This window comes from Robertmurraya sp. FSL W8-0741, from assembly GCF_038004005.1.
In the GTDB taxonomy this organism is placed as follows: domain Bacteria; phylum Bacillota; class Bacilli; order Bacillales; family Cytobacillaceae; genus Robertmurraya; species Robertmurraya siralis.
The window spans coordinates 4,396,777-4,512,119 of the sequence record NZ_JBBOQG010000001.1; the positions used below are offsets into that span (position 1 = coordinate 4,396,777).

Annotated in this window: 118 protein-coding genes, 2 pseudogenes and 1 riboswitch (2 of these 121 only partly in view); of the genes and pseudogenes, 33 read left to right on the top strand and 87 right to left on the bottom strand. The window is 38.4% G+C overall.

Going from position 1 to position 115,343, the window contains the following annotated elements; all coding sequences use genetic code 11:
* Positions 1–64: the 3' portion of a heavy metal translocating P-type ATPase gene (locus NST02_RS21420; protein WP_212934260.1), read on the top strand. The gene continues 1,856 nt to the left of window position 1, outside the view; 64 of the gene's 1,920 nt are visible here — the last part of the coding sequence; its start codon lies off the left edge, out of view; its stop codon occupies positions 62–64.
* A 144-nt stretch (positions 65–208) separates the two neighbouring features.
* On the opposite strand, the gene NST02_RS21425 is transcribed toward NST02_RS21420, so the two are convergent.
* The 3 genes from NST02_RS21425 to NST02_RS21435 form a co-directional block, all read right to left on the bottom strand.
* Positions 209–1,036 (bottom strand): YihY/virulence factor BrkB family protein, encoded by an 828-nt coding sequence (locus NST02_RS21425; RefSeq protein ID WP_212934259.1) that lies wholly within the window; start codon positions 1,034–1,036, stop codon positions 209–211.
* A 23-nt stretch (positions 1,037–1,059) separates the two neighbouring features.
* Positions 1,060–1,398: a YtxH domain-containing protein gene (locus NST02_RS21430; RefSeq protein ID WP_137742959.1), complete on the bottom strand. Its 339-nt coding sequence runs from the start codon at positions 1,396–1,398 to the stop codon at positions 1,060–1,062.
* 101 nt (positions 1,399–1,499) lie between these two features.
* Positions 1,500–1,973 carry a low molecular weight protein-tyrosine-phosphatase gene (locus NST02_RS21435; protein WP_137742960.1) on the bottom strand — a complete coding sequence of 158 codons (474 nt, stop codon included), beginning with the start codon at positions 1,971–1,973 and terminating at the stop codon, positions 1,500–1,502.
* Positions 1,974–2,246: 273 nt separating this feature from the next.
* Between NST02_RS21435 and NST02_RS21440 the strand changes: the two genes are divergently transcribed.
* Positions 2,247–2,471 carry a DUF1128 domain-containing protein gene (locus NST02_RS21440; protein WP_095314538.1) on the top strand — a complete coding sequence of 75 codons (225 nt, stop codon included), beginning with the start codon at positions 2,247–2,249 and terminating at the stop codon, positions 2,469–2,471.
* 246 nt (positions 2,472–2,717) lie between these two features.
* Here the strand turns inward: NST02_RS21440 and NST02_RS21445 are convergent, their stop codons facing one another.
* Both NST02_RS21445 and map read right to left on the bottom strand, forming a co-directional pair.
* Positions 2,718–3,698, bottom strand: coding sequence for an HD-GYP domain-containing protein (locus NST02_RS21445; protein WP_137742961.1), 981 nt, complete (start codon positions 3,696–3,698; stop codon positions 2,718–2,720).
* Positions 3,699–3,788: 90 nt separating this feature from the next.
* On the bottom strand, positions 3,789–4,544 hold the full coding sequence (gene map / locus NST02_RS21450; protein WP_095314536.1) for a type I methionyl aminopeptidase: 756 nt from the start codon (positions 4,542–4,544) through the stop codon (positions 3,789–3,791).
* 446 nt (positions 4,545–4,990) lie between these two features.
* On the opposite strand from map, the gene NST02_RS21455 reads away from it, so the two are divergent.
* Positions 4,991–5,314 carry a helix-turn-helix domain-containing protein gene (locus NST02_RS21455; protein ID WP_137742962.1) on the top strand — a complete coding sequence of 108 codons (324 nt, stop codon included), beginning with the start codon at positions 4,991–4,993 and terminating at the stop codon, positions 5,312–5,314.
* 333 nt (positions 5,315–5,647) lie between these two features.
* Here the strand turns inward: NST02_RS21455 and NST02_RS21460 are convergent, their stop codons facing one another.
* The 4 genes from NST02_RS21460 to NST02_RS21475 form a co-directional block, all read right to left on the bottom strand.
* Positions 5,648–5,782, bottom strand: a complete 135-nt coding sequence (locus NST02_RS21460; RefSeq protein WP_095314534.1) for an anti-repressor SinI family protein — start codon at positions 5,780–5,782, stop codon at positions 5,648–5,650.
* A 26-nt stretch (positions 5,783–5,808) separates the two neighbouring features.
* A riboswitch (cyclic di-GMP riboswitch) is annotated at positions 5,809–5,893 on the bottom strand.
* A gap of 1,235 nt (positions 5,894–7,128) precedes the next feature.
* Positions 7,129–7,881, bottom strand: a complete 753-nt coding sequence (gene motB, locus NST02_RS21465) for a flagellar motor protein MotB (protein ID WP_095314560.1) — start codon at positions 7,879–7,881, stop codon at positions 7,129–7,131.
* On the bottom strand, positions 7,874–8,668 hold the full coding sequence (gene motA, locus NST02_RS21470; protein WP_137742963.1) for a flagellar motor stator protein MotA: 795 nt from the start codon (positions 8,666–8,668) through the stop codon (positions 7,874–7,876). Before motA ends, motB begins: the two co-directional genes overlap by 8 nt.
* A gap of 383 nt (positions 8,669–9,051) precedes the next feature.
* Positions 9,052–9,573, bottom strand: a complete 522-nt coding sequence (locus tag NST02_RS21475; RefSeq protein ID WP_095314532.1) for a GNAT family N-acetyltransferase — start codon at positions 9,571–9,573, stop codon at positions 9,052–9,054.
* A gap of 162 nt (positions 9,574–9,735) precedes the next feature.
* Here NST02_RS21475 and NST02_RS21480 point away from each other — a divergent pair, with 162 nt between their 5' ends.
* Both NST02_RS21480 and NST02_RS21485 read left to right on the top strand, forming a co-directional pair.
* On the top strand, positions 9,736–9,900 hold the full coding sequence (locus NST02_RS21480) for a hypothetical protein (protein WP_170943664.1): 165 nt from the start codon (positions 9,736–9,738) through the stop codon (positions 9,898–9,900).
* 108 nt (positions 9,901–10,008) lie between these two features.
* Positions 10,009–10,329: a YbjQ family protein gene (locus NST02_RS21485; protein ID WP_095314531.1), complete on the top strand. Its 321-nt coding sequence runs from the start codon at positions 10,009–10,011 to the stop codon at positions 10,327–10,329.
* Between the two features lie 27 nt (positions 10,330–10,356).
* Here the strand turns inward: NST02_RS21485 and NST02_RS21490 are convergent, their stop codons facing one another.
* Positions 10,357–10,812, bottom strand: a complete 456-nt coding sequence (locus NST02_RS21490) for a GNAT family N-acetyltransferase (protein WP_137742964.1) — start codon at positions 10,810–10,812, stop codon at positions 10,357–10,359.
* An 89-nt stretch (positions 10,813–10,901) separates the two neighbouring features.
* Between NST02_RS21490 and NST02_RS21495 the strand changes: the two genes are divergently transcribed.
* From NST02_RS21495 to NST02_RS21520, 6 genes and pseudogenes are all read left to right on the top strand, one after another.
* Positions 10,902–12,989, top strand: a complete 2,088-nt coding sequence (locus tag NST02_RS21495) for a DNA topoisomerase III (RefSeq protein WP_340949772.1) — start codon at positions 10,902–10,904, stop codon at positions 12,987–12,989.
* A 429-nt stretch (positions 12,990–13,418) separates the two neighbouring features.
* Positions 13,419–14,687, top strand: coding sequence for an MDR family MFS transporter (locus NST02_RS21500; protein WP_095314528.1), 1,269 nt, complete (start codon positions 13,419–13,421; stop codon positions 14,685–14,687).
* A gap of 83 nt (positions 14,688–14,770) precedes the next feature.
* On the top strand, positions 14,771–15,490 hold the full coding sequence (locus tag NST02_RS21505; protein WP_095314527.1) for a YebC/PmpR family DNA-binding transcriptional regulator: 720 nt from the start codon (positions 14,771–14,773) through the stop codon (positions 15,488–15,490).
* Positions 15,491–15,602: 112 nt separating this feature from the next.
* Positions 15,603–15,784, top strand: a pseudogene (locus tag NST02_RS21510) (transposase); the annotation flags it as partial.
* A gap of 271 nt (positions 15,785–16,055) precedes the next feature.
* Positions 16,056–17,288: an aminopeptidase gene (locus tag NST02_RS21515; RefSeq protein ID WP_137742967.1), complete on the top strand. Its 1,233-nt coding sequence runs from the start codon at positions 16,056–16,058 to the stop codon at positions 17,286–17,288.
* A gap of 138 nt (positions 17,289–17,426) precedes the next feature.
* Positions 17,427–17,699, top strand: coding sequence for an acylphosphatase (locus NST02_RS21520; RefSeq protein ID WP_095314525.1), 273 nt, complete (start codon positions 17,427–17,429; stop codon positions 17,697–17,699).
* Between the two features lie 43 nt (positions 17,700–17,742).
* Here NST02_RS21520 and NST02_RS21525 read toward each other — a convergent pair.
* Both NST02_RS21525 and NST02_RS23820 read right to left on the bottom strand, forming a co-directional pair.
* A pseudogene (locus NST02_RS21525) lies at positions 17,743–18,016 on the bottom strand (sodium:solute symporter family transporter); the annotation flags it as partial.
* On the bottom strand, positions 18,007–18,093 hold the full coding sequence (locus NST02_RS23820; RefSeq protein ID WP_445678169.1) for a hypothetical protein: 87 nt from the start codon (positions 18,091–18,093) through the stop codon (positions 18,007–18,009). The gene NST02_RS23820 and the pseudogene NST02_RS21525, both read right to left, overlap by 10 nt.
* 266 nt (positions 18,094–18,359) lie before the next feature.
* On the opposite strand from NST02_RS23820, the gene mscL reads away from it, so the two are divergent.
* Entirely contained in the window at positions 18,360–18,731 is a 372-nt protein-coding gene (gene mscL, locus NST02_RS21535) for a large conductance mechanosensitive channel protein MscL (RefSeq protein WP_095314523.1), read from the top strand.
* Between the two features lie 410 nt (positions 18,732–19,141).
* Here the strand turns inward: mscL and NST02_RS21540 are convergent, their stop codons facing one another.
* The 11 genes from NST02_RS21540 to rraA form a co-directional block, all read right to left on the bottom strand.
* On the bottom strand, positions 19,142–20,128 hold the full coding sequence (locus NST02_RS21540; RefSeq protein WP_095314522.1) for a DMT family transporter: 987 nt from the start codon (positions 20,126–20,128) through the stop codon (positions 19,142–19,144).
* Between the two features lie 241 nt (positions 20,129–20,369).
* On the bottom strand, positions 20,370–20,900 hold the full coding sequence (locus NST02_RS21545) for an RNA polymerase sigma factor (RefSeq protein ID WP_340949773.1): 531 nt from the start codon (positions 20,898–20,900) through the stop codon (positions 20,370–20,372).
* Positions 20,901–21,080: 180 nt separating this feature from the next.
* Entirely contained in the window at positions 21,081–21,596 is a 516-nt protein-coding gene (locus NST02_RS21550) for a DoxX family membrane protein (RefSeq protein WP_095314520.1), read from the bottom strand.
* Positions 21,597–21,967: 371 nt separating this feature from the next.
* Positions 21,968–23,296, bottom strand: coding sequence for a polysaccharide biosynthesis protein (locus NST02_RS21555; protein WP_095314519.1), 1,329 nt, complete (start codon positions 23,294–23,296; stop codon positions 21,968–21,970).
* Between the two features lie 327 nt (positions 23,297–23,623).
* Complete coding sequence (locus NST02_RS21560) at positions 23,624–24,256, bottom strand: response regulator transcription factor (RefSeq protein WP_095308743.1); 633 nt, start codon at positions 24,254–24,256, stop codon at positions 23,624–23,626.
* Positions 24,249–25,283 carry a sensor histidine kinase gene (locus NST02_RS21565; protein ID WP_095308745.1) on the bottom strand — a complete coding sequence of 345 codons (1,035 nt, stop codon included), beginning with the start codon at positions 25,281–25,283 and terminating at the stop codon, positions 24,249–24,251. The genes NST02_RS21560 and NST02_RS21565 overlap by 8 nt, the downstream gene beginning before the upstream one ends.
* Entirely contained in the window at positions 25,280–26,005 is a 726-nt protein-coding gene (gene liaF / locus NST02_RS21570; protein ID WP_137742969.1) for a cell wall-active antibiotics response protein LiaF, read from the bottom strand. The genes NST02_RS21565 and liaF overlap by 4 nt, the downstream gene beginning before the upstream one ends.
* A 308-nt stretch (positions 26,006–26,313) precedes the next feature.
* The gene (locus tag NST02_RS21575; RefSeq protein ID WP_137742970.1) at positions 26,314–26,961 is read right to left on the bottom strand and encodes a PspA/IM30 family protein; all 648 of its coding nucleotides are present in this window, start codon (positions 26,959–26,961) and stop codon (positions 26,314–26,316) included.
* Positions 26,962–27,039: 78 nt separating this feature from the next.
* The gene (locus NST02_RS21580; RefSeq protein WP_095308751.1) at positions 27,040–27,384 is read right to left on the bottom strand and encodes a lmo0954 family membrane protein; all 345 of its coding nucleotides are present in this window, start codon (positions 27,382–27,384) and stop codon (positions 27,040–27,042) included.
* A 298-nt stretch (positions 27,385–27,682) separates the two neighbouring features.
* Positions 27,683–28,297, bottom strand: coding sequence for a SafA/ExsA family spore coat assembly protein (gene safA / locus NST02_RS21585; RefSeq protein ID WP_095308753.1), 615 nt, complete (start codon positions 28,295–28,297; stop codon positions 27,683–27,685).
* Positions 28,298–28,368: 71 nt separating this feature from the next.
* Positions 28,369–28,845, bottom strand: coding sequence for a ribonuclease E activity regulator RraA (gene rraA / locus NST02_RS21590; protein WP_095308755.1), 477 nt, complete (start codon positions 28,843–28,845; stop codon positions 28,369–28,371).
* Between the two features lie 122 nt (positions 28,846–28,967).
* Here rraA and NST02_RS21595 point away from each other — a divergent pair, with 122 nt between their 5' ends.
* The gene (locus tag NST02_RS21595) at positions 28,968–29,108 is read left to right on the top strand and encodes a hypothetical protein (RefSeq protein ID WP_170211200.1); all 141 of its coding nucleotides are present in this window, start codon (positions 28,968–28,970) and stop codon (positions 29,106–29,108) included.
* 124 nt (positions 29,109–29,232) lie between these two features.
* A complete protein-coding gene (locus NST02_RS21600; protein WP_137742971.1) occupies positions 29,233–30,765 on the top strand; it encodes an FAD-dependent oxidoreductase in 1,533 nt (510 codons plus the stop codon).
* Between the two features lie 169 nt (positions 30,766–30,934).
* Here NST02_RS21600 and NST02_RS21605 read toward each other — a convergent pair whose 3' ends face one another.
* From NST02_RS21605 to NST02_RS21645, 9 genes are all read right to left on the bottom strand, one after another.
* On the bottom strand, positions 30,935–31,063 hold the full coding sequence (locus NST02_RS21605) for a hypothetical protein (RefSeq protein WP_268951555.1): 129 nt from the start codon (positions 31,061–31,063) through the stop codon (positions 30,935–30,937).
* Between the two features lie 83 nt (positions 31,064–31,146).
* Complete coding sequence (locus NST02_RS21610; RefSeq protein ID WP_095308759.1) at positions 31,147–32,289, bottom strand: DEAD/DEAH box helicase; 1,143 nt, start codon at positions 32,287–32,289, stop codon at positions 31,147–31,149.
* Positions 32,290–32,364: 75 nt separating this feature from the next.
* Complete coding sequence (locus NST02_RS21615; RefSeq protein ID WP_137742972.1) at positions 32,365–33,591, bottom strand: Ger(x)C family spore germination protein; 1,227 nt, start codon at positions 33,589–33,591, stop codon at positions 32,365–32,367.
* On the bottom strand, positions 33,588–35,174 hold the full coding sequence (locus tag NST02_RS21620; RefSeq protein ID WP_340949775.1) for a spore germination protein: 1,587 nt from the start codon (positions 35,172–35,174) through the stop codon (positions 33,588–33,590). The genes NST02_RS21615 and NST02_RS21620 overlap by 4 nt, the downstream gene beginning before the upstream one ends.
* Positions 35,161–36,291 carry a GerAB/ArcD/ProY family transporter gene (locus tag NST02_RS21625; protein WP_137742974.1) on the bottom strand — a complete coding sequence of 377 codons (1,131 nt, stop codon included), beginning with the start codon at positions 36,289–36,291 and terminating at the stop codon, positions 35,161–35,163. The genes NST02_RS21620 and NST02_RS21625 overlap by 14 nt, the downstream gene beginning before the upstream one ends.
* Positions 36,288–36,512: a hypothetical protein gene (locus NST02_RS21630; RefSeq protein ID WP_340949776.1), complete on the bottom strand. Its 225-nt coding sequence runs from the start codon at positions 36,510–36,512 to the stop codon at positions 36,288–36,290. The genes NST02_RS21625 and NST02_RS21630 overlap by 4 nt, the downstream gene beginning before the upstream one ends.
* Positions 36,513–36,779: 267 nt before the next feature.
* The gene (gene tnpA / locus NST02_RS21635; protein ID WP_137744225.1) at positions 36,780–37,265 is read right to left on the bottom strand and encodes an IS200/IS605 family transposase; all 486 of its coding nucleotides are present in this window, start codon (positions 37,263–37,265) and stop codon (positions 36,780–36,782) included.
* A 166-nt stretch (positions 37,266–37,431) separates the two neighbouring features.
* On the bottom strand, positions 37,432–37,890 hold the full coding sequence (locus NST02_RS21640) for a threonine/serine exporter family protein (RefSeq protein WP_340949777.1): 459 nt from the start codon (positions 37,888–37,890) through the stop codon (positions 37,432–37,434).
* Between the two features lie 10 nt (positions 37,891–37,900).
* On the bottom strand, positions 37,901–38,644 hold the full coding sequence (locus NST02_RS21645) for a threonine/serine exporter family protein (RefSeq protein ID WP_137742977.1): 744 nt from the start codon (positions 38,642–38,644) through the stop codon (positions 37,901–37,903).
* A gap of 229 nt (positions 38,645–38,873) precedes the next feature.
* Here NST02_RS21645 and NST02_RS21650 point away from each other — a divergent pair, with 229 nt between their 5' ends.
* Entirely contained in the window at positions 38,874–39,713 is an 840-nt protein-coding gene (locus tag NST02_RS21650; protein ID WP_340949778.1) for an HAD family hydrolase, read from the top strand.
* A gap of 109 nt (positions 39,714–39,822) precedes the next feature.
* Here NST02_RS21650 and recQ read toward each other — a convergent pair whose 3' ends face one another.
* Positions 39,823–41,949, bottom strand: a complete 2,127-nt coding sequence (recQ, locus tag NST02_RS21655) for a DNA helicase RecQ (RefSeq protein WP_137742979.1) — start codon at positions 41,947–41,949, stop codon at positions 39,823–39,825.
* A 50-nt stretch (positions 41,950–41,999) separates the two neighbouring features.
* Positions 42,000–42,788, bottom strand: coding sequence for an HAD family hydrolase (locus tag NST02_RS21660; RefSeq protein WP_340949779.1), 789 nt, complete (start codon positions 42,786–42,788; stop codon positions 42,000–42,002).
* Positions 42,789–43,062: 274 nt separating this feature from the next.
* Here NST02_RS21660 and NST02_RS21665 point away from each other — a divergent pair, with 274 nt between their 5' ends.
* Entirely contained in the window at positions 43,063–44,277 is a 1,215-nt protein-coding gene (locus tag NST02_RS21665) for an MFS transporter (RefSeq protein ID WP_340949780.1), read from the top strand.
* 162 nt (positions 44,278–44,439) lie between these two features.
* Here NST02_RS21665 and NST02_RS21670 read toward each other — a convergent pair whose 3' ends face one another.
* The 7 genes from NST02_RS21670 to NST02_RS21700 form a co-directional block, all read right to left on the bottom strand.
* Entirely contained in the window at positions 44,440–44,853 is a 414-nt protein-coding gene (locus NST02_RS21670; protein ID WP_095308780.1) for a hypothetical protein, read from the bottom strand.
* Positions 44,854–44,959: 106 nt separating this feature from the next.
* Positions 44,960–45,682 carry an amino acid ABC transporter ATP-binding protein gene (locus tag NST02_RS21675; RefSeq protein ID WP_095308782.1) on the bottom strand — a complete coding sequence of 241 codons (723 nt, stop codon included), beginning with the start codon at positions 45,680–45,682 and terminating at the stop codon, positions 44,960–44,962.
* Entirely contained in the window at positions 45,679–46,335 is a 657-nt protein-coding gene (locus NST02_RS21680) for an amino acid ABC transporter permease (protein WP_095308784.1), read from the bottom strand. Before NST02_RS21680 ends, NST02_RS21675 begins: the two co-directional genes overlap by 4 nt.
* 78 nt (positions 46,336–46,413) lie before the next feature.
* Complete coding sequence (locus NST02_RS21685; protein WP_340949781.1) at positions 46,414–47,235, bottom strand: transporter substrate-binding domain-containing protein; 822 nt, start codon at positions 47,233–47,235, stop codon at positions 46,414–46,416.
* Between the two features lie 177 nt (positions 47,236–47,412).
* Positions 47,413–48,216: a formate/nitrite transporter family protein gene (locus NST02_RS21690; protein ID WP_095308786.1), complete on the bottom strand. Its 804-nt coding sequence runs from the start codon at positions 48,214–48,216 to the stop codon at positions 47,413–47,415.
* A gap of 130 nt (positions 48,217–48,346) precedes the next feature.
* Entirely contained in the window at positions 48,347–49,153 is an 807-nt protein-coding gene (locus NST02_RS21695) for a basic amino acid ABC transporter substrate-binding protein (protein ID WP_095308788.1), read from the bottom strand.
* A gap of 478 nt (positions 49,154–49,631) precedes the next feature.
* Entirely contained in the window at positions 49,632–50,111 is a 480-nt protein-coding gene (locus tag NST02_RS21700; RefSeq protein WP_340949782.1) for a GNAT family N-acetyltransferase, read from the bottom strand.
* Between the two features lie 169 nt (positions 50,112–50,280).
* Here NST02_RS21700 and NST02_RS21705 point away from each other — a divergent pair, with 169 nt between their 5' ends.
* Positions 50,281–51,195: a class I SAM-dependent methyltransferase gene (locus tag NST02_RS21705; RefSeq protein WP_137742981.1), complete on the top strand. Its 915-nt coding sequence runs from the start codon at positions 50,281–50,283 to the stop codon at positions 51,193–51,195.
* A gap of 232 nt (positions 51,196–51,427) precedes the next feature.
* Here NST02_RS21705 and NST02_RS21710 read toward each other — a convergent pair whose 3' ends face one another.
* Positions 51,428–51,796 (bottom strand): hypothetical protein, encoded by a 369-nt coding sequence (locus NST02_RS21710; protein WP_095308794.1) that lies wholly within the window; start codon positions 51,794–51,796, stop codon positions 51,428–51,430.
* A 277-nt stretch (positions 51,797–52,073) separates the two neighbouring features.
* On the bottom strand, positions 52,074–53,204 hold the full coding sequence (gene menC, locus NST02_RS21715) for an o-succinylbenzoate synthase (protein ID WP_137742982.1): 1,131 nt from the start codon (positions 53,202–53,204) through the stop codon (positions 52,074–52,076).
* Between the two features lie 230 nt (positions 53,205–53,434).
* Here menC and NST02_RS21720 point away from each other — a divergent pair, with 230 nt between their 5' ends.
* Entirely contained in the window at positions 53,435–53,947 is a 513-nt protein-coding gene (locus NST02_RS21720; protein ID WP_137742983.1) for a hypothetical protein, read from the top strand.
* 44 nt (positions 53,948–53,991) lie between these two features.
* On the opposite strand, the gene NST02_RS21725 is transcribed toward NST02_RS21720, so the two are convergent.
* The 6 genes from NST02_RS21725 to NST02_RS21750 form a co-directional block, all read right to left on the bottom strand.
* Entirely contained in the window at positions 53,992–55,359 is a 1,368-nt protein-coding gene (locus NST02_RS21725; protein ID WP_137742984.1) for a YjiH family protein, read from the bottom strand.
* Positions 55,360–55,928: 569 nt separating this feature from the next.
* Complete coding sequence (locus NST02_RS21730; RefSeq protein ID WP_137742985.1) at positions 55,929–56,159, bottom strand: excisionase family DNA-binding protein; 231 nt, start codon at positions 56,157–56,159, stop codon at positions 55,929–55,931.
* A 103-nt stretch (positions 56,160–56,262) separates the two neighbouring features.
* Positions 56,263–57,435 carry a pyridoxal-phosphate-dependent aminotransferase family protein gene (locus NST02_RS21735; protein WP_137742986.1) on the bottom strand — a complete coding sequence of 391 codons (1,173 nt, stop codon included), beginning with the start codon at positions 57,433–57,435 and terminating at the stop codon, positions 56,263–56,265.
* A gap of 166 nt (positions 57,436–57,601) precedes the next feature.
* Positions 57,602–58,579 (bottom strand): VanW family protein, encoded by a 978-nt coding sequence (locus tag NST02_RS21740; protein WP_137742987.1) that lies wholly within the window; start codon positions 58,577–58,579, stop codon positions 57,602–57,604.
* Between the two features lie 465 nt (positions 58,580–59,044).
* Positions 59,045–60,211 carry a TraB/GumN family protein gene (locus NST02_RS21745; RefSeq protein ID WP_095308807.1) on the bottom strand — a complete coding sequence of 389 codons (1,167 nt, stop codon included), beginning with the start codon at positions 60,209–60,211 and terminating at the stop codon, positions 59,045–59,047.
* Between the two features lie 172 nt (positions 60,212–60,383).
* Positions 60,384–61,340 carry a cation diffusion facilitator family transporter gene (locus tag NST02_RS21750; protein WP_137742988.1) on the bottom strand — a complete coding sequence of 319 codons (957 nt, stop codon included), beginning with the start codon at positions 61,338–61,340 and terminating at the stop codon, positions 60,384–60,386.
* A gap of 176 nt (positions 61,341–61,516) precedes the next feature.
* Between NST02_RS21750 and NST02_RS21755 the strand changes: the two genes are divergently transcribed.
* Complete coding sequence (locus NST02_RS21755; protein ID WP_095308811.1) at positions 61,517–62,011, top strand: L,D-transpeptidase family protein; 495 nt, start codon at positions 61,517–61,519, stop codon at positions 62,009–62,011.
* A 226-nt stretch (positions 62,012–62,237) separates the two neighbouring features.
* A complete protein-coding gene (ilvA, locus tag NST02_RS21760) occupies positions 62,238–63,443 on the top strand; it encodes a threonine ammonia-lyase (RefSeq protein ID WP_095308813.1) in 1,206 nt (401 codons plus the stop codon).
* A gap of 218 nt (positions 63,444–63,661) precedes the next feature.
* Here ilvA and NST02_RS21765 read toward each other — a convergent pair whose 3' ends face one another.
* From NST02_RS21765 to NST02_RS21850, 18 genes are all read right to left on the bottom strand, one after another.
* The gene (locus NST02_RS21765) at positions 63,662–64,837 is read right to left on the bottom strand and encodes an oxalate decarboxylase family bicupin (protein WP_212934251.1); all 1,176 of its coding nucleotides are present in this window, start codon (positions 64,835–64,837) and stop codon (positions 63,662–63,664) included.
* 209 nt (positions 64,838–65,046) lie between these two features.
* Positions 65,047–65,856: a polysaccharide deacetylase family protein gene (locus NST02_RS21770; RefSeq protein WP_095308815.1), complete on the bottom strand. Its 810-nt coding sequence runs from the start codon at positions 65,854–65,856 to the stop codon at positions 65,047–65,049.
* A 357-nt stretch (positions 65,857–66,213) separates the two neighbouring features.
* A complete protein-coding gene (locus NST02_RS21775) occupies positions 66,214–66,777 on the bottom strand; it encodes a hypothetical protein (RefSeq protein WP_095308817.1) in 564 nt (187 codons plus the stop codon).
* Positions 66,778–66,931: 154 nt separating this feature from the next.
* Positions 66,932–67,540, bottom strand: a complete 609-nt coding sequence (locus NST02_RS21780) for a pyroglutamyl-peptidase I (RefSeq protein WP_095308819.1) — start codon at positions 67,538–67,540, stop codon at positions 66,932–66,934.
* A gap of 17 nt (positions 67,541–67,557) precedes the next feature.
* A complete protein-coding gene (locus tag NST02_RS21785) occupies positions 67,558–69,924 on the bottom strand; it encodes a polyprenyl synthetase family protein (protein WP_095308821.1) in 2,367 nt (788 codons plus the stop codon).
* Positions 69,925–70,264: 340 nt separating this feature from the next.
* Positions 70,265–71,734, bottom strand: coding sequence for a protein adenylyltransferase SelO (locus NST02_RS21790; protein ID WP_095308823.1), 1,470 nt, complete (start codon positions 71,732–71,734; stop codon positions 70,265–70,267).
* A 328-nt stretch (positions 71,735–72,062) separates the two neighbouring features.
* Entirely contained in the window at positions 72,063–72,923 is an 861-nt protein-coding gene (locus tag NST02_RS21795; protein ID WP_137742991.1) for a PhnE/PtxC family ABC transporter permease, read from the bottom strand.
* Complete coding sequence (locus NST02_RS21800; RefSeq protein WP_095308827.1) at positions 72,923–73,708, bottom strand: PhnE/PtxC family ABC transporter permease; 786 nt, start codon at positions 73,706–73,708, stop codon at positions 72,923–72,925. The genes NST02_RS21795 and NST02_RS21800 overlap by 1 nt, the downstream gene beginning before the upstream one ends.
* Positions 73,698–74,486, bottom strand: a complete 789-nt coding sequence (gene phnC, locus NST02_RS21805) for a phosphonate ABC transporter ATP-binding protein (RefSeq protein WP_095308829.1) — start codon at positions 74,484–74,486, stop codon at positions 73,698–73,700. The genes NST02_RS21800 and phnC (NST02_RS21805) overlap by 11 nt, the downstream gene beginning before the upstream one ends.
* 25 nt (positions 74,487–74,511) lie before the next feature.
* A complete protein-coding gene (phnD, locus tag NST02_RS21810) occupies positions 74,512–75,546 on the bottom strand; it encodes a phosphate/phosphite/phosphonate ABC transporter substrate-binding protein (RefSeq protein WP_137742992.1) in 1,035 nt (344 codons plus the stop codon).
* A gap of 87 nt (positions 75,547–75,633) precedes the next feature.
* A complete protein-coding gene (locus NST02_RS21815) occupies positions 75,634–76,350 on the bottom strand; it encodes a phosphonate C-P lyase system protein PhnL (RefSeq protein WP_137742993.1) in 717 nt (238 codons plus the stop codon).
* A 19-nt stretch (positions 76,351–76,369) separates the two neighbouring features.
* A complete protein-coding gene (gene phnM, locus NST02_RS21820; RefSeq protein ID WP_095308835.1) occupies positions 76,370–77,548 on the bottom strand; it encodes a phosphonate metabolism protein PhnM in 1,179 nt (392 codons plus the stop codon).
* A 35-nt stretch (positions 77,549–77,583) separates the two neighbouring features.
* Positions 77,584–78,429: an ATP-binding cassette domain-containing protein gene (locus NST02_RS21825; RefSeq protein WP_095308837.1), complete on the bottom strand. Its 846-nt coding sequence runs from the start codon at positions 78,427–78,429 to the stop codon at positions 77,584–77,586.
* Complete coding sequence (locus tag NST02_RS21830) at positions 78,430–79,275, bottom strand: alpha-D-ribose 1-methylphosphonate 5-phosphate C-P-lyase PhnJ (protein WP_095308839.1); 846 nt, start codon at positions 79,273–79,275, stop codon at positions 78,430–78,432.
* A complete protein-coding gene (locus NST02_RS21835) occupies positions 79,272–80,390 on the bottom strand; it encodes a carbon-phosphorus lyase complex subunit PhnI (RefSeq protein ID WP_095308841.1) in 1,119 nt (372 codons plus the stop codon). Before NST02_RS21835 ends, NST02_RS21830 begins: the two co-directional genes overlap by 4 nt.
* Positions 80,390–80,983: a phosphonate C-P lyase system protein PhnH gene (phnH, locus tag NST02_RS21840; RefSeq protein ID WP_095308843.1), complete on the bottom strand. Its 594-nt coding sequence runs from the start codon at positions 80,981–80,983 to the stop codon at positions 80,390–80,392. Before phnH ends, NST02_RS21835 begins: the two co-directional genes overlap by 1 nt.
* A 13-nt stretch (positions 80,984–80,996) precedes the next feature.
* Complete coding sequence (phnG, locus tag NST02_RS21845; protein ID WP_095308845.1) at positions 80,997–81,422, bottom strand: phosphonate C-P lyase system protein PhnG; 426 nt, start codon at positions 81,420–81,422, stop codon at positions 80,997–80,999.
* Positions 81,423–81,661: 239 nt separating this feature from the next.
* Entirely contained in the window at positions 81,662–81,892 is a 231-nt protein-coding gene (locus tag NST02_RS21850) for a hypothetical protein (protein ID WP_340949788.1), read from the bottom strand.
* A gap of 260 nt (positions 81,893–82,152) precedes the next feature.
* Here NST02_RS21850 and NST02_RS21855 point away from each other — a divergent pair, with 260 nt between their 5' ends.
* Complete coding sequence (locus NST02_RS21855) at positions 82,153–82,320, top strand: FCD domain-containing protein (protein WP_235879407.1); 168 nt, start codon at positions 82,153–82,155, stop codon at positions 82,318–82,320.
* A 227-nt stretch (positions 82,321–82,547) separates the two neighbouring features.
* Here the strand turns inward: NST02_RS21855 and NST02_RS21860 are convergent, their stop codons facing one another.
* The 4 genes from NST02_RS21860 to NST02_RS21875 form a co-directional block, all read right to left on the bottom strand.
* The gene (locus NST02_RS21860; protein ID WP_095308847.1) at positions 82,548–83,249 is read right to left on the bottom strand and encodes a GntR family transcriptional regulator; all 702 of its coding nucleotides are present in this window, start codon (positions 83,247–83,249) and stop codon (positions 82,548–82,550) included.
* 128 nt (positions 83,250–83,377) lie between these two features.
* Positions 83,378–83,998, bottom strand: a complete 621-nt coding sequence (locus NST02_RS21865; RefSeq protein ID WP_095308849.1) for a class I SAM-dependent methyltransferase — start codon at positions 83,996–83,998, stop codon at positions 83,378–83,380.
* A 134-nt stretch (positions 83,999–84,132) separates the two neighbouring features.
* Positions 84,133–84,765 (bottom strand): acetyltransferase, encoded by a 633-nt coding sequence (locus NST02_RS21870; protein ID WP_137742996.1) that lies wholly within the window; start codon positions 84,763–84,765, stop codon positions 84,133–84,135.
* Between the two features lies 1 nt (position 84,766).
* Positions 84,767–85,612 (bottom strand): PHP domain-containing protein, encoded by an 846-nt coding sequence (locus NST02_RS21875; RefSeq protein WP_095308852.1) that lies wholly within the window; start codon positions 85,610–85,612, stop codon positions 84,767–84,769.
* Between the two features lie 343 nt (positions 85,613–85,955).
* Between NST02_RS21875 and NST02_RS21880 the strand changes: the two genes are divergently transcribed.
* Positions 85,956–86,105 carry a hypothetical protein gene (locus tag NST02_RS21880; RefSeq protein ID WP_170943546.1) on the top strand — a complete coding sequence of 50 codons (150 nt, stop codon included), beginning with the start codon at positions 85,956–85,958 and terminating at the stop codon, positions 86,103–86,105.
* A gap of 422 nt (positions 86,106–86,527) precedes the next feature.
* Here NST02_RS21880 and NST02_RS21885 read toward each other — a convergent pair whose 3' ends face one another.
* Positions 86,528–88,714, bottom strand: a complete 2,187-nt coding sequence (locus NST02_RS21885; RefSeq protein WP_340949791.1) for an RNA degradosome polyphosphate kinase — start codon at positions 88,712–88,714, stop codon at positions 86,528–86,530.
* Positions 88,715–88,880: 166 nt separating this feature from the next.
* On the opposite strand from NST02_RS21885, the gene NST02_RS21890 reads away from it, so the two are divergent.
* The 3 genes from NST02_RS21890 (at position 88,881) to NST02_RS21900 (ending at position 91,862) form a co-directional block, all read left to right on the top strand.
* The gene (locus NST02_RS21890; protein WP_235879409.1) at positions 88,881–89,804 is read left to right on the top strand and encodes a Ppx/GppA family phosphatase; all 924 of its coding nucleotides are present in this window, start codon (positions 88,881–88,883) and stop codon (positions 89,802–89,804) included.
* A 551-nt stretch (positions 89,805–90,355) separates the two neighbouring features.
* Positions 90,356–90,748, top strand: coding sequence for a GntR family transcriptional regulator (locus tag NST02_RS21895; RefSeq protein ID WP_095308855.1), 393 nt, complete (start codon positions 90,356–90,358; stop codon positions 90,746–90,748).
* A gap of 16 nt (positions 90,749–90,764) precedes the next feature.
* Positions 90,765–91,862 (top strand): DUF1648 domain-containing protein, encoded by a 1,098-nt coding sequence (locus tag NST02_RS21900; protein WP_340949793.1) that lies wholly within the window; start codon positions 90,765–90,767, stop codon positions 91,860–91,862.
* Between the two features lie 161 nt (positions 91,863–92,023).
* Here NST02_RS21900 and NST02_RS21905 read toward each other — a convergent pair whose 3' ends face one another.
* The 3 genes from NST02_RS21905 to NST02_RS21915 are packed head-to-tail and all read right to left on the bottom strand — an operon-like array spanning position 92,024 to position 95,708.
* Positions 92,024–93,451, bottom strand: a complete 1,428-nt coding sequence (locus NST02_RS21905; protein WP_340949794.1) for an amidohydrolase family protein — start codon at positions 93,449–93,451, stop codon at positions 92,024–92,026.
* 17 nt (positions 93,452–93,468) lie between these two features.
* Positions 93,469–94,038 carry a helix-turn-helix domain-containing protein gene (locus tag NST02_RS21910; protein ID WP_340949795.1) on the bottom strand — a complete coding sequence of 190 codons (570 nt, stop codon included), beginning with the start codon at positions 94,036–94,038 and terminating at the stop codon, positions 93,469–93,471.
* Positions 94,035–95,708 (bottom strand): M20/M25/M40 family metallo-hydrolase, encoded by a 1,674-nt coding sequence (locus NST02_RS21915; protein ID WP_340949796.1) that lies wholly within the window; start codon positions 95,706–95,708, stop codon positions 94,035–94,037. The genes NST02_RS21910 and NST02_RS21915 overlap by 4 nt, the downstream gene beginning before the upstream one ends.
* A 159-nt stretch (positions 95,709–95,867) precedes the next feature.
* Here NST02_RS21915 and NST02_RS21920 point away from each other — a divergent pair, with 159 nt between their 5' ends.
* From NST02_RS21920 to NST02_RS21940, 5 genes are all read left to right on the top strand, one after another.
* Positions 95,868–96,815 carry a dimethylarginine dimethylaminohydrolase family protein gene (locus NST02_RS21920; protein ID WP_340949797.1) on the top strand — a complete coding sequence of 316 codons (948 nt, stop codon included), beginning with the start codon at positions 95,868–95,870 and terminating at the stop codon, positions 96,813–96,815.
* 27 nt (positions 96,816–96,842) lie between these two features.
* Positions 96,843–97,661, top strand: coding sequence for a transporter substrate-binding domain-containing protein (locus NST02_RS21925; RefSeq protein WP_095308883.1), 819 nt, complete (start codon positions 96,843–96,845; stop codon positions 97,659–97,661).
* A 37-nt stretch (positions 97,662–97,698) separates the two neighbouring features.
* A complete protein-coding gene (locus NST02_RS21930) occupies positions 97,699–98,355 on the top strand; it encodes an amino acid ABC transporter permease (RefSeq protein ID WP_095308888.1) in 657 nt (218 codons plus the stop codon).
* A gap of 21 nt (positions 98,356–98,376) precedes the next feature.
* On the top strand, positions 98,377–99,105 hold the full coding sequence (locus NST02_RS21935) for an amino acid ABC transporter ATP-binding protein (RefSeq protein ID WP_095308893.1): 729 nt from the start codon (positions 98,377–98,379) through the stop codon (positions 99,103–99,105).
* Between the two features lie 154 nt (positions 99,106–99,259).
* The gene (locus NST02_RS21940; protein WP_137743000.1) at positions 99,260–100,219 is read left to right on the top strand and encodes a dimethylarginine dimethylaminohydrolase family protein; all 960 of its coding nucleotides are present in this window, start codon (positions 99,260–99,262) and stop codon (positions 100,217–100,219) included.
* A 294-nt stretch (positions 100,220–100,513) separates the two neighbouring features.
* On the opposite strand, the gene phnE (NST02_RS21945) is transcribed toward NST02_RS21940, so the two are convergent.
* From phnE (NST02_RS21945) to NST02_RS21960, 4 genes are all read right to left on the bottom strand, one after another.
* Positions 100,514–101,317, bottom strand: coding sequence for a phosphonate ABC transporter, permease protein PhnE (gene phnE / locus NST02_RS21945; RefSeq protein WP_095308904.1), 804 nt, complete (start codon positions 101,315–101,317; stop codon positions 100,514–100,516).
* A gap of 16 nt (positions 101,318–101,333) precedes the next feature.
* Positions 101,334–102,149: a phosphonate ABC transporter, permease protein PhnE gene (gene phnE / locus NST02_RS21950; protein WP_095308910.1), complete on the bottom strand. Its 816-nt coding sequence runs from the start codon at positions 102,147–102,149 to the stop codon at positions 101,334–101,336.
* On the bottom strand, positions 102,142–102,924 hold the full coding sequence (gene phnC, locus NST02_RS21955) for a phosphonate ABC transporter ATP-binding protein (RefSeq protein ID WP_095308916.1): 783 nt from the start codon (positions 102,922–102,924) through the stop codon (positions 102,142–102,144). The genes phnE (NST02_RS21950) and phnC (NST02_RS21955) overlap by 8 nt, the downstream gene beginning before the upstream one ends.
* A 114-nt stretch (positions 102,925–103,038) precedes the next feature.
* Positions 103,039–104,112 (bottom strand): phosphate/phosphite/phosphonate ABC transporter substrate-binding protein, encoded by a 1,074-nt coding sequence (locus NST02_RS21960; RefSeq protein WP_095308921.1) that lies wholly within the window; start codon positions 104,110–104,112, stop codon positions 103,039–103,041.
* 181 nt (positions 104,113–104,293) lie between these two features.
* Between NST02_RS21960 and NST02_RS21965 the strand changes: the two genes are divergently transcribed.
* The 3 genes from NST02_RS21965 (at position 104,294) to NST02_RS21975 (ending at position 107,909) form a co-directional block, all read left to right on the top strand.
* Positions 104,294–105,877, top strand: coding sequence for a bifunctional metallophosphatase/5'-nucleotidase (locus NST02_RS21965; RefSeq protein WP_095308927.1), 1,584 nt, complete (start codon positions 104,294–104,296; stop codon positions 105,875–105,877).
* A 112-nt stretch (positions 105,878–105,989) separates the two neighbouring features.
* On the top strand, positions 105,990–106,883 hold the full coding sequence (locus NST02_RS21970; RefSeq protein ID WP_095308934.1) for a LysR family transcriptional regulator: 894 nt from the start codon (positions 105,990–105,992) through the stop codon (positions 106,881–106,883).
* Positions 106,884–106,967: 84 nt separating this feature from the next.
* Positions 106,968–107,909 (top strand): NAD(P)H-binding protein, encoded by a 942-nt coding sequence (locus tag NST02_RS21975; RefSeq protein ID WP_095308941.1) that lies wholly within the window; start codon positions 106,968–106,970, stop codon positions 107,907–107,909.
* Between the two features lie 96 nt (positions 107,910–108,005).
* On the opposite strand, the gene NST02_RS21980 is transcribed toward NST02_RS21975, so the two are convergent.
* The 8 genes from NST02_RS21980 to NST02_RS22015 all read right to left on the bottom strand — a co-directional run.
* Positions 108,006–108,704, bottom strand: a complete 699-nt coding sequence (locus NST02_RS21980) for a M48 family metallopeptidase (protein WP_212934217.1) — start codon at positions 108,702–108,704, stop codon at positions 108,006–108,008.
* Between the two features lie 5 nt (positions 108,705–108,709).
* Positions 108,710–109,207 carry a YehS family protein gene (locus tag NST02_RS21985; RefSeq protein ID WP_095308945.1) on the bottom strand — a complete coding sequence of 166 codons (498 nt, stop codon included), beginning with the start codon at positions 109,205–109,207 and terminating at the stop codon, positions 108,710–108,712.
* Positions 109,208–109,526: 319 nt separating this feature from the next.
* The gene (gene hxlB, locus NST02_RS21990; protein ID WP_095308947.1) at positions 109,527–110,075 is read right to left on the bottom strand and encodes a 6-phospho-3-hexuloisomerase; all 549 of its coding nucleotides are present in this window, start codon (positions 110,073–110,075) and stop codon (positions 109,527–109,529) included.
* A 4-nt stretch (positions 110,076–110,079) separates the two neighbouring features.
* A complete protein-coding gene (gene hxlA / locus NST02_RS21995; protein ID WP_095308949.1) occupies positions 110,080–110,706 on the bottom strand; it encodes a 3-hexulose-6-phosphate synthase in 627 nt (208 codons plus the stop codon).
* A 56-nt stretch (positions 110,707–110,762) separates the two neighbouring features.
* Positions 110,763–111,773, bottom strand: coding sequence for a LacI family DNA-binding transcriptional regulator (locus tag NST02_RS22000; protein ID WP_095308951.1), 1,011 nt, complete (start codon positions 111,771–111,773; stop codon positions 110,763–110,765).
* Positions 111,774–111,957: 184 nt separating this feature from the next.
* Positions 111,958–112,452: a PTS sugar transporter subunit IIA gene (locus NST02_RS22005; RefSeq protein ID WP_340949803.1), complete on the bottom strand. Its 495-nt coding sequence runs from the start codon at positions 112,450–112,452 to the stop codon at positions 111,958–111,960.
* 40 nt (positions 112,453–112,492) lie between these two features.
* The gene (locus NST02_RS22010; RefSeq protein WP_340949804.1) at positions 112,493–114,073 is read right to left on the bottom strand and encodes a hypothetical protein; all 1,581 of its coding nucleotides are present in this window, start codon (positions 114,071–114,073) and stop codon (positions 112,493–112,495) included.
* Between the two features lie 94 nt (positions 114,074–114,167).
* Positions 114,168–115,343 carry the 3' portion of a PTS transporter subunit EIIC gene (locus NST02_RS22015; protein WP_095308957.1) on the bottom strand. 180 nt of this gene lie beyond the right edge of the window, so only the last 1,176 of its 1,356 coding nucleotides appear in the window; the start codon falls outside the window, past its right edge; the stop codon is at positions 114,168–114,170.

Sequence of the window (115,343 nt, forward strand, 5' to 3'; positions counted from 1 at the left end):
AATTGGTCATGAGGGCAGCACCATTTTGGTCATTTTAAACGGCTTACGCCTATTAAAGTCGTAGCTTTGCTCATCACTTTGTGAAATGCAAAGTAGCAGGGACAAGAAAAAAAGCGCATGAAATCAAGGTTTTGAAACTTGATTTCATGCGCTTTTGCTTATGTTGCTCATCGCAAGCATACCTCTTATTTTGCACACTCCCTGCGTTTCAGCATGTTTCATCCTTTAACAATTGGTTCAATGCATTCACTTCTCCACCAAGAATAATAATAACGCCCGTTAAATAAAACCAAATCAATAACACAATAACCGCACCAATACTCCCATATGTGGCTGAGTAATTGCCGAAATTGCTTACGTAGAAAGAAAAGCCCCAGGAAACAATTAACCAGCTTATGGTTGCAAAAATCGCACCTGGAACCGCATCAATACACTGAAATCTTTTGTTTGGAGCAAGCCAATAAAGCACTAAAAAGACGATAAATATAATCAAAAAGCTTAAAATCCACCTTAACATATGCCAAAAACTTAAAAAATGGCTTGAAAATCCGAGCTTCGCAAATAAAAACATCCCAATTTGTTTACCGAAGACCGGAAGTAAGAGCGCGATAATGAACACGAATATCATTGCAACCGTAAAAATGATTGCCATCCCTCTAGCTACAACAAAGGAACGATTTTCCTTAACATCATAAGCTTTATTTAATGCACGAATAATTGCATTAATTCCATTCGAAGCAGACCACATCGTCGCAATAATTCCGAAAGAAAGCAGCGTTCGACTTTGTTGATTCATAATTTCATTTAAATTCGTTTCAATGAAAGTCATCGTTTCTCCTGGAGCAAAATCAGCTACAACGCTAAGCATTTCTTCTTGTGTAATCGGTAAATAAGGTAAGAGTGTAACTAAGAAAATAAGGAGCGGAAATAACGACAACAGAAAGAAATAAGCCAATTGAGCTGCTAAGCCCATTACATCATCTTCGCCGATTCTCTTCCACAGCAACATTAAACCTCTAACATTTAACAATGCCATTACTCCACCCCTACCTTACCTTGTTAAACATCTTCCTCATCATGTTCTTTAATAAATGCTTCTTTCGTATCGTGAACAATTCCAACCACAGTTGGCGTTACTTCTCTGAGCTCTTCCACTTTTTCTGCAATAAAGGATACGTCCTCACTTACTTGTTCAACTGTAGAACGCAGTTGTGTTGTTGTGTTTTTTAGTTTTTCTGCCGCCTCATTTGGATGCGTAATAAAGTGGGCAACGTTTTTTGCTCCCGTTTTACAGCTTGCTGCTACCGCATTTCTCGTTTGCCGATCAAGCAAACTAATCGCTCCACCGGCTATTGCCCCGAGTAGAATACCTTTCCAAAATTTATCTGTACTCCCCATTTTTATGTCCTTCCTTTCTATCTCAATCACTGCCATTTATAATTTTAAGCTGAACTCTACTTAAGGGTGTTTATCCTGTCCGATCAAGTAAAAATAATCAGCTACTCCAAAACATGTTCATGTTTAATATGTTGTAATAGCTTTTCACAACCCTGCTTCAGTAAATCAAATACTTCTTGGAAATTTCCCGTATAATAAGGATCAGGAACATTCTTATCTTTTATATGCGGAACATAATCCAGTAGAACTTCAACACTTGCTTTTGAAAAATCCGATTGCAGTTTCGCAATATTTTTCTTATTATCGCTATCCATCGCAATAATATAATCAAATTCCTGCAAATCTTTTGGCTGGATTTGCCTAGCTTTAATTCCTTCAAACTCAATACTATTTGTTTTTAATATATTGGCTGTTCCTTGATGGGGTGGTTGTCCAATATGCCAGTCTCCAGTCCCCGCTGAATCAACCATAATTTCCCCTTCTAAACCTTCCCTCTTCACAGCATCTCGAAACATCGCCTCAGCCATCGGAGAACGACAAATATTCCCGAGACAGACGAATAAAACTTTTACCATATATAGCATACCTCCCATCTACCATTTTCTTCGATTTACCCTCAAACATGCAACTGTTTGTTGAGATTTCAACAGATGATTTCATAAAAAATCATGGAATACCTGTTATAAACTATGGAAAGATGATAATATTCACTAAAGGATGTTACAAATATGAAATTGCAAAAATTTATCCGTTTATGAATGGGACAAAACAATGAAGAATATGTAAATAATAGAATTGATTTTACCATGAAAAAGCGATGTCTAAGCAAAATGAAAGGTGGAAAAAGGATGAATTTAACAACAGCATCGGTAGAAAATGTGGAGTATATGATTGAAAAGATTAAAGAAAAACTTAAAGTTTTAAATCTCGGGGCTATCAAACCGTCCCATTTCGATGAAAATATGTATGAAGAATTAAAAGAAATTTATGAGCTTGTGATGAAAAAAAATTCCTTTAGCCCCAACGAAATGCAAGCTCTCGCAGAAGAACTTGGAAATTTAAGAAAGCAATGACAACTTATTTACATAGTAAATAGAGCGTTACCTACCCACTTCAATTTAAAAAACAGTTTCAATCGTGAAATAACGATTAGCGTTGGACACGAAAGATCAATGTCGGTAAGAACAAAAGTGCCGGAGCTAGATGAAAACAAATTGATTTAGTGTATACACATTTTTTACATTTTATGATTTCCTAGACAATAAAAAAACGGCTCCCATGAACTGTGATTATTTGGGGGCCTCTTCTTTATTCAGCGCTCAGCTAGTAAGCACTTCCGATATGAGAAGTGTATGGCAGTCACCTAATGAGACTTCCTCTTCACTATCCAAATAGCGTATGTACGGCCTTTGTAAATTTCTAAGAATCTTCGTCACAATTGCTTTACGACCGTTATTGAGTCTGACTTTCGTTCCGGGAATATAACTTGGTACTTGTTGGACAAATAAACCAATAAGTTCGGCCGTAAACCATGTGTCACTTTTTGTCATAATATATTCCATTGCTTCATGTGGTGGAAGTCCGTTATTTGATATCGCATGGTCGTACACATTTCCAAGCGCACAAATTTGAGCAAGTTCATGAATTTCTTTCTCTTCTAATCCCCTCGGCTTCCCACTTCCGTCAATTGCCTCGTGATGCTGATACGCGACATGGGCGGATAAAAGACTGACTTCTCTTATTTTTCGTAAATACTCAAAACCACTTCTTGCATGGTGCTGTGTTTCTTCCTTAATTGCCTTTCCGATATCGTGAAGTAGACAGCCCATAGCCAATTCCCTTAATTGCTTTTGAGAAATTCCCAGCTTTTTCGCCAATTGCAGAGAAATAAGAGCGACATTGACGGCATGGGCATACTCCCTTAAATTCTCTGTTAAAGAGGATGTCGGAACAAGAAATATCGCTTTCCGTTTCGCCACCTCATCGACAAGCGTTACAACTTGCTTTTGAATCTCACGAATCGGGAGCTTCTGATTTTCCTCGACAGCTCGATAAGTATTTTTCAACGCATCAATCGCTTCCATCCAAGTTGGTGTATCGACCATTTCTTCCATCGTAATCCCAAAGGAAATGGCGTCCTCAACAAATAAATAGCGAATATCAAGGGCGCCGAGCTTTTCTAAATAAGTAGGATGTATCGTTCTTCCGGCACCTAGTAACACACGTCTATGCTTATCATAAATCGGCCTCGCAAGTTGCATTAGCTTTGGATTATACTCATCAATACTAATCAGTCTCATGACACTTCTCCTGTACAACTTTATTTACCGGCTCTATTTTAAATTCGTGAATCTAGGTGCTTAGAACTCAGAAAAAATACGCACTTCCCCTTACGCATCTTCCTGATTGGTTAAAATAATCGGACCCTCTTTTGTAATCGCGATCGTGTGCTCATATTGAGCAGAATATTCTCCATCGATCGTACGGGCAGTCCAGCCATTGTCGTCCATCTTCATTTCATACTGTCCAATGTTGACCATCGGTTCGATTGTAAAGACCATGCCTTCTTTAATACGAGGTCCTTTTCCCGGAAGGCCGAAATGAGGCACATCAGGTTTTTCATGAATAACGGAGCCAATACCATGCCCGATAAAATCACGCACAACCGAAAACCCTTCAGCTTCCACATAAGTCTGGATGGCATGACCAATATCACCAATGCGGTTGCCAACCTGCGCTTGTTCAATTCCTTTATATAGTGCTTCCTTTGTTACTTGTAAAAGCTTCTTCGTCTTGTCAGATACCTCCCCAACTGCGTACGTCCAAGCCGAATCCGCTAATGCTCCATTTAAATTGACCACCATATCAATCGTCACAATATCGCCATTTTTTAAAGGTTCTTTCCTTGGAAATCCATGGCAAATTTCATCGTTTATACTTGCACATGTTGCATACTCATAACCTTTATAGCCCTTTTGTTCAGCAGATGCTCCCTTTTTTGCCAAAAAGGAATCGACGAACTCTTCTATTTCCCAAGTTGTCACTCCCGGTTTAATCATCTTAGCAATTTCTTTATGAACAGAAGCCAACACTTCTCCAGCTTTTTTCATCATTTCAATTTCTCTTTGTGATTTTAAAACAATCATCGCTAGTCCTCCTTCATACAAGTACAGATGTACCTTTCATCATTGTAATACTTTTCATGTAACAATCACAATAATTTCTATTTCATACACCTTTTAATAGGTGTTAAATTTTCTATTTGGCAATATTCGGCTTTTACTACAACTTTGTACACCGGGAAATCGACTCATTACCCATTGTTTTAGTTATGTTCATCATACGATTATTGGCTCATTCCCGTGCAAATTACTGCCTGTCCACGGGAACAAGCCAAAGGGTCAATCGAGTTATTTAAAATGTGTCTTATTGGGCATTGTCACAATTGAATGAATATTCTACTATGTAAATAAATATTATTTTCTTACTATGGATAGCTGAAAAATTCGAAAGAACTTTTCGTTCTAAATATGGAACTGCTTTTGAATATTTGCTATTATTAAATTATACATTTTGATAGGATGTGTGATTCATGATTGGTGATCGTGTAAAAAAACTTAGACTTGAAAAGAAGATGTCTCTTTCAGAACTTGCTGAGCAAGCTGGAGTGGCTAAATCTTATTTAAGTTCTTTAGAAAGAAATCTACAAAACAATCCGTCGATTCAATTTCTTGAAAAAATTGCTGGCGTTCTCCATGTTCCAGTTGATTACCTAATCCATGAACACTTAAATGATGAAGAGCTCGATTCAGAATGGATTAAAATCGTAAAAGAAGCTATGGACTCTGGTATATCCAAAGAACAATTTAGAGAATATCTTGAGTTTAATAAGTGGAGAGCCAATCAAGGCAAATAACAGAACTAATTGAAGCTAGACTAAATAGAAGCTAAACCTGCAGACTGCCCGCAAACGCTTGCTTTCTCTGTTGCTTCGCCTTGCCCGGTGCCCAATAGTAACTCTGCTCCTCCCAAGGCTTCGCTCCGCGAAAGACAAACTTTTTCACTCAGTCTGAAAAGGGAACTCTTTGACTTTGTCTAAACTCTGAAACCTGTTCTATTAAAAGAACAGGTTTTTCAATTTTATGCTAGGTAACTAAAGCGGTGATGATCTAAAATGTTAGTCTAAAATGAAGTCAGAAAAGATACATGTAAATGATTAATAGTTTAATAAGTAGAAACGCAAAAAAACTTATTGCTTTACCGTATTTTTAGCAAGAAACTCTCGGATTTCCTCTTTCTTAATTCCTAGTTTCTTCGCCTCTTTAATTAGTTCCAACCATTCCATATCCAAACCTTCAATTCTTCCTTTCATTTCTATCACCATTTTTCCCCCTAAAATCCGGCACGAATTTCAGCAGTCCAGCCGTCATAGTACTTCTACCTTAGACCTGAGACTTTGCGTCCCTATCTTTCAATAGGTTTGCCCTTTTCTTGCGTCCTTTATTTTTTCTGAAAGTAATCCCATTTCTAGTCTACAGCCTTTCAAACAATAAAAGTGTAACTATTTGTCAATATTTAAAATTTTTTACATATTATTTTTAAACAATTTTCGCCATCTAGCAACATAAATGCTCCAGCTACTATATGAATAAATAGTAGAATGTTCTTTATTTCGCAATTATTGTCGAAAGTCTTTGCCCCATTCTCGTAATTCTAAAAGGAAAAGCATTGACAATTTGAAATCTTTCGTTATTATTTCATACTTCAAAATGCTGGACCTAATTCGTCTTGTTTACTTCGGACTTGCTTTCACGCGTCAGCGATACAGGCAATTTTTTAATGAAAATCTGCTCGAACGTAACCGGATCAAAGAACGGATGTGCCGTTAAATCATTCCCACACTCAGGACATAACCAAGTCCCGAACTCACTGCTACTAAAAGAAGGTTTATGACACTTTTCACAATTTTTTCGATACAACAGCAACATCCTCTCATTTGTTCTTTCAAAATCACCAAATGTTCTTTATTGCGAATTTAATATAATTTTAATCTTTTTAAAATGTTTTTGAAATATGGAAATTTTGTCATTTTTTCGTTTTAACGAACGTTTTTCTCTTTATTTCGTCCACATCCTTCAAATATCTTACTTTTTACATTTTATTTCATTACTTGGCCAAATATGTCAAATGGATAAAAAAATTTTGTTTAGGTCAAATGAATCAATTTTACAAAATTTTCAAACATATATGTCTGAATTATCTAAATAATACTATAATAATAGTAATAACCTTTTAAAATATATGAAAGGTGGTATTGAAATGACTTTTTTTCATATTTTGAACTTCGCGATTCCAATTGCCTCCATGGTCGGGCTAGGTATATTACTCGATCGGATGTGCAAGCCAACTAAAGATTAGGGCTCTGTGATTGGCTCATTTTGTGCAGACCAAGCTTTTATAAATCCCCACTGACAAAGTTATGTTTGGATAAGAAAACCAGTTAAATATCGGTCTTTATTTCATTTTATCGGTCTAAATCGAAATATTTCGGTCTTTATACAAATATATCGGTCAAATCAGTCCATATATCGGTCTAGGCATGATATTCATCAACTAGCTACGTAGATACACTCATTGAAAGTGGTATACACCACGGCAAAATCTATCATTTTCTCAGCAACAAAAAATAGTGCAAACCAATCAGGTCTGCACTACTTTCTATTTTTATTTTTAATCCGATGTTATTGGCAAAATAAGTACTTCAACACGGCGGTTTTTTGCCCTGCCTTCACTTGTATCATTACTTGCTATCGGTTGAAATTCACCGAAGCCTTTAGCACTAAACCATGCCGGATCAAGCTTTTCGTTTTTTAAAACAATTTTCATAAAGTTTATTGCCCGCATGACACTTAATTCCCAATTGGATTCAAAGTGAGGATTACTAATCGGGACATTATCTGTGTGTCCGCTAATAATGATATTGCGCGGCGGACTCATAACAAGGAGTTCAGAAATTTCATTTGCCGTATGAATATCTTCTTGCCGCACTTCTGCACTACCGGATGCAAATAAAACATTATCGCGTATTGTTAACAGTAAACCTTCATCAGTTAATGAGGTTTCAAGCTTATCCGTGAGATTATTTTCATTAATATAGGCATTTACTTTCTTCTGAATATTTTCTAATTCTAATTGCTCGATTCTGGCCGCTGTACTTTCCTTATTCTTTTCTGCTTCAATATCGTCTAATGCCTGTGCATCCTCTTCAGGCATTGGATTTGGATAATCCAAAATACTCGTTCCACCGGTAAAAGCTTGATTAAAAGCCTGTGAGAGCTGTTCTAATTTTTGCGCATCTATCGTACTCATAGAAAATAAAACGATAAACAATGCCAATAGTAGCGTTAGAATATCTGCATACGGAATCAGCCACGATTCATCTACATGATCATCATGCTGTTCCTTTTTTCTGCGTTTACTCACCGTTCTTCTCACCGCTTTCCTCTAGGAAGTTCTTCCTTTCACTGACTGGTAAGTATGAAGCTAATTTCTGTTCAATTACTCTCGGTGCTTCTCCCTCTAATATCGATAGTACACCTTCAATCATCATATACTTTAATTTTGCTTCTTTCTTAGATTTTCGCTTTAATTTATTTGCAAAAGGATGCCAAAGAGCATAACCTGTAAAAATCCCTAACAATGTTGCAACGAAAGCAGCACTAATCGCATGACCAAGTGCATCAATATCACTCATATCTTGTAATGCAGCAATTAGTCCGACAACAGCACCTAATACCCCTAAAGTTGGCGCATAGGTTCCTGCTTGAGTAAAGATAAGAGCACCCTGATGATGTCGTTCCTCCATCGCCTCTATCTCTTCCGTTAGAACATCACGTATGTAGTCAGCACTTTGACCATCAACAGCTAAAGAAAGGCCGTTCTTCAAAAATTCATCGTCAACCTCAGTGGTTTTTGCTTCTAATGCAAGAAGCCCTTCTTTACGAGCCAATTGTGCCCACTCTGAAAACATTCCAATTAATTTGACTGGATCCATTAATTTTTTTTCTGTAAAAATAATACCGAATAATTTAGGTACCTTTTTTATCTCTGATGTAGGGAATGCAATTGTCACAGTACCAATCGTTCCCAAAATAATGATTAATATGGCAGCAGGGTTTACCAATACGCCTACCCCTACACCTTTTAAAACCATTCCTACTCCAACACCAATAACTGCAAGAATTAACCCAATTAACGACGTTTTATCCATTATTGATCCACCTATCCCTTATGCAACTATTTGACTATGCTTTATATTTCAAGGTTTTCCAGTAAAAGAAAGATAGTTTCTATCCTAAAGACTGCCCGCAAACGCTCGTTTTCTTCATTGCTTCGCCTAGTCCTCTGCCCATTACCTACAATGATAACTTCGCTCCTCCAAAGGCTTCGCTTTTGTGATGCGACAAATATTTATAATCAGCCTAAAGGGTGATGGCTATCTATCATTTTTTACTTTGTCCAAACTTTGGTTTCTATCCTATCATTTATTTCGACAAGAACCGCAAGATTTTTAGTTTTCGCGACAATTTTTCGAAATAATCATCACGAACGCTCAAAAATAGGTGTCAACAATGGGAAAAAGGAACCAAATTCTTAAGAGAGATTATTGGAATGGAAAGATTTATAATAAATAATAGTAGAATCGAATTGACCATTTGCCGATTTTGCATAATAAGGAATTTTACCAGCCTGAATATAAGCAAGAGAGGTATACAAAATATTAGAAGGATCTCCTTCTCTTGTATCAAGGACTAACAGTGATCTTCCTTCTTCTCTCGCTCGCTTTTCAGCTGCTTTCATTAGTGCCCGCGCTACCCCAATTCGGCGATAATTAGGAGCGGTCATGAGTTTCGCAATTTCGGCTCTGTGCATCCCACTAGGCTTCATACATAAATGCAACTGGATGCTGCCCGCAATTTGATTGTTTATTTTTGCTACAAATAAAACAACATCTCGGTTTAATACATTCCTCCAATATTTGTTTGCAACAGAAAGTTGCATTGGAGGCAAAAACCCAATTGAGGCACCATCATCCACTACCTGTACCAATAACTCCGAAAGTTCATTCACATTCTCTTCCATTGATTTTATCTGCTCTATTCGAATATTCTCCACAAAAATCACCTTTGCTTTCGATTATTTGATTTTAAATTACCAATAAAAACAATTGATAGGCAAGCTAATTGTAAGTCTATTTAACATGAATATTGCCCATTCTTGTTACTGAATCTCACCAAAAAAAGAGGGCAAGCTAAAGAACAGAAAGGGGGGTGAAAGATGGCTAGAGGCAAGGAGTTCAAGCAAAAACGAAAAGGGCATCCAGGAAAATTCCCTGAAGGGACACTAGTTGAACGCAAATCAAAAGATGCGATTGGTGATGAAGAACTGATCGTCGTTCAAGAAGCGTTTAAAAACCGTTTTGAAGAAAAAGAAGTTGAATAAAAAAACATTTTTCCCTTAACGAAACTTCCTCACCTTCAAAACGTAATCATTATAGATATAACTATCTAAAAAGTGCGCCTTCAAGCGTATTTAAAGGAGGAAGGACAAATGCTGGTATCTACAACACCAACATTACAGGGAAAAGTCATTGATCGTTACTTAGGAATTGTCACGGGAGAAGCAATAATGGGGGCCAATGTCGTTCGCGATTTCTTAGCAGGCATCACTGATGTCATCGGTGGACGCAGTAGTGCGTATGAAGATAAGTTGTCTGAAGGTCGTGAAATTGCCATTCGCGAAATGGAAGATCAGGCTCGCCGACTCGGCGCCAATGCTGTCGTTGGCGTTGACCTTGATTTTGAAACATTACGCGACGGCATGATGATGTGTGTTGCTACCGGCACCGCTGTATTTATAAAAGAGCAATAATAAAACGCCGAAAAGAGGCGGTTTTTGCTACCCGTCTCTTTTCAATCTTTTCATAAAATGGATAACGCCAATATCGCCGAACACACTTTCACCACTTTTCTCAAATCCTAACCTTGAGTAGAATTTGATCGCAGGTAAATTTTTTGCACCTGTTGACACAATCATCATTGGCCGAGACTCCCACTTTTTTTCAATATACTCAACCATCTGTTTGGCAATACCTTTTCGAAAATAAGCAGGATGCACCATTACCCGATGGAGATCAATCACATCTTTCACAATCTTAAATGATAACACCCCTACTAGCTGTCCATCTATAAAATAACCAATAAACGCCTCACCACATTGCTTTAATTGTGCGAGCGTTTCTTTTAATGGAGGGATCTCATTAGATCCGATTAGCTCTGCTTCGACCTGATAGGATCTCTTCTGCAATTCCAGTACTTCCTTACCATATTCTTCAATCAAAAATTCCTTAATCATTTAAACCTCCTAATACGACCCCATTACCATTCTTCTTTATTATCCGTTATACTAATAAGGAATATCAAAAAGGAAATAAAGGTGAACAAATGAAATCTTTAGTACTTGCTGAAAAACCAAGCGTTGCTCGTGAAATTGCCCGCGTTCTTGGGTGCAAACAATCTCATAAAAGTTACATCGAAGGAAATCAATATATTGTTACTTGGGCGCTCGGTCACTTAATCGAATTAAAAATGCCTGAACACTACGATAAAAAATATCAAAATTGGAATCTTGAGGATCTTCCCATTATTCCTGAGCAAATGGGTACAAAAATTATGAAACAAACGAGTCATCAGTTTAAAGCTATCGAGCATTTAGCAAAACGCAAGGATATTAAGGATTGTATCATTGCAACAGATGCTGGTCGAGAGGGTGAACTTGTTGCCCGCTGGATTTTGGATAAAATCCGTTGGCAGAAACCGATAAAACGCTTGTGGATCTCGTCCCATACGGACCGTTCTATTAAAGAAGGCTTCCAAAAACTGAAGCCTGGGAAAGAATTTGAGGCACTTTATCAATCTGCCGTTTGTCGTGCCGAAGCGGACTGGCTGATCGGATTGAATGTCACTCGTGCATTAACGACTAAATTCCAGGAGCCCCTATCCGCTGGAAGAGTACAAACCCCTACCCTCTCTCTTATTTTAGAAAGGGAAAAAACAATTCAAGGTTTTAAGCCGAAAGAGTATTGGACGATTGAAGCCCAAATCGGACCATTGAAAACAAGCTGGGAAGAAAATGGCGAGAAAAGCGTTTTCGCTCTGGAGAAAGCTCAGAGTATTGTCGAGAAGGTTAAAGGCCAAAAAGGTAGTGTTCAAGCACTCAACCGAAAGGAAAAAAGTGAGCAGCAGCCACTGCCTTATGACTTAACAGAGCTTCAAAGAGATGCTCATAACCGCTTTGGCTTCTCTGCGAAAAAAACGCTGTCTGTATTGCAAAAACTTTATGAACAACATAAACTCGTTACCTATCCAAGAACCGATTCGCGCTATTTAACAAAGGATATGGAAGGAACGATGCTCGATCGCTTGCAAGGATTGGCATCCAGCTATCGAGACGAAGTTAAGCCCCTTATCGCAAATAAAGGGAAAGTGTTGGCGAAACGAGTATTTAACAATGACAAAGTCAGCGATCATCATGCGATTATTCCAACAGAAGAACGCTCTCACTTAAGCGATCTTTCCAATGATGAACGAAAGCTTTACGACTTGATTGTTAGGAGATTTCTCGCCTTATTCCATCAGCCTTACAAATATGAATCAGTAAAAGCCATTATTGAAGTAAATGGTGAAACTTTTACTGCCAACGAAACGGTTATTATTGATCTAGGTTTCAAAAAGCTTACCCAAAAAGAAACAGCGACTGACATAAAAACGCTTGGAGCGATTGCAAAAGGGCAAAGCTTTACTGTGCAAAGTGTAAATTTGGAGAAAAGGCAGACAGAGCCTCCTGCAAGATACTCTGAAGCAGATGTCCTCACGCAAATGGAGAAGTATGGGCTCGGAACACCTGCTACTAGGGCGGAAATTATCGAACGGTTAATACAAACAGAAGTAGTCGAAAGAAAAAATGGCCGCTTCTTCACGACCGCAAAAGGAAAGCAATTGATTGATATCGTAAACGAGGAATTAAAATCCCCTGAACTTACAGCAAAATGGGAAAAAGAACTTGAGGCGATCTCCAGAGGAAAAAGCAGCCCTAAACAGTTCAAACAAAATATTCGTAAACAAACGGAACAGCTCATTTCTGAGATTAAGAAAAGCAATCAAAAATATAAGGCCCATAACCTAACTGGCTCAAAATGCCCGGAATGCGGCTCATTCCTTAAGGAAAGAACGACAAAAGAAGGAAAAATGCTCGTCTGTTCAAGCCTTGATTGTCGTTATCGAAAAAGAAAAGATCCGAAGCTCTCTAATCGCCGCTGTCCTACTTGTCATAAAAAAATGGAGATGCACGAAGGAAAAGCCGGACTTTACTTTCAATGCCGTCCGTGCAACGTCGTAGAAAAAGCTGAAGGAAAGAAAAAAGCAGTAACAAAGCGCGAAGAGCGTAAATTAGTGCAAAAGTATTCACAGCAGGATGATTTTGGCACAAGCCTCGGGGATTTATTGAAGGCCGCGATGGAGAAAAAAGACTAATCTTGAAAAAACAAGTTTTTATTGCTTGATTTCAGACTTTAGACAAACTCGATTGATCGAATTTGTCTAAGGTCTTTTTTAAATGAAGGATAAAAGAGCCTAGAGCTAGTTGTTTAGAGGAGATGATCTGAGCTCATGGGAGAGTATCGTTATACCAGCGTGGTTTCACTTTCCAGTCCAATTATGCCTTGCCGTTGCAATAGCGGCAATACGAAACGCCACCGGAAACTGCCTAGTGCATAAAAGCAATGAAAACTTATCGCCATTCCGATTAAAGACAAGTTCAGCTGCCTTTTGTCGAAAAACTGCTGCCAAATTTTTTCTTGTATTTTCCTTGTAAAAGATTGGTTGTAAGTCGTATCATATTGGGAGTATGATTTTTCCTTAAAAAGGATGTTTTTTATATAATAAAGAATCGAGGATATCATCATGAGAATAAGAGATTGGGATGTAAATTTAAAGATCCGTCTATTTGGAGAAGCAGCGATGAATATTACCTTCTGGATGTTTTTTCCCTTCCTGACAATCTATTTTGCAGAAGCCTTCGGGAAAGGAACGGCCGGCTTTTTACTCGTCCTTTCTCAAGCATTCTCAGTCATTGCTAATCTATTAGGTGGGTATAGCGCTGATCGCTTTGGACGTAAAAAAATGATGGTTTTATCCGCATTTGGCCAAGGCATCTGCTTTTTAATTTTTGCGCTGACGACATCTCCAGCTATTGGATTTATTGCTTTTGCTTTCGTTAGCTTTTTCAGTTCAATCTACTGGCCAGCAAGCCAAGCGATGGTAGCGGACGTAGTATCCGAAAAAGAGCGTAGCAATGTCTTCGCTGTTTTTTACACATCTATTAATATCGCGGTCGTTGTCGGTCCCCTTCTAGGAGCAATCTTTTACACTAAATACTTTTCAGAGCTCCTGTTTGTTTGCAGCATTATCTGTTTGGGCTTAGCCCTTACACTGGCAAAATGGACAACAGAAACAGCACCTGCCGTTTCCCGTCAAAAACAATTAGATGGCAGATGGTATCATTTTTTGTTTAAACAATTTAAAGACTATGGAATTATATTTAAAGATAAAATCTTCATGCTCTTCATGGCTGCAGGGGTATTAGCATCCCAAACTTTCATGCAGCTCGACTTGCTTTTTCCGCTCTATATTAAAGATGTTGTCCACAATCAAACCCTCTTGTCATTTGGTGATTGGACATTTAAGGTAGGCGGAGAACAGGCCTTTGGCATTGTTCTTGCTTTTAATGGTTTATTGGTCGCAATCTTCACCGTATCTGTCACAAAATGGATGAGCAAATATTTAGAGCGAAATGTCTTTGTCCTTTCTTCTGTTATGTACGCCATATCAATCCTGCTTTTTGGACAGACACAATGGATCTGGGGATTATTGCTGGCAATGTTAATTTTCACATTTGGAGAGTTAATGGTCGCTGGATTGCAGCAAAGTTTTATTTCCAGAATCTCTCCAAAGCATATGCGTGGACAATATTTCGCAGCAGCAAGTCTCCGTTACACGCTCGGCAAAACAATCGCACCAATGACAATACCCTTAACCGTGTGGATCGGATACCAATGGACCTTTTTCGTCCTATCTCTACTCGCCTTAACTAGCGCTTGCTTGTATTGGCTGATGTTTTCATTTATCCAAAAAAGGAAGCCATTATATTTCCACTCCAATGTGACTGAGTGAGCATTTGTTTGGTATAATATGATCTGTGAAAATATCATTTCTTATCATTTATCTTAAATAGAATTGAAAGTGAGTGTTCAATTATGGGCCGTAAATGGAATAATATTAAAGACAAAAAGGCGGCAAAAGACGCTAATACAAGTCGCATATATGCTAAATTCGGTCGGGAAATTTATGTAGCTGCCAAACAAGGTGAGCCCGATCCAGAAGCAAACCAAACTTTGAAATTCGTATTAGAACGCGCAAAAACGTATAATGTACCAAGACATATTATTGATCGGGCAATTGAAAAAGCAAAAGGTGGTTCCGAGGAAAACTACGATGAGCTGCGCTATGAAGGATTTGGACCAAATGGCTCCATGGTCATTGTCGATGCTTTAACGAATAACGTTAACCGTACAGCATCCGAGGTACGCGCTGCCTTCGGTAAAAACGGTGGAAATATGGGTGTCAGCGGATCTGTATCCTATATGTTTGATAAAACAGCCGTTATCGGGGTTGAAGGCAAAACGGCCGATGATGTGTTGGAACTACTTATGGAAGCTGACATTGATGTACGTGACATTCTAGAAGAGGAAGACTCCATCATTGTTTATGCGGAACCAGACCAGTTCCACGCTGTGCAAGAAGCTTTTAAAAATGCAGGAGTTAGCGAGTTTACAGTAGCAGAATTGACAATGCTTGCACAAAACGATGTAACTCTTCCAGAAGATGCCCAAGCACAATTTGAAAAAATGATTGATGCATTGGAAGATCTTGAGGATGTACAGCAAGTTTATCATAATGTAGATTTAGGGCAATAATTCGGCGAAATTCACTGATTCAGACCGTAGCCAAACTAGATTTCATCAAAGTTTGGCCTACGGTCTTTTTTGATATTGAATATTCATTAATTAGGAGTTATGTAGAGGTGATAAAAAAATATACGCACGCCTTAAAGAGTCGATTGAACAAGTTGTTGCGGTTGCAAAAGAAAAGCCCACAGTATCCGATGAACAACCTTAAGAGGGATTAAAAACAAGTCCATGCAGGTAATGCTTACTTTTAGTGCCATGAACTTAAAGAAATTGGCTAATTGGACTTGGCAGCTTGCTTGAGTAGGCTCAAACTAGTTGATTGGAGTGGAAGGTGCTTGGGATTTACGGACTGGTGAGACCCCGCAGGAGCGTCTGCTCCGAGTACTCTTGATGCCTTTGTCGACAAACTGAGTCGGCGAAATTCGTCGATTTTTTTCTATATTCAAAAGATCAACTTATTAGACTGAATAGTTTATTTTTTCCATCATAAACGGTATGATAGAACTGATCTCACGATTACCGAATTTTTTCTAAACTTTGCAATGACAAATTAACAAAGGAGAATACCTATATGAATGACTTTCAAAGAAATTTAGAAAAATATGCCGAACTCGCTGTCAAGGTTGGCGTCAATATTCAAAAAGGGCAAACTTTAGTGATCAACACCGCTCTAGATTCAGCAGAATTTGTACGTCTTGTTGTGAAAAAGGCCTATGAAGCAGGTGCGTATAATACGATTGTCAATTGGAATGATGATATCGTTTCCCGAACTAAATATGACCTTGCACCGGACGAAGCTTTCCAGGAATATCCTGAATTTCGTGCGAAAGAAATGATCGATTTGGCGGAAAACGGCGCTGCCTTCATGTCTATCGTTTCATCTAGCCCAGATCTGTTAAAAGGGGTTAATCCCGAGCGAATCGCTAACTTCCAAAAAGCATCAGGAAAAGCATTAAGTACATATCGAAAATATATTCAATCAGATAAGGTGAGCTGGACAGTTATTGCAGCTCCATCGCAAAAATGGGCAGAAAAGGTTTTTCCTAATGAAGAACCAGAAATCAGCATTCAAAAGCTATGGAATGCCATTTTCAAAGCAACTCGTGTTGATCTAGACAACCCAGTTGAAGCCTGGAAAAAGCATGATCAGACCTTGCATGAAAAGGTCAATTATTTAAATGCAAAACGCTACAAAAAACTGCACTACAAGGCACCAGGAACAGATTTAACAATTGAACTTCCTGAAAAACATCTTTGGGTGGGCGCAGGAAGCGTCAACGAAAAAGGGTATGAATTTATGGCCAATATGCCTACTGAGGAAGTTTTCACAGTCCCTCACAAAACTGGTGTAAATGGGACAGTTGCCAGTACAAAACCATTAAGCTACGGCGGCAATTTAATTGATAATTTCTCTGTTACTTTTGAGAATGGACGAATTGTTGCTGTCAAAGCAGAAGAAGGAGAAGAGATATTGAAACGTCTTGTCGAAACAGATGAAGGCTCTCATTATCTAGGTGAAGTTGCTCTAGTCCCTCATAATTCTCCAATTTCACAATCAAATATTTTGTTTTACAATACTCTTTTTGACGAGAATGCTTCAAACCATCTTGCTATCGGAAGTGCTTACGCATTTTGTATTGAAGGTGGAAAGAAAATGTCAAGCGAAGAACTTGCCGAGAACGGTTTAAACGAAAGTATCACCCATGTTGATTTTATGATTGGTTCTGCTGAAATGGACATCGATGGAATTAATGCAGACGGCTCAAAAGAACCGGTCTTCCGCAAGGGCGATTGGGCGTTTTAACAAGCATGAAGACGGTACATGTTTTTGTATCGTCTTTTTTTATGACAACCTTTATTGAATATTGCATTGTTGTTAAGTTTATGGGAGGATATTGGTAGAATAGATAATATAGTAAGCACATAAAAGGGGGGAATCCACTTGGTCCGATTGCATATTACGGTAAGTGGAAACGTTCAAGGAGTTGGGTATCGCTATTTTGCGCAAATGAAAGCGTCACAATTTGGGATCACTGGATGGGTCAGAAACCTTTCAGAAGGCGGGGTCGAAATTGTTGCAGTTGGTGACAGAGAAAATCTTGAACAATTTATGGACAGCTTGCGTGAAGGAAACCCTTTTTCTAAAGTAACTGACATTAGCTTTGTCGAACTGGAAGATACAGAACCTTTTCATTCTTTTAAAATAAAATATTGAAAGCTCTTTCTAAGCCATTCTCATGTAGAAAGAGCTTTTTTGTTTACAAAGCAGAATCCTGTATAGCAATCCTCTTCGTCAACAAGCTTCCTAGAATGAAAGCTGCTAATGACAGCAATACTGGAAACGTTATTGTGTGCATCCCGAAGGCATTTGGCAAAAAGCTATGAATCAAAATATACGAAGCTACGCCCACAACCATTGATGACAATGCCCCATACTGTATTCCCTACTTGCCAATATAGGCCAAGGACAACAGGCCAAATAAACGCTGCTTCTAGTCCACCAAAGGCAGTAAGCAGAAGCATTAAGATGAAGCCTCCAACACAGCTATAAAAAAACAAGCGGGCAGTCCCATAACATAGGAATAGTTTGCAATAGGCCCAGATCCCATTCCATAAGCAAAAGCAAACCACCAAAATTAATAATAACAAGAATAATGCCTATTACTGCTTCTCTATTTGCAATTTTAAATCGAGGCTCCGCACCCTCCTTATTTTTCTTCACTTGGCTCTCCTTTCGCAGGCTTAAGCCTTTTGTGCCTGCATAACCAGTTAGCTCTTTCGCCCTATTAATTGTATATCGATTATATTTTACATTATAGTAAAAGAAATCTCACACCCATTCAAAAAAATCGACATGTTTATAAGGAGGATTTATATGTGGAATGAATTTAAACAGTTTGCGATGAAAGGAAACGTCATAGATTTGGCAGTTGGGGTTGTAATCGGAGCAGCTTTCGGACAAATTGTTACTTCGCTTGTCGAAGATTTAATTATGCCTTTAGTTGGTCTCTTAATTGGAGGATTAGATTTTACCGAATTTGCTGTGACGATTGGTAAGGCTGAAGTTAAATACGGCCTGTTCATCCAAAATATCGTCAATTTTTTAATCATTGCTTTCTCCATTTTCTTAGTCATCCGTGTCATTAATCGCTTGAAACGCAAAGAAGAAGTAAAAGAAGAGGCGCCAAAAGTAGATACAAAAGAAGAGCTTCTAAAAGAAATCCGCGATCTATTGAAAGAAAAATAAGCGGTCTTTCTCTTTAATTAAGCAAGGACAAAAAAATCGTGTGTATTACTTTAACGAAGAAGAATTCCGGAAAAATTGTATTAATTCCGGAATTTTTCTGCTTATTTCCAAAAAAAGCAGACGTATTTCCGGAAAAATTACATTAATTCCGAAATTTCACCCTACAATTTTTGATCGTTTTAAAGCACATTAATTATAATTGAAAACCTTTCCATCAGAAAAGTCTTTTTTACATATTGATTGTATTGGAAAAATTAAGGTTTGTCACTACAGCCCGTTGTGGGCACAAATTGGAGAAGGAGCCTTTGAATCTCTAATAGGAAATTCGTGACCGCTGCATGTTTGTTTCCATCCCTTTTATGGTCTTGCACATGGATCGTATACCAAATATGTATGGCATGAAGACCTTCTTAGAGCCCATTTTGTTCACTTTTTGGTTGAATTGCTGGAATGGCAGTTAAGCCAGCATGTGTTATATAACTATGAAGAACCATACCAATGACCACTAACATAATTCCCATCCAAGACATAAGAGATGGAAATGCAATCGATAAAAATAGCACTTCCCCAACTAGCGCAAATAATACTTCCATAGATTGTGTCGCCTCAACGGAAGCAAGCTGCTGCATATTATCTTTAACCATATCTGTTGCTTTAAAAAATAAAACGGTTGCGATAACTCCCGAAAACAAAGCCACAATTAATGATTGAAAAATTTGATTTGCACTCGGTAAGCCGACAGTTGTTACCCCATATATGGATAAAAAAAGCCATAATGGCATACTCGCTAATGTCATTCCAAGCACTCTTTGAAAAACATCGAGGCGTCCATCAGCAATTACCATCATTTTTCGGTTTCCTAATGGATAAGCAAAAGAGGCAATAATAACTGGAATAATTCCTAGCCAAACTTCTTTAGCAGAAAGCTGACCAGCATGCTCAATCTGCATAAGAGCTATTCCTGCAAGAATAATAAGAGAGAATAATAATCCTTTAACAGGAATCTTTCCTCTCATCTTTGTCACTCCAGTTGCCGTCCTCACCGTTTCGTAAAATAATGGCGCTAATAAAGATCCTGCAATAATGGTAAATTGCCATGTGCCTGCCACAAGCCATCCTGGTGAATATACTGTCGCAAAACATAGCGGTGCATAAAACAGACCAAAGCCAATAAAACTCCATAGTAGCCAAGCACCTGGTTTTTCCTTCATAATTTCAATAAGTGTCCGTAAATTCTTCCTCTTCACAACAATTAGCAATAAAAACGGAATCATAAAAATAAATCTCAGTGAAGCACTCCAAATCCAACTTCCTCCCGACGTTTCCATCGATCTATTCAAGACAAACGTAGTGGCAAAAAAGAGCGCTGCACATAAACCAAGCAAAATTGGCCGCAAATTTCCACACCCCCTGTTTCGAGTCAAAGTATTTTCATTATAACAATTTATTTTTTAATATTCTAACTATATTTACGATTCTCATTTTTGCCATTCGTCAAATTTCTTTCATTTCCGTGGAAATATTTCTAACTCTTTTTTGTGAAACGACAAAAAACTGCCTCTATACAGGCAGTCAACATTCTCATCAGGAACCCCTATCCTATCATGATTCATCACATTCAGACAGTCAATCTTCAAGCTAGTTTGCTGCTATTTCCATCAATAATGTCTTTTCTTTTAATTGATTTCTTGCTCTTCTCATCCTCGTTTTCACCGTAGAGATTGGCAGTTCTTTCGCTGAACTTATTTCTAGTAACGATTTGTCCTTAAAATAGTATAAAAGAATTGGTTCTCGGTAAATCGTAGGCAACTCGTTTATCGTATCAATCATTTCTTTTGTTGAAGTTCTAGTTATAACATAGTCTTCAGGTTCTGGAATCGAGCACTCCATGTCATAATGATATACTTTTTCTTCCCAAAATTTTTGGGCTGCCTTTTGTTTTCTCCAAAAATCTCGACATTTATTGATCGCAATCTTATACATCCAGCTCTTAAAATTAGCTCGTTCCTCAAATTGTTCTAGATTTAAATACGCCGAAATTAATACTTCTTGATACAAATCCTCCGCTAATTCTTTATTTCGTACTTGTTTATATATAAACATAGTTAATGATGGACCATTTTCTCTAATCCAGTCTTCGAATTTCTCTTGCCATTTATTTTCTTCCACTAAGTATTCCTCCTCAAACCGTCCACTTGAACTATCAATAATAATAGACGCAATAGATAGGAATACCCCTACATTTTTAAAGAAATTTTCTTTTTAAAAAGCTTGGTTAAACAATAAAGAAAAATACAAAAAACGAGTAGAAAGAACATGCTCTCTACCCGTTTTTTAATACATTTTTAATTATGCTGATATTGATTGGCTTGCTTCATTTTTGCCTTTATTCACTAATTTGCGAAGGTATGGCAACACGTAGCGGTCTAATCCATATTTACCAGCATTATAGCCTGCTGCAGCAATGAAAACACCCATCATGATGTCAGTTGGATTATGAGATACTGTACCAGAAAGCATGAAAGAGAAATTCATTACTAACCCGAAAAATGCTGCTGCTGTTGTTAAACATCCTAGAATAAGTCCTAAACCTACCAATAATTCGCCCCAAGCAACAAGAGTACTAAACAAGCCCGCATTCGGAATCGCAAAGCTTTCTAAAAATGTTACCCAGCCACTATAGACTGTTGAACCATCCGGACCTGTTACAGGATTTGCTACTGCCCCTTGTAAGAAACCACTTGCATCAAATCCACCTGTGATTTTTCCCCATCCCGCTGTCATCCATGCCCATCCAAGGTAAATACGAACAACGGTTAAAATGCCGGCAACAATGTTGTTCTCTCTTAATAATTTACCAATCATGATAAATCTCTCCTTTGGTATATGTTAAATTATTATTTCTAACTACAAGTAAAGATTATCATTTTCATTTAGGAATAACATTATATTTGTGATAAATTTCACATTTTTGCAATAAAGTTTTGACAAACTGTTGAACTGCTGATTTCACCCTTTATAACAATAACGTTGCACAATAATAAAAACCCTTGATACACAAGGATTTCTATCTAAACATCTTCTTCATTTATTTATGTCAGATGTTTGACATAAGGTGATTATCTTCACCTAAAATGAAAATTTTTTGACTATTGTTATATTAGAAAAAGAGAATGATGCTTTTGCTGTGACTATTGACTCATTTCATCCAAATTTAAATCTTCTGTATGAACAACTTACACTTGCTTTACTTCCCTTCTTAATGAATAATAGGACACCCCGATTTTTTTGCATATCGTCATATAGTGCATAAGAGTAATCAGGACTGTTCCAGTATTCATGCCGATAATGACACCGTCCATCTGAAATTGGCTCATAGAGCCTAGAAGATAAATCAAGCCAAAAGCAATGATGGACGACCATATATTGTGAAGGAAAGCATCCTTCATTAACCCGAGACCAATTAAATACGCCTGCAACGGAATTATGAAAAAATGCAATAGAAAATAGGGCAGTAACACCTGCAAATATCCTGCGGCCGTTGCGGAGTGGAGAAACAAATTTGTTAGTGGTTCAGCAAAGAAATAAAAAACAAATACAACTGGGACTCCATATAAAAGTGTAAAGCTCATGACTTGTCTAAGAAGCTGCTGCAGTCTATTCATATCCCTTTGTGCGTAAGCCTTTGAAACAGTTGGGATTAAAACAATTAATAAGCTATGGGCAATAAAACCGGGAAAAAAGCCAATCGTCATAGCAACGCCTGCCAACAGGCCAAATTGCTCTGTTGCCACGGTCGCACTAACTCCAGCATTTAAAAGAGCGGCTTTAATTAGAAACGGTTGTACAGCATGAGTCAAAGAATGAAATACTCGTATGCTTGTGGTCGGAATGGACACTGAGATAAGGTTTTTCCTGACTTCTTTCCCGCTAATAAAGCTCGCTGGCCTCCCTTTCAGTTGCTGATATTGAATGTAAAACATATGGATCAAATAAAGAAAAATAACAATCTCGCTTCCAACAAACGTAAAAAAGGCAATTAAAATTGATGTCTGTGAATCAAAATGAAAGAGCTGAAACAAGAACACAAGCAATCCTAATTGAACAATTTTCCTCAATAGGTTTGCCAATGCAATTTTGCCCATTTGATGCTTACCCATAAAAAATCCCCTTGCAATCGCGGAAAAGGATATGAGCGGGATTAATAAGAGAACGAGCCATTTGAACAGCGGATGATAGTCATGAAACATCGTCAAATAAGGCATAAGCAAAATGAACACGATCATAAAAAAAACGGTAGTTATTATCGTGAGATGAACAGCCGACTTCAACATGCTGCGATGAAACTTCGCATCTTTTTCAGCAATAAATTTTGAGATCGAAATCGGGAGTTCAAAGCTTGCCAACAAAACGATTAAAAAAACGGTAGGGAGTATGGACATATATAGCCCCAATCCTCTCTCACCCAACTCCTTTGCAAGAACCATATTCATCACAAATTCTACACACTCACCTATGAAGGAAGCGACAATTAGCAGTAATGATCCCTTAATAAACGTACTCATGATGAATGCATCTCCTAACCATTAATAAAATACTTGTTATGATGAAATGGGTCCATTTCATTTATAGTTTTAAATATATGAGACAAGTTTAGAGATTATTTCTATCACTAATCGTCAATTCCAACTTTGATGAAAATTATCAAGTTTTCATCTTAAGGGATAAGTAGAAAAGCGAACAGATTCCACATCGCCGGAATATCCTGTCTGCCTATAACGAACAGATCTGAAACACAAAAAAGAGCTAATTGACTGCTCATCAATTAGCTTCTTGCTATTAAGAAGATTTCTATTTATCGTATTATAGAAAATTTCCATTAGTGGTATATTTTACTTTACCAAAGAATGCTTGAAAGCATAAATAACAGCTTGGGTTCTGTCCTGAACTTGAAGCTTGCTTAAAATATTACTTACATGTGTCTTCACTGTTTTCAAAGCGATGAATAACTCATCCGCTATTTCCTGATTTGATTTTCCCTCTGCCATCAGCAGCAATATTTCTAATTCTCTTGTTGTTAACTCTTCGTGGAGCTCTGTTTGTTGCTTCTGACGCATCTTCGACATCATTTTTCCGGTCACTTCTGGTTCGAGAACGGATTGACCGTGGAAGGTTGCCCGCACTGCATTAGCGATCTCACTCGCTTTCGAGGTTTTTAACATATAGGAAGTTGCGCCTGCCTCCAATGCAGGGTAGACTTTTTCATCATCAAGAAAACTCGTTACAATGATAATTTTTGCTTCAGGCCATTTATCAATGATATTTCTTGTTGCCTCGATGCCATCCATTTCTTTCATCACCAAGTCCATGAGAATAATGTCTGGACGTAACTCAAGAGCCAGATCGATAGCGGTCTTTCCATTATCCGCTTCAGCAACAACTTCTATGTCCGGCTGTGCTGAAAGGTATGAAGATACACCGATCCGCACCATTTCATGGTCATCTACAAACAATACTTTAATCATTGACCTCATCCTTTTCCATCAATATCGGTACTTTAACCTCTAATCGCGTTCCTTTATTTTTAACACTTATGATTTTAAGAGTTCCACCAATTTCTACTGCCCGTTCATACATGTTTTGCATCCCATATGAGCCTGCTTTTGATTCTTCCACATCGAATCCAACTCCATCATCAACCACTCTTAAAATGACAAATCCATCTCTCTTAATAAGAAGAACCTCTACCTCTGTTGCTTTTGAATGCCTTAATGTATTGGACACCGATTCTTGCAAAATCCGGAAAAGGTGATCCTCTACCCCCTTATCAAGAGGAAAGTCTTCTACTTTCCAATCAATTGCCATCGTTACCTTTTGTGAAAGCTCAACGAGGAGCTCCTCAATTCCTTCCTGAAGCGTTTTTCCTTTTAGTGCCACTGGTCGCAAATGAAGAAGCAGAGCTCTCATTTCAAGTTGTGATTGATGGATCATCCCTTCAACCAATTTTAACTGCTTCGATTCATGTTCATTCGTTTCATTAATTGCCGACATTAGCATTGAAGCTGCAAAAAGCTGTTGGCTCACCGAATCATGTAATTCTCTTGCTAATCTATTGCGCTCCTGCGATATAATTTCTTGAATGCGATTTTCCTGGTCTACCGCTTTCTCATTAGCCAGTTTTTGCGACAAAATTACTTGCTCTGAAATTTGCTTTTGAATTTTCTTAATCCGCTGCAAAATTATTTTTTTATCTTCAAACATACCTACTTCATCTATATTTACGTTTCTTCCCTCTTCCACTTCATGAAGAACAGCATCGAGAGTTTGAAACTGTTTTTTCCAGTATAATCCTGATCCAATTCCAAAGACAATACCGATTAAAAGACTTAAGCTCGGGATAAATAGTAAAATGGGAATATCCATTAAATTTTGTTTCCAAAGCTCCTGAAAACCGACAAAGGGAAAAGAAAAAATAAAAGACAAAGTAATGACAAAAAACACAGCCAGGGCTACTAAAACCCCCCAGCCAATTTGTCTTTGTATAATATTCATACTCTTTTCACCTCTAAATCTCCTATTAGAAAAGAGGTGAATATTTTTACCTTTTGCTCAGCTTTTTGATAACCGGCAGTCTCATATTGAACAGACTGGTTAAACCTCTTCGGGCCCTCATATTGAAACACCGTTGCTTTTCCTGCAATCGAAGAATGCTGAACACTCACTTCAATATCATATGGAATAAGGACTTGCACATTTCCAATAAAGTTACGAATAAAGATAACCGTTTCTCCTTTTGGCAAAACGGTATAGCTTAAATCGACATTTGTATCGCCAATACCCGACTGAATATTAATATCATTCCATTCAAAAACATGGTCAGGGGTTTTCCGATCGCCAAACAATGAATTTTCGAATAACGGTTTTTTCTCTATTACTATCTCTTCAGGCGTTTCTTTATTTATAATCGGCTGAATTGTTTTAGGCTCTTTCCTTGATTGATAATATTGGATAATAAAATGAATAACAATTGCTAATAATAAAAATTTAAAGGTCATCATGCTTAAAATGCTCATGGCAAAGAAAAAGATGCCAAACCAAAAGAATAATTTTCCAGTCGTGCTCGGCAGTCTTTTCCTGCCGACATAAATCATACCCATAGCAACTAGAAGAGAAAAAATCACACCACTATTAAAAAACGATACCTCAAGAAGTAGTAGAATTATCCCTAGTGGAACTGCTTTATTAATGTAATCGTCTTTCATTTTAAAATGCATGATGTTCTTCTCCTTTCTAGGAACAAATGCGCAGGGCGCTTTCGGAACAACTAAGATCAACCGTTCCTACGAGGATGAATCTTAGTTTTCATCACTGGACAAAATAACTGGATCCGCAGTTCTCAAGATGGATTGTACAGCCTCAAACTAGAAGTTTTGCAGCGCTTCAGAATCAAAAAATTTATTATTTCTAAAAAGGCGTAGAATACTACGCCCCTTCTGTGACAAATCAGCAGAACGTTACTTTTTTAGTATGCACTCCCTTATTTATCATTTCAAGGGATTTTGCCATAAGAGAGAGCATTCGCTTAAAAATTTGCTGATTTTTCATCCCTTTTCATCTTTTTTTCGAGCTCTGCAATGCGAGCATCTATCGTATTTTCTTGATAAGAGTGGTTAATGTCTTTCTCCAATCGTTCTAAATAAGATTCTATTTCTCCAAACCGTGAAGCTGATTTGTCAGCCAAAGAATTTTCGTTAATCACCTGATCCATTTTATGATTTGCTCTAGATACATTTTCACGGCCCATTAACTCCATGCGACGAATATGCATATCCTTTAACTTATGCTTCATCACTTCATACTTTTCTTCTAATTTTTGCAATTCAGCCGCGGCATCATTTAATGCTTGATGCAAACGAGAAGCACGTTCTTCATGGTGGATTGCTTCTTTAGCAGCAAACTGCTGCAATTCTGTCTCGCCCGCTTTTTCTGCAATTTCTGCCTGTTGCTTTCGCTTCTGTGCCAGCTCAGCGGACTTCTCATACTCATTCGCAAACTCTTCTCTTAATTGATATTGTCTAGCAATTAACTTGCGCACTTTCTCAGTTTCCTGTTCACACTGACGCAAATATTGATTTATCATGGCAATTGGATTCTTTTTTTCCTTCTGTTCAAGTACTTCATTCAAATCAGCCATTACTGTATTTTTAATGCGTGTAAATAAATTTGTCATCCTACATTCTCCTTTTCATATAAATGGACTTTAACGTTACTCATCAATTGAATTCACATGCTACACTTGTAAAATAACTCAGTTCTTATTTAAGTCAGACCATTGCTTTTCAAAGTTCTGAAAAGGGTCGTTCTCTTCTTTATAACTTGGCTTTTTATCGTTCCATTTTCTATAGATAACATATAGAACATACGCGGCAACAATAGCGATAATCGCCGGAATATTAGATGCTGCTGTCAATAACACGAAAACACCCAGTATTCCTAATGCAACTTTCCATCCGAAAGACTCTGTCTTTAAAAATTGTTTAAAGATGAAGTATAGAACCGCTAAACTCACAGCCAATCCGATTAGTGGACCCAAATTAGAAAGCAATACTATCGCCGCAATACCTCCTGCTAAAAGCAACCCGAAATTTTTCATTTTGTTTGTTGCCTCCTTTCTTGTTTCCATCTTATCTCGTTTTCAGAGCTTTCATAACGAGCCTGAGCTTTATTTTTAAATCAGTCTTGAGGCTTAGTTGAATTGAATTTAAGTCCAATTAAAAAATAGAAACCCTGTCAACACAGGTTGTTGACAGGGTTTTTTGGAATTATGGTTACTTTTTCCGGAATTACACTGATTTTTTCCGGAATTCCACATCATTTTTCCGGAATTATTGATGGTTTTTCCGGAATCGCATAGAATCTCATCATATTACACCACGCTAAACCGAGGACTCTTATCTGGAGATAAACATTTGTGTCCAGTAATACCGCTGCGAGCCACCTTTAACATAGCCTACACCAATTTCAGTGTAACCGGAGTTCAAAATATTCGCCCGATGGCCTTCACTGTTCATCCACGCTTGTACCACTTGCTGCGGACTCGTTTGCCCTGCTGCAATGTTCTCACCAGCACTACGATAAGACAGACCAAATTTTTTTATCATTTCAAACGGTGAACCGTAGGTTGGACTTGTATGAGAAAAATAATTTCGGTCCCGCATATCGGCTGACTTGTAACGGGCAATCCGAGACAATTCCCAATTTGCTTTTAACGGTTTCAGCCCATATTTTGCCCGCTCTTGATTTGTCAATTGAATCACTTGATTTTCAATGCTTTTCGTGGCATCGACATCTGGAACTGTTATTTTTTCGCCTGGGTAGATTAACGCTGGGTTTTTAATTTGCGGATTTGCCGAAATGATTTCCGACAACCCAACCTGATACCAAACTGAAATTTTCCACATCGAGTCTCCTGGACTTACCGTATGTATTCTCTGAGCGTGGGAAATCGTAGGAACAGTTAGTAACGTTATGAATAGTGAAATAGCAATTACCATTTTTTTTAGCATTCATTCACTCCTCCTCGTTGATAGAATTCAACAAAGAGTGAAAAATAAAACATGGATGTTATTGGCAAGAATTACTTTGTCAAATCTCTCGTTGAAATGACGATCCCATCTTGATCTGCATAAAGATAATCGTCTGGATTCCAATCGAGAGAGAGGAAGCTTAAAGTAATATTCTTCTCCCCTTTCCCCTCCTTTTTGCTCTTTAATGGATGAGTTCCTAATGCCAAGATGCCCACATTAATTTGAGAGAGTTCTTCTGAATCCCGGACACACCCATTAATAATGATCCCTGCCAAACCTCTATTTTGTGCAATTTCAGCAAGCTGATCTCCCAACAGCGCTCGACGCTTAGAGCCTCCTCCATCAACAACAAGGACAGAACCTGTCGGGATCGTTTCAAGCGCTTCTTTCACGAGCACATTATCTTCAAAAACCTTCACCGTTTTAATTGGTCCGGAAAAGCTTTTTTTCCTGCCAAAGGATTGAAACTCAGCTCCAATAGCTCGAATTTCACTGAAAAATTGGTCACATAAATCTGTTGTTTTCATGGTCATTCCTCCTTATCTCAATTTCCTACTTTATTCTTGATACATAAAGTGAATTCCTCTTCTTTTCCCAAATTCTTCGCATATATGTAGGAAAAGAGCTATTTTCAATGAGGAGGAATTTGATGCTTGAATGGACATCAACCCTAATTGGTTTTCTTATTGTTTTCTTTATTGTCGGTGGAGTATTTTTTCACTTTTTGTTGATATCGCTTAATACAGAAGATTGTACAAAAATAGATCGTTACCCTAATATGAACGAATAGTGGCGGTATTTTGAAAGAGGGCAGCATTCATGTAATGCTGTCCTCTTTTTGCGTTGTCCGCAGCATGCATAAACTTCATCGAATTGGAAAAATTATGAACATCATGATTTTTTGGAGGGTTACCATGACTGAGATAAATAAAAAACAAATGCCGACTTTTCCTGAATCGTATTGGAGAGAATTTGAGCTTCCACTCTTTAACAAGCTAACAGAGGATCAGAGCTTCGATGTCGGCATTGTTGGCGGTGGAATCACAGGTATTACAACAGGCTATTTGTTAGCAAAAGAAGGGCTTCGCGTTGCGATCATCGAGGCTGGCAGAATATTGACTGGCACAACAGGGCACACAACAGCCAAAATTACTGCACAGCATAACATCATTTATGATGAATTTATCAAACACTTTGGTCAAGAAAAGGCAAAAATGTACTACGAGGCCAATAGCGATGCTCTTCATTTCATTCAAAAAATGGTTCAAACTTATGAAATCGATTGTGATTATAGTGATGAGGACGCGATTATTTATGCAACAACCACTCAGGGCCAAGATAAAATTAATAAAGAACACGAAGCGTATGAAAAGCTGGGGATTAAAAGTTCCATTCTAAATAAAATTCCCTTTGAAATTGAGATAAAATCCGCCTTAGCAATGCATCAACAAGGGCAGTTTCATCCTCTTAAATACTTACATAAGCTTGTAAGACTGTTTATTGAGGCTGGAGGAACCATTTTTGAAAATACAACTGCGCTCGATATTGACGACGGAGCAAAGCCGCAAATTATGCTTCGCAACGGCAAAAAGATAAATTGCCAACACATTGTTGCTGCCTCCCATTTTCCTTTTTGTGATAAAAAAGGACTCTATTTTGCGCGAATGTATGTAGAAAGAGCATATATTCTAGGATTAAAAACAAAAAAATCGTTTCCTGGTGGGATGTATATCAGTGCCGATTCTCCAACCCGCTCCCTCCGTTCTACCCCTTTAAATGGAGAAAAGCTCGTATTAGTGAGCGGGGAGGGCCATAAAACTGGGCAAGGAATAGATACGCTGCAGCATTATTTAAACTTAGAAGAATTTGCAGAGCAGGCTCTTGGAATTAAAGAATATAAATATCGTTGGTCTGCTCAGGATATGTATACGCTAGATAAAATGCCTTTTGTCGGACCAATCACAGAAAATCAACCAAGAGTGCTTATTGCAACAGGGTATCGAAAATGGGGCATGACGAACGGAACAGCAGCCGCTCTTCTTCTGAAGGACCTTATTCTAAATAAAGCCAACCCGTATGAGGAGCTTTTTACACCACAGAGATTTCATGCGGATCCTGATGTAAAAAAATTCATAAGTGTGAATGCCGATGTAGCAAAGCATTTTGTTAAAGGTAAACTCGAGTTTATCCCAAAAGGGCCGGATGAATTGACGAATGATGAAGGCTCTCCTGTGATGGTTGACGGCAAACGCTGCGGTGCCTACAAAGATCGCGAGGGAAAACTGCATATCGTTGATACCACTTGTACCCACCTTGGTTGTGAGGTTGAATGGAATCACGGCGAACGAACTTGGGATTGTCCATGCCACGGCTCAAGATTTTCCATCGATGGTGAGGTGCTGGACGGTCCCGCTGCAAAGCCTTTGATGAAAATTGATTGGGACTGAGCCTATATTTGGATGTCTTTTCGGGAAGTCTGATTTTGGAGGATTGTTTAGTGCTTTTCTGTTAAAAATGCCCTCATGACAAATGCTTCATGAGGGCATTTTTTATTCCCATAGCTAAAATTACCTTTAGAGGGTCTAATTTCTATTCGCTTTCATTATTGCTACTCACTTAATCGACGATTCTCTTCTGGCTCCGCTCATCTTTCGGAGTAAATTCCACTAGCTCTGAGCTCACCTTTTGCTGTCGTTTATTTTTATTGCGCTCAGCATTGCCATTGCCCATTTTGGTGCGACCCACCTGTCTCAACTCCTTCATCATGTTTTTCACTAAGTAGTATTGGTAGTCATACCTAACATCATGCGATCGTCAGCAAGTAAAATTTACCTTCTATCTTCCGGACTGACTATTTCTCCTTTAAAAAATACTTTTCGCACAACTTCTATTCCAAGCTCCCGTCCGTATTTCTTAAGCTCTCTTTCTTCACGAGCGGTTACAAGAGAGATGACTGTACCATCTGCGCCAAATCGTCCTGTACGTCCAGAACGATGAACATATTGTTCTAAATCCTTAGGGAAATCCAAATGAACTACATGCGTTACTCCCTTAATGTCTAAACCCCTTGCTGCCACATCAGTAGCGAGCAGCATATTTACTTTCCCGTTTCGAAAATCTTTTAATGCATTTTTTCTCTTATCTTTGTTTAAATCACTGTGGAGACTGACCGTTTCAATGCCGGCAAAAGCGAGTTTCTCACTTGCCACCGTTAAATTTCCAATATCCTTTATGAATACAAGCGCTTTGACATCCGGTAAACGCGTGACTTTTTCTAACAATTTGAGCTTTTCGCGCTTCTCAGCACTAAAATATATATGTTCCACCATACCAGCGGCAATGGTCTCATCTTTTTCAATGCGAACAACTGCAGGATCCCTCATTAATTCCTTCGCTTCTTTTTCCACATATGCTGATAAAGTGGCGGAAAACAGCAGAACCTGACGCTCAGCCAATGCGGAACGGATAATATTTTGGACGGTTGGCAAATGCTCATATGTTAAAAGTTGATCGCCTTCATCTAAAACAATTGTTTTTACCTCATGCATTTTTATTTTCTTTTGTTTGATCAATTCATATAAGCGCCCAGGCGTTCCGGCAATAATATGAGGATGCTTCTTTAATTTTTCCAATTGTCTTTTGACATTTGCTCCGCCAATAAAAGAAGCGGTACGAATATTGCTTCCGTGGCTCCATTTTTGAATCTCCTGCAGGATTTGCATTACAAGCTCTTGCGAAGATGCTAGAACAACTGCTTGAATTGCCTTTTTTTCTGGGTCAATTTGATTTAAAACCGGCAATAAGTAGGCAAGGGTTTTTCCTGTTCCTGTTGGAGATTCTGCTATGACATCTTTCCCCTCTAATATGAGCGGAATCGCACTCTCTTGAACTTGAGTTGGTCGTGCAAATTGTTCTGTTTTCCAAACGTCCTGAATAAAAGCTTTCAGTCTTTCCTGTATTAACTCACCCATTATTTTCTCCTTTTACAATAACTACTTCCATACTAAAGATACAGAAAATTATCCGAAAAAGCTAGCTGCATTCCTTTAGTCCTCTTTATTCGCAGGAACCTCTGATAAGAAGCTTTTATTTCGGATTCCACTTCTGCGGATGGCTACATGGACATTCACGTCGACATCAGCTCTTGCAAATTCCTCGTCCCACTTTTCCTCGACCTCTTTAGCCTTTTGATAATTCTGACGGTGTAAAGCCTCTCCAAACCCAAAAATATCAAGGCCAAATTCGTCCTGCACTTTTTTTATCGTAGCTACAATCATATCCTTCACATACTTACTGCTCTTCTGCTCCAAATCAAGATACGTTTCTTTTTTTGAAAGGTCTTCATTGCATTGCATACTGGTTAATCTTGCCTCAGAATAAATATCGACCTTTAAGTGAGGCTGATCACCTTTATAAAAAGTTTTAATGGTAGACTTATTATTCATAATAGCCAGATCAAAATATAATTTTTCTTTCAGTTCTTCACCATGCTTCCCACACGGAATGGTGACCATTGTTGATTCTAGCTTTTGTGTCCATAAATAGTTTCTCGTATCCTCTAATGAAAGATAGCCGGCCAATTTATCCTTTTCAAATACAGCAATTCCAGCCAGCAAAATTCTTGCCGGTGCTTTTGTCTCCATATTACTCTCTACATTTTTTCCCTTCTCAGGATTCCCTTCGATAGTCACTGAACTGGCTATAGGTGAACGCCCCTGCGAAACAATCGCATCAATAAAATCCGTTAAACGCACGCGGGGGTCTCCACCCCAATTCTTTAAAATCGATTTAATCTGCTTTTGAACCTTTAGTGATGGTACCCTTTCAACTGGGTCATTGATCGTTGGAAACTTTTCGGCTGAATCCCCTTTCGTAATCAAAATATTAAAGTCATTTCGAAACTGCGGATTTCTCTCTAGAGAGTCTAAGAAACTCCCCACACCATCATTTTTAGCGACCTCCTCATTAATATAGAGAGCTCTTGTATGGGAAAAAACAAGCTTCCTACTTACGCCGATATTCATTCGCGCCGATATTTCCGGAAGCGAATTACCTTCCAGTGTCATAACAGAAACTGGAGCTCCCTCAAATGGGATTTGTGGGGACAATATCGAGGCATTTACATACCCAACTGTGAGCCGGTATCTCTTTTCCTTACCTGGATCAATTGCTATACCTGTCACAATTGAGACATCATTCAGTTCTGTGCTATCCCAACAACCTGTTAATAAAAAAGAAGAAATACATATTAGAATAAAAATTCGCTTTTTCATTTCTTTCCTCCTTGTACATGCGGAGGGCTTGGCTTTTGTTTTTTCTTCTCCTTAACTGGTGACTTTGGAAAAAGATAGGATGGTCTTCTTTTATTGGCCCAAGCAGGCAATCTTAAAAAAACATCGTCTTGATCTGTTAGTTTAAACGGTGCCACAGACGCTAAATAGGGAACACCAAAGGAGCGCAAACTGACAAGATGTATGACCATGATAATGAGAAATAATAACACACCATAAAGACCAAACACTGCTGCAAAAAGGATAAGCACAAAACGAAGTAACCTTGTGGCAATGGAAAAACTATAAATCGGCGATACAAAGCTAGCGATCGCTGTGAAAGCAACAATGATCACTAATACACTTGAAACCAATCCTGCTTCTACTGCTGCCTGTCCAATCACTAAAGCTCCAACAATCGAAACCGTTTGTCCAACAGCTCTTGGCATCCTTACCCCTGCCTCCCTCATAATCTCAAACGTAAGCTCCATCATAAATATTTCGATCACAGCTGGAAAGGGAACCCCTTCTCTTTGTGCTTGAATACTAATCAAAAGCTGAGTTGGCATTAGTTCCTGGTGAAAGGTCGACAATGCCACGTACAGGGATGGCAGTACTAAAGCAATCATAAATGACATATAGCGGATAATACGGATAAAGCTTGGCATTAGAAAAGGTTGATAATAATCCTCAGACGACTGAAAAAAATCAGTAAATACGCTTGGGACTGCTAAAACAAATGGACTCCCATCAACAATTAACGCTACTTTACCCTCAAGCAAATGACTGCAAATACTGTCAGGCCTTTCTGTATTGAAAACTAATGGGAAGGGGGTAAAAGATTTATCAACAATCATCTCTTCAATATTACCTGAATCTAGTACGGCCCCAATTTCAATTTTTTCAATTCGCTCCCGGACCTCATTCAAAATATCCTCATTTGTAATCGTTGATACATAACCAATAGCAACGGTTGTCTTAGTATCCCCTCCAATATAAAAATCCTCAAAGATTAAATACGGATTTTTGATTCGTTTTCGAATCAAACTAATATTTGTATTAATATCCTCTGTAAATGCTTCTTTCGGACCACGAATAATGGTTTGCGTACTTGGCTCCGTAATGGCCCGTTTTTCGATATTGCCAATCTCCAATGAAAGAGCCTTTCCTTGACCATCGACCATAATCACTGCAAATCCGTTCAAAATATGCCAAACCACTTTATGAAAGGTATCTGCATATTCAAATGCCATTGTTGGAAAATAGCGATCGCGAATTTCCTCAATATTTTTTGGATTTTTCGATACGGATGTTTCCCGTGGTACATTTAAAACTTTGTCCGTAAGAGAATGAATGTTTAACATCGTCCCTAAATAACAAACACAAGCTTCTGATTCCCCTAATCTGATGTCATCACACGAAAAATCAAATGTTTGCTTAAATAATTCGTGAAGAGATCTTTTGTTTTTATCTAAGCTTTTAAAATACTCTTTTGAGATATTTTCGTTTTGAAAAATCTCCTCTTCTGGAGTGCTATCTCCTTTTTTGTTTTTTCTTCGTTTAAATAGGAAATCACTTAGACCCATTTGTGTCCGATCCCCTTTTTTGTTTTTTCGTTCTCCAGAAAAGCAGTGGAGCGAATAGCGCTGGTAAAATGAATTGAAATGGCACATGCATATAGTGCGGAATAAATCGAATTCCTTCTTCGATATGCTCGGCAAAGTTATCGCTAATTAAAATGGTACCGTAGGAAATAATCGTGGCCATTGGCAACACCATATAGCGATAGGAAATATTTGTAATATGTTCCAATCCCTTTAATCCTGCAAAAAAAAACACACTCACTTTTGTAATAATTCCAAACATCACAATAAAAACGACAACTAAATCCACTCTTTCAATAAATTCTAATAAGGATATGTATCGTGCCGCAGATAATAAAGGAAAGACCGTTCTTTCCAACTGCTCTGTTCCTAATGTTACGATCTCGATAACTGTACCATAAATAATGATCATCCCACTTACTAAAACCGTAATTACACTTACCTTCCCGGCCTTATTAAATTGTGTAACATAAGGAATAATCACCATAAAGGTAATTAATTCTCCAAATGGAAAAGTTAACAGCCTTGGAAAGATGTGTTGAATAATCGGACCAGACCCCTCCGCCATTACAGGCAGTAAATTTTTAAAATCCATTTCACCTGAGAAAAAAGTGGCAAATCCAATTAATATCGTAAATGTAAATACGTATGGAATAAAAATCTCACCTGTCCTTCCAAAAACTTCAAGACCTAAATAAATCATGTAAGCAATAACACCCATCATTGTAATCGAGATAATCTCTATCGGAGTATTTTCAAAGATAACAGTAGTAATCAGCTCACAAAAGTCCCTTAATACCCGCTCTGCAATGTAAAAAAAATAAAACACATATAAAAGTCCAATTCCTTTGCCAAGCCATTTTCCAAAAGAAATAGTCATCAATTCGAACAAATTCTTTCCAGGAGCACGCTTTAATAGCATAATGTAGAACGAAACAATACCCGCTCCTAGCAACGTTGAAATCGCTACGGCGATCCACGCATCCTGCCTCAAATCATTTCCTACTCCAACTACGGCAACACTCCCGATTTCAAAGGTAAATAACAATACTGCCAACTGCCATAAGGATAGTTTTTCCATAAGTTTTTGCTGCTTCATAGCTGCTTCTGCCCTTTATTTTTTCTTAAGCGATAATCAATCACGATACTACAAATCAAGCCCATAAATGCAGTGCCACTTACGAACCACTCATTCGTCCCCTCATCCAATGTAAACAATCTTATGATCACTTGAAAAAAAGACTGTTTCCAAATAAACATATCAATAAGTGAAATAAGAATAAGCATTCCGATATACATCACAAAATATACTAAAGTCACCAATTTAATCATCCTATTATTCAGCATGGTTGTTCATTCTATTAATTGCTTATCATTCCATATTTTTCTCGAAAATCGCACCGTTTATGTGAAAAAATTTACAGTCATACAATTCCTGCCGCAAAACGGGAAATAAGTACCACCCGTGAGAACGGGTGGTTTTCTCTGCGGCTGAAAGCCTTTGTTACTGACCAAACCCTAAAGGGCTACTGAAAGGTTCGCCAATTGTACTACTTCTACTGGCCAGACCTCAAAGGCCTTCTCCCCTTAATTTTTCCTTTTCTTTTTCTTCACTTCTTCTCCTGTGAATGGATCGATATATTCCATCATCGTTAATTGTTCTGCGACTATATCATCTTGTATTTGATTACGTATATATTCTTCTATTACCTTCTTATTTCTCCCTACCGTATCCACATAATATCCTGTACACCAAAATTTTCGATTTCCATACTTATATTTCAGTTGCGCATGTCGATCGAATATCATCAAGCTACTTTTTCCTTTTAGATATCCTACGAATGCTGATACACTTAATTTTGGCCGGATACTCACTAACATATGTACATGATCCTTACACGCTGTCGCTTCTATTATCTCCACACCTTTCCTCTCACACAAAGTACGCAAGATTTGTCCAATATCTTTCTTTATTTTCCCGTAAATAACTTGTCTTCTATATTTTGGCGCAAATACTATGTGATACTTACAATTCCAAGTTGTGTGTGCTAAACTATTATTGTCTTTTGACATAAGGACTTCCTCCTGGCTATTTATTTTCGGTTGGCGAACCAAAAATATTTTAGCACCATGAGGAAGTTTTTTTAATACCACGCTGTAAGCTTTTTGGAACCCTAGGCATAGCCCAGGGTTTTCTTTTCTATAAACAAAAAAAGAACCTATCGTTTGATAAGTTCTTTTATAGTCTTGACTTTGAATACACTTTTGGAGAGAGCTTTGCCTTGCGAATCAATTGATTAATGACTTCTGAAAAAACGAGTCCTAATGCGATCGCCCCAGAAATTAACCCTGCTTTTGCTGCTAAACCTAAGCCGATTGTATAATTGCTTTCCACAAAGTTACGCATTGCATCATAAGCGAGCCCACCTGGAACGAGCGGAATAATTCCTGCAACATTAAAGATAATAATCGGCGCTTTATACCTCCTTGCAAAAAATTGACTAATCAACGCAACAACAAAGGAACCAGCTAGCGATGCTGGAACGGGATCAATCCCATTGCTAGTCATTGTAAAATAAACAAACCAACCTGCCATCCCAACAATTCCACATTTTATTAAAGATGCCTTCTTCGTATTAAAAATAATTCCGAATGCGGCAGATGCGATAAAACTTGTGATTAATTGTTCTACAACCATTTCAACACCCCTATATAAAGGTTAAGACAACGGCTACGCCAGAACCGATTGCGAAAGCCGTTAATAGGGCCTCTGCTCCCTTAGACAGTCCCGACACTAAATGCCCCGCCATCAGATCCCGGACTGCATTCGTTAAGACAAGCCCTGGAACAAGGGGCATAACCGAACCAATTATAATTTTATCAAGCTCATAGCCCCATCCTGTATAAACAAAAATCCAAGAGAGGATCGCGATAATGAGAGAGGCAACAAACTCTGAGAAAAACTTAATGGGGACAATTCTTTGAGCATAAATAAAAGTTATTAAGCCTGTTCCTCCAGCTACAAAGGCTGGAAAGAAATCATCCCATGTCCCTTTAAACATAATTAAAAAGCATCCACTAGCAATTGCGGCAGCTAGAACTTGAATGATAATTGGATAGGAAGGGGTAGAGCTTTCAATATTTTTCAAGGACTGATATGCTTCCTGAAGGGTCAGCTCCTTATTGCTAATTTGACGGGAAACACTATTTACTAACGTAATTTTATGTAAATCCGTTGTCCGATCTGTAATACGAATAAGCTTCGTTTTCGTTGGTTGTTCACATTCAATTGAAAACATAATTCCTGTCGGTGTTACATAGCTATGGGATTCCTTCGCCCCAAAAGATGAAGCGATTCTCATCATCGTATCCTCAACACGATAGGTCTCAGCACCACTCTGAAGCATGATTTTCCCAGCAAGTAAACATACTTCCATTACATCTGTCTTCATTGCTTTTCTCCTTGCTACGATTGTTGAACTAACTAGATTGTTAAGTCTTTTTGAAATAAGAAAAACCAAAAACACTATGTCCTATCATAATATTTAAATAACCTTAATACAATTTAAAGCTGTTTTTTTCGCTAAATTGTAATTTTCATGTAAAAGCATGATTAAAACCACGAATTCTACTTGTTTTTCTTTACCTGACTTCTTTACACTAGTAAAGAGGTGAAAAATAATGGATGTTTCAAAAGTAAAAGTACTGGTCTTTGATTTAGACGGAACCGTGTACGAAGATACACATCATTTTGACTACCAGACAAAAAGACTAAAGGAAAGGCTCCCTATAGACAAACAACATCTTTTTGAAAAAGATGTTGCTGCGGTAAAACATAATGAACACCCCATTAAAATAGGCAGAGTCTACGATGCTAGCAACGATTTAATTCTCGTTCAAATCGATAATATCGTTCAAGATGCTTACGATTGGCAAGGACAGAAGCTTTCATCAAGAGAAATGAAGAATCTCTACCGAGAACCGATTGAAATCAATTCTGAAGCAATGCTAAGCATCGGAGACCCTTGGTGGATTTCCACCGCTATTGCAGGACACTATGGTTTAAGCAGTAAAGAGTGCTATGCCGCGTTCCTTGAAACGAGAACATATATGATGGGACCTGAGTTTAAGATGAAGCCGATTGCCGGATTCAAAGACGTTCTTTCCGACATTCATAAAAGTGTCAAACTCGTTCTTTTAACGAACAGCCCTCAACCGGATAGCGAAGCGATCCTGACAAAAATCGGACTCGATCAGGTATTTGATATGAAAATATTTAATGGTGAAAAACCAACGCTGACAATTGAACGCTTTGAAAAGATAAAAAATCAATTTTCTGTTGAATTCGATGAAATCGTTAGTATTGGCGACAATTGGATCAACGAGATTCGCCCGGTTCGTACCCTCGGATGCGGAACGATATTCATTGATCCGCATGGTGTCGGTGATCCGACTTCTGCTGACTTTGTCTGCGCGAATATGCGAGAAGCCATTCCCATTCTAAGAAAAATCGGAAGCTGATTGAAATAATCTACAAAAAGCAAGTGAAAAATGTAGGCTTCACTTGCTTTTTGTAGATATAGCTTTTAAAACCTCTTTACTAAGCTTCCTAATCAGAGCAGTACCTTTTTTAAAGGGAATTTTTCGTTTTGAACGAACGCAGGAATACTTTAATCATTAAATAAGATATTTTATCTGGAAGTAACTCTTTAATCGGCTTCAGCTTTTCTGATCCCACCTCTTCTACCGCTTGTTCAAGGAGCGGCAAGTATTGATCTGGAATAATCTCAGACACTGCAATATCCAGTCCTTCCGCCATACATTGTTGGATATGATTCTCGATCGTGCTCGTTGCCATTTCCCTGGTCTTTGCAATTTCCTTCACTGATAGCCCTTCTTTAAACAGCTTATATGTTTCAAGGTGGGAATTTTTCTCTCCCTTTTTTCTTTTAGCCACTGGTGGTATCAGTTTTTCCCTCGACCTATCCGGATTTTCTTTACAAAACTCCTCGATTCCGTTTATAAATGGTGCTCCATACTTTTCTAATTTCATTTCACCAACACCACTAACTAGCAAAAATTCTTCCTTCGTTTGCGGCAATTTTACACACATGTCCTTTAAAGACGCATCGGAAAAGATGACAAATGGAGGTACATTCTCAATATTGGCAATCGATTTTCTTATATGGCGTAGTTTTTCAAATAAAGGATCTTGTGAAGAAACTTGCGTAACTTCAACTACTTCTTTTCTGTATACTTGTTGTTTACCCAGCAATACTTCCTTTCCAGCTGGTGTGACAAAGACGGTTGGGAATTGCCCCTGTTCAACTCCGATTAACTCCTGTGAAATGAGAAATTCAATGAAATCACTTGCTTCTTTTATACTCATGTCATTTAAGAGCCCGTAGGTCGGTAATCGATCAAATTTCAATTCCTTCATTTTCTTATTGTTCGATCCTGTCAAAACCTGTGCCACTGCTGTCTTTCCGAAGCGTTGACCCATACGAATTATACAGGATAAAACCATTTGTGCTTCTTTCGTTACGTCAACGCTTGAGCGGGAATCCGTGCAATTTCCACATTTCCCACATTTCGATGCATTCCTCTGTCCAAAATATTCAAGGATATAAGTCTGAAGACATTTTTCAGTATGGCAATAATCGACCATTGCCTGCAGTTTTTCCAGTTCTCCTGCAATCCGCATTCTTTCAGCAGACTGGTCAATTAAAAATCTTTGAACTTGAACATCCTGTGAAGAATATAAAACAATACACTCACTTTCGAGCCCATCTCTCCCAGCGCGTCCTGCTTCCTGATAATAGCTCTCCATATTTTTCGGAAGCTGATAATGAATGCAATAACGAATATTCGATTTATCGATCCCCATACCAAATGCTGAAGTTGCAACCATAACCGCCGTTTCATCCTGAAGGAATTTTTCCTGCTCCCTCTTTCTATTTACATCACTCATGCCTGCATGATAGCGACCAACGCGAACGCCTTCTCTCGCCAATTTTTCATAAAGTTGATCAACGTTTTTTCTTGTTGCAGCGTAGATAATTCCGCCCTCTTGCTCATTCTTTTTAACATATTCTTTTAAAAAAGCGTAGCGATCCTGCCCCTTAATAACATGAAAAGAGAGATTTTCACGGGCAAACCCTGTCATAATGGTGTTCTCATCATCAATATGAAGAGTATTGCATATATCTACGCGAACCTGCGGAGTTGCGGTAGCGGTTAACGCCATCACAAGCGGCTTTTGTGGGAGCTGCTCGATAAGCCTTTGAATTTGCAAGTAGCTTGGACGAAAATCATGGCCCCATTGGGAAATACAATGGGCCTCATCAACAGCAACAAGCGGGATCTCAAGGGCTGATAATTGCTCAACAAACACACTGGATTCCAGACGCTCAGGCGCAATATAAAGAAGCTTATACTCCCCGTATATAGCAGCTTCCATCCGTTCAGTTGCTTCTTGCGCACTTAAAGAACTGTTAATAAAAGTCGCTGGAATTCCTACTTGCAAGAGACTGTCCACTTGATCTTTCATTAATGATATAAGCGGGGAAATGACGATTGTCGTGCCCGGAAGTACGAGAGCTGGAATTTGGTAGCAAATCGACTTTCCTCCACCAGTCGGCATAATACAGACAGTGTTTTGACCTGCAAAAATGGATTGAATTGCCGCTTCCTGCCCCTTTCGAAAAGACGGATAGCCGAAATGGGCCTGTAATAGTTCTTTTGCTTGCTCTAGCATTTCCATAACCTCACTTTTAGGAGAGAGTCCCTTATACTGATTAAATACTGTTATTCTACTGTCTCCAAGACCAGAAATAATTCTTCTAAATGGCGAATCTCATAATCTGGTTCTACGCCATTTCTTTCCTTATCATGGCGATTGATCCAAACGGATTTCATGCCGATCCGCGATGCTCCCAGTATATCTGTCATCAAGTTATCTCCGACCATAATAGCTTCATCCTTGGAAACTTCCATAAGTTGGAGCGCATGCTCAAAAATGGTAGGATCGGGCTTACCTCGCCCAAATGCTCCTGAAATCACAATCTCGTCAAAATATGGAGCAATTTCTGGTGTAATCGCTAGTTTCGTATTTTGCAAATCAGGAGAACCGTTTGTAAGAAGCAATAATTTATATTGCCCTTTTAGCTTGTCCAATACAGAAAAAGTGTCCTCATAAACAAATGGTGCCTTTTTACGCTCCAAAGGAAATCGCTCAGCCAGTTGTGCTCCAAAATCTGCATCCTCGATTCCTAAGGCTGACAATCCTTGGGTCCATGCGTCCTTGCGATAAGTAGGAACGAGAGCCTTCATTTTTTGAAAGTTCTCATCTCCATCATCGTGAAAATTCCCCCATAATCCTTCAAACGGGTTTATCCCGATCATTTTTGTGAAAGAATACGTTTCATAAGACGCATAAAGCTTAGTTGCTGCACGTCGAACAGCCTCTTCTAATTCCTCCGGATCGACACCATATTTTCTCTCCGCTTCCTTGCATGTTGCGACAAACGCTTCCTTCACACTTTTATGATCCCAAAGCAATGTATCATCTAAATCAAAAAAAATAGCTTTAATCATTTTCAGTCCCTCCCGTAAAAATGTTCAGCTTAAAATTAAGAGTACAAGGAAAAAGGGAAATAGTAAATAGATGAAGGATCCTATATTGCCCAAGTGTTTGCTTCAACTCATTCCTATTAAGGCAATCTTAAAAGATCCGAACATTCTCTCCAGCAAAAGGCACGGACAATTCCAATGTTTTCTTAAATGTCAAGTGAAATTCTTGTAATTTTTCATAATTCAGTTATTATAATATTTAGGAAAACGAAATTTCTTCTTAGAAAGAAGTGTTCATATGGACGAACAACTAATCGCAAAACGCAACCTTAAAATTATGTGGTTTGCAAACTTTTTTATTGCGGGAAGTATGACGATGGTTCTCCCGTTTATCTCCCTTTATATTGACTCATTCGGCAATTTTTCCGACCAATATGTCCAGCATTGGTCAGGGATCACCTTCGGTGTTACCTTTGTTACCGCATTTATTTTCTCACCTCTTTGGGGAAGGATCGGGGATAAGTATGGACGAAGAAAGCTCCTGATCTTTTCTGCATTTGGAATGGCCTGTTCAATATTGCTGATGGGATTCGTGAATACCGTTTGGCAGCTGTTTTTATTAAGAATGTTCATGGGAGTATTTGCTGGTTTCATCTCGATGTCTCAAGCCTTTATCTCTACACAAACACCTAAAGAAATGGCTGGAAGAGTGCTAGGAACTCTCCAAACAGGGACGATTACGGGACAGTTAATAGGGCCTCTCTTAGGCGGCTTACTTGTGGATACCTTCGGTTATTCTGCCACATTTAAATGGACCTCAATCGCCATCTTCATTTCTGCCGCTCTTGTCATTACGACAAAGGAGTATAGAATGAAAGATGTAAAAGGGACAAAAACCTCCTATACGACTAAAGAAGTCTTTAAACATATTAGTCGGAACCCACTGTTATTAAATGTATTATTAATCTCAACATTGATTCAAATAGCACATTTTAGCATACAGCCGATTCTATCTCTATATGTAAGTGAACTTCATGGTCCGGCTAATTTAGCTTTATTCTCTGGAATTGCCTTTTCTGCCGCTGGTTTGGGAAATTTAATGATGGCTCGTCAATGGGGGAAAATGGCGGATCGCTACGGCTATATCAAAATTTTAATCGTATTATTATTTATAGCAGGACTTGTCTATCTACCAGGTGCCTTTGTAACAAACATTTGGCAGCTTGTTGTCATCCGTTTCGCACTTGGAGTCGCTATTGGTGGGATCATTCCCGTGCGCGTAGCTTATATTCGTCAGGAAGCACCGATTGCCATGCAGGGGGAAGTCTTGGGATATAACACAAGCCTTCGTTTTTTAGGAAACGTTATTGGACCTGTTATGGGCGGATTTATCGCTGGATATTTCGGCATTTCATCCGTTTTCCTCATAACAAGTGGATTACTGCTCTTAAGCGGGTTTCTTCTCTTTGCTGCCATGCAAAAGAACCCAAAACTCGTGAAGCATTCTGCTTAAATTTTTTAAGAGCCCGCTTTTCTGCGGGCTCTTATTATATGATGTTGTTATTTTTGGGTCATTTCGTGAGAAACCTTCGTTTCAAGTCAGTAAAATGACATGTTCTACCATTTTGTTTAACATAACTAAGTGAAAAAAATTCAGTAACTCATTTTACTCTTACTAAAATTCAATATTTGTGAGGATGTTTTGTCCCTCTTCATTTTGATAGTACTCAATAGTAACTGGCGTATCCGGTTCAATTGCTTCGAAGTCAACATCTGCAACACCCGGATCTAAAATTTGTAAGGCCAGTACATCAGACTCGGTTTTCACTTCAATAGAGTGCGGATCTTGCATCCCAGTGTATGTTGCCTCTTCTTTTATTACAGCTCTATCGTCTTCTGTTACTTGCTCATCTGTTTCTGCTTCTTCATCATCACCAGCATGACTGGTTTCGTTGTTTTCTTCAACAACTTCATTTGTTTCATTATCAGGATTTTCCTCTGCTCCTTGATTTTCATCATTCCCTGTACCACAAGCAGTAATTACTAGTAAGGTTACGGCTGTTAATACTGTCCATAATAGTTTTTTCATTTTTTTCACCTCATCCTTTTAGACGTAATTGATTGTTGAACGTTACACTGAGTTGCCCAAATTAAAAAACCGAGCTTTAAAATGCTCGGCTTCTACTATATCATATCTATAAAACCTTACTCAAGAATGCCTTCGTGCGTTCATGCTGGGGATTGTCAAACAACTCGTGTGGAACATTTTCCTCAACGATATAGCCTCCATCCATAAACAAGACCCGATCACCTACCTCACGGGCGAAACCCATTTCATGCGTAACGACAACCATTGTCATTCCTTCCTTTGCAAGTTGCTTCATCACCTCTAGTACTTCCCCAACCATTTCCGGATCGAGCGCTGAAGTAGGTTCATCAAAAAGCATGATTTTCGGTTCCATTGCTAATGCCCGCGCAATGGCTACCCGTTGTTTTTGCCCGCCCGATAACGAATCTGGAAAAGCATCGGCTTTCTCCTCTAATCCTACTTTTCTCAGTAGCTCTAGCGCCTTCTCTTTCGCTTTCGCAGGATCGATTTTCTTTACTTTGATAGGTGAAAGCATAATATTATCTAGCACTGTTTTATGAGGAAATAAATTAAATTGCTGGAATACCATCCCGACTTCCGCTCTGATTTTATTAATATCCGTTGTCTTTGCTGTTATGTCGATTCCTTCTATAAAGACATGTCCTCCTGTAATGGACTCCAATAAATTAAGACAACGGAGAAAGGTTGATTTTCCCGAACCTGAAGGACCAATAACCACAACAACCTCCTGTTGCTTGATCGAAGCATTGATATCCTTCAGAACTTCATTAGCACCAAACGATTTCTTTAGCTTTTCAACTTTGATCATTCTGTTGCTAACCTCTTTTCTAGACGACTTAATAAGTAGCTTAATGTTAAAGTTAAAATAAAGTAAATAAATGCAGCCGTTAAGTATGGCTCCCATACTCTATAATATTGGCCTTGGAACGCTCTACCCCAATACATAATCTCCGGGACAGCAACTAAGGCAGTAATAGCAGATTCTTTTAATAGCACGATAAACTCATTGCCGAGCGGTGGGATCATCCTTTTAAACGCTTGTGGTAGAATAATATATCTCATCGCTTGAACATGATTCATCCCTAATGAGCGGGCTGCTTCCATTTGACCACGATCAATTGACTGAATTCCTGCTCGGAAGATTTCAGCAATATATGCGGCAGCGTTTAGTGATAAGCCGATAATTCCTGCTGCAATCCCATTGGTCGTGCCAATAATCGCCGGGACTACACCAAAGTGAATAATAAAGATTTGCACGATAAATGGCGTACCGCGGAAAAATGAGATATATAACAGAAAAGGGAAAGCAAGTATTTTGTTTTTCATCATTTTCCCAAGGCCAATAAGCAATCCTAATATCGTTCCGAATAAAATTCCTAATAATGATATACCAATCGTATACAATGTTCCCCTTAAAAAGAAAGGTAAATAATCCATAATTAATTCAAAGCGAAAATCCATGCCGTCTCACCTCTTTTGAAAAAAAATTGCGTAACACAAACGTGTGGTTACGCAATTTTGAGTCGTAAACTTCCTCTATTATTGCTGTGCCTTTAACACTTCTATATCCGGTTCTTTACCAAACCATTCCTTATAAATTTCCGCATATTTTCCATTATCGAAAAGCTTGTTCAGCGCTTCATTAAATTCTGCGACCAGTTTACTATCTTTCGGAAATAATAGACCATAAAATTCTTCTTCAAAACTATCATCAGTAATTACAACTAAGTTTTGCTGTGAGTTGTTTTTAACGTATTCATCTACGACCGGCTTATCTGCTATAACAGCATCTGCCCCGTTACTCAATAGTTCCTGAATCGCAAGTGGAGTCGTTTCGAAAGGTTTTATATTTTTGTGATTGCTTCCTAAAATAGATTCTGCAATTTCATGCCCTGTCGTGTCCTTTTGAACAGCTACAACCTTGTCAGTTAAGTCCGCACCACTTTGAATATCACTGTCTTCAGGAATTAAAATTTCATTTGAAGATGCGTAATAAGGGACGGAAAAATCATATGACATTTTTCGATCATCCGTGATCGTGATCGATGAAATAGCCAGATCAGCATTTTCAGTGTCAATTTCAACAAATAACGGATCCCAACCAACGTGGTCAACCTTTAATTCATAGCCGGCTTCCGCAGCAGCAGCTTTTGCTAGATCAATGTCAAAACCGAGAATTTGATCCCCATTCATATACTCCATAGGTGCATATGCTGCATCTGTTACGAGCCTTAGTGTTTTCTTCTCATTTCCGTCATTATTTTCTGAATTTTTCGAACCAGTTTCATTCGCTCCACAAGCTGACACCATCAGGACAAGCCCCATTAATAAAATGAACCGTACCTTCTTACCAATCTTCACAAAAATTTCCCCCTCAACAGTAATTTCGAGTTTTGAATTTTCTCTAAATTCAGATATAACATTATTATACTGAGTTAGGATCACGTTCGCAACCTAAAAACTATCGGCAAAGTTTTATACTGAGATAGAATTAATTACAAGCAGGAGGAGGATTTATACAAATTCCCCCCTCAATCATTAACTTGCCTTTAATGATTGTTTTTCGCCGCTGCGTTGCTGATGATGAAGTGAAAGCCAATACAGCATGGCCACAAAAATGGAACCTCCTACTAAATTCCCTAAAAATACAGGGGTAAAATTAGAAATATAATCAAGCCAATTTAAATAACCGGCAAAAATAGCCGCTGGGATGACAAACATATTGGCAACAACGTGTTGAAAACCAATAGCAACAAAAGTCATCGTCGGAAACCAAATTCCTAAAATTTTTCCTGATGGCGTATTTGAACCGTAACAAAGCCAGACGGCTAATGCTACAAGCCAGTTACAGCCAATCCCTGAGACAAATGCTTGAATAAATGAACCATCCAGTTTATGTTCGGCAATATGAATCATTTTTTCTAAATAAACACCTGACTCAGTAAGACCAACTATATGCCCAAAAAAGTAAGCAACAAATAGCGCACCGATAAAGTTGCTTAACGTAATAATGGCTAAGTTTCTTATTAAAGCCACTGTTTTTATCTTTTTCGCATATCTGGCTAGAGGGACAGCCATCATATTGCCTGTTAATAATTCGCCACCAGCCATTAACGTTAAAATAAGGCCAATTGGGAATAACGACGCTCCAATAATAGTGGACAATCCTTCTAATTCACCACTGAGAGGAGCTGTGACACGTATGTAAAGCAAATAGCCAAGAGCAATAAAAGCTCCAGCCTGAAACCCCAATATCAGCGATTTCAAAAAGGGGTAATTTGCCTTTTTCACACCGTGGTTAATCGTAATATCAATAATTTCTTCAGGTTTATAAGAAGCCATAGGATCAACATTCCTTCCGCTTTTATAGTTTTATGTGAAATAACACACATACTCAATTTTATACCATTTTGTGCTATTTTCCTGTGAACATTTTGAGTATGTTTTTCACGAGCGGAGGGAATATGAGCTTTTACTGTGCCGCTTTTAGCCCTTCTATATCGGGTTCAGTTCCGAACCATTCCTTATAAATTTCTGCATACTTTCCATTGTCTAATATAGTATTGACAGCTTTGTCAAAATCCTCTTTTAGTTCACTGCCTTTAGGGAAAAGGATTCCATAGAACTCAGAGGCAAAGTTTTGTTCATCACTTACTACTTTAAGCTTTTGCTCGGGGTTATTTTTAACATATGTTTCGACAACAGTATTATCAGCGATGACAGCGTCTGCTCCATCATTCAACAGCTCCTGGATCGCTAAATTATTGTCCTCAAATTTTTTAATGCTGTCGTTGTTTACGCCAAGCAGTGCTTCTGCCGACTCCTGCCCTGTTGTACCATTTTGAACCGCGACGGTTTTGCCTATTAAATCGTCAGCGCTTTGAATATCGCTGCCTTCTTTTACTAAAATCATATTAGTAGATAAATAATAAGGAACAGAGAAATCATATGTTTCCTTTCTATCATCATTAATCGTGATGGCAGCAACCGCTAAATCCGCGACTTTATCTTTCGCTTCTAGAAGCATGGATTCCCATCCGACATGCTTAATATCTAATTCATAGCCGGCTTCTTCAGCAACAGCTTCAATAAAATCTATATCAAAACCGACGATTTTATCCCCTTCCATGTACTCCATCGGTGCATATGCAGCGTTTGTAACAAGTTTGAGGGTCTTATCTTCATCTCCTCCACCTGTTGTGCTATTCGTTCCACATCCAGAAAGGACAATTGTAATCGCTAAAATCATTAAAAAGCTAAGCTTTGTTAGTTTTTTCATGCTTCTAATCTCCTTTAGTCTTACACTCTCGTAAGTTCATTCTATTTAACATGTTGTAATTATACTAATATATGATTATTTATGCAATATAATTTTATAAAATATTATTTTTATAGCATATCATTGTATAATGATGAATAAAAACGAAATAACAAAGAATGCTTTTAAGTGATAGAAGGAAATTCATAAGTCACTCATGTTAGAAGGAACATTCCATGACGAAATGATTTAATCGGAGGACGGTGTTTAACCGTAATATTAAGATTCTGAGACCCGTCATAAAATCTCAATAAATTTATGGAGTAAAGTGGTAACTTCCTTCAAGCATCCCATTATGAATGTTCTTTCGAAAAGTCATGAATGATTATGAATATTGGTAAATAGAAGCTTAAAATATCTAGATTTCATAATGGTAAATTTCCATCTTCTATTTTTGAAAATCATATGTGCTCTACTCTATGTCATCACAAAAGCAGCGTTAATTTAAAATCTTAATTAGTTCAATCTCATCTCTGATTGGAATACCATCATTGCCAAGCAATGGGATCTCAGGTTTGATTCTTCTAGCCTTTTCTACAGCATTATTTAATATTTTGGATAGAGTAAAACCTCGTTTTTGATAAAACTTTAATGCTAGTAAATTATCATTTGTAGTGATCACTTTTATAAGTTGACAATTTTCCTTAACAGCGAGATTTTCTACTTCCTGAACTAAAGATGTACCTACTCCCTTACCTTCTTCAATACTATCTAATGAGATTATTTCGCACTCTTTACCTTTAATGATGTAAGTTATCAGTCCAATGATATTATCTTCATCATTTACAATGGTGAAACCATCCAATTTACTGCAATCATAAACACCGCTGGAAATGACCATTTCTTGACTACCCCAATGGCGCTTAAAAAAATCCACTATCCTACTCTTCGGTATATCTTTTGTTGCATACCTTTTCATTTAATGCCACCTCTAAACTTTTTTGATTTAATTTCCATCTTCTTATCAGGTTAAAAAAGTTGACAAAAAAATTTGTTTATGCTATAATTTACTTTTAATTTTATATGTTATACAATAAGGTTCTCCTGGCCAGGGGTACCTTATTTTTTATATATGGGAGAGAAATGGTATGAAAAAAAATGAATCCAGTTTAACTTCCTTAATATCTGCTTTTGGACGTGCGTATCACAGTAAATATGATTCTCCTAAAATTTTTGATGATTATATTGCATGCCAGTTCATTTCCAATGAAGAGTTTTCTGCGATCAGTAACAATATGATTAATGGTGTACAGTTTTTCAACGGTGATATTAAGCAAAGATTCAAAGATGATCCCGAAGAAATTTTAAAGTGGATTACACAGGTTCAGCTTTCTCCAACACCTTTAGCACGCTCAGCCTATTGTGAACAAATATTAAGTAATGAAATTAAGTTAGGTGTCCAACAATATGTCATACTTGGAGCTGGATTAGATTCTTTCTCCTTCAGGTATCCAGAACTAAAAGACTTGTTGCAAATTTTTGAAGTTGATCATCCAGCAACACAAAAATTTAAAAAGGAAAGATTAAAAGAAGCTAAACTTAACGTCCCGAGCAATCTCAATTTTGTGCCAATGGACTTTACAACTAAGTTTTCTCATCAGGATTTAGGAAAGAGGGGATTTCAAAATAAAAAAACGTTCTTTAGCTTATTAGGCGTTTCATATTATTTAACGAAAGAACAAAATACGGCATTGATCAATCATTTATTTGAAAATGCCCCTCCAGGCAGTTCTATTGTGTTTGACTATGCAGATGAACAACTCTTTAAAGAAAAAGGTATGTCCAATAGAGTTGAAAATATGGTAAAAATGGCCGCAGCAAGTGGAGAACCTATGAAATCAAGTTTCACTTATAATGAAATAGAAAATATACTTGAAAAATCTGGTTTATTAATTTATGAACATTTATCACCAACTAAAATAGACAAGCTATTCTTTAATAACAGAACGGATTATTTAACTGCATTTGAGACAATACATTATATCCACGCTGTTAAGAAATAATTGTGCATGTAAGAAAGCCTCTCCAGCCTTTAAATGCTTGAGGGGCTTTCTACTGCTTTTGCTTATTCTTTTGCAAACAACTTTTCTGAAAATGGGGATATTCAAAACCCAATCTTTCTCATGTTACTTATTATTTGATTTTTGGTTCCCAGAAAGGAGCTAAAAATCAACCGCACATCCCATTAGTCCGATATGAAAAAGAATTCCTACCTTTAACATAAAAAATTACTTTCTAGTAAGCTTTCTTAACTCCCCCAAGAAAACTCACAACAATACTGCTAATCCCAATAACAGTACCTAGAACACCAATGATAATAATCCAAATACTTGGAATCAAAAACCCTACTAAAATAAGACCTAAAAAGGTCAACACTACAAAGCCTTGATAAATGGCAAAAATAATATTTAAGACAAAATGATTAAAAAACGACAATATTAATGGAGGAAATAATAGCACAACCAGTGTTCCAAGAGATAACCATAAGTTAAGCGGATCAGCAAATGAAACTGTATTGGGACCTGTTGGATTTTTAGCAGCTAATAATAAAGCTATAATAGCTAACACCATTATCATTAACGCCATAGAAAAACGCTTTGTCATAATGAATACTCCTTTTTAAATTTACTTTTTATAACAGTAACAACACCATTAACCTTATACGCATTACTGTCTTAAAAGGTTTCGATATAAATATTATGCATGGATTTACCCAAGTTGAAATGATACTTAGTTTAATGGACAAATGGAAAGTGAAACCATTTAAATATGCGTTTGCAGACGTTCAGCGCAAGTGCTGTAGCAGCTGTTACATTCTAAACGACTTTCAAAAGCTTGAGAGACATTCCTCCATTGTACAGCTCGGAGGTATTAAGTCTCATTAAATACCTATCCTATTCTGCTTATTCTCAAGTATGAGCCTTTCCACCCGATATTTCTCAACAGTTGCCCAGTCAATTTCATATCCAATACCAGGGGTAGTCGGAACTTGTATTACTCCTTGTTCCATTTTCACTTCAGGAACAACAATATCTTTTTCCCAATAACGATTTGAAGGAGAAGTGTCTCCAGGTAAAATAAACTGATCCAATGCTGTAACGGCGATATTATGTGCTCTCCCAATCCCAGCCTCAAGCATCCCCCCACACCAAATGGGAATGTTATGAACTTTGCAGTAATCATTAATTTTCTTAGCTTCCGTTAGTCCGCCAACCCGCCCTACTTTAACGTTGATGATCTGGCATGCACCTAGCTCAATGGCCAGCTTGGCATCATCAAGTGAATAAATACTTTCATCTAAACAAATGGGTGTTTGAAGTTCCTTTTGCAGTTTTGCATGTTCAACGATGTCATCCTGTCCAAGAGGTTGTTCAATCATTAATAAGTTAAAATCATCAAACCTTTGTAAATGGGCAATATCATTTAATGTATAAGCTGAATTGGCGTCCGCCATGAGCGGAAGATTAGGAAATGCTCTCCTTACTTCTTTCAACACTTCCAAATCGTACCCAGGCTTAACCTTCAGCTTCACCCGCTTATAGCCTTCCAGAGCATACTGCTCAATTTTTCGCAACAGCTCTTCTATCGTTGATTGGATACCAATACTGATTCCAACATCAATAGTTGTTTTTCCACCTCCCAGACATGTAGCAAGAGGGAGCTTTTTTCGTTTTGCATACAAATCCCAAACTGCCCCTTCTAAAGCGGCTTTTGCCATATTGTTCCGTTTTATTGGAGAAAATCGAACTGAAACATCATCAGGATGGTTAATTGGGGCATGAAAAAGCAGCGGAATTAAGAAATCCTTCATTATATGCTCAACTGTTGTAACTGTTTCCTCTGTGTACCACGGGCTTATGAAAGCAACCGATTCACCAAAACCACGAAAACCAGCTTCATCGACCATCTCTATTATAAAAAATTCCTTATCTTTCATCGTACCGAAACTTGTCGCAAACGGAGCCTTTAACTGCATCTGAAGTCTGTGTAAAACGACTTGTTTTATAAGCATAACTCTATACTACTCCTTTATTTATAGTGTCTCATTCCATTATATTACAATAAAATGACCTTACAGTGGTGGAAATGAAAGAACTTCATGAAAAAAACCGATCATATAATCTGGTAAAAGAATTATCTCTAAACCGGATACAAGTGTAATTTTTTCCGCTTTTTTTTAGTTAACTTTTATGAACCTTTCGGCTGTTCCCCTTCATACATTATTGTTATGGAGGTGGACCATTGAAAAAAATACTGTTGTTCCCTATTTTTCTTTGCTTTTTGGTGATGAGTGCCTGTTCTTCAGAGGATCCGATCAAGGAGGAATTGGAATCCTATTTAAATGATGATCTCGCCAATATTATTGGATTGGAAACAGAAGCGGTCTCAGCATACGACAGCGTCACTGGTGTCAACTATACATCTGATCAATTATTGTACGATGTACTTTTAATGGATGTTATCCCGACCTACCAGGAATTTATGAATAAGCTGGAAGCCATCCGTCTTGAGTCAGAAGAGCTGCGCGCGATACATGAAGGCTATATTGAAGGCGTCAACACTCAATATAATGCTTTTACACGTATCGTCACAGCATTAGAATATCAAGACCGTGCCATGATCGAGGAAGCCAATGCAATGCTCGATGAGGCGCGAAAGCTTCTTCGCGACTTCAATTACAATATTGAAAAATTAACGAAAGAACACGGTGTAGAAATGAAGAAAAGCTTCGAGTCCGAAACGACTGGATTATAAGGAAAGAGGTCAGTCCTCTCATAAAGCGGACTGACCTCTTCAAATTAGAATATAATATGAGCAGCAATCACAATAATCGGTAACGTAATGATTGTTCGTAGTAAGAAAATAAAAATCAAATCTTTTATGTTCAGCGGAAGCTTGGAACCAAGCAATAAACCACCTAGCTCAGACATGTAGATTAACTGAGTAACTGAAACCCCTGCAATAACGAATCGCGTCAGTTCACTTTCAATCCCGCTTCCAATTACTGCCGGAAGAAACATGTCAGCAAAACCTATAACCATCGTTTGCGCCGCAGCTTCAGCTTCAGGAATCTGCAATAATGTCAGAATCGGCTCAAATGGCTTCCCAAGAATCGTGAAAAATGGAGTAAACTCTGCAATTACTAAAGCGACTGTACCTATGGTCATGACGATTGGCAGAACACCTAACCACATATCGAGAACATTTTGAAACCCTTCTTTCAAAGTTCCAACTGCACCATTATTTTTTCTTGCTTTCGATACTGCCTCTGATAATCCCCATTTTAACGGGGACTGACCTTGTGGGATCGGGCTTTCTCTTTTTAACTCCACACCTTCATAGCCAGTATCCGCTTTTTTTGATAGTGGTGGGATGCGTGGCATGATTAACGCTGCGACAAAGCCTGCTAAAACGATCGTAATGTAGTAGGGAGCAAAATAATGCTGCAAATTCATATAGGAAAGAATGGCAATGGAAAAGGTGATCGATACAACCGAAAAAGTAGTCGCCACAACTGCCGCTTCTCTTTTTGTATAATATCCTTCTTCATACTGTTTTGTTGTTAATATAACACCAACTGTACCATCACCAACCCATGATGCTAGACAATCTAAAGATGAGCGGCCTGGTAAAGTAAAAACGGGTCTCATCACTTTCATTAACAACGCGCCAAAAAACTCGAGCAAACCAAAATTCAATAGCAGTGGCAATAAAAAGCCTGCTAATAAGAAAACCGAAAACAAAATCGGAACTAAATCATAAAGGAGAAGCCCTCCTGTATTTTCAGAATAAACCCATTCCGGTCCCACTTGAAATAACGTTATTATTGCAATTACCATCCCAACTAAGCGGGCAATTAACCAAAATTTGTTAACCGCCAATAAACGATGCAGAAATGGACTATTCTCGATATAGCGCGGCTTTAAGAAAACGGCAATCAAGGAACCAAAAACGGAAAGTGAAATTAAGATGACTGCCAGAGCTGGAATTAACGGAGATAAAAATTCCGTTAATTGATTCGCAATCAATGCTACTGGAATAGTAACTTCCCCTTCCGATTTCACAGGAATCATAAATAAAAAAATTCCAATTAAGGACGGAATTAGAAACTTAAGAAAATCTATTGTTGAATAAGACAATGCTCTAGAACTCGGATCATTACTCATCGCACGCACCTCTTGTTATTGTATTTTATCGTTGACTAATAAAAAATATTCCACGATATAAAAAATAGCCCTATTTCCAGACTACTCCTATAAAATTACTTTCTTAAAATACTATTTGTTTAATTCCTTAAACATCATAAATGATCAATCTTCTTTTTTCAAGCAAATTCCGAATAAATAATATAATAAATTCATATTTATACATAAAGAATAAATTGGATGTTAAAACTAAACTTCGCAGCGGTACATAACCTGTTATCTCCCATAATAAGCCCAAAAATACGAATCCGGAAGCACCGTCCCTGCGAGGAGCAATCAAATAAGCGAACAATTATGCTGAAAAATCCTCTGATTCCATGAAGCGACTTGTGCTCTCTCTATCCCTTCATGGTATCAGAGAAAAAAATGAGCCAAAATCATCACCGACCTGTAGCAAAAGTCTGCGATAAAAGAAATCTAAAGTTTGAGATCAAATGCATTTTAGGTTTGACTGTCATAAATACACTCAATTAAAAAAAGTGAGGCACAACAAAAGTAAAAGGCGCCACTTCAAGAATGGCGCCTTTCCACTAATCTTCATCCTTCACATCCAAATCCTCTGGGATTGGTTCATTAAGGATTTCCTCCATTAATTCCCTATATCTTTCTACTTGCTTTAAATGTGTTTGAAATTGATCTCGATTCACTAAATACTGCTCACCATCATGGATAGCACGGATTCTCTTAGTCAAAATAAGCTCCGTAATAACTGAATCTGGCATTGTCAAATATTCGGCCGTCTCTTTCACTGTTAAATACATATTTAACTCTCCATTTCTCACATCTCTATAGTATTATATTCCTTTTTTTATAATTAACAAATACAAATAAGAGATTACAGCAATGGCTTTAATTGATTTTTGTTTAGTTATTTAAAACGGCTAAAGCATGCTTTCTAAAGGCATCGATCGCTTTATTGATATTTACGGACAACCCTTGCTCATCCAATGTTTCTCCAATTAATACAATTGCTTTTTCTAGCATTTCAACCGTTGTATTTCCCATATGTCCGATTCGGAACGCTTTTCCAGCTAAATGTGACAAAGCTCCAGCAACGATTAAGCCTTTTTCCGCAAGGGCAGAGCGGAAACTTGCATCATCAATTCCATCTGGATATAACATGCAGCTTAATGTAGCTGCTGCAACCTGCTCATCTGCCAGCGCTTTCATTCCATACACTGAAAGTCCTGCCCTAACAGCTGTTCCATATGCTGCATGGCGCTTGTAACGTTGTTCCATTCCTTCTTCCAGAACTAATCTCATTCCTTCTTCAAATGCATAGACAAGATTAACGGGTGGAGTAGCAAAGTATTTCGACGGATCATTCATAATCGGAATCCAATTGTAAATATCACAATAATAGGCGGACACTCGCTCCATTTTTTCACGAACTGCAAGTGCTGATTGATTAAACGCTACAATGGCGAGACCTGGAGGCACAGCAATTGCTTTTTGCGACCCTGTTAAAACCACATCGATTTTCGCCTCTTCATTGCCATAGCCTTTACTCATATCCTCTTCCATTGCTGCCGTCGCACATACGCCATCAAGAATGACAAGTGCGCCATTCCTTTTAATAATCGGTACTAATTGCTCAAGGTTGGCTGCAACACCAGTTGATGTATCTGCATGTGTAATCGTAACTGCTTTAAACTGATCTGTAGAGAGTTTCTTCTCTACTTCTACTGGATCTACTTGTTTCCCCCATTCCGACTGAAGGACATCAACTTCAATACCAAAAGCTTTTCCCAATTTAATGAAACGGTCGCCAAAGTAGCCATGACTGATTACTAACAGCTTCTCTCCAGCTGCAACTGTATTAACTAAAGCCATTTCCATCGCTATCGTACCTGAGCCAGAAATAACAAAAACTTCTCCATCTGTTTTTAACATTGTTCTTGTTTTTTCGATCGCACTCTTATAGAGTGCAACAAATCTTGGGTCAGTATGGCTTCTCGTTTCACTAGCTAAAGCTTCATAAATAGATTCGACCACAGGTGTTGGCCCTGGGATTAATAACATCTCATCATTCCGCATGTTCCTCGTCCTCCCTAAGCATTCTTTTGTCTATCTATCACTCTCCATTATACAACTTAAACCGCTTTCATTTACACGGAAAGCGTTAATCTTTAGAAGATTTTCAAAAAAAATGACCTCTTCAAAGAGTCATAAAAAATATGATAATAGAGAAGTGGTGGATAGGCTACTCCCCTTTTAATTTTTTTGCATTCTCCTTTGAGGTTCTCACCTCAACGGTAAGGGAGCCACCGTTGACAAATGCCTTTATCAAAAACGGGACATCATGAGAGTTCTGAAAACGGAAATCTAATCCTCCATAGGATACTGTCGCATCTCTCCCGGTTGGAACATAACCGATATTAATAGAGTGGTGATGCCATTCAATATACTCTACTCCAATTTGGTCAACCGCATTAAATAAAGTTGAAGATGTTTGGCAAACTCCACCGCCAATCCCTTCAACAAGCTCTTTGTTGACGATTTCCATCGCTTTTTGGTAGCCGCTTGCTTCATCCCTTGGCCCGACAATTTCATTATAGGAAAAAATATCTCCAACTCCGAAGATGACATTATTAATTGCAGCAGCAGACAGCTCAATATTTTTTGCCCTTCCGATGACACTGCTGTCAAAGTAAGTCGTATAGGATGCAATCACGACTTCATCCAACTGTGGTACATCTTCAGGAGAGTACCGGCTTTCTGTTACCTTTAACGGCAATTCTACTTGACCACCTCTATTCATCGCTTCAAGAACTCTATTAACCAGTTCCTCTTCTTCAAGGATGATCATCGGCTTCCCTTTTTTTATCTGTCCATTTTCTTCTATTTTATCTAAAACCATCCGCTGATCATAGCCTTCAGTTTTTTCTGTCCCCCTTGCTAATTCCCTAGCCCAATTCTTAAGCTCTTCTTTAAAACTATCATCATTCTCATCCACTTCTTTCGGGTCAATGGTACGAATAATCTCCCTTGTCGACGGATCGACAATATCAATAACAAACTGCACTTCTTTCTCTATGATTCTATTATTTATTTCTTCTGCAGCTGCGACCCTATGTGTTTTTATGTTTTTTACTTCTGTCTCTGGCTCTTTTGAGCAACCCCCTAGTACAAGCAAAATCACAATACTAATTAATAAATGTTTCCAACGAAATTTCCCCATATTTCCTCCCCATTCTCTTTATTCTCTATACACTCCTGTAAGGAAGGTATTGCCATTTACCATTGTATGCAGGGGGATACCCACATATGCTGGGGAGACAAACCATTTTCCCCTATAAATAAGATGAAAAATGTGGTTATTGAAAAAGCAACTCTTTGAATTAGAAAGCATATCGGAAGAGATTCCTCATAAGCAGCGGTTCGGGAGGCAAACCCTCGAACGCGATGAAACATACTATATTGGCGTCGGAAAGATCATATTCTGAAAAAAATAAACAAAAAATACAATTTCGCTCGATTGAGGGTCTTGTAAGATGTATTGCGGATTTCTCTGTGAATGACCATGAAGAACAATAGGGAGGGGTTAGACGTAGATACATAACAGCATAATTTTCTAAGCTACAAATAAAAGAGCAGCCAATTAGCCGCTCTTTCACTTTATCCGACAGTGTCCGCTTCCTGAAATTTAAAAGTTTTCGAAAAACAACCGAATTACATCGGCTCCGCCAATAAAAGTACCCAGTGAACTGCCAAGGTTTGCGAAGACGATGACGAGTAAGACGCGCGTAACTTTATTAGACCAAAAGCCTTTTACTGAAAATACATCTTCTGTCAGTGTTTCAAAATCACTCACATTTGGTTTGCTAAAAAAAGCTTGGACAAATCCGGCGAACCAACCGGCTGCTAGAAGCGGATTTAATGATGTAATTGGGGCAGCAATAAACGCTGTTACTATCGCGAGTGGATGTCCTAATGCCATTGCTGCCCCAATCGCTGATAAACAACCATGCCAAAGCACCCAGCTAAGCGTTTGCTGCAAACCGGCATCAGGATTGGCTAAAAATGTATAAGCTATAATCGCCAATATCACAATTGGAATCGACCAACCAATTATTTTCGGAGCCTTCGATTTTGGAGGAAGCTTTGATAATTGTTTTAAATCATGATCCTTGTTGATTTCCTCTTTAATGCCTGGAACATGGGCTGCCCCTAGGACAGCAACAATTTTTTTGCCTGGTGCCTCCTTAATTTTTTGTGAGAGATACTGGTCTCGCTCATCAATTAACGGCACTTTTAGACGTGGAAAAGACTCAGTAAATTCATTCAAAACCGTATTAATCATGTCTTTGCTTTTCATTTTCTCAAGTTCTTCTTCAGAAATGGTGTCTTTGCTGAAAATACTTGCCACTACCTGTGTTAACAGCTGGGCCTTTCCCCACAGTCCCACTTGATGCCATATTCTTGAAAAGGTCGTCTGAATATTTCGGTCCGCAAGTACTAATGTAGCACCTGTTTCTTTGGCAGATTCAATTCCTTGAATCATCTCTTGTCCAGGTTGAATTCCTAACTGATTTGCCATTCTTTTTTGAAAAGAAGAGATAGCAAGATTGATAAGCAATAATGAAGCTTTTTTCTGCTTAATGACACTGAATATATCCATGTCTTTCCAACTGTTACCCTCCATGATCGATTGGTATCTTTGTTCATCAAGCTCAACACAGACAGAATCAGGCTTCTCTGCTTCGATCACTTCTTTTACTTGCTCTGCACTTTGCTTGGATACATGGGCCGTGCCAATTAAAATGTATTCTTTTTCATCTAAAAAAATTCTTGTTACATTTTCTTGTTCCAATGATAAATTACCTTCCTTTATGTACAGATAATACCTATTATTATACACTATTCACTGTTGAAGCGATAAAAATAACCCAGCGAATTTGGAGATATTCGTTCCAGTCACTCTGCTAAGAGAATTTAGTAGCTAGTTTTTCAGGGCTAGAAAAAAGAATTCATAAAACACATAATCATGTACGAATCCAGGTTGGAATACCGTCATCCTCATCAAATTCAATGATGACATCTGTCACTCCTTTCATTCCATGAATTTTCGCTTCAATTCGATCCTTAATTTTCCCAGCTTGACCAACTGTGAGATTTGGATCAATCTCCAGCTTCATTTCAATATGGAAATCTTCCCCCTCCTTAACGGCATATAAAGTTTGAATATCTTTGATTTCCGGTTGCATTAATATAAATTTGGCGATGATTTCTTCAAGATCATCATCGGCTTCACCGAGAATTCCTTTTGCATTATCTAAAAAAACTCTCCCTACAACAAAGAACATCATACCCCCAATTAGAATGGAGGCAACGCCTTCTGCTGCATGGATCTCGGCAAAATAGGCCAACAGGATCCCGATAATTGCGATAATTCCTCCAAGTGTGGCAACGAAATCCTCCATAAAAACAAGTTTTGTAGCTGGCTTCGCCCGTTTTAAATGCCGAAAACTCGTCGGGATGATGGCTAATTTTTTTGCCTTAACATTCGATTCATGAAGCACCTCTTTCATCGCCTTAAAAAGAACATATGCCTCCAACAGCACTGCTACTCCGAGCACTAAAATATTCACGACAATTCCTTTTGATTCTGTCGGATGAAGAATATGATAATACCCTTCTTTTATCGTTTCATAGCTCATAATTCCAACAATAATGACCGCTCCAAGTAAAACCAAATTGACAAGGCGTCCAAAACCATTCGGGAAGCGATCCGTTGGCAATTTTTTACTTAATGCACTGCCGATATAAACGAAAAATTGGTTCGCTGCATCTCCCAACGAGTGCATCGTCTCTGCAAACATCGCCACATTTCCCGTAAAAAAATAGGCGCTTCCTTTTACAGCAGCAATAATCGCATTCACGACTGTCGCAATTAATGATGATTTATTTCCTTGCTTCAATAGACTGTTTCGTGGCTTCATCTGTTTCCTCCGTTTGGAATTGGCCTTATAAGTCAATCTAAGCTTTTTGCTCATTATAGCTCTCTGTTAATAGATTTTACTAAATACAGCTTATTTATTTTTTGTTTCAACAAATCGTGAAACTCCTCTCTTCGTTCTCATATAATGTACTATCTTTACTAGGGAGGTTGCCTATTATGATCCATACTGTAAAAGCAGGGGAAACATTATATCAAATTTCAAGAGACTATCGCACCCCTTTATCCGCCATCATTCAAGCAAATCCTCACTTAATTCCCGATCGGATTTATCCTGGCCAAACAATTGTCATACCTGGATTTCCCAACATTGACACGATACCTTATACGATCGATATATCGACTACTAATCGAATATTGACCTTGTTACACAACGGCGTTCAACAAAAACAATATCCGATAGCTGTTGGAAGAATGCTTCATGCAACACCAATCGGTAATTTTATCATTATCAATAAAGCACCAAATCCGGGAGGACCGTTTGGAACAATGTGGATGAGTTTATCAAAAGAACATTATGGCATCCACGGAACGAACGATCCAAGTTCGATCGGCAAGGCTGTATCTAGAGGATGCATTCGCATGCATAATCATGATGTTGAAGAACTGGCCCGCATTGTACCTATTGGAACACCCGTTTTAATACATCCTTGAAAATTAACCGAATAAGCTTTTCTCTGTAGTCAAGACTAAGGAAAGACAGGTGAATCGATTTTATATTGTACAATCGCCTAATTAAAAAACGAACAATATTACGTTTATTCATCTTTTATACGGCATTTTATGATTTTAAATTCTGAAAAAGCTAAATGATGTTCGTTTTTTAACTTGAAGTGCGCCATTATAAATGGATTCAGCAATTAAAAAGGAGAAAAACAGAATGATTTCATACGAGGATATTGTAAAAGCACATAATAAAATGAAAGGCATTGTCCATCTAACCCCATTGGATTACTCTAAAACTTTTAGCAATTACGCACATAATGATATTTATTTAAAATTGGAAAACTTGCAGAAAACCGGCTCCTTTAAGGTACGAGGCTCCTATAATAAAATGATCTCTTTATCTAAAGAGGAAACACAAAAAGGAGTTGTAGCCGCCTCAGCAGGAAACCATGCTCAAGGAGTAGCTTATGCAAGTACGATGCTCAATATTCCCTGTACGATTGTGATGCCAATAAATGCTCCATTGAGCAAAGTGCAGGCAACAAAAGAGTATGGAGCGAAAATTGAATTACAAGGTAAATCCTTTGATGATGCTCTCGCCTATGCACTGGAGCTAAGAGAGAACACAGGCGCAACTCTAGTCCACGCCTTCGATGATGATCAGGTTATGATTGGACAAGGTACTGTTGGTCTTGAGTTAGTCGAGCAACTACCCGATGTAGAAGCCATTGTTTGCCCGATTGGAGGAGGGGGCCTCATTGCGGGAATTGCTGCGGCTGTAAAAGAAAAGCATCCTCACATCAAAATTTATGGAGTAGAGGCAGGAGCTTGTCCAAGCATGGCGATGTCGCTCGTTGAAGGTCGACCGATTACCGTTGAAGCTGATCCAACAATGGCTGATGGAATTGCTGTCAAAAAACCCGGAATGGCCCCGTTTGAGCTAGTTCAAAAATATGTGGATGAGATATTTACTGTTAATGAATTGGAGATTGCCCGAACAATGCTCATGCTATTGGAAAGAAATAAGCTTCTTGTTGAAGGCTCCGGTGCTGTCGCCTTAGCCGCCATGCTCTATCAGAAAATTCCCGTCAAAAACAAAAAAGTCGTCTGCCTTGTAAGTGGTGGCAATGTAGATGTCAGTTTTATATCAAGGATTATTGAAAGAGGAATGGTCGAAGCCGGTAGATTTATGCGTTTCAGTGCCATTTTGAAGGATCAGCCTGGGAATCTTGAAAAAATATTGGGGATTGTTACTGCACGTGGAGGCAATGTTCTCGATGTTTCATTAAGTCATATTGGCAACAAAATTTATCCAAGCTATGCCCAGCTCTCCCTGTCAGTCGAAACCAAGGATCAAAAGCATATAGAAGAAATTACTCAAGCATTAAAAAATAAGGGATACGACCCAGAGCTGGGGTAATGGTTCAAAGTCGTATTAGTCATATTGCTCTATTGGCGTGCTTCCCATCAAAAGGAAAATAGTAGTCTGTCTTGTATATGTTGGCAAGGATAAAGCTCATCTATAAGAGATGAGCTAAGGGCAGACCGCAATGCTTACTCTCTTCGTTACTTTGTCTTGTAATTAGATGCATTTAGTTTAATCTGCACTCTGAGTTTCTTTATAAAGAAATTGATTTATCATTCGTTTTCGTTATATTTAACAACCGGTGATTTTTCCTTTTGCAACGCATCCATTAAATCAGGACCAACATTCAAATGCTCTTCTACTAGCTTTTTAGGAGTTAAGGCCATCCATTGATTCAATGAAACATCTTCAAAACGATTGCTCTTAAATATTTCCAAAAACCACAGGCTTTCAGTACCTATATTCTGAATGTAATGACCCATAGCAAAAGGTACGTAACCAACGTCCCCTGCTTGATAATTAAAGGTGCGGGCCTCCCCGCTTGCGGCAAAGACGGTCATTCGACCTGTCCCCGTTAAATAATACTGCCACTCATCATTGTTCGGATGCCAATGAAGCTCACGCATACCTCCCGGTTTAATTTCAACCAAGGCTGCCGCAATATTCACCGATGCAGGAAAATTTCTGGCATCAACAATACGGACTGAACCACCGGATGTTATTATTGGAGCTTGTTGATGCAAATGGTAGGTAAGATTTTGCGGAATCGCTCCATATGGACTTGATACCTTATCTGATTCAATTGACCCAGGCACCTCAGCCTGAAACATATATCTTTGTTTAGTGGGGATATGTTCAAATGCCCGTTCTGGAACACCAAAATTTGCGGAAAGTACATCCCTTGGTGTATGCGCAAACCAATCCGTAATCGTAAATGTACTCAACTCGGAAAAGTTTCCATCATCGAAAACCAGTAAAAATTCACAACCATCATCTAACCCTTGAATTGAGTGGGGAATTCCTGCCGGAAAATACCACAAATCACCTGCACTTACATCAGCAATAAAGTTTCTTCCGTTCTGATCCACTGCTGTAACTCGCGCCCTGCCTAAAATCATATAAGCCCATTCCGCTTGCTTATGCCAATGCATTTCCCGAACCCCCCCCGGAGTAAGACGCATATTCACCCCTGCGAGTGTTGTTGAAATTGGCAGTTCTCTTGCTGTAACCTCCCGCGACCAGCCACCATGATATAACTGCATATGGGTATCAGAAAAAGAAAATTTCAAATTCGGAATCGTTCCGGCATCTGTTTTAGGCGGTACAAACATATCAGGATTTTGAAGATCTCTCAACACATTTCTTGGTCCAAGATCGGTTGCGCCCGCTCCATCCTCTCTTATCGGCTGGGGAATATTCTCATAAGGATTCCTACTTGCCTTTTTTATTTTCGAGCACCTCTCTTTCAGGAAAAAATTATTCAAATTAATTTATGTTGCAAGGTTCCATTTAATGCTAAAATCGCTTAAACAAAGAAATAGCACATGGAGCCCATGTACTATCTACTTAAGTTTATAAAAGCTTACTACGATCACCCGAAAATTTCACTTTATTTTATCGTGCTTCAGTTTAGACTATCCCATATTTGCCGCTTTCATTACTTCCGATACGGAATATTCAATAATTCTGGAACTGTTGCAAACTCCAAGCCCTGTTCCTTTATTGCTGGAATAATTTGACGAAGAGCTCTCACCGTATTCGTCCGATCCTCATCCCAAGCAGCTCCATCATGCATGAGAATAATCGCTCCTGGATGAAGATTGCTAAGAATATGATAAGCAATTTGATTTGGCGGGGACTCATGCCAATCCAATGAATCAATCGACCAGGCAACAACTGTGTAATCCATATCCCTAAGCTGTTCTACTAACTCATTATATAAAAAACCATACGGGGCACGAAATAATTTTGTCCGATAAGCAATTAAATTGGCCAAGCTGCTCTCTGTTCGTGCAACTTCTCTTTCTAAAATACGAACATCTTCCTCTTCTACAAGATTCGGATGCCAATATGTATGATTTCCAATAATATGACCTTCTTCCAAAATTCGTTTCACAAGATCAGGATATGCTTCTGCCCTTGATCCTAACAGAAAAAAAGTGGCTTTTATTCCATTTTCCCTTAATATATCTAATATTTGCGGAGTAAAGCGTGGGTCAGGGCCATCATCAAAGGTTAAAGCCACCATTTTTGATGTTTGTGGTCCACTTAAAACAACCGTTTCTGGATATCTCTCCTGCAATAAATAATTGGAAACGGGATATCGTACACGCTCTTTATTTTCTGAGCCTCCTTCGAGTTGAGGTAATCCTTGCGGCTGTTGTCCTTGAATTAAATCTCCTTTAGCGAATAAAGAAAACATCAATACGAAACAGAATGATATCCATGTGAGCGTTGTTTTTCCCATATACTCCCGTTCCTTTCTCAATATAAAAATTTACAAAAAAAGTCATTTGCAATTAGTATCTTTATTGGAATATTACTTTATTCTTTTTTCTCAAAGTTGTCTTAAAACAATCTTATTGAATATGTGATCTTAACTTTGACTTGATGAACCGAGAAGGAAGATCTGCTTTCTCCAAGCGTTTCATCAAGTCAGGGCAAGCCTTCAGCCAGGCCAAAAAAAAGGTTTGCTTGTTAGCAAAACCTTTTTAACGAATATGTTAATATGTATTGGTTGCAGTAATTAATTTTCTACTAAGAGCAGACGACCGATTATTAGGCTAAAAAATTCATAATGATCATCAATCAATTACATAAACAGTTAGTTCTTTTTATGAGAAAACAGCAACTTATATTTTTTTTCATCAGCAGTATCACAATCCATTCTGATCATATGTCCGATGAATATACTGGTTTCCCCGTCTACCAATCCATTTAAAGAAACTCTAGAAATTGTGACCCCTTGAACACTAATATTTTTAACAAATCCAACTATATCATCTTGGTTTTCAGTTTCATCTATACAAATTGTGACAACTAAATTATTCTTTTGGGCAAAAATAAGAGTCTCTTCAAATAAATCTTTGGTTTTATTGTTTTTAACAAATGCTTGATGTTGTTGTTTCTGTAGATTATAAAGTAATTCCAGGTTTTTTTCATATTCCCCGTTAATATCTACCCTGAAAACATCTTCTATTCTCCTTACAATATAACCATCGTAGTTTCCGTCAGGTGCAACATGCTTCATAATAAAATGTTCAGATGTTATGAAGTCAATATAACCTACGGAACATTTTTCGGGCTCAATATAACTAGAATAGACAGAAACCATTACTCCTTCATTAAGTGAACGTTTTAATGCTGAAATGATAACATTCTCCTCCATGTTTATTCTCCTTTATTATTGTTTATTTTTTCTTGTTACTAGGTGAAAGAAGCGATCAAGAGCTTGCATTTATAATTAAACTGAGTATCCTTCTTTAAGTTCCGTCGTCATACATATAGCTTTGACCGTTTACTAAAAAAACGTTAGGAATCACCTAACGTTCAGATAATACTTTTATGCAAATCTCAATTCCTCTTTTCAAGTCAGCATGTGACCAGCTTGGAATCTTACCGTGCTGTATTGCAAGTTCATGGGATGCTGGAATATGGATAAATCCTGAAGGCATCTGTATTTGACGGGTCTTAGCATAATGTAGTCCCTGATACATCACATGGTTGCAAAGATAAGTTCCAGCAGTGTTTGAAATTTCAGCTGGAAGCTCCTCCTCTTTTAAACGATTGACCATTTGCCTAATGGGCAGTGTTGACAAATACGCATCCTGTCCATCACTTTCAATCACTTCATCTTCCAATACATTTCCACTGTTATCTGATTCACCATCGTTTATATTTATTGCAATCCGCTCCGGTGTAAGCTTATATCGACCACCGGCTAACCCCAATGAAATAAGGGAGTCTGGTTGTATCTTATCAACATGCTCAAGCAGGAGTTTTCCCGCTTTACGAAAGTCAACAGGAAGTACTTCACTTTGAATCTGATAATCGCCAACGATTTTTCCATGCAACTCCTCAACAATGCGCATTGTCGGGTTTATCGTAAAATTTAAAAATGGTTCAAAGCCAGTTAATAATAGTTTTCGCATCTCTCATAGCCTCTTTTCTAATAATCTCGATTAACAATATAATTCATGAAATGCTTTAAGAAAGAAAGATCACGCGGCATCTTCTCCAATGCTTCCATCGCGAGACAATAATGCTCCCACATCGCTTTTCTCGCCTCCGTCACTCCTAACACAGAAACAAAAGTTGCATTGTTATTTGCTGCATCAATTCCAATTCGTTTCCCAAGCAAACTCAGTTCCCCTTCCACATCAAGAAGATCATCTTTTATTTGGAAAGCAATCCCAGCATGTGAAGCAAATTTTTTGAGGGCCTCAACTTCCTCATCGCCTGCCTGAGCAAGAATAGCAGGCATGACAAGTGAAGCTTCAAACGCTAGCCCTGTTTTATGAAGAGATAAAATATGTAACTGTTCTAAAGATAGCGTCTTTCCCTTCGATTCTAAATCCATTGCCTGGCCATTACACATACTGGCAGTCATTTCAGAGGCATAACGAATCAATTTTAAAACTGTTTTCGCATCAAACTGGGTAAGTGAGGCTTGCTCTGTAATCGCCTTTTGCGTTAAAAAGAGTCCCGTTAATTCCGCAATAGCAACATTATATACTTCATGAAGTGTAGCCCTGCCTCTTCGTAAGGGGGCGTTGTCTTGAGCTGGCAAATCGTCAAAGATTAAAGAAGCTGTGTGCATATACTCTAATGATTTTAACAGGGGCATAACTGCTGCTTCCTCTAGGTTATACTCCTTCACCGCCATAAACCAGGCCATAATCGGTCTAAGCCTTTTACCATCTCCTGCTAAACTATAATTTACCGCTTCATGTATTGGTTCTTCAGTGATAGAATAATCGGGAATGACCAAAGCGTCTTTTAGACGAGTTCGCATTTCTTCCATAGCATTTTGAAATTCATTCTGCTCCTGCCGTTCAGTTCTTAAAGCCGCAATCATCTGATCGCGTAGCAATTTGTCAAAAAAATCAACCTCATCTGCTCTTGCAGCCATTTTTTGAATAAAGCGATTAAATTTCTGATGGGGAGAAGAAAAAAGGTTCATCACCTCTTCATATTTAGACGGACCAACTCGTTCTTTGAATCTCTTTAAACTATTGATTGCCCGATCAAGAATCACTTCACGCGTTTTCGCATCGGAATGATACACATCGTGAATTAAATAGGAAATGACCGTCCAATATAATTCGAACGGGTTAACTAAGTCCGGGCGCTCTTGATGATATTTCATATAATAGGTGTACGGAGTAACAGCTCCTGCCTTCCAATCATCGAACAGATCGGAAAAATCATCAGCAAGCTGATTGTAAATCCCATAATAAAAAGTACGTTGACCAAAGCCTTCGTCCAAGTTTGCACCAAGGACCGTGCGAACGATTAATCTCGACGAAGAAGATTTTAAAATAATCGGGATAAACAAATCCTCATTCGTATAATTGCGATTATTCAAATCCTTATTCCGATCGATTTCCTGTGACTGAAAAAAAACATATGATTGCTCAAAAAACTCATCGATCGTTGTTGAGCGCTGCTGCTTCTTAATCGCTTCAAAGGCCTCACGAAGCTCAGCATGAATATACTTCATTAAAGGCTCGGTTTCCTGCGTCCATTTGCCAAGTGCAGGCACCGTTCCGGTCGTTAAAGTAGTTCGGATCAATTGAGAATATTGCTTTTTCTCACTCGGTGACAGGACATCCGAATCGAGAAGATCATCAATAAACGGATAGGTTAACCCGTATGCGTAACCCATTTTAAGCGCTTGAGTCAATCGCTCCACCCTGAGCTCACCTATTACCTGCTCATTCTCGATCTCTTCTATTTCGTGCAATAGGACCCCGCCAATAATTTTCAATAATTTGCGTTGGGCATGTTCTGCATCCATTCCTTCAGGTAACTGCTTTGATACACGCTTAAGTTTATCGATTAGCCATATAACCGTTGTCTCTACTTTTTCTCTTTGTGCCCATCTATACAAGCCCTTCATGCTAAAAGGCTCTTCCTTCATTTTCCGCTCTTGCGTTAAATATTCTTTTAAAGATTCTACTATTTTCCTTACTCTTTCCTTTGTCTCCGGCGAATCAAGTGACTTCCCCAGATCGCGCATATAAATATAGGAAAGGCTCCGATCAAGATAAGAATCTAATTTCCCTGCTTCGTCCAGCCATTTAATATAGGATCGATACTCTCCAGAAACCTTCTTTTTTTGCTTTTTTGAGAAAAATGAAATAACAGAATGGTAACGAATATGGTCATGCTTCCATGCTTTGAAATCATTTATTAAAATAGAAACATAGGATTTTTGCTGAACTCGTTCGAGCAGCGACTGAAAATAAAGCGACGCTCTCTCCTCAGCTCTTTGATACGATTGTTCTACTTTCCTTTGCAGCTCTTCTCTCATAAACTATGTAACCTCTACTTTTCTAAATATCCTATGTTATTTTATTGAACTACCTCTTTAAAAATAACATCTTTTCCATCAGATAGTAAGTGAATCGGCTTTCTTATTGAATGTTCTCTTCGTAAAAAAAATTTAACATCCATTCGTTATTTTTTAATAATTATTCAATTGGACACAGTTTTGCTGTAAATAATTGCTCAAATTTTACATCACCCTCATTTTTTAGCAGTTTCTATTAACTGACTTTTTCCCATGAAAATGCACCCCAAAAGTTAGTTTTCATTCTAACCTTTGGAGTGCGGTACACATTGGCAAGACACCTTTCTAGTAGTTAACGTTATTATGTGCCACAAAATGTTTGGTAAGGTATATTAGACGGTTCTGGCTCTAAACAATACTCCTCATGCTCGAACGTATATTCATACGGTTTTTCCAATACCTTTAAGAGCTTATTCATTACTGTAAAATCAGCTTCTTTTTCTGCGGCATTCAACGCTTCTTCCACTCGATGATTTCGCGGAATAACTGCAGGGTTGCTCCTTTTCATTAATTGAATGGCAGATGCTTTTGATTCTTTTTGATGCTCAAGCCTTTCTTGCCACCGTTGATGCCATTTTGTAAACGATTCCTTTCGAAATAACTTTGATTCTTCAGGTTTTTCAAGAGTTAGGAAGCGAAATGTATTGGTAAAATCAGCTCGCTGTTCCTGCATCATTGTAAGTAAATCATCAATCAGCTCTTCATCAGCTTCTTCTGCGTTAAACAAACCTAATTTGGCTCGCATTCCCTCTAACCAATAATTATGGAACAAGCTCGAATAAGCGGAAATTTCATGTTGAGCAATGGCGACCGCTTCATCCTGATTTTCATGAAGGAGCGGCAATAAAGCTTCAGCAAATCTCGCAAGATTCCAGCCTCCTATGTAAGGCTGATTTCCATAAGCGTAGCGCCCTTCCCGATCAATCGAGCTAAACACCGTTGCTGGATCATACGTATCCATAAAAGCACACGGGCCATAGTCAATCGTTTCCCCACTTATCGTCATATTATCCGTATTCATAACTCCGTGAATAAAACCGACTAGCTGCCACTTCGCAATTAATTTCGCTTGACGTTTAATCGTTTCCTGAAGGAGAGAAAGATAAGGCTCATTCTCCAGAGCAATATGCGGAAAATGGCGTTGAATTGTATAATCTGCCAACATGCGTAGCTCGTCTGAACTGGCCCAAGCAGCGGCAAATTGAAAGGTTCCAACACGAATATGGCTTGAAGCAATTCGAGTTAAAATAGCACCTGACAATCTCGTTTCTCGAATAACGCTTTCTCCTGTAGCAACAACAGCAAGACTGCGGGTTGTTGGAATTCCCAATCCATGCATCGCTTCACTAATGATGTATTCTCGCAACATCGGTCCGAGTGCCGCTCTTCCATCGCCTCCACGTGAATAGGGAGTTCGACCAGAGCCTTTCAACTGAATATCAACACGTTCTCCACTAGGGATAAGTTGTTCGCCTAACAACACTGCTCTTCCATCCCCAAGCCGAGTAAAATGACCAAATTGGTGTCCGGCATAAGCTTGGGCTAACGGCTCTGCACCCTCTGGAATCTCATTACCGGATAAAAAAATTGCACCCTCATCACTGTTTAACAGAGTTGGATCAAGTCCTAACTTTTGGGCCAATAACTCATTAAATACCACTATCTTTGGAGAGCTGACCGGAACAGGATTTACCTGTGCAAACATCGATTCAGGTAGGCGAGCATAGCTATTATCAAATTTCCATCCTGCTTTCATCGCTTCTTTGCTCATGATTTCTCCTTTACATCTATGTCTTTTGTTTCAAGATTACCGAAGAATAAGGGGTTATGTCTATTTGTTTGCTTTTCTTTATAGTATGCTCATTATCTTTTTTTCAATATCTAAAAAAATCTCCCAATATCTTATTCAGGAGATTTCATTCTGCCCACTAAACACTTCATCCATACGGAATCACTTCCTTGCTTATAGAGTAATGCAGCATTTCCTACTTTCCTCGAACATTGCGTCTTATTATCTTTAAACGGAATTAATCAAGTACTTAAAAACGCACCAAAAACACTCGGCCCAAAAAGGATACGAGTGTTCTTAAAATTTTCAGTTATCCATTCACTTTCAACTTCTTTTTAAACTTCGTTGCAAATACTTCTAAAAGGATGGCCACAGCTAGAATAAAGAAGGTAATCGTTCCGATTTCTCTAATATCTAAATAGAAATTGCTCGCCATGAACATGTCAAAACCGATTCCTCCTGCTCCAGCTGCCGCTCCCATTGCAATGGCAACAGCAAAGTTAATTTCAAAGCGTAGGAATGTCCATGAAATCATATAAGTAAGGGAAGACGGAATCACTGCTTGAAATATGATTTGCCAAAAGTTTGCTCCACTTGCCTGCAAAGCTTCAATCACTCCCTTATCCAATTCCTCAAATGACTCTGAATAGGCCTTCACTAAATAACTGACAGAGTGAAACGTCATTCCAATGACAGCTGCCACACTGCCAAGACCAGCCGCAACAGCAAAAATTAAAACCCAAAGAACAGTCGGAACTGCTCTAATAAAGGCAACAGCTCCTTTAATAACAGCTGATACTCGTTTGGATGTTAAATTTTCGGCTGCCAATAAACCAAGGAAAACCGCAATTATGGCACCGAATAATGTCGTTAAAAAGGCGAGCCCTAATGTCACAAACACCTGATGGAGGGCATGAGTAAAGGTGAAATGCTTAAAATGCGGTTCCAAAAACATCGCTTTCATGTTCGCAAATGTGGCCAGCATCGCCTCTCCAATATCAAGCTCCTTGTAATCAAAGTTAAAAAAGGCAATTATCGTTAATAATACTAAGAAAAACATGGTAATGCGAATGACGATCGTTGATTTCGTCAAAGTTTTAATTTTAATTCGTTTTGTTGATTTTGAATTAAGCAATTGCTCTCCGGTGACGACTTGCTCATTTGCCTCCATTATAAAATCACCCTCCTTACATAATTAGATATTGATTCAATGAAGAGAATGGCGACGATAATGGTGATGACAACAAGTGAAGCAATATCGTAATTTAAGCTTTTGTAATATAAATTGAAAGTAAAACCGATCCCGGAACCAGTCAGGAGACCGATTAATGTGGCACTTCGAATATTGGTTTCAATCATAAAGAGGACCCAGCTAATCATCTGCGGAACACTTGATGGAATAACCGACTGAAAGATGATGGAGAAATAGCTAGCCCCAGTCGCCCTCAATGCTTCGACCGATCCGCCGCTCGCTTCATCTATCGTTTCCACAAAAGCTCTGGTCAAAAAGCCGAAAGAACCAAAGAATAATGCAAAATAACCCGTCAATGAACTTTGTCCAAAAGAAAAGAGTAAGATCATCGCCCAAGCAGCGACATCTATATTACGAAAAACGGTGGCAATTCCTCGACTTATACTTCCAAAAAAAGCGTTCACGCGAGTCGTATTCGAGCCCATAACCGCAAAAAATAAAGCAAAACTGGCTCCAACCGTAGTGGCAGCGATCGACACTAACAAAGTTTCCAGCAAGCTATTCAAAATTCCCGGCAGCCTTGATAACGATTCCTGCGTTGGATAAAAGTTGCCTAAAGCCCAAGTAACAGCCCGTGGTAGAGATTCAAAGCCTTTGACCAAATTATATTCCGTAATCACAATGGCACCGAACGTAATTGCCCCTAGAATCAGCAAAAATCCGAGCGAATTCCTTCTTTTTTTTGCAAAAAAATCAGCTTGCATGGATGCCTCCTATATCAAAAATCAGATCCTCAGCTTCCGAACCGTATATACGCTGAATATCTTCTTTTGTAATATCCTTCGAGCTCCCATTGAAGACGACCTGACCTTGATTTATTCCGATAATCTTATCGGAATACTTTAAAGCAACATCTACTTGGTGTAAATTAACAATCACTGTAATCCCCATTTGCGACGAAATCGTACGAAGATGATCCATAATCGTTTTGGCTGAGTTCGGATCTAAAGAAGCAATAGGTTCATCGCACAAAAGCATCCGAGGATTTTGAATTAGTGCGCGAGCAATGCCAACACGCTGCTTTTGACCACCGCTTAACTGATCTGCCCGCTTATAAATATGCTCTCCCAAACCAAGCATGGATAAAATTCGAACTGCCTGCTCCCTCTCTGCTTGATTATAAAGACCAAGAACACCAGCAATCGTTGATTTTTTTCCTAAAATTCCGTGTAGTGTATTCTCAATCACACTTAAACGATTGACTAAATTATAGTGTTGAAAAATCATGCCGATTCTTGTCCGAACCATTTTCAATTCTTTCTTCTTCAAGTTCATCACATTCATGTTATCAAAGGTTATTTCTCCGCCTGTTGCATCAATCATTCGATTGATACAGCGAAGGAGAGTTGACTTCCCCGCTCCAGATGGACCGATGATCGATACAAACTCTCCTTCATTGACGGTAAAGTTAACATCTGATAACGCCTTGGAATCATTTCCAAATTGCTTGGATACATGATTGACTTCTAATAAGGCTGTCATAGATTAACTCTCCTTATTCATATGATTATTTTGAAAGCTCACGAATCGGGTTAAACCAAGCATCCTCTACTTCCACTAAACGTTCGTCAGCTGTCTTACTAAATAATCCTGAGAACTCAGAATCCTCTGGTACAAACACTTTTTCATTATTGGCAATATCATCTGAAGTCATGATCTCAAGAAGCTGCTTTCGAAGATCATCACTAATGTTTTCCGTGTTAATGGCAAATGGGGCATTTAAAACCGGTGTAACAGAGATTAAAATAAATTCTTTTCCTGCCACTGTGTTAAATGGCTCAGCTGCATCGTCTTTTACTCGGTAAATCGCACCTGGACGATTCTCTTCTCCCTCAACAAGCTCTACATAGTTGTTCACACAAGTATCACAGAAAGCCGCAACATCCGCTTTTCCTGATAAAAGGTTAACCGCAGAACCTTGGTGAGAGCCTCCGTACAAAACTTCACTAAAGAATTTGTCTGAGCCGCCTTCTAATAGGTCATCAGCAGTTAAATCACTAAATTCCGCTTTTTCACTGAAATAATCAACAATTCCAGTTGAAGGAACTTTAAAACCTGATGTGGAGCTATTCGATACGAACGAGAATTTCTTCCCTTGAATACTGTCAATCGCAAAATCTGCACCATCTTTATATTGATCTGCATTATCGACTTCAACCGCTAACCAGCTATAGTAAACTGCATCATCTAAAGTACCGGAGGCACCTGTTGGAACCACCAATGGCTGAACTTTATCATTTTTGTTATTTGCTTCTATATAACCTTGAGCTCCTAAGAAAGCCATATCTGCATTTCCATTCGCAATCGCTTCAATTGCAACGATATAATCTGTTGTCGTTTGATGTTTGACCGTTTTTCCTGTTTTCTCTTCAATGACCTTACCAATTTCATCACGAGCCTCTGTCAAATCCGCACCAGATTCATTTGGCAACCATGCAATCGTAAGCTCGTCTTTATCTGATCCTCCAGAATTTGTTGAAGAGGAACAACCAGCAATGAATAGAATGACGAAAGATAGTAATAACAAAAACGATTTCTTCATTTTAAATCTCCTCACCTTTTAATTTATTTCCCTTATATACTATATCTAGTAAATGTCAATCTACCATTAACGCAATATTATGAATTGTTAAGAATCAGTAAAGCTAGCATGTAAGAAAATTCCGTTTTCCATGTTGTATTCCCGATCACATAGATCGTTCATAAATTCCAGATCGTGGAAAATGCCGAGCATCGTCGTACCTTCTTTTATTAATTGTTCAATAAGCTGCTTTACCTTAAGCTTTGAATCATGATCTAGACTCGCTGTCGGCTCATCTAAAAGAAGAAGGCGTGGCTTTTTCACCATTGCTCTAGCAATATTCAATCTTAATTTTTCGCCACCAGAAAAAGTAGTAGGGTAGCTATCCCATAACTCCTGCGCCAATTCAAAATGAGAGAGGATCTTTTCTGTTTCACTGTCTGCAAACCGTTGCTCTTCATTCATTTCCAAAATTGCCTGTGTTACAAGCTGCCTCGCAGTTGTTCTTGGCATCACATTTAAAAATTGCGAAACGTAACCTATCTCGTGTTTTCGCAAATAGAGCATTTGCCGCTCTGTCGCTTTCGCTAAATTGATAGCTCCAAACTTTTCAGAATGATACCAGATACTTCCTTCCTCAATGCGGTAAGTACCATAAATACATTTTAAAATGGTCGATTTCCCACTGCCGCTTTTTCCAGTAATTCCGACAAATTCACCTTCTCTTAGCTCTATCGCCACCTGACTTACAGCACGAATATGCTTGCCCAGATTGTGAAGTTTAAAAGACTTCGATAATCCTTGAATTTTTAATATAGATCCCACCCGCTTTCATCCTTCCTTCTTAAATCCGGTAATTTGTTTTTTGAATTAGTTTACCGTCAACAAAGACGCTTGTAATAACAGGAAAATCATCCGATATTTTTTCAATAATTAATAGATCAGCCTTTTTCCCTTCACAAAGGGAGCCGATGTCATGATCCATTTTGACTGCCTTGGCAGGATTAATTGTAACTAGCTTCATCATGTCTGCTAAATCGAGCCCATTTTTATCTACTAAAGTAAAGATAGAATGGAGCATCGCTGCTGGATAATAGTCACTGCATAAAATATCAATTGCTTGCTCGTGAATTGCTTCAGCTGCCCCTAAGTTCCCACTGTGAGAGCCTCCTAACAGCACATTGGGAGCTCCAGCAATGGTAAACATGCCGAGTTCCTTAGCCCTTTTCGCCACCTCGAGTGTAATCGGAAACTCGCTAATGCTAGTGCCAAAGCTATGAACGAGCTCTACTTTTTCAATCGTATCGTCGTCATGGGAAGCAACGGCAATCTGATGCTTGTGGGCGAGCTCGGCAATTTCCTTAATGTCTTCAATCGACAGCTTTTCCTTCGTCTGATGATTACGAATTAGCACATCAATCGATGTATCACTAAGGCTGTTATAGCCTCGCACTGTTTTGCGGTAAACCTCTAAATGACGATATTGGCCCTGACCTGGAGTATGATCCATAAACGATACTAAGTGAACTTTATTCTCGGTAATATAGTGTTTTAGATTGGCAATTTCCTCAACATTATCAATCTCAAATCGGGCATGAAAACGATGACGTACAAGATGCTTTGTATGGTGACTCCTCTCAATTAAATCGATAAATTTACGAACGTTGTGAGGCTCACGAATTGGCTTATAATCATAATCCGAACCTTTATAAAGAGAAAGGGAATGAAACATCGTTGTGATTCCATGGGTGATTAGCTCCTTTTCCGATTCTCGCAAACTTAAGTCAAAGTTCATTAGCGAAGTCGGCCGTGGAGCCGCCATATGTTCAATATAATCTGAATGGATGTCAATAAAACCTGGTGACACATAACCGCCACCTGCATCAATAATTTCAAGCCCTTCCAGAAACTTAATTTCTCCTCTTGGAGCAATCTTAGCGATCCGATCTTCCTCTATTAATAAATCATAGCCATGTAACACCGTTTCTTCGGTGATCAATCGACCGTTTGTGATGACGTACAAAATCCTTCCTCCTTAACATCCAAATTTTTCTACCTCTAAAGCAAGGAATGAACAAGCTGCTGTGTATATGGCTGCTGTGGATCCTCTAAAATCTGATCCGTGAGTCCTTGCTCGATCACTTTTCCTTCTAGCATCACAAGTGTCCGATCGGCAAGCATGCGGATAACGCCTAAATCATGGGAGACGAGAACAATACTAATGCCAAGCTCTCGTTGCAAACTTTTAATTAAATCGAGAACACTCGCTTGAACAGAAAGGTCAAGTCCTGTTGTAACTTCATCTAACAAAAGTAATGGCGGATGATTGGAAAGGGCTTTCGCAATTTGAACACGTTGCTGCATACCACCAGAGAAATTTTTCGGCGCTTCTTTTCTGCGGTGCACGGGGATGTGGACTTTATTCAACAGTTCAGTTCCTCTGCTTTCCATCATCCCAACATGGTTATTGCCGGCAGCTATCAGCTTTTCTGCTATATTGCCAATCGAGGAAAAATTCATCCGTAAACCTAATAATGGATTTTGATAGACCTTCCCCATAATATGATTGCGAATATAGCGTTGCTGCTGGGAAGATTCTTGAAATAAATTCTTCTCCCCATTTTCATAGTCACTAACGTATGCCTCACCACTCGTCACTTCCTGATCAAAGTAAAGACATTGCATTAATGTTGATTTCCCACTGCCGCTTTCACCGACAATTCCTAAAACCTCTCCTGGAAAAACATCAAAGGAAACATTGCGACAGGCGTATACCGTTCCGCAAACTTGACAATAGTTTTTTACAAGACTGGAAGATTCCCCACCTCGACACTTTAAACAGCCTGGCCCATATTGCTTATTCAAATTTTTCACCGATAAAACCGGCACCTCAAAATCTGTCATTTATTTCACTCCAACGGAATTTAATTTTTCGAGACAATTGCTCGTGTCATTACATTGATAAACGGTTTCATCCGTTAATTCATCCACAAGCTCATCCAAAAAGACGTCAGTCTGCCCGCATATGCGGCAATGTTTATCAGCAAAAATTTCCGCTTGAAATAGGTAGTCCTCAAAATCTAGTGAAACCACCTTTGTATATGGAGGAACAGCGTATACCTTCTTTTCACGTCCTGCTCCTAACAAGATCAAAGCCTCATTTGCATTCATTTTTGGATTATCAAAACGGGGAATTGGACTAGGCGCCATCACATAGCGATCATGAACAAGAACTGGATGATCGGCACCTGTTGCCATACCCCCATATTTCATAATCTGTTCAAACAGCATCAGCCATGCTCCACTATATTCTTTTTCCGCATGGAGCTTTTTTGTTTCCGTTTCACTTGGCTCATAATAGCGTAGCGGCTCCGGCAACGGAACCTGCAAAACCAGGATTTGCTCCTTTGTTAAAGGCACCTCAGGAATGCGGTGCCTTGATTGAATCAAGGTCGCCTTAGAAGTGTGCTCGGTTACCTCCACTCCTGTCGTATTGGAAACAAGCTTCTTTATATTGACGGCATTAACCGATTCGTCTGAACCTTGATCGATTACCTTTAGAACATCTTTCATTCCTATTAATGAAAGTGTTAATTGCAGACCACCGGTTCCCCAGCCTCTGCCAATTGGCATCTCTCTTGAGGCAAACGGAACTTGATAGCCAGGAATGGCGATCGCCTTAAGAGTCGCTCTACGAATCTCTCGTTTTGAGCCCTCATCAAAAAAAGCGAAATTATAGGTTGTATTCACCCGTTCTTCACCTCTTCTCTTGCTGCTTTTCTCGTTTTTCTCACACTGTCCAATTTTGATTGGAAGGTTACATAATGGGGCATCTTCAAATGTGAAATAAAGCCTGTTGATTCAACAGAATCAATATGATAGAGCACAAATTCTTCATTATGACTTGGAAATTCTAAATTTGGGTGCTCAAGACAATGATCCAGAATCCCCATTGCAATTGCTTTTGTTTCATTTTGTCCTAAGCACAGACCATAGCCGATTTCGAACTCCATCTCTTTTTTCCCATACTCTTTTTCAACAGTGAAGGGCATAAGCATTTCTACTTCCGTGGCCTTAACGCCCCCAATATAATAGTCATTTTCCACATCATTCTCCTCCGAGGCTGGAGGAGCAACTGTTACAGGCAGCTTCCCCACTCGCAGTTCCCCTACTGTTGGATGCAAATCACCATAGCCACGAATAACCGCATAAGCAAACGACGTCACAGCCCCCGTTTGTCCTCTCGTTAACACCTGTAACCGTTGGCTTCGAGTCGAAGGGAATTCAAGGCTTTCTCGCGTCACATCATCCGGCTCTCGATCGTTGTTTTCACATGGAGAAATGAGACCTTCTTTTCGTAAGTAATCAAGCACTTTTGGCAGTTTCAGTTCTCCTGATAGCTCCTGATCAGATTTTTCGGATAGATAATGATGCAACCATTCTTGAACACTATTATCCGTTTCAGTCATTAATTGAAAATCAAGAAGCCTGTGTGTATAATCAGTTGTTGCTCCGAGAATTTGTCCACCGGGAATATCTTTAAAACTGGCGGAAATGCGGCGCTCCACTTTCATATCCTGGGACTCTATTACCTTTGAATAATGCTTTCTTGGAACGGTTGAGCGAAATGCCCTTAATAAAAAGACCGCTTCCTCTGGATTTCCTTCAGCCTGCTTAATGGCTAGAGCTGCAAGCGCTTCGTCGTAAAGGCTGCTTTCAGACATAACCTGATCGATAAGTCCACGCATTCCTGCTTGTATTCTTCCCACTTCAATCGTTTGCCCTCGTTGGATCCGTTCATATTTGAGGCGCTTTATCGATTCCTCAATCGCAAGTGTGCCACCCTTAACTGCTACATATCCCATTAAACAATCACCCTATTTATCGTAATTTGTGTTGTTCGCGGCAACGCAAGAAGCTGTTGGCGACGATCGATAAACATTAAATCCACTCCAAGTGGATACTCCTTGTTTTTCACTTGACGCTCTGCCAGCCACTCGCTTTCCGTCTCCACATGGACTTGCTCTTCGCTTTGAATGCCTGGCCCCGTTAACTTCAATGTTGAGGTATTGGTAATTTCATCAACTTCCGCAAAAATCGTTGCAGAATCATGCGGATTTTTTAATGTGCCATGTTTAGCTCTTTCAATGGCGCCCTTTAAGGCAGTTTTCTCTGCATCCGCCAAAACAAAGATGTAGTCTGCTTCCTCTATAGCAGCTGGTCGCGCATTTGTATACTGATGGATCAATTTTGAAATCGCTGCTTCTCTTTTTGAGAAAACTTTAAATGTTACTTCTTGATCAAATAACGTGAACGCCAAGAGAAGAAATGGCCTTGCCTCGTTCTCCTCAATTAAGGCCGCTTCCTTCGATAAATCAGCCAATTGCCCAGGTCTTGCCATCGCATCAACAAGCTTCCGATACACTGTTTGAATATCGTGAACCATATCTAGCTTCACCTTCTATTCCTCCTTATGAAACATCCATCGTTTCAAATTGAACCTTTGTTTTCAATATTGACTGGTCTTCTAACTTTCTCGCCTTTAAAATCTTTTCTTCCTCACTTTCTAAAAGCTTGCTCCATTCGTCAGTTTCTGCTAATTGTGCTTCAATGGCAGCATCGATAATAGCTAATTTATAAGCAAGGTCCTGTTGGTCGCCAATAACAATGCCCATTCCAACCACCCCTTCTACCTGAACCTTGCACTCCGTCACAAAAGCCTCTCCTAGATAAAATAGTGATTTCTTTGAGGTCTCTCTCACTTTCATCATCACTAAACCATGCTCTGGCTCTTGAATCACCTTTACCCGATAGTTGTCAGCAATGGTTTGAGCCAGTTGTTCTACTAGCGTTCGAGAGCCATTGATTAAGATTTCCGTTCTTCGTCTTCTTTTCATCTCAGGGCCTCCGTCTATGTATTGATTTCACATCTTAAATCTACCTTGTTGCCAAGTAAGTGAACGTAAAAGAATCATAAAGTTTGTATTGGTTTTGTAAAAAGCGTTACATACAACTCTTTTACCAGCTAATGCTAGCTCAGAGATTTTTGGAAAGTCAGTTGTCGGAGATTGCGGGAGTTTTGGTTGGGATTGCACTGGTCTATGTATTGACTACGTGCATTTTCACGGGGGAGGATTCACGTTTGCGCTGGAATTGCGCGGGTTTCTGTGTTGATTGCGCTTGTTTTTGCATTAATTGCGCCGATTTCCACTTGGATTGCCCACGTTTCCACATTGATTGCGCCGATTTCCACTTGGATTGCCCACGTTTCCACATTGATTGCGCCGATTTCCGCATTATTGCGAAAGATTGACTCGGTTGCGTGGAGCTGCATTCGCATTGCGCGCATTTCCGCATTAAGTGGCATAATCTCATTCTTTCTTTGCAGTTAAGGCTTAGAACCATATTTGCGAAACGACTTATCCGAACGCTATCAGATTTCACATACTCTGATTCGCGGTAGAAAATAACATTAATATTCATCCGAAAAAAGGCAGCATCGTTGCTTACGTTGATCTTGAATCTGTCGAGCAGCTTATTTTCTTAAGAAGTAGATTGGAACAAGAAATTACGGGGGAAAAAAGGACCATCTTCCATTAAAGGGGTTGAATGAATTAAAAACAATTCTTGCCAAACAAAAAGGATGGTTTAGAGACATTTCTCCAGCTCGATGATGCTTTTCATAAAACTTTATATGATCTTGCCGGGAGAGGATTTCTATGGAATTTAATACAGCTGTTTCAAGTTCACTATATAAGATTCAGACGACTTAATATGCATCGAAAGACAAACTAGCAGAAATCCATAAAGAGCATGAATTGATGATTGGTCTTCTTGTCCAAGGCGAAGCAGAGAAAATTGCTGAGATCGTGCGTCATCACCTATAAGCAGATATAAACTCGCTAGATTTTCAGGAGCACTTTGGCGAGTATATTAAAAATTCCGAGTCTTTTTGACTTAAACCATATACGTCCTGAAAATACGGAGCAATCACCTTGACTGCTCTTTTTTTTGCAAGGAACTTAAATAATATAAGTGAAGCAGTCACTTCTGTAAATATTTTTCGAATACTCCAACACCTGCCCTGTTCTACGATCTATGCAGCCTGATTCTAAGCTTAACAGCGGTACAAGACTAGGGCATTTTAGCAGTTCTCTTTCCTTTTTATTCGGAAAAATGACAGTCAGCTTTGTTTTCAGCGCTTCAAAGTCGCTATAGCCCTGTTTTCGGAAAAATTGAAAAATGGAAGAAATTTCACTCCCTTCCCTTTTAATATTGGCAAAAACAGTTTGAGATAAATAGGAAGTATGCACCGCTATCGGGCAATCTTCTACAATGCGCAAGCGACTGATTTTATATACAACAGCATTTTTTCCAGCATTTAAAGCATGAAATATGGAAGTGTCGTAGGCAATCTCTTCACAAGCAATATTCCTTGTCTCAAAGCGATAATTCAGTTCTTGCATTTTTTCACTAAAGCTTACATCTCCTGTTAAAATGAGAGGAATTTGCAGCTTTTGATTTTGAACATAGCTCCCTTTTCCTTGTTTCGAAAAAATATAACCAAGTTCTTGCAGGCGCTCATAAGCTTTACGAACAACGATTCTCGGTACTTGATAATAATCTGCCAATTCATTTTCAGATGGCAGCTTATCATTCGGTTTATAATTTCCTTTTTGTATTTCCGAAATTAATGTATCAACCAATATTGCTTTTTCAGACAATTTGGCATATCCCCCTTTGAACGATCTAAAACGAGTATAACGATTCATTTTAAACTTCGTGTTACGCCCATGTTAATTTTATAAGGTAACTCTCGATAAGAAGCTCTTGTACAAAACAAAGCCCGTCGTTAGTTTATCTGCTCTTTTAAAGGCTTTGCCTGTATTAAAACAAAGATATCTGACCAGTACCGTTCCATATGTTCAACTTGAAGATGTGATTTTTTCATAAGTTCGGGAAAATTCCGATTACAATGACATCCAGAGATTTGTTTATAGACTGGATCTATTATTTTTTGAGCAAGGGAAAGCAACGGATTAGAGCTCAGGCCATGCTCCATCAGCAATACACGTCCTCCCTCACGGCACCAGCGGTTGAATTTTCGTAAAACGGCAATTGGGTCAGTATAGGTACAAAGAGAAAGAGTCGATACGATGCAATCAAAAGAATTATCTGCAAACGATAACTCTTCTAAATCCTTTGTCATAAACTCTGCTTTCACTTGAAACCTGTCTGCAGCTCTTTTTGCACTTTTTATCATCTCTGAACTAAAATCAACACCTGTTATTTCAACATTAGCCCGATTATAATAAGGAAAATTTGCCCCAGCTCCAACTCCCACTTCCAACACTTTTCCGTATGCATTTTTAATCAAGTCTTTTCTCCATCCTGCAATTCTGTGATGATGTTGATTGTTCTCATACATTTTTGCTTGTTTATCAAATTTTTTAATTAACCGATCTTTTTTCATTTGCTCCCACCTTCCATTCGTCCGTATCATTTTAAAAATTTTCAAAAAAATAAATGTGCACTAAGTTGTTGTGGATGGCATCCGTATTAAATAGGAAAAGCCCTAACTAATTAGGGCACACCATTTATTATACTTCACCCATGCTTTTTAATAAATGTCTCCATATCATTGAAATCCTCAAAGTGGGTTTCAAGCTTTTCTCTCGACCAGTTCCACCAAGCAATTTTTAATAGTTTTTCAGATAATTCTTGCGGAAATCTTCGCTTTAACGGTCTCGCTGGTATACCGACAACGATCATATACGGGGCTACATCTTTTGTTACTACCGCCCCAGAGCCAATAACGGCACCTGTTCCGATCTCCACATCCTTCATAATGATCGCCCCATGTCCAATCCAAACATCGTGTCCTATTTTCACTTTTTTGGTACGGCGCCAATCAAAAAAATCCTCATCGTCCTTATCATCAAGGCAATAGGCAATTTTTCGATAAGTCATGTGATGCTGCGATACCCGTTCCATCGGATGTTGGACAGGATTAATGCATACATGAGAGGCAATAGAACAAAATTTCCCTATTTCTGAATAATTAACAGTGACGCCGTCCATCGTATAAGTGTAATCACCAAAAGAAGATTCCACAATCTTATTATTTGCGCCTATTGACGTCCAAGCCCCAGCAAAGCTATCGATAATTTGGCTCGAGGGATCGATACTAGGTGTTGTCGACAATTTCCTTTCTTCGTTAGGCTGATAGATGAAAGGCATATTAAACTTTCAACCTTTCTTTCCGTAATTGTAGAGCATGCAATGTTTCAATGCCCGGACTTTTACTTCCAATCAGAACAGGCTTTTCCCCATACGCCCCATGAAAATCCGAGCCTCCTGTCATAACAAGATCATATTCCCCTGCCAACTGTTTTCCTTGCGCCTCATGCTCTTTATTATGAAGTGGATGCCAGACCTCTATCCCTTCTAGTCCGGCTTCCACCAATTCTGGAACAATTTCAAAATTTCCATATTGGCCTGGGTGGGCTAACACTGGAACACCACCTGCTTGTCGAATCATTTTAACAGCCTCTTTAGCATCAATATATTGCATCGGAATAAATGCAATACCTGGAGGTTTTCTATTAAATATTTTTTTATAAAGTGAACCATAAATAGAGTTCGTATATTTTTTCTCTATTAAAACCTGCATAATGTGCTGTTTGTATACACCCGTTCCTCCACGGGCAATCTCTAAACATCTTTCCCAAGTAATATCATACCCGCTATCTATTAGCCTTTGAACCATTTCCTTTGAAATCTCATGTCTTTGTTCTACCAGTGGACCGCAAACCGCCTCAATCGCTGCATGTCCGGGTTCAATAAAATAGCCCAATATATGAACTCTTCTCTCCCTTTGAAAGTCATAGCCTGACACTTCAATACCCGGAATAATTTCAATTCCATACTTCTTTCCCACTTTTCCCGCTTCTTCCAAACCTTTTGTTGTATCGTGGTTTGTTATCGCCAAATGACTTACATTTTGGAGTAAAGCCAACTCTAAAACTTCCTCAATGGATAGTGGACAATCCGAAATATTGGTATGACAATGAAATTCTACCTTCATGAAGGCTACCTCCTCTATATTTTTAATCTATTTAAACCGCATCCATGTCCCGACATCTTCTTAATTCAAGAATAACTTGGTACCAAGTACAAATGGTTAAGCAGAAGTTAAGTTCTTTTTAAGGGATTGTAAAAAAAGATTTCAATAGATCCTTTCATTTTTAGTTTGTAAAGCTAGAATATAGGCTAATTATGGGTGCTAAGTCTTACCTTATTTGTTGCTAATTTAGGCCGTTTTTACCGGAAATAATTAACAGAAAGTAGCATGGCTTTTTATATTCCATTAATAATCTGGATTTAAACTAAGGTAGTATCAAAAAAATCTACGTAATGAGGTGATTCTTTTGAAGTTCAAGAATTTATCATTAACATTGTTTGCAGCGTTACTTTTCACTGGAGTTCTAACAGGTTGTGCAGACCAAAATGAGGTTGATACAGAGGAGAATGAAACTGAAACACCTGGAGAAACTGAAACCGAAGAAACAAATGAGTAAAATATAAAGTGAGACCTTCCCATATGGAAGCGTCTCGGCCTGTCAACAAACGACATCGAGACCCTCGATGTCGTTTGTAGTTAAAATTCGTTGATTTCCGCTCCAGACACTTGCTTTTCCGGGGAGCATTCACCAATCATATTTGGCTCATTTTTGCTATAAAAGGTTCGTTGATTTTCCACTGATAGCACAGATCAATTTTATACCACCTTCTGTTTGGATAATTTTAGCGAGTTCAGACGAATGAAACGTTAAATAATGAACAAAAATAATGCCAGAAGCTTGACTGATTTCACTTACATCGCCTTCTTTTTTTGCATAATTCCCCAATTCTTTTCATTGTCGTTTGCAATAATTCCTACACATTACATCGAAAAGTTTGAAAAAATATAATAAAAAGAATGGATGCCTCTTTAATATTTTTATTCTTTTGGAAACAACGTTGACCAAAAACTCTTAAATGTCCAGCTTGATTCTTTACTTTCAATCTGTTTTTTATTCTCATGAGCTTTTTCACATAAGATTTGTTGACTATCAATCTCTTCTTCACCATCTGCTCTTTTCACATAATGATACTTTCCCGTTGAATCTTGTTCACGTGCTTTGCAATTGTCTCTAAGCATTAAATTTAAAATATCATGAATTCGCAGCTTCAGGTCGCTCTCAAGAATAGGAAAGAGAATCTCAATTCGATTTTCCATATTACGGGTCATTAAATCCGCAGAAGATAAGAACACTTTATTCACACCGTTATGATGGAAACCATAAATTCTCGTATGCTCTAAAAATGTGCCAACAATACTGCGTACCGTAATATTTTCACTAACCCCTTTTACCCCAGGGCGCAAGCAACAAATTCCCCTTATAATTAAATCGATTTTCACCCCAGCAATGGAGGCTTCATATAATTTCATGATGAGCGTTTTATCTGACAAAGAATTCATTTTCAAAATCATTTTCCCATTTCCAAATCGTTTATGATAAGCAATTTCCTCATTAATAAGCTCTATAAAAGCATCTCGAATCCCAAAAGGGGCAATAGCCAGATAATAAAACTTCGGTTTGACCATATAGCCACTTAGAAAATTAAAAAAATTTGTCGCATCTATCCCAATTTTATGATTGACAGTAAACAATCCCATATCTGTATAAACTTTTGCTGTTGCATCATTATAATTCCCCGTACCTAAGTGGACGTATCTCTGGATACCTCCATTTTCACGTCTCACAACGAGGGTAATTTTGCTATGTGTTTTCAAATGGGTCATTCCATAAATAACATGGCACCCTGCCATCTCCAATTCTTTAGCCCATTGAACATTATTTTCTTCATCAAATCGCGCCTTCAGTTCGACTAAAACCGTTACTTGCTTGCCATTCTCCGCAGCACGCTTAAGGCTGTTGATAATTGGAGAATCGCCGCTGACCCGATAAAGCGTCTGTTTAATGGCAAGAACATCTTTATCATCAGCAGCTTGTGAAATAAAGTCGATAACCGGTTCAAAAGAATCATACGGATGGTGGAGCAAAACATCACGCTGCTGAATAATTTGAAAAATATCTCCTTCCCCTTCTAAATCAGCAGAAGGTTGAGGGATAAAAGAGGTTCCAACTAAATGTTCGTGTGTAGCTTCAATGGTTTTTATAAACGAAAAAAGAAAGGTCAAATCAAGTGGTGCTTGTAAGGAATAAACATCATTTTTATGAATTTCTAACTCCTCGATTAAATAATCAATTACCTGCCTATCACTGCGCTGCTGTTGCACTTCTAACCGAACTGCCGCTCCCCACTTCCGTTTCTTTAATTCCTCTTCAATCTCATGCAGGAGATCCTCAGCTTCGTCCTCATGAATATTTAAATCTGCATTACGGGTTATCCGAAATGGAGTGGCAGATTTAACATTATATCCTAATAAAAGCTTGTTAATGAACTTAGCGATAATCTCTTCTAAAAGAACAAACACCCTTTCGTCGTTCTCTAATGGCAATTCGACATAACGATTGATAACAGCAGGAACTTGTACTATAACAAGATTTCCATCAAAAGGAAAATGCTTCTTTTTTTCAACTAGCTTTTCTTCAATCACAACAGCAAGATTAAGCGATTTATTTAAGAGCATTGGAAAAGGTCGATAGGCATCCACTGCCATAGGGGTTAATACTGGAAAAATCTGTTCATCAAAAAAATGCTCCAGAAAAGTTAACCATTGTGGTGAAACATCATCTATTGATACAAATTTGACACGTTCTTTTGCCAATAATGGCGTTAACCGATTCAGATAGGCATGGTCTTGTTTCTTTACGAGCGTATGAGTCAATTTAGAGATCGCAGATAATTGTTCCTTCGGAGTCAATCCAGCCTTATTTTCAGGCCTATTATAGCCTGCTTTCACTTGATCAAGAAGACCAGCCACACGTACCATAAAGAATTCATCCAAATTGGAACTAAAAATGGATAAAAACTTAAAACGTTCTAGCAAAGCATTCCGTTTATCCAATGCCTCTTCTAATACTCTATAATTAAAATCCAACCAGCTTAATTCTCTATTATTGTAATGATCAGGATTATTTAAATTTACTGCTACAGAGCTTTCATCAGCTGTTTGCACTAATCCCAACTCCTTTTTTCTTTCTAACATCATTACAGTACACTATTAATGTAAAAATTTTGTAAATTATATGTATTTTTTTGTTTATTTTTAGGCATGGTGATTTTTCTAGCATTTATATAGTTATAATAGTTAGATAATCATTTTTAAAGGAAGTGTTTTAAAATTGAAAAATAAAGTTGTAGCATTAATCGATATGGGCTCCAACTCTATTCGTTTAGCGATATATCAGATAGATTGCGTGGGTCATTATAAAGAGATCCAAAAAGAAAAAGTGGCTGCACGTCTTATTAACTATATGGAAAACGGCAAATTATCGAAAGAAGGAATCGAGCTTGTCATTACGACACTGAAAGATTTTCAAAGGACTATGAATTCACTGGAAATTGATGAACTGATTGCATTTGCGACAGCCGCCATCAGACAATCATCTAATCAAGAAGAAATCTTAACCGAAATCAAAAAACAAACGGATATTTCGATAAAATTGTTAAGTGAGTATCAAGAAGCTTATTACGGATATCTAGGTGTGATTGATTCCATTGAATTAAAGGATGGCATAACCATTGATATTGGCGGCGGAAGTACAGAAATTACCCTCTTCCACAAACGAAATTTAGTGGAATTTTTCAGCTTTCCGTTTGGCGCCGTTTCCTTAAATTCGAAGTTTGCTTTTGGGGAACAGGTTACAACAAAACAATTAGGGGAACTTCGAACATTTCTACTTTCGCAATTTCAAAATCTTCCTTGGCTTGCCAATGTTAACTATCCGATTATCGGAATCGGTGGAACGGCCAGAAATCTCGGAAGAATTTATCAAAAAGCACAGCATACAAACGAACATTCACTAACATTCGATGATATAAACAAAATCTTATTAGAGCTATCTTCATTATCCGTTGAGGAGCGTTCAAAAATCAAAGGGTTATCAAAAAAACGAAAAGACATTATTATCCCGGGAATTATAACATTTTTAACTCTAATGGAGGTTGTACAAACACGTCACTTTATCTTTAGCGAAAAATCAATTAGAGATGGAATTTTAAAGGAAAAGTTAAGTGTATCAGGTGAGCAGCATAATATCATTTAGTTGGGCCCGTCTTAACAGACTATGCAGAAGAAGTTGGAAATAGAAGAAATCCGGAACAAAAAGGAAACGAACCAGAAAACGCAGAGCGCAAATTTTTGTATACGAAGGAGCCCCCATCCCGTACACAAAAAATTGAATAACATTGTTTTGTTTTGGAGTAGATTCACACATGATAATGGGCTTGACTTCATGAGCACTCCATGCGGACACAGCTTTGCCTTTTTCGCCCGAGTTTGTCCTCATAGGCCTTTCATGAGGACATCGTTTTGCTTTTTTCACCAAGTGTGTCCTCATGGAACCTTCATGCGGACATGATTGCCTTTTTTTCACCCGAGTATGTCCTCTTGTGCCCTTCATGCGGACACGGCTTTGCTTTTTTCCTCTTGAGTTTGTCCTCATACGAGTTTGCTTTCTTCACTTAAGTATATCCTCATAGATACTTCATGCGGACATATTTAATAAGATCGGCAAGTTTGTCTGAATATTTTTTGTTCTATACAAAATAGAACAGATTTGTTATAATAAATATAGAACAGATTGGAGGAAGAATGATGATCATTCGAATTGAATCCGAATCAGACATCCCCATTTACTTGCAAATATCGAATCAAATTATTGAGGGTATAGCACGGGGATATATAAAAGCAGGGCAGGCGCTTCCATCTGTTAGGAGTTTTGCAGCTGACCTTGGCGTTAATATGCACACAGTCAATAAAAGCTATCATCATTTAGAACAAAAGGGCATTATTCGGATCGTTCCGAAGTCTGGTGCTGTGATTGCATCACCGCAGGATTTCAACGAGAGTACTATCAATAAACTTAAAGATGAATATAAGCATCTTATTGCTGAATCTTTAGTTATAGGAATGCCCACCATACAGATAACAGAGCTTGTTGATACTCTACTTGAGGAGTTTAAAAAAAGCAACGGGCAACTAAAATAATACAGGAGGTATTACGATGACTTTAACTATCTTTCTTTTTATCGCCATTATTATTGCCGGAATTCAAACAACGATTCCTTTTCTAGTAAATCGCTCCATCATTTTCGGAGTAACGATCCCTGAGAATTATTTGCGCAATGAGACGCTGCTCTCCTATAAGAAAAAATATTCACTGTTTGTAAGTGTGTTTTCGCTTATCCTTTTAACAAGCTACCTTTTATGGGCCCTCTTTCAACCGGTCACCCAGGAGCAAATTGTTTTGATTGGAACGTTCCTTGAGTTTGCGATTATTCTCTTTAGCTTTGCCCTCTATTTTTACTTCCATGGAAAAACCATGCGGCTGAAGAAAATAAATCAATGGACTGAAAACTTAAAGAACATCAAAGTCGCTGATTTATCAGCACGTGCTCATGATGAAATGCTCCCTTGGCAAGTGTACTTACTGCCAATGATAATTACGGTTGGCGTCATGATTTACACCACTATTCAATACGATTTACTACCGCAGCAAATTCCAACCCATTGGGGAGTAAACGGAGAACCAGATGCCTTTACTGAAAAAACAATGCTCTCAGTACTTCTTCTTCCTCTGACCCTTTTGATTATGCAGCTCATGTTTTTAGGTCTTCATGTAGGAACGAAGAAATCGGGCATTAAAGTAAACAGCGAAAGCACAGAAGTATCGCGACAAAGACAGCTTACCTTACGAAAATATTCAAGCTGGTTTATGTTTTTTGTCAGTATGCTTCTTACGATGTTGATCAGCTACTTTCAATTACAAACCATTCACCCAACTATTTTTTCTGCAACAGCCATGTTCTTGGTACCGCTAGGCTTCCTTATTCTTATCTTAGTAAGCGCTATTGTCTTTGCTGTCAAAGTGGGGCTATCAGATAAAAAAACAGCCCCGCAAATACAGGAGAAAATCGTCGACTCCAATGAGGATTCCTATTGGAAAGGTGGTCTCTTTTATTTCAACAAAAATGACCCATCGATTTTTGTTGAAAAACGGTTCGGTATTGGTTGGACAATAAACTTTGCTAATCCACTTGGTTATCTTATTGTCTTTCTGCCACTTATTGCGATTATTCTCTTTACATTTTTAGCGAAATAGTTGCCTGTTCGAAAAGTGTCAATATCATTGAAGCCATTATTCGCTATCTCCACTTCTTTTTTTGCTTGATGATCTTTAGGAAGAGCCGCTTACAAATTGGTCTCTTTGGAACATTCTTAAAGGGCACCCGAAAATCTCGGCTGCCCTTCTTCCATATCCCCCTATAAATATCCCTTCTCCATAAATTGCAGTAATTCACTTTCGGCAACAACGATGTCATCTTTCGCTTTAAGACTAATTTTCTCTGCTGCTTCTTGCGCTTCTTTAACCGCTGCTTTTTCATCGACAGTTAATATGACACCATCTTCGACTATAATTTTCCCATCAATAATCACCGTTTCCACTTCATTCCCTCTCGCAGAGTAGACTAGATTTGGCACAATGTTACGGATTGGACTTACGATAACTGGTGTTAAATTTGGTTGCTCCATATCGATAATGATTATATCGGCTTTCTTCCCTTTTCGTAATGAACCAATTTCGTGTTCTAGGCCTATTGCTTTCGCAGCTTCAATGGTCGCCATACGCATTGCCAGTGATGCCGGAAAAACAGTCGGATCACCGTATTTTACCTTATTCAATATGGCAGCAAACTTCATCTCGTTGAACATATTATTATTATTGTTGCCAGGTGCTTGATCAGACCCTAACGCACCAACACCGCCTGCTTGTAAAAATTTAATGATAGGGGGCACTAACCCGTCAATAATCCCAATGCTCCCCGCACAATAAATCATCGAGGCTCCACTTTCGGCCACGGCCACCGTCTCCTCATCATTTGCTTCCGTTAAGTGTACTGCAATAAGGCGTTCATCCAAATAATTAATTTCTGCTAAAAATGGAATCGATCTCTTGCCGTATCTTAATACCATTTGATTTATTTCCCGATCACCTTGAGCCAGATGCATATGTAACTTCGTATCATAGCTTTTTGCTATTTCACGTATTTCTAGCAGAAGCTCCTTCGACATCATATCAGGGCCATGAGGTCCAAACATAACCGTAATTCTACCATTTTCTCTCTCATGCCACTTTTCCATAAGCTCTAAATTGTTCTTTAATTTTCGCTCACCAATCGCCGGATTAAATGGATACAACTCTCCTACTGGTACTTTGCCAATGTCATGAGGAATTTCATTAATCATTTCTGCTAATCTTGCTCTTGCCCCGACTTTGACGTAATTATGAACAAGCTTGTTCATCGATTCGTCATAATCACAAAAAGTCGTCGTTCCTGCTTTCACTCCTTCTATAATATTAACGAGCGAGCCTTTCATCGCATCATCAACTGTAACATGTTTATAAAATGGCCAAAGCCCTTTTTGCATCCAATTATTGATATCCTGTGCTACTCCCCGCAAAATGGAAAGCCCTGTGTGAATATGGGCATCAATAAATCCTGGCATAACGACTTTTCCTTTTGCATTGATCATCCGTTCTGCCTGAATATTTGCAAGGATCTCATCCGTTCTGCCCACAGCGGCAATTAAATGATCTTTAATGGCAACAGCCCCATCTTCAATAAAACCGACACCTGGTCCTTCCATCGTTAAAACATGTGCATGCGTAATCACTAAATCTACTTTCAAAATGACGCACTCTCCCTCTATTTTTTCCCAGTCATTGCCCAAATAGCGATAGCGGTTTCATTCCCCGGATTAAAAAAGCTATGTGGGAGTGTACTATCAAAATAGATACTATCTCCCACTTTTAGATGATGCTTCTCATCCTCAACTGTGACAACGATTTCTCCCTTCATGATATAACCACACTCTTCCCCGCTATGTGCTAGCTGCTTTAGATTTTCTGTATGAAACGGTTCTACTTGCAGTTCAAAAAATTCCATTTTTCGAAGGGAAGAGCTTCGAGTTAATAAGCGATAAATCACATTAGGGTGCAACATTTTCACTGTTTTTTGTTGTTCTTTTTTTATTACTTGGACAGAGCGATGCTCAATATTTTCAAAAAAAGAAAAAATTGGAGTTCCTAAAACATGACTAACCTTCCATAAAGTATCTAAAGAGGGGTTCGCTTGACCCCTTTCAATTTGTGAAACCATGCTTTGACTAACTTCAATTTTTTGAGCTAGTTCCTCAATGGTAAGTCCTTTCTCCTTACGGATATTACGAATTTTTTGACCAACTACAGTCGATGGAAAATTTGAATTTTCTGTCATCTATTACCTTCACCTCCCACTTGACCGAGATAAAATTTAATGGCCCATTTAAGCAATTTCGGAAAGACCTCTGTTGAAAATTTAACTTCTAAACGTTCCGTACTTTTATGTGCGTCCTTTCCGAACGGGCCGATGTTGATTGTGGGAACATTAAACTCTCTAATCGCTGCGATCGGGATATTATATCCATTCCCGAGCAATGGCATATTTTCATAGATGGCACTAAGTGATTCTTGATCATTAAGCATTCGACAATAACTGACATCAGATAATCCGTTAAAAAAAGGTTTTACTTTAATTTTTTCCTGAAACTGTGTTTCGCTTTCTTCGATAATAAAGGCAACCATTTTTGAAATACGCTCTTCCTGCTTTGTTGTATAGTTCAAATAAACATGGGGGTAATACGGCGGTGCAAGCATTATTAAATAAAATGGGGCCTCATGGGCAAAGTAATTCATCAGTTCAACAGCTATATCCACAGTTTGCTCACGAAAATCTTTTTCCTGCTGATTGGCTATAATTCTCTCTAACGATTGAACAAACGGACTTCCGTAATCTTTCTGCCCTCTTTCATACAGCTCAGCAAAGGTAAACACAGACGGTCGAAAAGCTCTCTCTTTCGTTTCATCGAATGCCAAATTATACGTTTGATATTTTTCCACAACTTTTTCATGAATCGATGCTGCTGATTCTGAAGCAATTTCCTTAATTGTTTCCACAATCTCGTTTGGCGTCCTTTGAAGCGTCAAGACATTATATAAGGCATATGCAACACTTGGAGTTTGGACATTGTATTGCTCCTTTAAATCGGTCACCTTCAAACAAGTTGGCAGGGGGCTGATCTCTTCATCCTTTTTATCTACTAGCTTGTTTGACAGTTCCATTCTCGTTACTAAATCAGCGACCATCCAACCTGCATTTAAACCTTCCAACGGTTCACCAACATGCGTTTCTTTGCCAACACACATGATCAAAGGCAACAGTTTTCCAACCGATCCTGTATAAATATACTTTTCCTCGCACCCTGGTTCAGAGGCAAAGCTTGGTTCCGAACATATACAAAGCTCATATTCCAACTGATGTGTTTCTTTTAATGTATTTAAAAAAGGAATGACAGCAAACATGCCTTCAGAATTGCGCTCTTCATCAGGAGAAGCTATTAAAAGCAGATTTCCAGAAAAATTTTCCTCGTCCATAAGCTCTGAAAGAACGGCAATTTGTCCCGCAAGACCCGCCTTCATATCCATAATCCCTCTAGCAAACAACCACTCACCACTGGAAAGATCTTCAACCACTTCAGGATCAAAAATCCTTTCGTTTTTTAATAGCTTCGTATAGGCTTCTGGAGCAAAAGCATGTTCTTTTAAATTACCAAAATCCTCGACCCCGACTACATCGAAATGACTTAACAGCACCACTGTTTTACTAGAAGGACTCCCCTTCCCTCTAAAAAGCGCAACTACATTTTCCCTGCCAAGGGGGTCACCTTCAATCGGAACTTTCATTACATTTTCAGGATTTTCTTGAAAATAAGGAAGCTCCAGCAGAATTTTGCAGATTTCGTTAGCCATCTCTACCTCACCGGCAGTATTAGAAATACTAGGAACTTGAACGAGACGTTTGATTAACCTTTCAATATCTGTTGAGCTGACATATGTCACGTAATCCATTATATCTACTCCTTAAAGACTATATAGTTTAAAATACAACATTTCCAGTACAATTCCAATTATTCATTATTTTCAAAATTTAATAGACATTTTAGGCAATTATAAACTATACTTATAAAAACTACAATGTTTTTAATATTTATTAGTAGGAGGGAGCTAATGACTAAAGTAACGATACAGGGAGAACGGTGGTTTCCAGCGGAGGAATCCTTCTCAGACGAATTGCCTAAACTTTGGGGAGACTGGTATTGCGATTCCGAGACCGGCAAGCTTAGAGATGTTTTGATGAGAAGACCTGGAAAAGAAATCGAGATCATTTCAGAGAATAATTATTCAATATATCGTTGGAAAGCTCCAATGAATGTTGCCAAAGCACAGAAACAACATGATGAGCTAGCAAACATATATCGACAACACGGCGTAAATGTACATTATGTTGAAACGCAAAGAGATGATCGACCGAATGCTCTATTCATGCGTGATCAAGTATTCATGACGCCTGAAGGTGCGATCGTCTGTCGCAACGGAATTTCTGCCCGTCGCGGGGAGGAGCGATTTACAGCGGAAGCACTTGGTCGTCTCGGTGTTCCAATAGTAAAAACGATCAATGGGGACGGTTGGTTTGATGGAGCATGTGGAATGTGGATTGATCGTGAAACGGTCATTATCGGCACGGGAGCTAGAGCAAATAAAAACGGAGCTGAACAAGTAGAGTCAGAATTAAGAAATATGGGCGTCAGTCATATTATTCGCTTTGAAATCCCCTATGGCCATGCTCATCTTGATGGATTAATCAATATTGCTGACAAAAAAACGGCTGTATTGTTTCCTTGGCAAGTACCTTATGATGTCGTGAAACAATTAATAGATAGGGATTTTACAATTATTGAAGCGACAGACCTTGAAGAAATTAAGGTAAAAGCTTCTATTAATTTTGTTGCCCTCGAACCTGGTAAAATCGTTATGCCGGCTGGATGTCCAGATACAAAGTCGAAGATGGAAGCTGCCGGCATTACGGTTATTGAAACGGATATGAGTGAAATATTAAAAGGCTGGGGAGCGATTCATTGTATGACTGCTTTTCTAAATCGAGATCCAATTAACTAAAATTTGCTGAAAAGGTGCTGAAATAATATGAAAAAAATATCAATGATTCTCATAATCATTTTTGCTGTAATTCTTGCAGGCTGTACGAAGGAAGCTAGTAATGGAGAAACTGTTCCATCTACAATTGACAATGTTTTAAAAAATAAAAAACTCGTCATTGGAACAGCTCCAGGCTATTTCCCTTTTGAAATGATTGATTTAAATGGGGAGTTTATGGGATATGACGTAGATACGGCCAAGGCCATTGGCGAAGCATTGAACGTTGATGTCGAGTTTAAACAATTTGGTTTTGATGGATTAATTCCTGCTCTTCAAACAGGTGAAATTGATATGATCATTGCCGGAATGACTATTCGTGGTGATCGTGCCTTAGCTGTCAGTTTCGCCAACCCTTATTTTACAACTGGACAAGTATTAATGCTACCAAAAAGTGATACGACAACAAAATCATGGGAGGATTTAGATCAAGCGGGAAAGAAAATCGCTGTATCACTCGGAACTACAGGGGCGTTATTGGCGAAGCAATTATTTAAAGAAGCGACAGTTGTAGATTTCGAAGATTTTCCAGCAGCTTCATTAGCGTTAGTGCAGGGACAAGCAGACGGAATCGTCTATGATGAACCAGGTGTTCGCACATATGAAGCAATGAATGCGAATAGTGTTCGCGGTGTATACGATTTAATTTCAGCAGAAAATCTCGGTATCGCTGTAAGACATAATGACTTAGAAACCGTACAATGGTTAAATTCATTTTTAGAGTCGTATAAAGGTAGTCCAGCAGAATTGGAGTCTTTTGAAAAATGGTTTAATAGCGCTGACTGGATGAATGATGTAAAAGAAGAATAGAGAGCTATAAATTTTAGATATCTAGGGGGAAGAATGGATGTATCAGCCAGACTGGAGTGTCATTCCTCAGAATATGGGCCTATTTTTGGAAGGGATCTTACTCACATTGGAGATCTCGGCTCTAGCATTGGTCATCAGTATTCCAATTGGGATTATATTAGGATTATGCCGTATTTCAAAAAACAAAATCATTTCGTTTTTAGCAACTACTTACATTGAAATCATGCGAGGCGTTCCACTCCTTGTCCTCCTTTTTTGGATATTCTTTGTAATGGGCAGATTTTTGCAGCTTGGGCCATACTGGTCCGCGATTGTCGGATTGGCCGCATTTTCCGGAGCATTCGTTGCAGAGATTGTCAGAGCGGGAATTCAATCAGTGCCTCGCGGGCAAATGGAGGCAGCTCGTTCTTCAGGAATGTCCTATGTCCAAGCAATGAGACTAATAATCTTACCGCAAGCATTTCGAAAAGTATTACCACCTTTAGCATCACAGTTTATTATTTTAATTAAAGATTCATCACTCGTTTCCGTTATTTCTGTAGTCGATTTGACATTAGTAGCGAAAAATCTAGTTGCCACTTCCTTTCGTTCTATAGAGGTTTGGACATTTGTTGCAGTATTGTATTTCATAATGACCTTCACCCTCTCGCAAATCATCCGATTTTTAGAAAAGAAATATAACTCATATGATTAACAGAAAAAGAGGTGAAGCAAAATGATTTCAATCAAAAATGTACAAAAACGATTTGGAGATAATATTGTTCTTGATGATATTAATTTAGAAATTCCCCAGTCAAACGTTTTTGCGTTAATCGGCCCAAGTGGCGCCGGGAAAAGCACACTAATCCGGACAATCAATGCCTTAGAAGGCATTGAGGAGGGTGAAATTATTGTGGATGGAAGCTCCATCCATCATAAGCAAACAGATATTAACAAGGTGCGTACAGAGATTGGGTTCGTTTTCCAATCATTTAATTTATACCCATTTCTTAGCGCTCTGGATAATGTCACCATTGCACCTATCAACGTAAAGAAAATGGGGAAACAGGAGGCACAAGAAAAAGGAAAACAACTGTTGGAATCGCTGGGGCTTGGCGATAAAATCAATTCCTATCCATCTCAGCTTTCCGGAGGGCAGCAACAAAGGGTTGCAATTGCCCGTGCTCTCGCTATGGATCCAAAGGTCATGTTATTTGATGAACCAACCTCTGCTCTCGATCCAGAAATGATTAAAGAAGTGCTGGATGCGATTCGAGGCTTGGCGAAGTCTGGAATGACCATGATTGTCGTTACACATGAAATGGGATTTGCACGGGAAATGTGCGATCAAATTGTTTTCATGGCCGATGGAAAAATCGTTGAGGTTTCTCCGCCAGACAAGTTTTTCACAAATCCCGACTCGGAAAGAGCTAAAAGCTTTCTATCAAAAGTATTAAATCATTAATGTCCAAAACCCGGCAGTCCGGTTAAATACGGTTAACTCACAATTCGGTGCAAAGCTTGCAGAGAAGTCATCACACTGAAGAGGATATGCATTTTCGACAATTTAATTAATTAATTTTTCATCATTTAAATTCATTGATAAGAGAGGCGATAAAATGCCAGTTACACAAAAAGTCACTGTCCAAGGTGAACGGTGGTTTCCATCAGAACAACCCTTTTCTAATGAAATAAAAGAACTTTGGGGAAATTGGTATTGTGATTCAGAGGTAGGAAAACTTAGAGCTGTTTTAATGCATCGACCAGGAAAGGAAATAGAAGGAATCACCTCGGAAAACTTTCATGATTTTCGTTTTCGAGCCCCTATCAATCCGGAAAGAGCACGAAAACAGCATGATGACTTAGCTAATGTTTATCGCACACATGGTGTAGAAGTTCATTATATCGAGGGACAGCGTACAGATCGACCTAACGCCATGTTTATGCGTGATTTAATGTTTATGACACCGGAAGGAGCAATCGTATGTCGACCTGCCATTCCAGCCAGGCGCGGCGAAGAAAAGGCAGTTGCCAAGACACTTGCTTCATTAGGCGTCCCAATCATCAAAACGATTAATGGCGATGGTTATTTTGAAGGGGCAAGTGCCATGTGGATCAACCGTGAAACTGTCATTATCGGCACCGGAAGCCGTACAAACGAATCAGGCGCATGTCAAGTAGAAACCGAGCTGCGCAACATTGGCGTGAAAAATATTATCCGCACGCAAATTCCATACGGTTCCATCCACCTAGACGGTTATATGAATATGGTAGATAAGAACAAGCTTGTGATTTTCCCATGGCATGTAACCTATGATTGTGCGAAACAACTGCTCGATCTCGGAATCGAACTAATTGAATTTACCAATATTGACGAACTTAAGCTGGGAATGGGCTTGAACTTTGTAGCCCTTGAACCGGGAAAAGTCGTCATGGTGGCGAATAATCCTTATACAAAGCAGCTATTAGAGCAAAATGGAATTGAAGTCGTTGAAGTGGTACTTGATGAGTTATTAAACGGCTGGGGTGCGATCCACTGTACAACCGCTTTTCTCAATCGAGATCCGCTAAAGCCATAATGAAGAAAAATCGTTCCCTTTAACCAAAAGCCTGTTGCCACCAAGTAAAGAAAAATCAGGGTACTGACTTAGCTTATGGGCTGACATTTCAAGGAGACAAGCTGCTTACACCAAACATTTTTGGAGTTAAAACTTGGCTTTGTAATAAGCGGGTGTTGATTTTTGTTCATTTCGTGTGAAGTCAAGGCTCTAACGAAATAAGCCCCGAAAAATATTTTATCAACAGTATGGATGAACTTATAAAGAAGGCATTTGGAAGTACAAAAACCACTTCCCAAATGCCTTTTTTATTACCTATCCATTTACAAGTTTTGAGCGAAGCTTATTCGAGATAAACTCAATAATCAGAATGAGGATTACTAAACCGATTAAAATAGATCCTACTTGCTCCCATTTATAGCCTTGCATCGCAAAAATGAGTGGAGCCCCGATTCCACCCGCTCCAACCAAACCAAGAATAGCCGCTTCACGCATATTCATATCAAAACGGTAGATCATAACCGATAAAAAGATCGATGCCAACTGCGGAATAATGCCGTAACGGATTTTTTCGAATGTTGTACAGCCGATAGAAGTCATTGATTCCAACACTTTCACATCTAATTCTTCAATCGCATCGACGTATAATTTAGCTAGCATCCCGATGGAAGTAATACCTATTGTTAATACACCTGCAAAAGGTCCCGGCCCAGTCACCCTGATAAACATCAAGCCATACACTAGCGCAGGAACAGTACGAATGAAAATTAACAATAAACGAATTATCCAAGAGATTGGCTTTGGAACAATGTTGGAGGCAGCCAAAAACGCCAATGGCACCGCTAAAATAGCCCCCACGATTGTTCCTAATAGCGCAATCGCAAAAGTTTCCCACAATAAATAGATAACGCCTTTATCTGAAAGATTAAACAAAAAGTCTAAATCTGGGTTTAAAAGTCCACCAACTATATTAGAGGCAATCTTCATGCCATTACTGTCCAATTTAAGACTAAATTCAGTTACAGACCACGCCAGCAAAATCACCACGATTGCCACAACTGTAAGGACGTAACGATGATTGCGAGGTGCTTGCAATAACTGTTTTTCTATTGTCGTCATACCCCGAACTACTCCTTTAAATTAACTTTTTCCTAAAGTGCTCACTAATGGTCTCAATCGTGTAAACGGTAATGACTAACATTAAGACGATCATCCCTAGACTTGAATAATCGCGCCAGCCGATCGTTTCATTAATCAATTTGCCAATTCCTCCTGCTCCAACATAACCAAGAATGGCTGCGTATCGAACATTTCCCTCAAAACAAAACAGAGATGTGGAGAGATAGCCAGGCAATATTTGCGGTATGATTGCATAACGAAATGCTTCAATTCTCGTCATACCAATTGATTCCATCGCTTCAAATGCTCCCATATCGACATTTTCAATCGCTTCATACATTAATTTTCCCACATAGGAAATCGTGAACAGAAAAATAGCAACCGTCCCTGCTGTTGCAGGCAAATCAAAAACATATGTTGCAATTAATGCTGTTACAAGTGTTGGCATTGTCCTAAGTAAACTAAGAACGGTCTTACATACCGCTACAATAACCCTATTTTTTATAATATTTGCAGAGGCAAGTAAAGCAGCAGGCAATGCAATCAATGCCCCTGCAACAGACCCAAATAAAGACATCTTAAGTGTCGACATCAGTTCCGGCCAAATACCATCAATATAACCCCAGTTCGGCTTAAGCATCTCTTTAATAATGATAAAAAACTCAGAAATACGTTTAAATAGAACTTCAAAACTAAAGCCTGTTACTTGAGCAGAGTAGTAAACCGCAATCATGACAATGAGCAGAATGAGCGGGGTACGAGATCTTTTTTCTAATACGACTCTGCCATTCGATAACTCAATTTTTTTCGGAGGAAAAATTTTATCATACATGTGCATGACTCTCCTCTAACGCAGCTTTCAATTCTTCAATGTTGCCACTATAAATTTCGTGGAGAATCTCATCCGTAACCTTTGCGGATTCACCATCAAAAACGACTTCTCCTTTTCGAATGCCAATGATGCGATCGGCATACTCAAGCGCTACTTCAACATGGTGAATATTCATGATAACAGAGATATTCAACTCTTGATTGATTCTCTTAAAATCATCCATCACTAGCTTTGATGTTACCGGATCTAACGAAGCAATCGGTTCGTCCGCTAAAATAATGTCAGGATTCTGAGCCAATGTACGAGCCAAGGCTACACGCTGTTGTTGTCCGCCTGATAATTGATCGACACGAACATACGCCTTGTCAAGAATGCCTACTTTATCTAACGCCTCAAGAGCCTTCCTTTTTTGTTCCTGTGTATAAAGTCCGGTTATCTTGCGCCATAACGGATTATCTGGAACAAAGGAGACGAGAACATTTTTAAGGACGGTTGTTCTCGTAACAAGATTAAAAGATTGAAAGATCATCCCGATCCTTCTACGAAAACGGCGAATTTGTTTCCCTTTTAGATTAGAGACATTCGTTTCATCTACATACAGTTTGCCATCTGTTATATCATGCATGCGATTAATACAACGAATCAGGGTCGACTTTCCTGCACCGGACAAGCCAATAACCGCAACGAATTCACCTTGATCAATTTTTAAGTTGATATTTTCCAATGCTTTTGTTCCATTTGGGTAAACCTTTTCAACATTAATAAACTCTATCATGGGTAATTCTCCATTCTTTGAAATGTCTCACATTCATCATAAACGTGAAAAAGTGAGAACATCCTTAAATATGATGTTCTCACATGTATATAACCTCTCACTCATCGCAGTTTACTATTTTAAATTCTTTAGAAATTCTTGTGCATCTCTTTCGCCATCGTAATTAGAGCCTTCTGCTTTTTGATAGCCTTCATGACTGTAAATAGCAATTACTTCTTTTCCTGCTTCTGTTTGAGCGATGTTGATGAATGCATCTTGAATTGCCGCTTTTAAGTCATCTGTCATGATTTCAGAGTTTTTACTTATGGAAACCGTATCGTTAAAAATCGGTTGTGTCACACCAATTACATTAGTCTCGTCCCAGATTGTCGCTTCACGTGCGAAATCAGTTGTCCATTTATCAACATTGTCGCGTCGTGCATCTGCGTATCCAACAACAATATCCACTTGTTCTGCTGCTAATTTCGCAAATGAGTCACCATATCCATTAGACTGAACAGCATTGTCTATATCTGTAATGCTCTTGCCGAACTTATCTTGTAACCATAAAGTCGGATAAATATATCCAGCCGATGAAGACGTTGATTGTACAGACCATCTAGCAGTCTTTAAATCTTCCCAAGTTAACTCTTCACCATTGTTTACCTTTTCTGCAAGCTCTTGTCCTTTTTTAGAAGGACCCGCAATGATAATACTGCGATAGTAAGTTGCTTGCTTATCTTCCAACCCTTCCGTTGGCTTATTCTCATTCCAATCCTTTGGATTTTCGGAGTCATTTGATAAAGCGGCACGCGTTGCAGTTAAAACCACTTCAGCACCATCATCATATAATACATACGTTCCACCTGGAATTAACCCGACATCCGTGGTACCTGCTGAAAGAGCTTCTCCAACAGCTTCATATGTTGTACCAACATTAATATCTACATTTTTTACATCATAGCCAAGATTGCCCAGCTCTTCTTTTAAAAGCTCTTTGAGTGGTTCAGTCGCTGTTACAATTTCTTCTGGATCACGTGACGGTACGAAACTTACTTTGAGTGTATCAATACTAGTATTTTCTGAAACTGCCTCGGAATCACCATCCGTGTTCCCTTCATTGCTCTCCGTTTCATTGTTTGAACTACAGCCCGCAATGATTGCCATAAGCAAAGCTAGTCCAATTAAAAATCTCAGTTTGTTTCTCATTCATTTTTCCCCCATCGTTTCACTAATTTTGATTCAAACCACTTGCAAGAAAAAGTATAGCATAAATAATATTAAACTATGTAAAGTATTTGTAAAAGTTGTTATCTTTCGAAGTTTCTTGTCGTTTTTTGTTTTTTGGAGATATAATGAACTAAGAAATAAATGAAAAGGACCGTTTTAAATGAAAATGAATGAATCGTGTGAATTGGTTATACTTGAGACAAGCGACATCCACGGTAATATATTCCCGATAAATTATGGCAATCAAAAGAAATCAAACTCAGGCTTTGCAAAAATTGCCCATCTTGTTAATGAAGAAAAGGAAAAATTCGATTATACGCTGCTCATCGATAATGGAGACGTTATCCAAGGAACTCCATTAACCTATCATTACGCAAAATTTCTTTCTAATAAAAGAAATCCGCTGATCAGCATCTTAAATCACCTCAAATATGATGCGGCTGTCATTGGCAATCATGAATTTAATTATGGAATGAAGTTGCTAAAAGAAGCTGTGCAGCAATCTCATTTTCCTTGGCTATCAGCCAATATCATCGCGGAAGAAAATAATAAACCCGTATTTGGCCCTCCCTATTTTATAAAAGAATTCCCCAATGGATTAAGAGTAGCTGTTTTAGGAGTTACTACCCATTACATTCCAAATTGGGAAAATCCGAATCATATTGAAGGCTTACTGTTTATAGATACATTTGAAAGTTTAAAAAAATGGGTTCGGTTTTTAAAAGAAAACGAAAAATTTGATCTACTTGTTGTTTCCTATCACGGTGGTTTTGAAAGAGATATAATCAGCGGGGAAGCAACGGAGTCTTTAACAGGAGAAAATCAAGGTTATGAAATTTGCCAAGAAATCGAAGGCATTGATGTTCTCTTAACAGGCCATCAGCATCGCACGATCGCTACTGAATTAAATGGGGTAACCATCGTACAGCCTGGATTTAATGGTCAAGCTTTAGGGAAGGTCGTCCTTCAATTTAAGCATAATAATGAAAAATGGCAAATCGTCAGCAAGTCTGCTGAATTAATAAAGGTCAGTGAGTCTACCCCTGCTGAAAAAGAGGTGCTAGCATTGGCAGAAGAGTTTGAACAAGAAACGCAAAGCTGGCTCGATCAACCGATTGGTGAAATTGTGGGCGATATGACGATCACAGACCCATTTCTTGTGAGAACCGGCGATCATCCACTGATTGAATTTATCAACAAAGTACAAATGGATGCGGCTGGTGTCGATATTTCCAATACAGCTCTATTTCATAATGAGTCACCAGGTTTTCCCGAGCACGTGACGATGAGAGATATTGTTTCCAACTATATTTATCCAAACACCTTGAAAGTAATTCGTATTTCTGGTCAAGATATTAAGGATGCTTTGGAAAAATGCGCTTCCTATTTTACTTTAAATGATAAGCAAGAGATTGCTGTTAATCCTTCTTATATTGAACCAAAACCTCAGCATTACAATTACGATATGTGGGAGGGAATTGAATACGTTTTAAACATTTCAAAGCCTATTGGCTCACGTGTTCAATCACTTACTCGTAATGGCGAACCGCTTAATCTAAGCGGACAATATGAAGTTGTCATGAATAACTACCGTGCTGGGGGAGGCGGCGACTTCGAAATGTTTAAAGACAGACCTGTTATAAAAGAAATTCAAACAGATATGACAGAGATACTTGCCGACTATTTTTTAAAAAGAAAAACCGTTGCAGCTAGCTGCGATCATAATTGGAAAGTAATTTCCTAAAACATAATGGCATTTCGGAGTTGTTTTCCAAATGCCTTTTTTATTACGCACCTGACTGAGAGGGCAAAATATTACGTGACTCAATAGGAACAGGATGAAAGGGAGATTCGTAATGAATATTGAAAAGATAAAATACTTCATCGATCTAGTTGAGTGCAAAAATTTTACTGAAACCGCAAAGAAGAATTTTGTCTCACAAACAACAATAAGTCAACAAATCGCATCACTTGAAAAAGAATTCAACACGCAACTAATTGATCGAAAACAGATTCCGATAGAACCGACAGAAGCTGGTTGGTTGTTTTACAGTGAAGCCCTTTCTATTTGGAAGCAGTTTAATCATATGAAAACGAAGATGGCCTATTATCACAAAGAAAAGAAACATATGCTATCCATTGAATATTCAGCTATCACCGATATGGAAAGTTTATTAAAGTTCATTCCTTCTTTTAAAGAAAATTACCCCAATATTGAACTGGAATTAAATAAAGTGCTGTTGAAGGATATTTCCGATTTTTTGAAAAAGGGGACCTTTGACATCGCCATCGCTTTTGACTCCGCTTTTAAAGGGAAGAATGATATACAAACCTATCCAATCTATCAAGGGCAGTATTGTGCCGTTTTAAGTCATCAACACCCTCTGTTCCAGTACACATCTATCTCAAAAGAGGAACTCTATCATTACCCACTCGTGATGTTAAGTCCAGCGGCAATTGGTGATTCCTATCATTTAATGCTTCAACATGCATTACAGGATGGGTATGAACCCCATATTATACGAACGGTTGATGATGTCGAAACAGAGCTTTTCCATATTATAACCGAAAATTTAATTGGCTTCTTTCCAGATAATTATCAACTACCTTATGCCACTGAAGAAGTTCGATTAATCCCAATAGAGGATTCTCACCATACATTTAAAATCGAGATAGGCTATTTAAAGGATAATCGCAATCCTGCCTTGCAACCATTTCTCCAGCAAATGTATGATTCGTTTTCCCAATAGGGAATGCGCTTTTTCTATTAGACTTTGCTCAATATTTCACATAATATATAATTGTAAGGAGATTTAAAAAGGAGTGTGTGGAAGATGGGTAAACTATTATTAACTGGCGTCGATGGAAATCTCGGTAAGCAGGCCGCAGCCTATTTATTAGACTTAGTAGATAAGGATCAAGTAATCTTTTGTGGTTATGACCCGTCATCATTAAAGCAATATGAAGAGCAAGGTATTGATACACATGTAACCAATTTTAATAAACTTGACGGTCTTGCTGAAGCATTTGCCGGAGCTGATAAAATTGCTTTAATCTCTATGCCATTTGTAGGGGTAAAACGGCAAAAGGCGCATAAGAATGTCGTCGATGCCGCCAAAGCGGCAGGAGTCAAGCAAATTATTTATACATCATTAGTAAACGCGACAGATGACACCAATCCAAGTGTTGAAAAAATCGATCATGCCTATACAGAAAACTATATTAAAAGCGTTGGCCTAGATTTCATTTTTCTTCGTAATTCCCAATATGCAGAAGCAATGATTACAAACTACTTCACCTTCGTCAAGACAGATGGAGTATTGAAAAACAGCCAAGGCGATGGAAAAATGGCCTATATTTCTCGAAAGGACTGCGCTAAAGCAGTTGCCCATGCCCTCGCAACTAACGATTATCATGAAGCGATTTTAAATATTAATGGTCCAGAATTATTAACCATTACTGAGTTTGTTGCCGTCGGTAATGAAGTTACTGGCCACAATATCAGTTATCAAGAAATTACTGATGAAGAAAACTATCTTATTTTTGATGCGATGGGCGTGCCGCGAACAACTGACGGTATCTTTAAAGAAGACTCAGAAGCCCCGTTCTCTTCTGAAGGCATGGTTACTTTCGCACAAGCCATTCGCCTAGGGAAAATGGATCAATTTACCGATGACTTTGTAAAGCTTACAGGTCAACAACCAATAACGGTTAAATACATGTTTGAGCACTCTGATGATTTTCAAGTTGGAGAGCGCCATTCAAAAGATAATTAACATAATGACTCCCCAAAAGCTTTTACTTTCGGGGAGTCATTTATAAAACCGATGGATGCTCCTCTGTTCATTCCGAAGCAAAGGTGATCTTAATGATTAAACTGTCATCCTCCAACTTGACAAGTGCAACCAATTTTCTTTTTCCTTATAATCAGGCATGATTTTCCCAACAAGTCGCCAAAAGGAGCGGTCATGGTTAAGGTGAACCATATGACACATCTCGTGGACAACCACATAGTTGATTACCGCTCGCGGCGCCATTGCCAGCCTCCAGTTAAAGGTTAGCCTGCGATTGGAATCGCACGTTCCCCATGTTTTTTTACTGTCCGTGATTTGAATAGACCGTGGCTTTGTTTGGAAGTTACCTTGATAAACGGCAATACTTTTTTCCACTAAAGCTTTGCATTGTTGGTAGTAAAATCGTTTTAGAGCTTGCTTAATTTTCTCTGCATCACGCTGCTTCACGTAAATATGTAGTTTCTCTTCCTTAAACTCGACCCGTTCATTCATATCTTCAAAGATTTGAATCGGATAGGAATTGCCTAGATAAAGAAAACTTTCTCCATACTCATAAGTCTTTTCTTCTTGTCCGCGAAGCCGGGACTCCATCTCCCTTCTTTTCCCTTGAATCGTGTCCCAATGCTCCTTTATTACCTGACGCACTTTCTCATCAGATGTCCCCTTTGGTGCATGGACTTCCACCGCTCCATACCCATCCATTTTGATGGCGATCGATGGACGATTCTTGTATTTAATTTCAATATAAATCGATTCACCTAAGTGCGTATATATCATATAATTTATCCCCTATATCGAACAGTCAACCCTCTTAAAAATTTCCTCGCAAAATTATCTCCACATTGCTTATAATTTTTATGTCCTTCTTTTCTCAATAAAGCTCCAAGTTCTCCTTTCGTCACCCTAATTCCTCCTTCATCGAAAATATCCAGCATCTCCTCGGTCGTTAATGCTAAAGCAATTTTCACTTTCTTTAATAAAAGATTATTCATATTCGTATGGTTACGAATCGGGGTCTCTTCCTTTACAGGCTGACCAGGTTTTGGTTCTTGTTTTCCCCTTTTAAAAATAATGAAGCCATTAAGAAATGAATCCAACATACGGTTATCACATTCAATATGCTCTTCACTTGCTTCTGCAAAATCGTCTGTTCTCGTTAAAATCTTGACGACCTCTGGAACGGTTACACTCATTCCACCCAGTTTAAAAATTTCTGCCATTTCTTTGTTTTTTAAATCCATCGCAAATCTCAAACGAATTAATATATCGTTATTATCCATTATTGAACCTCCTTTTCGGCATCAGTTCCAAAACACTGATTTCCATGTTTGCGTTCTTTGTCGCCCTCATTTATTTCTTGTTAAATATAATACTTTTTAGTGATATAATCCATATTTCATTATTCCTTGTAAGCGGCAACAACGTAAAAAAGCCTGCTATATGCAAGCTTTTTTATAATTTATTGTTCGTCATCTCAACATCCTTTTCAAAGATGTTACTATCCTGCATGAGTATCAGTAAAAATATCTAACTCCATAAACTGACGACATACACGTTTTTTATACACAATCGAAAAAGGTACTATATTGTAGGTTATTTTTATTCAAGATTGCTATGCCTATTAAATGTCTCATCTTCATCAGCTTGAGTTATCTTTGAATATAAGTAGCAAACAACATCCAATATAATATGAACACTTTGGTCAAATAGCGAGCCCAGTGGCTGAATTGATTCTACATCATCATTTGTGCGATACTTTGTCACAGCCGGGACGTTCACTACAAATGATGCATGCAATGCAAGCTCTGAATTGGGAGCAGTTGTAATAGCAACCACTTCACACCCTAAAGAACTTGCTTTTTCCGCGGTCCACACAGCACTTTTTGTTTTCCCTGAACCAGAAACAGCAACCAGGATATCCTCCGCTTCAATCGATGGTGTTGTTGTTTCTCCAACCACAAAGGCATTTGCTCCTAAGTGCATTAATCTCATCGCAAATGATTTAGCCATCAAACCAGATCTTCCTTCGCCTATGACAAAGATCCTTTTACCCTTTGCCAAAAAAGCTGCAAGCTTTTCTAGTGAATGTTCATCTACATTCGTCATAACACCTTGTATTTCATCTAAAATTAATTGGATCGTTTTCATTCTGTCAAAGCCCCTTTAAGAGTTCTTTAAATCTTTTGGCAGTTTTTTCTGGTTTAGAGGAATTCGTAATCGCTGATCCAATAATCGCAATTTCCAGTTTTTTATCAACTAGCTGATCTACAGAATCTGTGGTAATTCCTCCCGCAACAGCATAGCGAATCGACCAAACGTTATCCAAATGAGAAAATGTATTTCTTTTTCCCGATATTTCTTGTTCATCTTTACTTAAATGATCACAGAAAATCACATTTGGATTACTTAATGAAAATAATTGGTTTCTTTTATTTTCCGTGGTATTCAATAAATCCACCATGACTATCTTTTGTTTTTTATTTGTTATTTGCAAACACTTTTTTATAGTCTCTATAGAGGATACTCCCATAACAGTAGCTATATCTGCACCCGCATCAAAACATAAATTAAATTCGTACTCGGCATTATCTATTGTCTTAATATCCGCAACAACTCGCTTATGGGGATATGCATTTTTTATTTTCCGAACACTCTCTATACCGTACTCTTTGATTAAAGAAGTTCCCACTTCAATTAAATCAATATACTCCTCTGTTTCTTTGACTATGGCTAGTGCATCCTCTATCGTTACTCGATCCAGTGCCAATTGAATATCCATATTTACACCTCTAACCAAACCGATTTATAACGTCTATAAATTAGACAGCTTTCAAACTATTTTGTTCTAACTATTCTAGAGGAATCTCTAATTAATAATTGACAATTATATACAACATCCTGTAACTCTGAATTTTCCTTTTCTATAAGGGATAATAGCATTTGAGCAGCTTTTTCACCCATTTCATATGAAGGCTGAGCAATGGTTGTAACTGCCGGTGTCACTAAGTGTGCGAACGGAATATTATCAAAAACAGCTAAAGAAAAGTCAATTCCAATCTTTAGCCCGTTTTCCTTTGCGAACTCAAGAATTTCCAAAAAAACCAAATCGTTTCCAGCGATCAATGCAGTTGGTGGATTTTTCTTTGCGAAAAGCAACTTAAGTTGACTATTAATATCTTTTGTCTCAGCGCGAATAATAAAATCTTCATTTAATTCCATCTCATTTTCTTTAATCGCTTTTCTATATCCATTAACCCGTTCAATTCTAGTTGATATGGTTAAAGGTTGAGTCACAATCGAAATTCTTTCATGTCCGTATTCAATAAAGTGCTGAATAATCGCTTCTGTCGCCTCAGAATTATTTACTTTTACAGATGGTATATTAACATCATCGACTTTTCGATCCATAAAAACAACAGGATAGCCTGATTCAACTAAATTCTTGTACAAATCAAGATTTTGTTCAGTTGGGAAAATAATTAAACCATCTACCTGTTTTGCCTGTAGCATTTCGATATATCTTCTTTCCTTTTTAGGATCATTGTCTGCATTGCATAAAATAGCATGAATATCATGTTCAATAAAAAAATCCTCTATGGCTCTACTTACTTCAGTTGAAAAATGATGTACAATATTTGCCACAATGATTCCGATCATTGATGTACGCTTTTGTTTTAGACTCCTTGCTAAATAATTTGGCTTGTATCCAAGCTGTTCGATCGCCTTTGCAATTTTTTCCCGTGTTTCTACACTCATATATTCAAAGCGTTTATTCAAAAATTGAGAAACGGTACTTTTAGATACACCTGCTTTTTTTGCTACATCTGCCATCGTTACTTTTTTCATTAAATTACCCTCTTTTTATAAATGACTACATAAATTGTATCTATTATGTTAGTTTAATTCCAGTTTTTCGAAAAATATAAAACTGATAACTTTAACATTGTAATCATTAATCCAGAGGGGTCATTCGAAACAGTAAAGCGATAACGGCTTATTAGAAAAAAATACTCCTAAGAGTATTTTTTTACTATTTTACTATGACCGTAAACAGCCTTTCTTTTCCATTTTTCAAACCCGATATATGTTCTATGCTGTCAATTTTTTCTGTATTGGTTATGACAATAGGTGTTATACAACTAGAGGCTTTCTCTTTAATTAAATCCAATGAAAATTCAATTAGGGGATCGCCAACCTGTACACGCTCACCCTCATTTACCAAAACCGCAAATCCCTCGCCCTTCATATTAACCGTCTCCAATCCAATATGAATAAGGAGCTCTAACCCACTATCTGAGCGAATTCCTATTGCATGTTTGGTTGGAAACACATGAATGATTACTCCATCAACCGGAGATGATACGCGACCTTCACTCGGTTCAATGGCCACCCCTTCCCCAAGCATCTTTTTTGAAAAAGTTGGGGCCGGTACTTCCTCAAGCTTTAACAAAGTGCCTGATAATGGTCGATAAATAATTTCCTCTATTATTTTCACTTTTCTCATACCAAACATTTGTTTAAACATGTAAATCCTCTTTTCTTCCGTTCTACTCTCTTTATCAAGTTCATTTCTCTGTTTTGCTCACATCTCGGCCTTCATGAAAACCCGGACCACCTGCTGCCATAAACCCTTTACTGTGGCCCTCTTCACCCTCAGCAATCCAGAAGGAGTAAATTCTAGCATTATCTAGATAGAAACGAATTTTTATTATTTTATTTTTTAATGCCTCGAGGTTCTTATTTTTCCATTTTATTTGAACCTTTGTACTATCTCCTGTTACTGGAATACAGTCTGCTTTACTGTATCCTTCTATAACATTCGAATGTTCATCAAGTATCTCTGCACAAACAGATCCAGCTTCACAAGCAACATTAACAAATAAATGATTACCATCAAACTGGAGTTTTGTAGTTAACAGTTCTCCTCCGTTCCCTTTATCACTTAAAGAAACAAACCCATCTCTTCTAAGCTTTGCTAAGCCTAAATTCCCTCCTGCATATTTGTGAGAACCTAATTTAGGAGATACTCCTGAAAAACAGGAAAAATAAAAATAGATTTCATCCTCTACAACTAGACATAAACCATTTACAGGATGGGCATATCCATAATTCCAACTACCCTCTTTTCGAGAAGAGGAAATGAAATTTTCATATGAAGGTCTATGCCAATGAAAGCCATCTCTACTATAGGCTAACTTCAGATCGTTAATTTTCGGAGTTCCTTTTTTTCCACTTATATCATTAGGAGGCCCCATGAAAACGCTGAAGACACCTAGCATCAAGCTTTCATACGGCGTAGCACTAACATCATAAAGCTGTGTATAATACCCCATATCTTTATCAGGTCGATCATAAATATCTGTTCTTGTCCAAAAAACAATATCATCCTCGGTCCACTTCGTACCTTTAATAAAGTGATCGGTTTCATAATACCCTCTAGTTCTAATTCTTCGATCTAGAGAAGAAAATGTTCTCAAGCTGAAAGTCCATTTGTTAGTGAAGGGATTATAATAAAAGCCCGTATTATCCCCACAATGTCCTACTGTGCCACATTCCTCCCAATCAATACCGTTAGCTGATTGGAACAATACTCCTTTTTCCTCTGGCGGGATTGAATCAGGATCATCGTGTGCATGCTTTGGTTTTTCATGATAATACTTAATCTCAAAGTCAAATTTACGGAGAAAGACAAACATTTTATACCTTTCATTGCGATTTGTTGCATGATAATCAATCCAGACTGCTGCCCCATCTCTAATCGTTCCAAATTCATGGGGAAGGACGCTCTCCGATTCCCGCTCTGGATATAATTCCTTTAACCTTTTCCAATTCAGACCATCTTCACTTTCTGCATAACCTACACCATTAAACCAACCGGCATGATACCACATTTTAAACTTATTATCCTCATCATCGTAAAAAATCCCATCATTAAATGGACATGCACAAGGATAATAGCCACCATTCATTTCCAAAGGAGTCTTCGGTTCGAAGATTGGTTTCTCGCATACTTTAGGTTGATGAAATTCCCTCGATAAATTACTCTCTTCAATCAAAAAGTCATCTACAAATAATTGTCTGCCGATCTCAATATTGACAATATCCTGTTTTTCTTTTAGATAAGGAACTTCTAAAGGCTTGTCCAATGTTTTCTCCTCATACTTCGGTGGCCATTGCTCCGGCAGTTCTAAATTATTATATAAACCATTATTTTCTCCCTCCCGGCAAATAATTGGATGATTATTCTTCAGATTTATAGAAAAAGTATGTCAAAGTAAAAGCCACACCCAAGCCAATCAACAACGCGATAAAATACGTGAGCAACTGACCATTTAAATACAATAACATTCCAGGGATAACCGTTATCGCCATTCCCGTTGCTTTTAAACCAACGATTGAAGAGAAAATTCCAGCAATTCCTCCACCGATACAGCCAAATACAAATGGCTTAATAAGCCTTAAATTAATTCCGAAGATCGCCGGTTCAGTAATTCCTAAAAATGCCGGGATGGTTGCAGACATATATAAGGATTTTTTCTTCTTATCCTTCGTTTTTAATACGACTGCCAATGCTGCCCCTGCTTGAGCCGCAATTGCTCCTGAGACGAGTGCGTTAAATGCGTTCGCACCTGTTTGTGCCAATAATTCGATTTCTAATGCTTTAAAAATATGATGAACACCGGTAATAACAATGACTTGTTGTAGAGCACCAATAATGGCCCCACCAATACCTAACGGAAATGTTAATAGCACTTTGAAAGAATCAAGAATAAAAGCTTCTATCACATGCATTAGTGGTCCAATGATGAGCAATCCGCTAACAATACTAATTAAAAGAGTTAAAAATGGTGTAATGATTAAGTCTAATGTATCCGGAACAATTTTTCTTAATTTTTTCTCTGTTTTTGCCGCTAAGATAGCAATCACTAAAGCTGGTAGTACTGATCCTTGATAGCCTGTCACGGGTATTGATAAGCCAAAAATTGATAATAGGATAGGTTCTGCTGCCCCTTGTGCAACAGCATTTGCGTTCGGAAGCTGAGGAGCTACCAACATTAATCCAATTATAATACCAATAACCGGGGAGCCTCCAAACTTCCTCATTACTGAATAACCGACTAATGCGGGCAAAAAGGCAAATGCAGTATCCGTTAATACTTGGGTGAATGTTAATAACGTTGGATCAAATTCAACCCCTAAATTCATAATAAATCCCCGTAATCCCATAAATAAACCAGTTGCTACTAGTATTGGGATAATCGGGATAAATACATCGCCAAGAGTTCTTGAAATTTTTGCCAACAGACTCATGTTTTTATAAACTTCTTCTTTATTATTATTTTCTAAGCTTGAATCACCATTTACAAACGCATCATACACTTTATTGACAAATCCAGTACCGAGTATAATTTGAAA

Coding starts and splice junctions, on each gene's coding strand:
- NST02_RS21425 (WP_212934259.1), bottom strand. CDS start 1,036: ATGGCATTGTTAAATGTTAGAGGTTTAATGTTGCTGTGGAAGAGAATC.
- NST02_RS21430 (WP_137742959.1), bottom strand. CDS start 1,398: ATGGGGAGTACAGATAAATTTTGGAAAGGTATTCTACTCGGGGCAATA.
- NST02_RS21435 (WP_137742960.1), bottom strand. CDS start 1,973: ATGGTAAAAGTTTTATTCGTCTGTCTCGGGAATATTTGTCGTTCTCCG.
- NST02_RS21440 (WP_095314538.1), top strand. CDS start 2,247: ATGAATTTAACAACAGCATCGGTAGAAAATGTGGAGTATATGATTGAA.
- NST02_RS21445 (WP_137742961.1), bottom strand. CDS start 3,698: ATGAGACTGATTAGTATTGATGAGTATAATCCAAAGCTAATGCAACTT.
- map (WP_095314536.1), bottom strand. CDS start 4,544: ATGATTGTTTTAAAATCACAAAGAGAAATTGAAATGATGAAAAAAGCT.
- NST02_RS21455 (WP_137742962.1), top strand. CDS start 4,991: ATGATTGGTGATCGTGTAAAAAAACTTAGACTTGAAAAGAAGATGTCT.
- NST02_RS21460 (WP_095314534.1), bottom strand. CDS start 5,782: ATGGTGATAGAAATGAAAGGAAGAATTGAAGGTTTGGATATGGAATGG.
- motA (WP_137742963.1), bottom strand. CDS start 8,668: ATGGATAAAACGTCGTTAATTGGGTTAATTCTTGCAGTTATTGGTGTT.
- NST02_RS21480 (WP_170943664.1), top strand. CDS start 9,736: ATGGCTAGAGGCAAGGAGTTCAAGCAAAAACGAAAAGGGCATCCAGGA.
- NST02_RS21485 (WP_095314531.1), top strand. CDS start 10,009: ATGCTGGTATCTACAACACCAACATTACAGGGAAAAGTCATTGATCGT.
- NST02_RS21490 (WP_137742964.1), bottom strand. CDS start 10,812: ATGATTAAGGAATTTTTGATTGAAGAATATGGTAAGGAAGTACTGGAA.
- NST02_RS21495 (WP_340949772.1), top strand. CDS start 10,902: ATGAAATCTTTAGTACTTGCTGAAAAACCAAGCGTTGCTCGTGAAATT.
- NST02_RS21500 (WP_095314528.1), top strand. CDS start 13,419: ATGAGAATAAGAGATTGGGATGTAAATTTAAAGATCCGTCTATTTGGA.
- NST02_RS21505 (WP_095314527.1), top strand. CDS start 14,771: ATGGGCCGTAAATGGAATAATATTAAAGACAAAAAGGCGGCAAAAGAC.
- NST02_RS21515 (WP_137742967.1), top strand. CDS start 16,056: ATGAATGACTTTCAAAGAAATTTAGAAAAATATGCCGAACTCGCTGTC.
- NST02_RS23820 (WP_445678169.1), bottom strand. CDS start 18,093: ATGGGATCTGGGCCTATTGCAAACTATTCCTATGTTATGGGACTGCCC.
- mscL (WP_095314523.1), top strand. CDS start 18,360: ATGTGGAATGAATTTAAACAGTTTGCGATGAAAGGAAACGTCATAGAT.
- NST02_RS21550 (WP_095314520.1), bottom strand. CDS start 21,596: ATGATTGGTAAATTATTAAGAGAGAACAACATTGTTGCCGGCATTTTA.
- NST02_RS21555 (WP_095314519.1), bottom strand. CDS start 23,296: ATGAGTACGTTTATTAAGGGATCATTACTGCTAATTGTCGCTTCCTTC.
- NST02_RS21560 (WP_095308743.1), bottom strand. CDS start 24,256: ATGATTAAAGTATTGTTTGTAGATGACCATGAAATGGTGCGGATCGGT.
- NST02_RS21565 (WP_095308745.1), bottom strand. CDS start 25,283: ATGAATATTATACAAAGACAAATTGGCTGGGGGGTTTTAGTAGCCCTG.
- liaF (WP_137742969.1), bottom strand. CDS start 26,005: ATGCATTTTAAAATGAAAGACGATTACATTAATAAAGCAGTTCCACTA.
- NST02_RS21575 (WP_137742970.1), bottom strand. CDS start 26,961: ATGACAAATTTATTTACACGCATTAAAAATACAGTAATGGCTGATTTG.
- NST02_RS21580 (WP_095308751.1), bottom strand. CDS start 27,384: ATGAAAAATTTCGGGTTGCTTTTAGCAGGAGGTATTGCGGCGATAGTA.
- safA (WP_095308753.1), bottom strand. CDS start 28,297: ATGCTAAAAAAAATGGTAATTGCTATTTCACTATTCATAACGTTACTA.
- rraA (WP_095308755.1), bottom strand. CDS start 28,845: ATGAAAACAACAGATTTATGTGACCAATTTTTCAGTGAAATTCGAGCT.
- NST02_RS21595 (WP_170211200.1), top strand. CDS start 28,968: ATGCTTGAATGGACATCAACCCTAATTGGTTTTCTTATTGTTTTCTTT.
- NST02_RS21600 (WP_137742971.1), top strand. CDS start 29,233: ATGACTGAGATAAATAAAAAACAAATGCCGACTTTTCCTGAATCGTAT.
- NST02_RS21610 (WP_095308759.1), bottom strand. CDS start 32,289: ATGGGTGAGTTAATACAGGAAAGACTGAAAGCTTTTATTCAGGACGTT.
- NST02_RS21615 (WP_137742972.1), bottom strand. CDS start 33,591: ATGAAAAAGCGAATTTTTATTCTAATATGTATTTCTTCTTTTTTATTA.
- NST02_RS21620 (WP_340949775.1), bottom strand. CDS start 35,174: ATGGGTCTAAGTGATTTCCTATTTAAACGAAGAAAAAACAAAAAAGGA.
- NST02_RS21625 (WP_137742974.1), bottom strand. CDS start 36,291: ATGAAGCAGCAAAAACTTATGGAAAAACTATCCTTATGGCAGTTGGCA.
- tnpA (WP_137744225.1), bottom strand. CDS start 37,265: ATGTCAAAAGACAATAATAGTTTAGCACACACAACTTGGAATTGTAAG.
- NST02_RS21640 (WP_340949777.1), bottom strand. CDS start 37,890: ATGGTTGTAGAACAATTAATCACAAGTTTTATCGCATCTGCCGCATTC.
- NST02_RS21645 (WP_137742977.1), bottom strand. CDS start 38,644: ATGAAGACAGATGTAATGGAAGTATGTTTACTTGCTGGGAAAATCATG.
- NST02_RS21650 (WP_340949778.1), top strand. CDS start 38,874: ATGGATGTTTCAAAAGTAAAAGTACTGGTCTTTGATTTAGACGGAACC.
- recQ (WP_137742979.1), bottom strand. CDS start 41,949: ATGCTAGAGCAAGCAAAAGAACTATTACAGGCCCATTTCGGCTATCCG.
- NST02_RS21660 (WP_340949779.1), bottom strand. CDS start 42,788: ATGATTAAAGCTATTTTTTTTGATTTAGATGATACATTGCTTTGGGAT.
- NST02_RS21665 (WP_340949780.1), top strand. CDS start 43,063: ATGGACGAACAACTAATCGCAAAACGCAACCTTAAAATTATGTGGTTT.
- NST02_RS21670 (WP_095308780.1), bottom strand. CDS start 44,853: ATGAAAAAACTATTATGGACAGTATTAACAGCCGTAACCTTACTAGTA.
- NST02_RS21675 (WP_095308782.1), bottom strand. CDS start 45,682: ATGATCAAAGTTGAAAAGCTAAAGAAATCGTTTGGTGCTAATGAAGTT.
- NST02_RS21680 (WP_095308784.1), bottom strand. CDS start 46,335: ATGGATTTTCGCTTTGAATTAATTATGGATTATTTACCTTTCTTTTTA.
- NST02_RS21690 (WP_095308786.1), bottom strand. CDS start 48,216: ATGGCTTCTTATAAACCTGAAGAAATTATTGATATTACGATTAACCAC.
- NST02_RS21695 (WP_095308788.1), bottom strand. CDS start 49,153: ATGAAAAAACTAACAAAGCTTAGCTTTTTAATGATTTTAGCGATTACA.
- NST02_RS21700 (WP_340949782.1), bottom strand. CDS start 50,111: ATGAAAAGGTATGCAACAAAAGATATACCGAAGAGTAGGATAGTGGAT.
- NST02_RS21705 (WP_137742981.1), top strand. CDS start 50,281: ATGAAAAAAAATGAATCCAGTTTAACTTCCTTAATATCTGCTTTTGGA.
- NST02_RS21710 (WP_095308794.1), bottom strand. CDS start 51,796: ATGACAAAGCGTTTTTCTATGGCGTTAATGATAATGGTGTTAGCTATT.
- menC (WP_137742982.1), bottom strand. CDS start 53,204: ATGCTTATAAAACAAGTCGTTTTACACAGACTTCAGATGCAGTTAAAG.
- NST02_RS21725 (WP_137742984.1), bottom strand. CDS start 55,359: ATGAGTAATGATCCGAGTTCTAGAGCATTGTCTTATTCAACAATAGAT.
- NST02_RS21730 (WP_137742985.1), bottom strand. CDS start 56,159: ATGTATTTAACAGTGAAAGAGACGGCCGAATATTTGACAATGCCAGAT.
- NST02_RS21735 (WP_137742986.1), bottom strand. CDS start 57,435: ATGCGGAATGATGAGATGTTATTAATCCCAGGGCCAACACCTGTGGTC.
- NST02_RS21740 (WP_137742987.1), bottom strand. CDS start 58,579: ATGGGGAAATTTCGTTGGAAACATTTATTAATTAGTATTGTGATTTTG.
- NST02_RS21750 (WP_137742988.1), bottom strand. CDS start 61,340: ATGAAGCCACGAAACAGTCTATTGAAGCAAGGAAATAAATCATCATTA.
- NST02_RS21755 (WP_095308811.1), top strand. CDS start 61,517: ATGATCCATACTGTAAAAGCAGGGGAAACATTATATCAAATTTCAAGA.
- ilvA (WP_095308813.1), top strand. CDS start 62,238: ATGATTTCATACGAGGATATTGTAAAAGCACATAATAAAATGAAAGGC.
- NST02_RS21770 (WP_095308815.1), bottom strand. CDS start 65,856: ATGGGAAAAACAACGCTCACATGGATATCATTCTGTTTCGTATTGATG.
- NST02_RS21775 (WP_095308817.1), bottom strand. CDS start 66,777: ATGGAGGAGAATGTTATCATTTCAGCATTAAAACGTTCACTTAATGAA.
- NST02_RS21780 (WP_095308819.1), bottom strand. CDS start 67,540: ATGCGAAAACTATTATTAACTGGCTTTGAACCATTTTTAAATTTTACG.
- NST02_RS21785 (WP_095308821.1), bottom strand. CDS start 69,924: ATGAGAGAAGAGCTGCAAAGGAAAGTAGAACAATCGTATCAAAGAGCT.
- NST02_RS21790 (WP_095308823.1), bottom strand. CDS start 71,734: ATGAGCAAAGAAGCGATGAAAGCAGGATGGAAATTTGATAATAGCTAT.
- NST02_RS21795 (WP_137742991.1), bottom strand. CDS start 72,923: ATGGAGGCAAATGAGCAAGTCGTCACCGGAGAGCAATTGCTTAATTCA.
- NST02_RS21800 (WP_095308827.1), bottom strand. CDS start 73,708: ATGCAAGCTGATTTTTTTGCAAAAAAAAGAAGGAATTCGCTCGGATTT.
- phnC (WP_095308829.1), bottom strand. CDS start 74,486: ATGACAGCCTTATTAGAAGTCAATCATGTATCCAAGCAATTTGGAAAT.
- phnD (WP_137742992.1), bottom strand. CDS start 75,546: ATGAAGAAATCGTTTTTGTTATTACTATCTTTCGTCATTCTATTCATT.
- NST02_RS21825 (WP_095308837.1), bottom strand. CDS start 78,429: ATGACAGATTTTGAGGTGCCGGTTTTATCGGTGAAAAATTTGAATAAG.
- NST02_RS21835 (WP_095308841.1), bottom strand. CDS start 80,390: ATGGGATATGTAGCAGTTAAGGGTGGCACACTTGCGATTGAGGAATCG.
- phnG (WP_095308845.1), bottom strand. CDS start 81,422: ATGAAAAGAAGACGAAGAACGGAAATCTTAATCAATGGCTCTCGAACG.
- NST02_RS21850 (WP_340949788.1), bottom strand. CDS start 81,892: ATGCCACTTAATGCGGAAATGCGCGCAATGCGAATGCAGCTCCACGCA.
- NST02_RS21865 (WP_095308849.1), bottom strand. CDS start 83,998: ATGAAAAAAGATCGGTTAATTAAAAAATTTGATAAACAAGCAAAAATG.
- NST02_RS21870 (WP_137742996.1), bottom strand. CDS start 84,765: ATGCCTTTCATCTATCAGCCTAACGAAGAAAGGAAATTGTCGACAACA.
- NST02_RS21875 (WP_095308852.1), bottom strand. CDS start 85,612: ATGAAGGTAGAATTTCATTGTCATACCAATATTTCGGATTGTCCACTA.
- NST02_RS21895 (WP_095308855.1), top strand. CDS start 90,356: ATGATCATTCGAATTGAATCCGAATCAGACATCCCCATTTACTTGCAA.
- NST02_RS21900 (WP_340949793.1), top strand. CDS start 90,765: ATGACTTTAACTATCTTTCTTTTTATCGCCATTATTATTGCCGGAATT.
- NST02_RS21910 (WP_340949795.1), bottom strand. CDS start 94,038: ATGACAGAAAATTCAAATTTTCCATCGACTGTAGTTGGTCAAAAAATT.
- NST02_RS21915 (WP_340949796.1), bottom strand. CDS start 95,708: ATGGATTACGTGACATATGTCAGCTCAACAGATATTGAAAGGTTAATC.
- NST02_RS21920 (WP_340949797.1), top strand. CDS start 95,868: ATGACTAAAGTAACGATACAGGGAGAACGGTGGTTTCCAGCGGAGGAA.
- NST02_RS21925 (WP_095308883.1), top strand. CDS start 96,843: ATGAAAAAAATATCAATGATTCTCATAATCATTTTTGCTGTAATTCTT.
- NST02_RS21930 (WP_095308888.1), top strand. CDS start 97,699: ATGTATCAGCCAGACTGGAGTGTCATTCCTCAGAATATGGGCCTATTT.
- NST02_RS21935 (WP_095308893.1), top strand. CDS start 98,377: ATGATTTCAATCAAAAATGTACAAAAACGATTTGGAGATAATATTGTT.
- NST02_RS21940 (WP_137743000.1), top strand. CDS start 99,260: ATGCCAGTTACACAAAAAGTCACTGTCCAAGGTGAACGGTGGTTTCCA.
- phnE (WP_095308904.1), bottom strand. CDS start 101,317: ATGACGACAATAGAAAAACAGTTATTGCAAGCACCTCGCAATCATCGT.
- phnE (WP_095308910.1), bottom strand. CDS start 102,149: ATGTATGATAAAATTTTTCCTCCGAAAAAAATTGAGTTATCGAATGGC.
- phnC (WP_095308916.1), bottom strand. CDS start 102,924: ATGATAGAGTTTATTAATGTTGAAAAGGTTTACCCAAATGGAACAAAA.
- NST02_RS21960 (WP_095308921.1), bottom strand. CDS start 104,112: ATGAGAAACAAACTGAGATTTTTAATTGGACTAGCTTTGCTTATGGCA.
- NST02_RS21965 (WP_095308927.1), top strand. CDS start 104,294: ATGAAAATGAATGAATCGTGTGAATTGGTTATACTTGAGACAAGCGAC.
- NST02_RS21970 (WP_095308934.1), top strand. CDS start 105,990: ATGAATATTGAAAAGATAAAATACTTCATCGATCTAGTTGAGTGCAAA.
- NST02_RS21975 (WP_095308941.1), top strand. CDS start 106,968: ATGGGTAAACTATTATTAACTGGCGTCGATGGAAATCTCGGTAAGCAG.
- NST02_RS21980 (WP_212934217.1), bottom strand. CDS start 108,704: ATGATATATACGCACTTAGGTGAATCGATTTATATTGAAATTAAATAC.
- NST02_RS21985 (WP_095308945.1), bottom strand. CDS start 109,207: ATGGATAATAACGATATATTAATTCGTTTGAGATTTGCGATGGATTTA.
- hxlB (WP_095308947.1), bottom strand. CDS start 110,075: ATGAAAACGATCCAATTAATTTTAGATGAAATACAAGGTGTTATGACG.
- hxlA (WP_095308949.1), bottom strand. CDS start 110,706: ATGGATATTCAATTGGCACTGGATCGAGTAACGATAGAGGATGCACTA.
- NST02_RS22000 (WP_095308951.1), bottom strand. CDS start 111,773: ATGAAAAAAGTAACGATGGCAGATGTAGCAAAAAAAGCAGGTGTATCT.
- NST02_RS22005 (WP_340949803.1), bottom strand. CDS start 112,452: ATGTTTAAACAAATGTTTGGTATGAGAAAAGTGAAAATAATAGAGGAA.